112 protein-coding genes and 1 riboswitch (1 of these 113 running past the window's edge) are annotated in these 115,343 nt (G+C 49.0%); of the genes, 60 read left to right on the top strand and 52 right to left on the bottom strand.

All coding sequences use genetic code 11. From position 1 onward, the window contains the following. The 9 genes from ubiB to M0R47_RS02830 all read left to right on the top strand — a co-directional run. On the top strand, nt 1–1,099 hold the 3' portion of the coding sequence (ubiB, locus tag M0R47_RS02870) for a ubiquinone biosynthesis regulatory protein kinase UbiB (RefSeq protein WP_292550050.1). The gene continues 452 nt to the left of window position 1, outside the view; only the last 1,099 of its 1,551 coding nucleotides appear in the window; its start codon lies beyond the left edge, outside the window; the stop codon is at nt 1,097–1,099. A 60-nt stretch (nt 1,100–1,159) separates the two neighbouring features. Continuing rightward, nucleotides 1,160–1,717 carry a thioredoxin family protein gene (locus tag M0R47_RS02865; protein ID WP_292550047.1) on the top strand — a complete coding sequence of 186 codons (558 nt, stop codon included), beginning with the start codon at nt 1,160–1,162 and terminating at the stop codon, nt 1,715–1,717. A gap of 304 nt (nt 1,718–2,021) precedes the next feature. Next, entirely contained in the window at nt 2,022–3,191 is a 1,170-nt protein-coding gene (locus M0R47_RS02860; RefSeq protein ID WP_292550044.1) for a phosphoglycerate kinase, read from the top strand. 93 nt (nt 3,192–3,284) lie between these two features. Further along, the gene (gene rpoZ, locus M0R47_RS02855) at nt 3,285–3,533 is read left to right on the top strand and encodes a DNA-directed RNA polymerase subunit omega (RefSeq protein ID WP_292550041.1); all 249 of its coding nucleotides are present in this window, start codon (nt 3,285–3,287) and stop codon (nt 3,531–3,533) included. 12 nt (nt 3,534–3,545) lie between these two features. Then, the gene (locus tag M0R47_RS02850) at nt 3,546–5,711 is read left to right on the top strand and encodes a RelA/SpoT family protein (RefSeq protein WP_292550038.1); all 2,166 of its coding nucleotides are present in this window, start codon (nt 3,546–3,548) and stop codon (nt 5,709–5,711) included. A 10-nt stretch (nt 5,712–5,721) separates the two neighbouring features. Beyond that, nucleotides 5,722–6,126: a RidA family protein gene (locus tag M0R47_RS02845; protein WP_292550035.1), complete on the top strand. Its 405-nt coding sequence runs from the start codon at nt 5,722–5,724 to the stop codon at nt 6,124–6,126. Nucleotides 6,127–6,260: 134 nt separating this feature from the next. Beyond that, nucleotides 6,261–8,360 carry an ATP-dependent DNA helicase RecG gene (recG, locus tag M0R47_RS02840; protein ID WP_292550033.1) on the top strand — a complete coding sequence of 700 codons (2,100 nt, stop codon included), beginning with the start codon at nt 6,261–6,263 and terminating at the stop codon, nt 8,358–8,360. 5 nt (nt 8,361–8,365) lie between these two features. After that, nucleotides 8,366–8,929 (top strand): chorismate lyase, encoded by a 564-nt coding sequence (locus M0R47_RS02835; protein ID WP_292550029.1) that lies wholly within the window; start codon nt 8,366–8,368, stop codon nt 8,927–8,929. A gap of 141 nt (nt 8,930–9,070) precedes the next feature. Further along, complete coding sequence (locus tag M0R47_RS02830) at nt 9,071–10,429, top strand: P-loop NTPase fold protein (RefSeq protein WP_292550025.1); 1,359 nt, start codon at nt 9,071–9,073, stop codon at nt 10,427–10,429. Nucleotides 10,430–10,433: 4 nt separating this feature from the next. Here the strand turns inward: M0R47_RS02830 and cmoB are convergent, their stop codons facing one another. Beyond that, entirely contained in the window at nt 10,434–11,459 is a 1,026-nt protein-coding gene (cmoB, locus tag M0R47_RS02825) for a tRNA 5-methoxyuridine(34)/uridine 5-oxyacetic acid(34) synthase CmoB (protein ID WP_292550022.1), read from the bottom strand. A 357-nt stretch (nt 11,460–11,816) separates the two neighbouring features. Continuing rightward, nucleotides 11,817–12,461: a phospholipid-binding protein MlaC gene (locus M0R47_RS02820; RefSeq protein ID WP_292550017.1), complete on the bottom strand. Its 645-nt coding sequence runs from the start codon at nt 12,459–12,461 to the stop codon at nt 11,817–11,819. A gap of 156 nt (nt 12,462–12,617) precedes the next feature. On the opposite strand from M0R47_RS02820, the gene hemB reads away from it, so the two are divergent. From hemB to aroE, 3 genes are all read left to right on the top strand, one after another. Continuing rightward, a complete protein-coding gene (gene hemB / locus M0R47_RS02815; RefSeq protein ID WP_292550015.1) occupies nt 12,618–13,631 on the top strand; it encodes a porphobilinogen synthase in 1,014 nt (337 codons plus the stop codon). Nucleotides 13,632–13,699: 68 nt separating this feature from the next. Next, nucleotides 13,700–14,239 (top strand): hypothetical protein, encoded by a 540-nt coding sequence (locus M0R47_RS02810; RefSeq protein WP_292550013.1) that lies wholly within the window; start codon nt 13,700–13,702, stop codon nt 14,237–14,239. Further along, nucleotides 14,230–15,069, top strand: coding sequence for a shikimate dehydrogenase (gene aroE / locus M0R47_RS02805; protein WP_292550011.1), 840 nt, complete (start codon nt 14,230–14,232; stop codon nt 15,067–15,069). The genes M0R47_RS02810 and aroE overlap by 10 nt, the downstream gene beginning before the upstream one ends. 14 nt (nt 15,070–15,083) lie before the next feature. Here the strand turns inward: aroE and M0R47_RS02800 are convergent, their stop codons facing one another. From M0R47_RS02800 to lptF, 7 genes are all read right to left on the bottom strand, one after another. Next, entirely contained in the window at nt 15,084–16,769 is a 1,686-nt protein-coding gene (locus M0R47_RS02800; RefSeq protein ID WP_292550009.1) for an ATP-binding protein, read from the bottom strand. Nucleotides 16,770–16,778: 9 nt separating this feature from the next. Beyond that, a complete protein-coding gene (locus M0R47_RS02795) occupies nt 16,779–17,144 on the bottom strand; it encodes a circadian clock KaiB family protein (RefSeq protein ID WP_292550006.1) in 366 nt (121 codons plus the stop codon). 6 nt (nt 17,145–17,150) lie between these two features. After that, complete coding sequence (locus M0R47_RS02790) at nt 17,151–17,468, bottom strand: circadian clock KaiB family protein (protein WP_292550003.1); 318 nt, start codon at nt 17,466–17,468, stop codon at nt 17,151–17,153. Then, nucleotides 17,465–19,174, bottom strand: a complete 1,710-nt coding sequence (gene kaiC, locus M0R47_RS02785; protein WP_292549999.1) for a circadian clock protein KaiC — start codon at nt 19,172–19,174, stop codon at nt 17,465–17,467. The genes M0R47_RS02790 and kaiC overlap by 4 nt, the downstream gene beginning before the upstream one ends. A 918-nt stretch (nt 19,175–20,092) precedes the next feature. Continuing rightward, nucleotides 20,093–20,620 carry a gamma carbonic anhydrase family protein gene (locus M0R47_RS02780; RefSeq protein ID WP_292549996.1) on the bottom strand — a complete coding sequence of 176 codons (528 nt, stop codon included), beginning with the start codon at nt 20,618–20,620 and terminating at the stop codon, nt 20,093–20,095. 54 nt (nt 20,621–20,674) lie between these two features. Beyond that, nucleotides 20,675–21,745: an LPS export ABC transporter permease LptG gene (lptG, locus tag M0R47_RS02775; protein WP_292549993.1), complete on the bottom strand. Its 1,071-nt coding sequence runs from the start codon at nt 21,743–21,745 to the stop codon at nt 20,675–20,677. Beyond that, the gene (gene lptF / locus M0R47_RS02770; RefSeq protein ID WP_292550161.1) at nt 21,742–22,851 is read right to left on the bottom strand and encodes an LPS export ABC transporter permease LptF; all 1,110 of its coding nucleotides are present in this window, start codon (nt 22,849–22,851) and stop codon (nt 21,742–21,744) included. The genes lptG and lptF overlap by 4 nt, the downstream gene beginning before the upstream one ends. 356 nt (nt 22,852–23,207) lie before the next feature. Here lptF and M0R47_RS02765 point away from each other — a divergent pair, with 356 nt between their 5' ends. From M0R47_RS02765 to M0R47_RS02730, 8 genes are all read left to right on the top strand, one after another. Beyond that, complete coding sequence (locus M0R47_RS02765; protein WP_292549990.1) at nt 23,208–24,881, top strand: glycosyltransferase family 39 protein; 1,674 nt, start codon at nt 23,208–23,210, stop codon at nt 24,879–24,881. Then, nucleotides 24,878–25,249, top strand: coding sequence for an SMR family transporter (locus tag M0R47_RS02760; RefSeq protein WP_292549987.1), 372 nt, complete (start codon nt 24,878–24,880; stop codon nt 25,247–25,249). The genes M0R47_RS02765 and M0R47_RS02760 overlap by 4 nt, the downstream gene beginning before the upstream one ends. Before the next feature lies 1 nt (nt 25,250). Next, nucleotides 25,251–26,366 (top strand): DegT/DnrJ/EryC1/StrS aminotransferase family protein, encoded by a 1,116-nt coding sequence (locus tag M0R47_RS02755; RefSeq protein WP_292549984.1) that lies wholly within the window; start codon nt 25,251–25,253, stop codon nt 26,364–26,366. Nucleotides 26,367–26,477: 111 nt separating this feature from the next. Continuing rightward, nucleotides 26,478–27,485: a glycosyltransferase gene (locus M0R47_RS02750; RefSeq protein WP_292549980.1), complete on the top strand. Its 1,008-nt coding sequence runs from the start codon at nt 26,478–26,480 to the stop codon at nt 27,483–27,485. Next, nucleotides 27,451–28,386: a formyltransferase gene (locus M0R47_RS02745; protein ID WP_292549977.1), complete on the top strand. Its 936-nt coding sequence runs from the start codon at nt 27,451–27,453 to the stop codon at nt 28,384–28,386. Before M0R47_RS02750 ends, M0R47_RS02745 begins: the two co-directional genes overlap by 35 nt. A gap of 362 nt (nt 28,387–28,748) precedes the next feature. Next, a complete protein-coding gene (locus M0R47_RS02740; RefSeq protein ID WP_292549975.1) occupies nt 28,749–29,804 on the top strand; it encodes a bifunctional UDP-4-keto-pentose/UDP-xylose synthase in 1,056 nt (351 codons plus the stop codon). Then, complete coding sequence (locus M0R47_RS02735; protein ID WP_292549973.1) at nt 29,801–30,715, top strand: polysaccharide deacetylase family protein; 915 nt, start codon at nt 29,801–29,803, stop codon at nt 30,713–30,715. The genes M0R47_RS02740 and M0R47_RS02735 overlap by 4 nt, the downstream gene beginning before the upstream one ends. Before the next feature lie 78 nt (nt 30,716–30,793). Continuing rightward, nucleotides 30,794–31,195 carry a hypothetical protein gene (locus M0R47_RS02730; RefSeq protein WP_292549970.1) on the top strand — a complete coding sequence of 134 codons (402 nt, stop codon included), beginning with the start codon at nt 30,794–30,796 and terminating at the stop codon, nt 31,193–31,195. A gap of 70 nt (nt 31,196–31,265) precedes the next feature. Here M0R47_RS02730 and M0R47_RS02725 read toward each other — a convergent pair whose 3' ends face one another. Continuing rightward, nucleotides 31,266–32,390: a fatty acid desaturase gene (locus M0R47_RS02725; RefSeq protein ID WP_292549967.1), complete on the bottom strand. Its 1,125-nt coding sequence runs from the start codon at nt 32,388–32,390 to the stop codon at nt 31,266–31,268. Between the two features lie 375 nt (nt 32,391–32,765). Between M0R47_RS02725 and M0R47_RS02720 the strand changes: the two genes are divergently transcribed. From M0R47_RS02720 to fdxA, 12 genes are all read left to right on the top strand, one after another. Beyond that, nucleotides 32,766–34,268, top strand: coding sequence for a leucyl aminopeptidase (locus M0R47_RS02720; protein WP_292549962.1), 1,503 nt, complete (start codon nt 32,766–32,768; stop codon nt 34,266–34,268). Continuing rightward, nucleotides 34,261–34,743 carry a DNA polymerase III subunit chi gene (locus M0R47_RS02715; RefSeq protein WP_292549958.1) on the top strand — a complete coding sequence of 161 codons (483 nt, stop codon included), beginning with the start codon at nt 34,261–34,263 and terminating at the stop codon, nt 34,741–34,743. The genes M0R47_RS02720 and M0R47_RS02715 overlap by 8 nt, the downstream gene beginning before the upstream one ends. Before the next feature lie 52 nt (nt 34,744–34,795). Beyond that, nucleotides 34,796–37,666, top strand: coding sequence for a valine--tRNA ligase (locus M0R47_RS02710; protein WP_292549955.1), 2,871 nt, complete (start codon nt 34,796–34,798; stop codon nt 37,664–37,666). Nucleotides 37,667–37,787: 121 nt separating this feature from the next. Further along, nucleotides 37,788–39,500: a type IV-A pilus assembly ATPase PilB gene (gene pilB, locus M0R47_RS02705; RefSeq protein ID WP_292549952.1), complete on the top strand. Its 1,713-nt coding sequence runs from the start codon at nt 37,788–37,790 to the stop codon at nt 39,498–39,500. Nucleotides 39,501–39,502: 2 nt separating this feature from the next. Further along, complete coding sequence (locus tag M0R47_RS02700) at nt 39,503–40,723, top strand: type II secretion system F family protein (RefSeq protein WP_292549949.1); 1,221 nt, start codon at nt 39,503–39,505, stop codon at nt 40,721–40,723. A gap of 151 nt (nt 40,724–40,874) precedes the next feature. Further along, nucleotides 40,875–41,762: an A24 family peptidase gene (locus tag M0R47_RS02695; RefSeq protein ID WP_292549946.1), complete on the top strand. Its 888-nt coding sequence runs from the start codon at nt 40,875–40,877 to the stop codon at nt 41,760–41,762. A 4-nt stretch (nt 41,763–41,766) separates the two neighbouring features. After that, on the top strand, nt 41,767–42,369 hold the full coding sequence (gene coaE / locus M0R47_RS02690; protein WP_292549942.1) for a dephospho-CoA kinase: 603 nt from the start codon (nt 41,767–41,769) through the stop codon (nt 42,367–42,369). A gap of 7 nt (nt 42,370–42,376) precedes the next feature. Beyond that, nucleotides 42,377–43,147, top strand: a complete 771-nt coding sequence (zapD, locus tag M0R47_RS02685; protein WP_292549940.1) for a cell division protein ZapD — start codon at nt 42,377–42,379, stop codon at nt 43,145–43,147. Next, nucleotides 43,147–43,353 carry a DNA gyrase inhibitor YacG gene (yacG, locus tag M0R47_RS02680; protein WP_292549937.1) on the top strand — a complete coding sequence of 69 codons (207 nt, stop codon included), beginning with the start codon at nt 43,147–43,149 and terminating at the stop codon, nt 43,351–43,353. Before zapD ends, yacG begins: the two co-directional genes overlap by 1 nt. Nucleotides 43,354–43,655: 302 nt before the next feature. Next, nucleotides 43,656–44,126, top strand: coding sequence for a CYTH domain-containing protein (locus M0R47_RS02675; RefSeq protein ID WP_292549934.1), 471 nt, complete (start codon nt 43,656–43,658; stop codon nt 44,124–44,126). A gap of 57 nt (nt 44,127–44,183) precedes the next feature. Next, on the top strand, nt 44,184–44,870 hold the full coding sequence (locus M0R47_RS02670) for a hypothetical protein (RefSeq protein WP_292549932.1): 687 nt from the start codon (nt 44,184–44,186) through the stop codon (nt 44,868–44,870). A 124-nt stretch (nt 44,871–44,994) separates the two neighbouring features. Further along, nucleotides 44,995–45,318, top strand: coding sequence for a ferredoxin FdxA (fdxA, locus tag M0R47_RS02665; protein ID WP_292549929.1), 324 nt, complete (start codon nt 44,995–44,997; stop codon nt 45,316–45,318). Between the two features lie 148 nt (nt 45,319–45,466). On the opposite strand, the gene M0R47_RS02660 is transcribed toward fdxA, so the two are convergent. Then, a complete protein-coding gene (locus tag M0R47_RS02660; protein WP_292549926.1) occupies nt 45,467–45,754 on the bottom strand; it encodes a hypothetical protein in 288 nt (95 codons plus the stop codon). A gap of 148 nt (nt 45,755–45,902) precedes the next feature. Further along, complete coding sequence (locus M0R47_RS02655) at nt 45,903–46,217, bottom strand: DUF3301 domain-containing protein (protein ID WP_292549924.1); 315 nt, start codon at nt 46,215–46,217, stop codon at nt 45,903–45,905. Nucleotides 46,218–46,519: 302 nt separating this feature from the next. On the opposite strand from M0R47_RS02655, the gene M0R47_RS02650 reads away from it, so the two are divergent. Continuing rightward, nucleotides 46,520–46,933, top strand: coding sequence for a GFA family protein (locus M0R47_RS02650; RefSeq protein ID WP_292549922.1), 414 nt, complete (start codon nt 46,520–46,522; stop codon nt 46,931–46,933). Between the two features lie 37 nt (nt 46,934–46,970). Beyond that, a complete protein-coding gene (locus M0R47_RS02645) occupies nt 46,971–47,642 on the top strand; it encodes a carboxylesterase (RefSeq protein WP_292549921.1) in 672 nt (223 codons plus the stop codon). A gap of 113 nt (nt 47,643–47,755) precedes the next feature. Here the strand turns inward: M0R47_RS02645 and gltA are convergent, their stop codons facing one another. From gltA to zwf, 4 genes are all read right to left on the bottom strand, one after another. After that, nucleotides 47,756–49,057 (bottom strand): citrate synthase, encoded by a 1,302-nt coding sequence (gene gltA, locus M0R47_RS02640; protein WP_292549916.1) that lies wholly within the window; start codon nt 49,055–49,057, stop codon nt 47,756–47,758. Between the two features lie 198 nt (nt 49,058–49,255). Beyond that, complete coding sequence (locus tag M0R47_RS02635; protein ID WP_292549913.1) at nt 49,256–49,909, bottom strand: bifunctional 4-hydroxy-2-oxoglutarate aldolase/2-dehydro-3-deoxy-phosphogluconate aldolase; 654 nt, start codon at nt 49,907–49,909, stop codon at nt 49,256–49,258. Nucleotides 49,910–49,933: 24 nt separating this feature from the next. Continuing rightward, nucleotides 49,934–51,754 carry a phosphogluconate dehydratase gene (edd, locus tag M0R47_RS02630; RefSeq protein WP_292549910.1) on the bottom strand — a complete coding sequence of 607 codons (1,821 nt, stop codon included), beginning with the start codon at nt 51,752–51,754 and terminating at the stop codon, nt 49,934–49,936. Nucleotides 51,755–51,963: 209 nt separating this feature from the next. Then, nucleotides 51,964–53,439 carry a glucose-6-phosphate dehydrogenase gene (zwf, locus tag M0R47_RS02625; RefSeq protein ID WP_292549907.1) on the bottom strand — a complete coding sequence of 492 codons (1,476 nt, stop codon included), beginning with the start codon at nt 53,437–53,439 and terminating at the stop codon, nt 51,964–51,966. 440 nt (nt 53,440–53,879) lie between these two features. Here zwf and M0R47_RS02620 point away from each other — a divergent pair, with 440 nt between their 5' ends. The 3 genes from M0R47_RS02620 (at nt 53,880) to M0R47_RS02610 (ending at nt 55,097) form a co-directional block, all read left to right on the top strand. Then, nucleotides 53,880–54,071, top strand: coding sequence for a hypothetical protein (locus M0R47_RS02620; RefSeq protein WP_292549904.1), 192 nt, complete (start codon nt 53,880–53,882; stop codon nt 54,069–54,071). A 124-nt stretch (nt 54,072–54,195) separates the two neighbouring features. Continuing rightward, nucleotides 54,196–54,558, top strand: a complete 363-nt coding sequence (locus M0R47_RS02615; protein ID WP_292549901.1) for a hypothetical protein — start codon at nt 54,196–54,198, stop codon at nt 54,556–54,558. Nucleotides 54,559–54,812: 254 nt separating this feature from the next. Next, on the top strand, nt 54,813–55,097 hold the full coding sequence (locus M0R47_RS02610; protein WP_292549898.1) for a DUF5710 domain-containing protein: 285 nt from the start codon (nt 54,813–54,815) through the stop codon (nt 55,095–55,097). A gap of 408 nt (nt 55,098–55,505) precedes the next feature. Here the strand turns inward: M0R47_RS02610 and M0R47_RS02605 are convergent, their stop codons facing one another. Next, nucleotides 55,506–56,936, bottom strand: coding sequence for an efflux transporter outer membrane subunit (locus tag M0R47_RS02605; protein WP_366513158.1), 1,431 nt, complete (start codon nt 56,934–56,936; stop codon nt 55,506–55,508). Continuing rightward, nucleotides 56,926–57,534 (bottom strand): TetR/AcrR family transcriptional regulator, encoded by a 609-nt coding sequence (locus M0R47_RS02600; RefSeq protein ID WP_292549891.1) that lies wholly within the window; start codon nt 57,532–57,534, stop codon nt 56,926–56,928. Before M0R47_RS02600 ends, M0R47_RS02605 begins: the two co-directional genes overlap by 11 nt. 91 nt (nt 57,535–57,625) lie before the next feature. Here M0R47_RS02600 and M0R47_RS02595 point away from each other — a divergent pair, with 91 nt between their 5' ends. Both M0R47_RS02595 and M0R47_RS02590 read left to right on the top strand, forming a co-directional pair. Beyond that, on the top strand, nt 57,626–58,642 hold the full coding sequence (locus tag M0R47_RS02595; protein ID WP_292549888.1) for an HlyD family secretion protein: 1,017 nt from the start codon (nt 57,626–57,628) through the stop codon (nt 58,640–58,642). A gap of 33 nt (nt 58,643–58,675) precedes the next feature. Continuing rightward, entirely contained in the window at nt 58,676–60,244 is a 1,569-nt protein-coding gene (locus M0R47_RS02590; protein ID WP_292550158.1) for a DHA2 family efflux MFS transporter permease subunit, read from the top strand. 83 nt (nt 60,245–60,327) lie between these two features. Here M0R47_RS02590 and M0R47_RS02585 read toward each other — a convergent pair whose 3' ends face one another. Next, the gene (locus tag M0R47_RS02585; protein ID WP_292549885.1) at nt 60,328–61,365 is read right to left on the bottom strand and encodes a hypothetical protein; all 1,038 of its coding nucleotides are present in this window, start codon (nt 61,363–61,365) and stop codon (nt 60,328–60,330) included. A gap of 134 nt (nt 61,366–61,499) precedes the next feature. Here M0R47_RS02585 and gcvH point away from each other — a divergent pair, with 134 nt between their 5' ends. From gcvH to mazG, 4 genes are all read left to right on the top strand, one after another. After that, nucleotides 61,500–61,883 (top strand): glycine cleavage system protein GcvH, encoded by a 384-nt coding sequence (gene gcvH, locus M0R47_RS02580; RefSeq protein WP_292549882.1) that lies wholly within the window; start codon nt 61,500–61,502, stop codon nt 61,881–61,883. A gap of 82 nt (nt 61,884–61,965) precedes the next feature. Then, nucleotides 61,966–62,325 (top strand): diacylglycerol kinase, encoded by a 360-nt coding sequence (locus M0R47_RS02575; RefSeq protein WP_292549879.1) that lies wholly within the window; start codon nt 61,966–61,968, stop codon nt 62,323–62,325. 62 nt (nt 62,326–62,387) lie between these two features. Next, entirely contained in the window at nt 62,388–63,320 is a 933-nt protein-coding gene (locus M0R47_RS02570) for a carbohydrate kinase family protein (protein WP_292549875.1), read from the top strand. 177 nt (nt 63,321–63,497) lie between these two features. Next, complete coding sequence (gene mazG, locus M0R47_RS02565; protein ID WP_292549872.1) at nt 63,498–64,298, top strand: nucleoside triphosphate pyrophosphohydrolase; 801 nt, start codon at nt 63,498–63,500, stop codon at nt 64,296–64,298. A 47-nt stretch (nt 64,299–64,345) separates the two neighbouring features. On the opposite strand, the gene M0R47_RS02560 is transcribed toward mazG, so the two are convergent. The 3 genes from M0R47_RS02560 to thiC all read right to left on the bottom strand — a co-directional run bounded on the left by M0R47_RS02560 (nt 64,346) and on the right by thiC (nt 69,640). Next, nucleotides 64,346–66,979 carry a methyl-accepting chemotaxis protein gene (locus M0R47_RS02560; RefSeq protein ID WP_292549869.1) on the bottom strand — a complete coding sequence of 878 codons (2,634 nt, stop codon included), beginning with the start codon at nt 66,977–66,979 and terminating at the stop codon, nt 64,346–64,348. A 167-nt stretch (nt 66,980–67,146) separates the two neighbouring features. Further along, nucleotides 67,147–67,590: a universal stress protein gene (locus tag M0R47_RS02555; RefSeq protein ID WP_292549866.1), complete on the bottom strand. Its 444-nt coding sequence runs from the start codon at nt 67,588–67,590 to the stop codon at nt 67,147–67,149. A gap of 169 nt (nt 67,591–67,759) precedes the next feature. Continuing rightward, the gene (gene thiC / locus M0R47_RS02550; RefSeq protein WP_292549863.1) at nt 67,760–69,640 is read right to left on the bottom strand and encodes a phosphomethylpyrimidine synthase ThiC; all 1,881 of its coding nucleotides are present in this window, start codon (nt 69,638–69,640) and stop codon (nt 67,760–67,762) included. Between the two features lie 28 nt (nt 69,641–69,668). Next, nucleotides 69,669–69,787: riboswitch (TPP riboswitch) on the bottom strand. Nucleotides 69,788–70,121: 334 nt separating this feature from the next. On the opposite strand from thiC, the gene minC reads away from it, so the two are divergent. From minC to M0R47_RS02530, 4 genes are read left to right on the top strand one after another with little or no spacing between them, the layout of a single operon-like run. Continuing rightward, entirely contained in the window at nt 70,122–70,910 is a 789-nt protein-coding gene (minC, locus tag M0R47_RS02545; RefSeq protein ID WP_292549860.1) for a septum site-determining protein MinC, read from the top strand. Nucleotides 70,911–70,938: 28 nt separating this feature from the next. Then, complete coding sequence (gene minD / locus M0R47_RS02540) at nt 70,939–71,748, top strand: septum site-determining protein MinD (protein ID WP_292549857.1); 810 nt, start codon at nt 70,939–70,941, stop codon at nt 71,746–71,748. After that, nucleotides 71,748–72,014, top strand: a complete 267-nt coding sequence (minE, locus tag M0R47_RS02535) for a cell division topological specificity factor MinE (protein ID WP_292549854.1) — start codon at nt 71,748–71,750, stop codon at nt 72,012–72,014. The genes minD and minE overlap by 1 nt, the downstream gene beginning before the upstream one ends. 27 nt (nt 72,015–72,041) lie before the next feature. Then, nucleotides 72,042–72,239 (top strand): winged helix-turn-helix domain-containing protein, encoded by a 198-nt coding sequence (locus tag M0R47_RS02530; RefSeq protein ID WP_292549850.1) that lies wholly within the window; start codon nt 72,042–72,044, stop codon nt 72,237–72,239. An 86-nt stretch (nt 72,240–72,325) separates the two neighbouring features. Here M0R47_RS02530 and rapZ read toward each other — a convergent pair whose 3' ends face one another. The 10 genes from rapZ to M0R47_RS02480 all read right to left on the bottom strand — a co-directional run bounded on the left by rapZ (nt 72,326) and on the right by M0R47_RS02480 (nt 80,960). Then, entirely contained in the window at nt 72,326–73,183 is an 858-nt protein-coding gene (gene rapZ, locus M0R47_RS02525) for an RNase adapter RapZ (RefSeq protein WP_292549847.1), read from the bottom strand. Between the two features lie 201 nt (nt 73,184–73,384). Then, nucleotides 73,385–73,675 carry a ribosome-associated translation inhibitor RaiA gene (gene raiA, locus M0R47_RS02520; RefSeq protein ID WP_292549844.1) on the bottom strand — a complete coding sequence of 97 codons (291 nt, stop codon included), beginning with the start codon at nt 73,673–73,675 and terminating at the stop codon, nt 73,385–73,387. 41 nt (nt 73,676–73,716) lie between these two features. Further along, on the bottom strand, nt 73,717–75,162 hold the full coding sequence (locus tag M0R47_RS02515; protein WP_292549841.1) for an RNA polymerase factor sigma-54: 1,446 nt from the start codon (nt 75,160–75,162) through the stop codon (nt 73,717–73,719). A gap of 71 nt (nt 75,163–75,233) precedes the next feature. Next, nucleotides 75,234–75,959 (bottom strand): LPS export ABC transporter ATP-binding protein, encoded by a 726-nt coding sequence (lptB, locus tag M0R47_RS02510; protein WP_292549837.1) that lies wholly within the window; start codon nt 75,957–75,959, stop codon nt 75,234–75,236. Nucleotides 75,960–76,044: 85 nt separating this feature from the next. Further along, nucleotides 76,045–76,614, bottom strand: coding sequence for a lipopolysaccharide transport periplasmic protein LptA (lptA, locus tag M0R47_RS02505; RefSeq protein ID WP_292549834.1), 570 nt, complete (start codon nt 76,612–76,614; stop codon nt 76,045–76,047). Then, nucleotides 76,601–77,170, bottom strand: a complete 570-nt coding sequence (gene lptC / locus M0R47_RS02500) for an LPS export ABC transporter periplasmic protein LptC (protein WP_292549831.1) — start codon at nt 77,168–77,170, stop codon at nt 76,601–76,603. The genes lptA and lptC overlap by 14 nt, the downstream gene beginning before the upstream one ends. 11 nt (nt 77,171–77,181) lie before the next feature. Then, complete coding sequence (gene kdsC / locus M0R47_RS02495; RefSeq protein WP_292550155.1) at nt 77,182–77,727, bottom strand: 3-deoxy-manno-octulosonate-8-phosphatase KdsC; 546 nt, start codon at nt 77,725–77,727, stop codon at nt 77,182–77,184. Next, entirely contained in the window at nt 77,727–78,704 is a 978-nt protein-coding gene (locus M0R47_RS02490) for a KpsF/GutQ family sugar-phosphate isomerase (RefSeq protein ID WP_292549829.1), read from the bottom strand. Before M0R47_RS02490 ends, kdsC begins: the two co-directional genes overlap by 1 nt. Nucleotides 78,705–78,827: 123 nt before the next feature. After that, nucleotides 78,828–79,913 (bottom strand): prolyl aminopeptidase, encoded by a 1,086-nt coding sequence (gene pip / locus M0R47_RS02485; RefSeq protein WP_292549827.1) that lies wholly within the window; start codon nt 79,911–79,913, stop codon nt 78,828–78,830. Between the two features lie 156 nt (nt 79,914–80,069). Next, nucleotides 80,070–80,960, bottom strand: a complete 891-nt coding sequence (locus M0R47_RS02480) for a hypothetical protein (RefSeq protein WP_292549825.1) — start codon at nt 80,958–80,960, stop codon at nt 80,070–80,072. A 518-nt stretch (nt 80,961–81,478) separates the two neighbouring features. On the opposite strand from M0R47_RS02480, the gene thiO reads away from it, so the two are divergent. Together thiO and M0R47_RS02470 are read left to right on the top strand one after the other, a co-directional pair. Beyond that, the gene (gene thiO / locus M0R47_RS02475; protein ID WP_292549823.1) at nt 81,479–82,579 is read left to right on the top strand and encodes a glycine oxidase ThiO; all 1,101 of its coding nucleotides are present in this window, start codon (nt 81,479–81,481) and stop codon (nt 82,577–82,579) included. Nucleotides 82,580–82,626: 47 nt separating this feature from the next. Continuing rightward, the gene (locus M0R47_RS02470; RefSeq protein ID WP_292549821.1) at nt 82,627–83,640 is read left to right on the top strand and encodes a quinone-dependent dihydroorotate dehydrogenase; all 1,014 of its coding nucleotides are present in this window, start codon (nt 82,627–82,629) and stop codon (nt 83,638–83,640) included. 91 nt (nt 83,641–83,731) lie between these two features. Here M0R47_RS02470 and pmbA read toward each other — a convergent pair whose 3' ends face one another. The 9 genes from pmbA to rlmH all read right to left on the bottom strand — a co-directional run bounded on the left by pmbA (nt 83,732) and on the right by rlmH (nt 95,208). Further along, nucleotides 83,732–85,063, bottom strand: a complete 1,332-nt coding sequence (pmbA, locus tag M0R47_RS02465; protein WP_292549819.1) for a metalloprotease PmbA — start codon at nt 85,061–85,063, stop codon at nt 83,732–83,734. 38 nt (nt 85,064–85,101) lie between these two features. Continuing rightward, nucleotides 85,102–85,290 (bottom strand): DUF2283 domain-containing protein, encoded by a 189-nt coding sequence (locus tag M0R47_RS02460; RefSeq protein ID WP_292549817.1) that lies wholly within the window; start codon nt 85,288–85,290, stop codon nt 85,102–85,104. A 5-nt stretch (nt 85,291–85,295) separates the two neighbouring features. Then, the gene (gene tldD / locus M0R47_RS02455; protein WP_292549814.1) at nt 85,296–86,747 is read right to left on the bottom strand and encodes a metalloprotease TldD; all 1,452 of its coding nucleotides are present in this window, start codon (nt 86,745–86,747) and stop codon (nt 85,296–85,298) included. 60 nt (nt 86,748–86,807) lie between these two features. Then, on the bottom strand, nt 86,808–87,392 hold the full coding sequence (gene bamC, locus M0R47_RS02450) for an outer membrane protein assembly factor BamC (protein ID WP_292549811.1): 585 nt from the start codon (nt 87,390–87,392) through the stop codon (nt 86,808–86,810). A gap of 7 nt (nt 87,393–87,399) precedes the next feature. Then, a complete protein-coding gene (locus tag M0R47_RS02445) occupies nt 87,400–88,203 on the bottom strand; it encodes a carbon-nitrogen hydrolase family protein (protein ID WP_292549808.1) in 804 nt (267 codons plus the stop codon). Nucleotides 88,204–88,287: 84 nt separating this feature from the next. Further along, the gene (locus M0R47_RS02440; protein ID WP_292549806.1) at nt 88,288–92,505 is read right to left on the bottom strand and encodes a YhdP family protein; all 4,218 of its coding nucleotides are present in this window, start codon (nt 92,503–92,505) and stop codon (nt 88,288–88,290) included. 209 nt (nt 92,506–92,714) lie between these two features. Continuing rightward, complete coding sequence (gene rng, locus M0R47_RS02435) at nt 92,715–94,169, bottom strand: ribonuclease G (RefSeq protein WP_292549802.1); 1,455 nt, start codon at nt 94,167–94,169, stop codon at nt 92,715–92,717. Beyond that, nucleotides 94,166–94,741, bottom strand: coding sequence for a Maf family protein (locus M0R47_RS02430; RefSeq protein WP_292549800.1), 576 nt, complete (start codon nt 94,739–94,741; stop codon nt 94,166–94,168). Before M0R47_RS02430 ends, rng begins: the two co-directional genes overlap by 4 nt. Continuing rightward, nucleotides 94,741–95,208 (bottom strand): 23S rRNA (pseudouridine(1915)-N(3))-methyltransferase RlmH, encoded by a 468-nt coding sequence (gene rlmH / locus M0R47_RS02425; protein WP_292549797.1) that lies wholly within the window; start codon nt 95,206–95,208, stop codon nt 94,741–94,743. The genes M0R47_RS02430 and rlmH overlap by 1 nt, the downstream gene beginning before the upstream one ends. A gap of 144 nt (nt 95,209–95,352) precedes the next feature. Between rlmH and M0R47_RS02420 the strand changes: the two genes are divergently transcribed. The 3 genes from M0R47_RS02420 (at nt 95,353) to fliW (ending at nt 97,946) form a co-directional block, all read left to right on the top strand. Further along, nucleotides 95,353–95,970: an LPP20 family lipoprotein gene (locus M0R47_RS02420; RefSeq protein ID WP_292549794.1), complete on the top strand. Its 618-nt coding sequence runs from the start codon at nt 95,353–95,355 to the stop codon at nt 95,968–95,970. A gap of 211 nt (nt 95,971–96,181) precedes the next feature. Beyond that, on the top strand, nt 96,182–97,402 hold the full coding sequence (locus tag M0R47_RS02415; protein WP_292549792.1) for a flagellar assembly protein T N-terminal domain-containing protein: 1,221 nt from the start codon (nt 96,182–96,184) through the stop codon (nt 97,400–97,402). Nucleotides 97,403–97,490: 88 nt separating this feature from the next. Next, a complete protein-coding gene (fliW, locus tag M0R47_RS02410; protein ID WP_292549789.1) occupies nt 97,491–97,946 on the top strand; it encodes a flagellar assembly protein FliW in 456 nt (151 codons plus the stop codon). Between the two features lie 229 nt (nt 97,947–98,175). Here fliW and panD read toward each other — a convergent pair whose 3' ends face one another. The 5 genes from panD to pcnB all read right to left on the bottom strand — a co-directional run bounded on the left by panD (nt 98,176) and on the right by pcnB (nt 102,138). Then, nucleotides 98,176–98,565: an aspartate 1-decarboxylase gene (panD, locus tag M0R47_RS02405; protein ID WP_292549786.1), complete on the bottom strand. Its 390-nt coding sequence runs from the start codon at nt 98,563–98,565 to the stop codon at nt 98,176–98,178. Nucleotides 98,566–98,668: 103 nt separating this feature from the next. Beyond that, the gene (panC, locus tag M0R47_RS02400) at nt 98,669–99,511 is read right to left on the bottom strand and encodes a pantoate--beta-alanine ligase (protein WP_292549785.1); all 843 of its coding nucleotides are present in this window, start codon (nt 99,509–99,511) and stop codon (nt 98,669–98,671) included. 5 nt (nt 99,512–99,516) lie between these two features. After that, nucleotides 99,517–100,332: a 3-methyl-2-oxobutanoate hydroxymethyltransferase gene (panB, locus tag M0R47_RS02395; protein ID WP_292549783.1), complete on the bottom strand. Its 816-nt coding sequence runs from the start codon at nt 100,330–100,332 to the stop codon at nt 99,517–99,519. 37 nt (nt 100,333–100,369) lie between these two features. Then, entirely contained in the window at nt 100,370–100,873 is a 504-nt protein-coding gene (folK, locus tag M0R47_RS02390; RefSeq protein ID WP_292549780.1) for a 2-amino-4-hydroxy-6-hydroxymethyldihydropteridine diphosphokinase, read from the bottom strand. Between the two features lie 14 nt (nt 100,874–100,887). Continuing rightward, entirely contained in the window at nt 100,888–102,138 is a 1,251-nt protein-coding gene (gene pcnB / locus M0R47_RS02385) for a polynucleotide adenylyltransferase PcnB (protein WP_292550152.1), read from the bottom strand. A 339-nt stretch (nt 102,139–102,477) separates the two neighbouring features. Here pcnB and M0R47_RS02380 point away from each other — a divergent pair, with 339 nt between their 5' ends. Genes M0R47_RS02380 through M0R47_RS02355 form a run of 6 tightly spaced genes read left to right on the top strand, consistent with a single transcriptional unit; the run spans nt 102,478 to nt 108,578 of the window. Continuing rightward, nucleotides 102,478–102,657 (top strand): hypothetical protein, encoded by a 180-nt coding sequence (locus M0R47_RS02380; RefSeq protein ID WP_292549778.1) that lies wholly within the window; start codon nt 102,478–102,480, stop codon nt 102,655–102,657. Then, nucleotides 102,658–103,161: an RDD family protein gene (locus M0R47_RS02375; protein WP_292549775.1), complete on the top strand. Its 504-nt coding sequence runs from the start codon at nt 102,658–102,660 to the stop codon at nt 103,159–103,161. It abuts the gene before it with no gap. 14 nt (nt 103,162–103,175) lie between these two features. Further along, the gene (locus tag M0R47_RS02370; protein WP_292549772.1) at nt 103,176–104,531 is read left to right on the top strand and encodes an HDOD domain-containing protein; all 1,356 of its coding nucleotides are present in this window, start codon (nt 103,176–103,178) and stop codon (nt 104,529–104,531) included. A gap of 7 nt (nt 104,532–104,538) precedes the next feature. Next, nucleotides 104,539–106,578 carry an oligopeptidase A gene (gene prlC / locus M0R47_RS02365; RefSeq protein WP_292549769.1) on the top strand — a complete coding sequence of 680 codons (2,040 nt, stop codon included), beginning with the start codon at nt 104,539–104,541 and terminating at the stop codon, nt 106,576–106,578. Further along, nucleotides 106,575–108,035: a 4-hydroxy-3-polyprenylbenzoate decarboxylase gene (ubiD, locus tag M0R47_RS02360; protein WP_292549767.1), complete on the top strand. Its 1,461-nt coding sequence runs from the start codon at nt 106,575–106,577 to the stop codon at nt 108,033–108,035. The genes prlC and ubiD overlap by 4 nt, the downstream gene beginning before the upstream one ends. Nucleotides 108,036–108,071: 36 nt before the next feature. Beyond that, complete coding sequence (locus M0R47_RS02355) at nt 108,072–108,578, top strand: hypothetical protein (RefSeq protein WP_292549764.1); 507 nt, start codon at nt 108,072–108,074, stop codon at nt 108,576–108,578. Nucleotides 108,579–108,798: 220 nt separating this feature from the next. Here M0R47_RS02355 and M0R47_RS02350 read toward each other — a convergent pair whose 3' ends face one another. The 6 genes from M0R47_RS02350 to hemC form a co-directional block, all read right to left on the bottom strand. Then, nucleotides 108,799–109,011: a type II toxin-antitoxin system HicA family toxin gene (locus tag M0R47_RS02350; protein WP_292549761.1), complete on the bottom strand. Its 213-nt coding sequence runs from the start codon at nt 109,009–109,011 to the stop codon at nt 108,799–108,801. After that, a complete protein-coding gene (locus M0R47_RS02345; protein ID WP_292549759.1) occupies nt 109,008–109,214 on the bottom strand; it encodes a type II toxin-antitoxin system HicB family antitoxin in 207 nt (68 codons plus the stop codon). The genes M0R47_RS02350 and M0R47_RS02345 overlap by 4 nt, the downstream gene beginning before the upstream one ends. Before the next feature lie 75 nt (nt 109,215–109,289). Further along, nucleotides 109,290–110,525, bottom strand: a complete 1,236-nt coding sequence (locus M0R47_RS02340) for a heme biosynthesis HemY N-terminal domain-containing protein (protein WP_292549757.1) — start codon at nt 110,523–110,525, stop codon at nt 109,290–109,292. 12 nt (nt 110,526–110,537) lie between these two features. Beyond that, nucleotides 110,538–111,782, bottom strand: a complete 1,245-nt coding sequence (locus tag M0R47_RS02335; protein WP_292549754.1) for a uroporphyrinogen-III C-methyltransferase — start codon at nt 111,780–111,782, stop codon at nt 110,538–110,540. Between the two features lies 1 nt (nt 111,783). Next, nucleotides 111,784–112,551: a uroporphyrinogen-III synthase gene (locus tag M0R47_RS02330; RefSeq protein WP_366513159.1), complete on the bottom strand. Its 768-nt coding sequence runs from the start codon at nt 112,549–112,551 to the stop codon at nt 111,784–111,786. Nucleotides 112,552–112,590: 39 nt separating this feature from the next. Then, nucleotides 112,591–113,532 carry a hydroxymethylbilane synthase gene (hemC, locus tag M0R47_RS02325; protein ID WP_366513157.1) on the bottom strand — a complete coding sequence of 314 codons (942 nt, stop codon included), beginning with the start codon at nt 113,530–113,532 and terminating at the stop codon, nt 112,591–112,593. A gap of 204 nt (nt 113,533–113,736) precedes the next feature. Between hemC and argH the strand changes: the two genes are divergently transcribed. Then, nucleotides 113,737–115,131 (top strand): argininosuccinate lyase, encoded by a 1,395-nt coding sequence (gene argH, locus M0R47_RS02320; protein ID WP_292549749.1) that lies wholly within the window; start codon nt 113,737–113,739, stop codon nt 115,129–115,131. A gap of 24 nt (nt 115,132–115,155) precedes the next feature. After that, the coding region (locus M0R47_RS02315; protein ID WP_292549746.1) for a hypothetical protein at nt 115,156–115,343 on the top strand (188 nt) is incomplete at its 3' end.

Here is a 115,343-nt window from a genome sequence, read left to right as displayed (position 1 = left end):
CAAAGTCCTGCGCCCCGACATAGAAAGCCGCATACGCTCGGACATAGGCCTGCTCTATGAGCTGGCCCGTTTTGCCGAACGCTTCTGGGCTGATGCAAGAAGGTTGCACCCTGTCGATGTCGTCGCCGAATTTGAAAAAACCACGCTGGATGAGCTCGACCTGGTCAGGGAAGCTGGCAATGCCGCTAAATTGCGCCGCAATTTCGAAGGCTCCGACATCATCTATATCCCGGAAATTCACTGGCCGCTAACGCGCCGGAAAGTCCTGGTCATGGAAAGAATTCAGGGCATACCGGTAGGCAACATCGACCAACTTGCAGCAGGCGGCGCCGATTTTAAATTGCTTGCCGAACGCGGCGTGGAAATCTTTTTTACCCAGGTTTTCAGGGATAATTTCTTCCATGCCGACATGCATCCGGGCAATATTTTCGTTGATCTGCCGGCCAAATATATCGCTGTTGATTTCGGCATCGTCGGCACTTTATCGTTGTCCGACCAGCACTATCTGGCGGAAAACTTTCTGGCTTTTTTCAACCGCGACTATCGCAAAGTGGCGGAAATGCACGTCGAATCGGGCTGGGTTTCCGAATCGACCCGGATAGAAGAGTTTGAGTCCGCGATACGTAGCGTTTGCGAGCCTATCTTTGAGAAACCGCTTAAAGATATCTCTTTCGGGCAGTTATTGCTGCGCTTATTCCAGACTGCACGGCGTTTTGACATGCATGTGCAACCGCAGCTGGTTTTGCTGCAAAAGACCCTGCTCAATATTGAAGGCTTGGGGCGCCAGCTTTACCCCGACCTGGACTTATGGCAAACCGCCAAGCCTTTTCTTGAGAAATGGTTTCATGAGCGCATGGGCCCTAAAGCCAAGATCGACAAACTCATCAAACAGTTTCCCGACTTTGCCGAGCAATTCCCGGAAATTCCGTCCTTGATTTATAAAGCGCTGGACAATGCCGCCCATGCAAAGCAGCATACCGAAACGCAAAACAGGGAATTAGCGCTGTTGCGCCAGCAAATGGATAACAATCACCGCAGAACGGTCTGGACTATGCTGCTCAGCGCAATCGTCATTAGTGCGGCAGTGTTGTTTCAATAAAGTCCGTACTAGACAGAATAATCACTGCATTTTTTCATACAACAATAGAGAGGTGCAAAAATGGTCACACTGGAAACGCCAATCTGTGATTCCGGCAAGAAAGCGATCGATTTTGAATTGCCCGGCGTTGACGGGCGTACTTGGTCCCTGCAACAGTGCATGGGCAAGAACGGCCTGCTGGTGATGTTTATCTGCAATCATTGCCCGTATGTCAAAGCCGTGCTGGACCGGATAGTCAGGGATACGCGGGAACTTAAGGCGCTGGGCGTCGGATCGGTAGCGATCATGTCCAACGATACGCTTGAATACCCCGCCGATTCATTCGACAACATGAAAAAGCTGTCCGAGCAATTAGGTTTCAGCTTCCCTTATTTGCTTGATGAAACGCAGCAAGTCGCCAAGGCTTACGGCGCCGTCTGTACGCCGGACTTTTTTGGCTATAATGCCGACTACGAACTGCAATACCGGGGGCGGCTGGATGCCAGCCGCAAGGAAACCGCGCCGGAAGGCACGCAACGCGAATTATTTGAAGCCATGAAGCTGGTTGCCGAAACCGGCCACGGCCCCAAAGAGCAAATCAACAGCATCGGCTGCTCGATCAAATGGAAGCAGGATTAACCAAACAGACATTGTCCACGAAACACACGAAAGGCACGAAAAATAGCAACTACCCTACCACTTTCGTACAAACGTACGGATTGTTCAAAGCTAACTTTGAACTCCGGCATCCACATCTCTGGAGTCCAAAGCTGGCTTTGGACAATTCAAGACAGGCTTTTGCCTACAGGGATATGCGATTAGTTACGAAAAATATAAAATTTTCGTGTCGCCTATAGGCGCCTACTGTTGGTTTTCGCGCCTTTCGTGGACAAACTGCTTTTTTTAGAATTAACAAACCAACCCACAACAATGAGAGCGTAATATGTCAATTAAGAGAATGGTAGATCTGGACTTGTCAGGCAAACGGGTATTAATCCGTCAGGATTTGAACGTACCGGTCAAAAACGGCAAAGTGACCAGCGACATTCGTATCCAGGCCAGCGTGCCAACTATTGAAAAAGCCCTGGCTGGGGGCGCGGCGGTTATGTTGATGTCGCATCTTGGCCGTCCGACTGAAGGCCAGTACGATGAAGAGTCTTCCCTGAAACCGGTCGCCGAACGTTTATCCGAATTGCTTGGCAAACCGGTCAGACTGGAAAAAGACTGGATCGACGGCATTGCCATTCAGCCGGGCGAAGTCGTGCTGTGCGAAAACGTGCGCTTCAATGCCGGCGAAGGCAAAAACGACGATACGCTGGGCAAGAAAATGGCGGCGCTTTGCGACGTATTTGTGATGGATGCTTTCGGCACCGCACATAGGGCGCAGGCATCGACCCACAGCGTGGCTAAATTTGCACCGATTGCCTGCGCGGGGCCTTTATTGTCCAGCGAACTGGACGCTCTGGGCAAAGCCCTGGAAACCCCGACCAAACCGTTGGTTGCGATCGTCGGCGGTTCTAAAGTGTCCACTAAATTGACGGTGCTAGATTCCCTGTCGGCAAAAGTCGACCAGTTGATCGTCGGCGGCGGTATTGCCAACACGTTTATTGCGGCCGCCGGTTTCCCGGTTGGCAAATCGCTGTATGAAGCCGATCTGCTGGATGAAGCCAAACGATTGATGGCAGCAGCCAAAAGCAACGGTTCCGATATTCCCGTCCCTGTCGACGTGGTTTGCGCGAAAGAATTTTCAGAAACCGCCGTTGCTACCGTTAAAAAAGTCGCTGACGTTGAAGCCGACGACATGATTATGGATATCGGTCCTGAAACTGCGAAACAATATGCCGAAATCCTGAAAACAGCAGGCACTATCGTTTGGAACGGACCGGTCGGCGTATTCGAATTCGACCAGTTCGGCGAAGGCACCAAAGCGCTGGCGACGGCGATTGCCGAAAGCGCGGCTTTCTCGATTGCCGGCGGCGGCGATACTTTGGCGGCTATCGACAAGTACGGCATTAATGATGACGTATCTTATACATCGACCGGCGGCGGCGCCTTCCTTGAATTTCTTGAAGGCAAAGAACTTCCTGCCGTTTCTGTGTTAAAATCACGATAACAAGTTAGGCGAAGGGCGAAAGGCGAAAGGCGAAAAAACCTTTTACCTTTTGCCTTTCGCCTTTTGCCTTAACTACACGCATCAGGATTAAAAATGGCCAGAATTACTATCGAAGATTGTTTACAAAGCGTTGAAAACCGCTTCAAGCTGGTTTTATTAGCCAGCACCAGAGCACGCCAACTGAGCCACGGTGCAACTGAATTTGTGCCACGCGGTAAGGACAAGGATACTGTGGTTGCGTTACGCGAAATCGCGGCAGGTCATGTTACGCCTGAAAATATCGCGTCCCTGCATCGTGTCGGCGAAGCGCACGATCATCAACAACATAACACGCTGTTTTAATTTGTAGAGCCTATGCTGGAAATAGCGGACACGATCGAGCTGGAACGCCCTCAGGACAAACTGATCCGGCGTTTATGCACGACCTTGTCCGGCTATCTGGATCAAGCTCAAATCGACCAATGCGTCCGTGCCTATGAAGTCGGCGCGAGAGCTCACGAAGGCCAATTCCGTAAAAGCGGCGAAGCCTACATTTGCCACCCTGTCTCTGTCGCAATCAGTCTTGCTGAAATGCGCATGGACGTCCACGGCATCATGGCCGCCATACTGCATGATGTCATTGAAGATACCCCGCTCAGTAAAAAAGAGCTGACCGAGCAGTTCGGCGCTGAAGTCGCTGAACTGGTTGACGGGGTTACCAAATTAAGCAAAATCGACAGTAAATCACAGGCGGAAACGCAAGCGGAAAATGTCCGCAAAATGTTTCTGGCCATGGCCAAGGATTTACGCGTCATTATCGTCAAACTGGCGGACAGACTGCACAACATGCAGACGCTCGGCGTCATGCCGGCGGCAAAAAAGCGCCGCATCGCCCGTGAAACCCTGGACATCTACGCCCCGATTGCCAATCGCCTGGGCATGAATAGTATCCGGCAAAAACTCGAGGCACTGAGTTTTGAAGCGATGTACCCGATGCGGCATGCGGTCTTAAATAATGCCGTAAAAAAAGCGCGGGGCAACCGCCGCAAGATTGTCGACATCATAGAAAACACCATCAAAAATCGCCTGAAAGAGGCTTGCCTAAACTGCGACGTTGCCGGACGGGAAAAGAACCTTTACAGCATTTACAAAAAAATGCTCAACAAAAAGATTTCCCTGGCCGACATTTTTGATGTCTATGCGTTCAGGATTTTCTGCGATGATGTGGATACCTGTTACCGTGTTTTAGGGGTTATGCATAACCTGTACAAACCGATTCCCGGACGCTTCAAAGATTATATCGCCCTACCCAAGGCCAATGGCTATCAATCGTTGCATTCGATATTAATGGGACCTTACGGCGTGCCCATTGAGGTTCAAATCAGGACGCATGAAATGCATCGTATGTCGGAATCCGGCATTGCCGCGCATTGGCTGTATAAATCCGATGACGATAAAATGGAGAAATTCCAGGACCGCGCCAACGAGTGGCTCAGGGATTTGCTGGAAATCCAAAAATCCGCCGGCGATTCGCTGGAATTTATCGATAACCTGAAAGTGGACCTGTTTCCGCAGGAAGTCTTCGTATTCACCCCCCAGGGCGCGATTATCAAACTGCCTCGCGGCGCGACCATTATCGATTTTGCCTATGCGGTACATACCGACGTAGGTAATGCCTGCGTCTCAGCCAGAATCGACAAACAGCTGGTACCGCTGCAAACCAAGCTGGAAAATGGCGTCACTGTCGAAGTCATTACCGCGTCGTGGGCCAGGCCCAATCCGCTTTGGCTCAATTATGTCATTACCGCCAAAGCCCGTTCAGGCATCCGCAATTACCTGAAACATTTCAAACAGCAGGAAGCGATTAATCTGGGTCGCCGTTTGCTCGAAAAAGAACTGCTGTCCATGCATCTGCATCTGGAAAACGTCAGCAAAGACAAAATACAAGCCTTGCTGCAAGTCATGTCCAAACAATCGCTGGATGAATTGCTGGAAGACATAGGACTGGGCAATAAAATGCCGTTTTTAGTCGCCAAACGTATCGCTCAGGATGATATTAACGCCACCATTAAACTGGATGACGGTGACCAATCTCAGAAAAAACCGCTGATTATCAAAGGCACGGAGGGCATGGTCATTACCCTGGCAAAATGTTGCAGGCCGATTCCGGGCGATTCGATCATCGGCTATTTCAATCCCGGCAAAGGCATCGTCGTGCATCATCATGAGTGCCGTAACAGTGCCGTCAGAAAAAAACAAACCAACTGGCTGGATGTCGAATGGAGCCAGGATGCCAGCGGCGATTTTCCGGTTGAAATCCGCATAGAAATACTCAACCAACGCGGTTCGCTGGCGACCATCGCTTCGACTATTTCCGAACAAAATTCCAACATTGAAAATGTCACCGTCGTCGACCAGGATGACCGCATTAGCGTCGATTTAATCACCTTGACCGTCAAAGACCGGGTGCATTTAGCCAAAATTATGCGTCGCTTGAAAGAACTATCGATCGTGTTAAAAATTACTCGAGTTAAAGCATAAAGGATCCAAAATGAGCAAACAAATCATCCAAACCGATAAAGCGCCGCAAGCTATCGGCACTTATTCGCAAGCGGTCAGGGTTGATCGCACGGTTTATCTTTCAGGACAAATCCCTTTGGTGCCTGAAACCATGACCATTATTGAAGGCGATATAAGCGCGCAAATCACCCAGGTATTCGATAACTTGCTCGCAGTTGCAGAAGCCGCGGGCGGCGATTTTTCGGACATCGTCAAGTTGAATGTTTTTTTGACCGACTTGGCGCACTTCCCGCTAGTCAACGAAATCATGGGGCGTTATTTCCAGGCCCCCTACCCCGCGCGCGCCGCTATCGGCGTTGCCGCTTTGCCTAAAGACGCCGATGTGGAAATGGATGCGATTATGGTATTAAAGCCTCAGGAATATCCGGCTTGTTGAATGACACTGCATTTACGGATTTAAACGGATGAAGAAAGGCAGAGGGTACAAGGCGAACACCCCATCTTTTGCCCTTTGCCTTGTGCCTATAATATCTCTATGAAGAAGTTCAGTTTTATTAATAATATAGCCGCATGAAAACCCCGAACGCCCTGAACCAACCGGTCGGCATATTGACGGGAATAGGCGCTCAAACCGCAAACCGTCTGCAAAAACTCGGCCTTTGCACACTTCAAGACTTAATTTTTCATTTGCCCCTGCGTTATGAAGACCGCACCCGCGTTTACCCGATCGGCTCATTAAGGCCGGGCATGACGGTGCTGATCACCGGCAAGGTTGAATTTGTCGACGTTTTGCCCAGAGGCCGGAAAAGCCTGATTTGCCGAATCAGCGACGGCACCGGCTTTATCAACCTGAGGTTCTTCCACTTTTCCGCCAGCCAGCATAATGCGCTAAAGCCCGGCACGGCTATCAGCTGTTTTGCCGAAGTGCGCTACGGATTTGCCGGGCTGGAAATGGTTCATCCCGAATACAAGGTCATCGCTCACCCTGACGAATGCGTAACGGAATCACGCTTGACCCCGGTTTACCCGCTAACCGAAGGGCTCAGCCAGAACGTCATACGCAAGGCGGTCAAACAGGCTCTAGAGCTGTGCAAGCACGAACCGGAACTGTTGACCGACTGGATACCCGAACCGATCCTAAGGCAATACCGTTACCCTACCCTGGCCAGCGCAATCCAGACGCTTCATGCGCCTGATGAATCGGTATCGATTGAAGCCTTGCAAAACGGCAGCGTACCTGCGCTAAAACGGCTGGCCTTTGAAGAGCTGCTGGCGCATTACTTAAGCCTGAGAATAACCAGGAACAAAACCAAAGCCTGGCAAGCACCCTCGTTCACCGTAGGCGCGGCCGAAAAAACCGCCACAGAACATTTCATCCGCTCCTTGCCGTTTAAACTGACCGGCGCACAACAACGGGTTATCGCAGAAATTGAAGCCGATTGCGCGCTGCTGCACCCGATGATGCGTCTGGTGCAGGGTGATGTCGGCTCAGGTAAAACCGTCGTCTCCGCTTATGCGGCATTACTGGCGTTAACGGCGGGTTATCAGGTTGCGGTGATGGCGCCGACCGAGTTGCTGGCGGAACAACATTTCCGTAATTTCAGCGCGTGGTTTAGCGGCTTTGAAACCCAGGTAGCGTATTTAACCGGCCAACTCAAAGGCAATGCCAGGAAAGCCGTTTTACAAGTACTGGAGGATGGCACGGCGGGCATTATCATCGGCACGCACGCCTTATTTCAAGACAGCGTGAACTTTCATCGCCTCGGCCTGATTATTATCGACGAGCAACACCGTTTCGGCGTACACCAGCGGCTGGCGCTCAGGGAAAAAGGCCAGCAGGAAGGCATCAGGCCGCACCAGTTAGTGATGACCGCCACGCCGATTCCCCGTACGCTGGCGATGCTGCAATATTCCGACCTGGATATATCCATTATCGACGAGCTGCCGCCGGGCAGAAAGCCGATCGTCACCAGCGTGATTCCGGCCGACCGGCGCGCCGATGTGATCAATCGGATCAACAGCTGGGTCGGCAAAAAAAAGCAAGTCTACTGGGTCTGTACGCTGATTGAAGAATCGGAAGTTTTGCAGTGCGAGGCGGCCGAAAAAACCGCAGAAGTGCTGACCCAAGCCTTGCCGGACGTGCGCGTCGCGCTGATCCACGGGCGCATGAAGTCAGCCGAAAAAGACGCCGTCATGCAGGCGTTTAAAAACCATCAAATTGATTTGCTGGTCGCCACGACCGTCATCGAAGTCGGCGTCGACGTGCCCAATGCCGGATTAATGATTATCGAAAACCCGGAACGGCTCGGGCTGTCGCAACTGCATCAGCTGCGCGGGCGGGTCGGCCGCGGCAATGACGACAGTTATTGCCTGCTGATGTATCAGGCGCCGTTGTCCGATACCGCCCGTTACCGCTTGGGCGTTCTACGGGACAGTAACGATGGCTTTGTGATTGCTGAAAAAGACCTTGAGTTGCGCGGCCCCGGCGAAGTCATGGGCACAAGGCAGACCGGGCAAATGCAATTTAAAATTGCCGATTTAGCCAGGGACGCCGATTTGCTGGCGGCCATTCAACAAATCGGCGACGCTTTTTTTACCCGCTCGCCCGAAGCCATCGAACCTTTGCGTGACCGTTGGCTGGGTGCGTCTACAGAATATTCCGAGGTTTAATCCAATTGGCTAACAAAAGCTTTTTATTCAAGTGGGAACCCTTATGGCTGGAAAACCGCTCAGGCACCCGTCATACCCTGCCGGAAAATGTCCAGTCATGGACTTATGAGCCGGGATCGTTGACCCAGCGTCTGCGCGATTATTACGGCGATGCGATTGGCGTTAAAGTTCTGCTACAGCAATGGAGTACGCCGTTCTTAAGCGAGCGCAGGCTGCTTAAATTGCGCGAAAACAGGTACAGCCTGATCCGTGAAGTGTTGCTACACGCCGACGGCAAGCCGCTGATTTTAGCCAGAACCATTATCCCGGCAAAAACCATCAAAGTCGCCAAAAGCAACTTGGCTCATCTAGGCAGCCGTCCATTGGGGGAAGTGATATTTTCTTATCCAAAACTCGAGCGCATCGAGATGGATGTCACCTTGATTGATCAGCCAACATGGGCACCATCGGCGATAGCCAAAGCTAACATTGACCAACCGGTCTGGGGCAGAAGAACCGTTTATGCGATTGCGCACCGGCAAATGCTGGTTAGTGAGTTTTTTTTACCGGGAGTTTTAGACGTTTTTTAGCAGGACCAGAAGATGTGTCCATCGAGCCTTAAACAGGAGTGCAAGCTTCGCATAAAGCGCCTGCTTTTGGTGCTGGCAAGGCAGGCGAAGCTTGCACTCCGAGCCCACTAAGCCCTTAAAAACAATAAGAACATAAATTCCATGCAAATTAAGCCAAATGAAATAGACATCAACGAAGCAGAACCTTTTGCTAATGATTTATTAGATCGTCAAAGTGAAATCAAAAACTTAACTCCGATTATTTTAAATGTTCAAGCTCCGTTGGTTTTAAGTCTTGATTCTTCATGGGGAACTGGCAAAACCACCTTTACTAAGTTGTGGCGAGCTTACTTACAAAATGAGCAAAGACAGTCAGTTTATTTTAATGCCTGGGAAACTGATTATGCAGAAGACCCATTGATTGTCCTGGTTGCAGAATTGGATAAGTGGGTAAAAGCCACTAATAATCCAACACGAATAGATCAATGGACTGTTAATGTTAGAAAAGTCCTTCCCGGTATTGCAAAACGCGCAGCAATTGCAGGTGTAAAAGCCGCAACTTTGGGCGCATTGGAAGTTGATAAACAAATGGAAGGCGTTACTGCCGATTTAATGGGCGGGCTTACTAGTGACTTACTGGATGACTTCAACAAACAGTCAAAAGCAATAGACGAGTTTAAAAAAATTGTTACAACAGCTTTGGAAGATCTGGGTGACGATCAAAAAAACCTAATCATATTTATTGACGAACTGGATCGTTGCCGTCCAACTTATGCGATAGAGCTATTGGAACGGTTAAAACACCTGTTTGACATAAAGCGGCTAGTGTTTGTTTTATCGACAGATATGACCCAGCTGGCTCACAGCATCCGAGGCGTTTATGGACATGAATTTGACGCAACAAAATACTTGCGACGTTTTATCGATTTGGATTATTCGCTTAAAAAGCCTAATAACAAAAATTACATCGAAAGCCAATTAAAAAACATTCACTTCGCGAGCCGAACTGAAAGACCTACCGCACAGCATGGCGTCATAGAGTGTTGTAATTTAATGTCCAAGCGATTCGATCTTAAATTAAGAGACATTAATCTTCTGTTGACTCGCATCAGCTTAATTTCATGCTCAATATCTGTAAATGACTATTTCGATGAATTCCTACTGATTCCCTTGTTGATACTTAGAGATCAAAACAAAGCACTTTATGATAGTTATGCTGAATCATCCAGTGTAGCGGACGATGTTATTACATTTATTGGTCAAGAATTGTCTTTGGATGAACGACAAGATCGAGCTTTTTGCTTAATAAGTGCCTATTTGATTGTTCCCGAATTCTATAATCGTACTGACCGATACGAGGAATTAATTCAACCTTATAAAGAGATAGAAAAATCTCCCGACTATCGTGGCAATAGAGTATTAAAACTTATTGACGGTATTACCAATAACAGAGGTTATGTCGAACATAAATCCATAATTAAAAGAATCGAACTTTTACAGCAATTTGCTATGGATACTTAAGCCTCTATGTCGCATTGGCAATAACAACAGCCCGTTTGGGGGCCTGCAAGCCTTCGCAAGTCAGTTGCGGATTATCCGCATCCAAAGCATCCTTTAGCGAATTAAAAGTCATCCATTCAGTGGTTCGCTGCTCTTCAATGCTGGTTACGGTCACATCAACCACGCGGATATTTTTAAAACCGCAACGCGTTAACCAGCTGATCAACGTGTCACAACTGGGTAAAAACCAGACGTTGCGCATCTTGGCGTAGCGGTCTTCCGGCATTAAGACTTGACCCAGGCCACCATCGATAACCAGCGTTTCCAACACCAACTCGCCGCCGGGTTTCAGGCAGTCCCTTAGTTCCATCAGATGGTCGATAGGCGAACGGCGATGGTACAACACACCCATCGAAAATACTGTATCGAAGGCTTTGAGGCCATAAGGCATGTCTTCTATGCCCATCGGCAAAACGTAGACCGGCGCCTCGCCATACAATTTTCTAATCAGCTGGAACTGCATCACATTGAGCATCATGGGATCGATGCCGACCACCATTTTGGCCCCGGCTCCGAGCATACGCCAGCAATGATAGCCATTGCCGCAGCCTACATCCAAAACCAGCCGGTGTTGCAGCGGTGCGATATGGTCTTTTAGCCTGTCCCACTTCCAGTCCGACCGCCATTCCGTGTCTATATGGATACCGAATAAGTCGTAGGGGCCTTTACGCCAGGGACACAGCGTTTTTAACTGGCTTTCAAGCTGCTTTTTTGCGGCCTCGGCGAGCGCCAGGGAGGGTGTGAATGTCGCAAGACTGCCGGGAGCCGTCGCAACCAAGTCATCAGAATTGCCTATCTGTACCGCATCGGCATCAAGCAGCCGGTGTGCGGTGAATAATTCCGGCACACTATCGACCAATGCCTGCCATTGCGCTAAATTGCCATGTCTGGCTGGATCAAAGCCCCGCTCAAGCTGCTGCGGCAGCATTTTTGCCCAGGCATCGGCCTTGGCATCAATCAGTGCATCATATAAGGGTTGGTAGTCAATCATTTCAGCGCAATGAGGAAAATAAAGTAGAACAGTGAACCAGCCTGTGCTGCATGGCTAAAGCCAGCTTGCCGCCAGCGGTTTTAATGTAGGATGAAAAACTTCGAGAATCAGCACATTTTCAGAGCGGTAATTTTAAACTGATTTTAAGATCGCTATAACTTTGTGCTTTTTAATGCATGATGCATTTGGGTCTGCAATTCCTGTTGCTGTTTGTTATCGAATTTGAGCTTTCCGACTGGATTAATCAAAAATGAAATCGTACGGAGTAGAACGGGGAATAGAGCTGTAGGGCAAATTCATTCTCGCTAGCGGATAAATTTGCCCTTACAGGAATAACGTGTTTTCGATGCTTAAGAATTAGCCATTCGCCGCCGGTTTGGCCGCCAGCGCTTCGGCATTACGCTTAACCAGCCCTTCAATCACCGCGTTTAATGAACCTTTGGCTTGAACTTCCTGAGAAAAAGTTGTGCGGTAGTTGGTCACCAAACTCACGCCTTCAATCATAATATCGTAGGCTTTCCATTCGCCGCCGCTCAGCAGCATCCGGTAATTAACGCCGATGGGTTGTATGCCAGGCTGTAAGACTTCTGTTTTTACAATGACTTTTTTATCATCATTGCCCATTTCAAGAGGCAGAAAACGGACTGACCAATCGTTGAACTCTACAAAGGCCCGTGAATAGGTTCTTACCAGCAAAGTCTGGAATTCATGTTTAAAACGCGCGCGTTCATCAACAGTTGCTGTTTTCCAGATTTTACCCAGAACCAATTCTGAAATTCTGTCGAAATCGGTATGCGGATAGATAACTTCATTAACAAATTGTGTGATTTTTGCAAAATCCTTGGTAAACGACTTATCTTGCATCCTTTGCTGCAATTTTTCAGAAGCCGTGTGTATCGCTTGTTGCGGGGGCAACAAATCTTCCGCAACGGCTTTAGTAACAGGCATCAAGCCCAGTAAAAATGCCAATATACCGAATATTGTAACTTGTTTAGTTTTCATAAAACCCTCTAAAATTAAACCAGTGCGTGTTCTTATCTCAAATATCAGTGTGGTAATTTCCCTGATACAATAAACAGCATAATATCCAAGTCTTAAATTTACCTGACTTAGAGAAGAAAAATGGATATTCCCCAAACCCTTAGATCTAAGGATAAGATGACATATAATAACATCAATTTCCCTCAAACACGTATGAGAAGAATGCGTTATAACGATTTTTCCCGTCGTTTAATGCGCGAAAATCGCTTATCTGTCGATGACCTAATTTATCCGATGTTTGTCACTGAAGGCTCAAATCAACGGGAGTCCATCTCATCCATGCCGGGCGTGGAACGGCTCTCGCTGGATCTGCTGATTGAAGAGGCTCATCAGCTTTATAATCTTGGCATCCCGGCCATTGCACTGTTTCCTGTGACATCTGCCGATAAAAAATCGGAACAAGCGGCTGAAGCCTATAACCCTGACGGCCTGATTCAGCGTAGCGTGCGAGCCTTAAAAAAAGCCGTTCCCGAATTAGGCATCATTACCGATGTCGCGCTGGACCCCTTCACTAGCCATGGACAGGATGGCCTGGTCAACCGGGACGGCTATGTGATGAATGATGAAACCATTGAGGTATTGACCCGGCAGGCGCTGTCTCATGCCGAAGCCGGAGCCGATATTATTGCCCCGTCGGACATGATGGACGGCCGTATCGGTGCCATAAGAAAGGCGCTGGAAAACCAAAACCATGTCAACACGCTGATACTCGCGTATTCCGCCAAATATGCCTCCAGTTTTTATGGCCCGTTCCGGGATGCGGTGGGTTCCGCCGGAACGCTGGGCAAAGGCAACAAATACAGCTATCAAATGGACCCGGCCAACTCCGATGAAGCCATGCGCGAAATACAGCTGGATTTACAAGAAGGTGCGGATATGGTCATGGTCAAGCCCGGCATGCCTTATCTGGACATTATCCGCCGGGTTAAAGACCAATACGGCGTGCCAACGTTCGCCTATCAGGTCAGCGGCGAATACGCGATGCTCAAAGCCGCCTCCATGAACGGCTGGCTGGATGAAAAACAAGTCGTTCTGGAATCTTTGCTGGCCTTCAAGCGCGCCGGTTGCGACGCCATCCTGACCTACTACGCCAAATCTGTAGCCCAATGGTTGCAGGCAGACCAACAGTAAGCGCCTTAACGCGATGCGGATATTTTGAATAACTTTTAATCTAACAACTGAAAAGTGAGGGCTGTTTCATGTCAGAAGACAATCTAATCACCGAAAAAAGAAGATTTCATATCGAAGAAGCCATTCTGGTTTTGCTGCTGATCTTGTCTCTAGTCGGCATCGGTATTATGGATTTCTCACCCGCAGACGGTTATGGCTACTGGCTTATTATGGTGCTCCTGTTTGGTTTGTCTGCGATGATTATCGGCTGGGTGCAATCCAAGCACCGTAGTGACGATTTCAAGATCATACTGCGTGAGCAATCGATACACTGGGCCACATCGTTGCTCGTCGTTGGCGGGCTGTTTTTAATCCACCAATCCGGGCGCATAGACGAACAAGACGCCGGCCGTATTATCCTGCTGATTTTATCGCTTTCAACCATATTGGACGGCCTGCGCGTAGGCTGGCGCTTTAGCTTGGTCGGCCTGTTCCTGGGCGTCGCCGCTGTGGTTTCGGTCTATACCCTGCACTTTCTCTGGGTGGAATTGGGCATCGCCATTTTAATAGTTGCTGTGACTATTGCATGGGAGTTATGGATGGAAAAAAAGGCGCAATTATGGTCTTAACCGATCGCTATGCCGTCTTTGGTTGTCCGATCAAACACAGCAAATCGCCGCGCATTCACCGCCTTTTTGCCGAACAGACCGGACAAACGCTTGGCTATACCGCGGTGGAAGTGCCCGCCGAACAGTTCCGAACTGCCGTTGCGACATTTTTCGCTGAAGGCGGCAAAGGCTTAAATTGCACCGTGCCGCTGAAAGAGCTCGCCTGGAGCTACGCCGACCGTAAAACCGAACGCGCTGAGCTTAGCAAGGCGGTCAACACGCTCGCGTTACTGGCGGATGGTTCCATCTTAGGTGATAACACCGACGGCATAGGTCTGGTAACAGACTTGACCGCTAATCATGGCATCGCTTTAGCGGGCATGCGCATACTGATTCTAGGTGCCGGCGGCGCCAGCCGGGGGATCATAGCCCCGATACTTGAGCAATCCCCGCAATCCCTTGTGATCGCTAACCGCACCGTTGATAAGGCCGTCAAGCTGGCCGCAGAATTTCACGACAAAGGCAAAATCCCTATTACCGGCAGCGGATTTGATGATTTGGAAAACCGGCAATTCGATTTGATTTTAAACGCGACGTCAGCCAGTTTGAGCGGGCAATTGCCGCTACTGCCGCCCGGATTATTGGCTGCACAGGGCAGCTGTTACGATCTTGCTTACGGTAACGAACCGACCGCGTTTGTGCGCTGGGGACTGGAAAATCATGCTGCAAAAAGTCTGGATGGACTGGGCATGCTGGTCGAGCAGGCGGCGGAAGCTTTTTTCATCTGGCGTGGTATTCGACCCAAGACTCGGTCTGTTATTGAATTGCTGAATTCAGAACGGCAACCCTGACCTGAACAAGCGGCTCATAGCCGCTTACTAAACTTAAGCATCTGCCATTTCTCCAGAAGTCTCTGTAACTTTTCTACATTTGCGGGTTTAACCATATATTCGTCAAACCCTGCGGCATCTAATCTCTCCGGATTATTCGACAGTTCATAGCCAGACAAGCCAATAATAAGCATCTCGCCCAGTTCAATGCTTTGATGTAGCTTTTCTGCGACCTCATAACCATCCATGACCGGCAGCCCGATATCAAGAATAACGACTTGCGGCCGATTGACCTTTGCCATTTCAAGCGCCGACAGACCGTCATGAGCTATCCACACCCGATAACCTTTATGTTCCAACACCATAGCCAGACTTTCAGCTGCTTCACAGTAGTCATCCACGATCAGGATACCAAGTTCCCCATTAGTAGACGATGGATGAACCTTAGCGATCACGGCTGCCTTATTCTCCGGTAGGCTGACCAGTGGCAGCCGAACCACGAATTCGCTACCTTGGCCCAGGCCCGCACTGAACGCCTGCACATCGCCGCCATGCATTACAACTAATCTATGGACAAGAGATAAACCAATGCCCAATCCACCCTGGGAGCGGGCCATGTCGGAATCCACCTGATAGAACAGCTCGAACAAGTGAGGCAAGGCCGATAACTCGATTCCACAGCCTGTATCGCAAACATGGATAAAAACTTTGTTTTCAGATTGCTCGACCCCCACCTCAATGCGCCCACCATTCTCTGTATATTTGACCGCATTACTGAGAAGATTCGCTAAGACCTGAGTCAATCTGACTTGATCGCCTTCGACTTGTAACGGCTGCGGAGGAAGCGTTAGTGAGAATTCTTGCTGGCGAGCATCAATCAGCGGACGTACGGTTTCTACAGCGGGTAGTATGAAATCCGCCACCAACAGAGGCTCTTTCTTAAGCTTGATCTTACCCAGAGTAATGCGGGAAATATCCAGCAGATCATCAACCAATTGGCTCAGATGTCCAACCTGTCGCTCGATAACATTGCCACACCAGGAAATCCGCGCTGCCTCTATTCCCTCCATTTTCAGTAACTGTGCAACGTTGTGCATCGGCCCCAAAGGATTACGTAGTTCATGGGCCAACATAGCAAGAAATTCATCCTTGCGACGATCGGCATCTTTCAGAGCTTGTTCTGCCTGCTTGCGTTCTGTGATATCCCGGATGACGGCGAGCTGGCCGGAATGGGGGCCGTTGACTGAGTGCAGGCGCGTTACTGAGGACTCGGCATGGATGACTTCACCGTTGCGTTTGACGTGGACATTCTCACCGCGCCAGTAGCCGGTCTCGCTGAGAGCCGCGATCATCTTGTCTGCATCGCCGGGTTGGAGCCAGCGGCATTGGAAAATCTCCGTCACAAGACGCCCAAGCGCTTCGGAGGCGGTGATTCCATATTGTTGTTCGGCGGAAGCATTGAGATAAGTTACATGTTGATCGTCGTCCACAACGATGACCGCATCACTGATTTGCGCAAGAATTTCGCCGCGAAAACGGTTTAATTCGGCGTCTTGACCTTGTAAAGTATAAATTTGCGAACCGTTGGACGTTTCGATCACCAGCGCATCAATTTCACCGCTACGGATCGCCCGTAGAGTTTCCTCAGCCTCATCCAGCCGGGCGCGTAACTCGGCGTTTGCGGCTAGAAGAGCTTGTTCGACAGTAAATTGAGTCGACATTACGGAAACTTAGGCTGAAGAATTCTTGTCATTATTCACCTTGCGCAAATCCAGCCCGAGGAGGATACGCTCGGTCTGAGACATATCGCCGATGAATCGACGTAAAGGCAGTGGCAACTTTTTGATCAAAGTAGGCGCAGCGACAATTTGCTCACCCTCAGCCAGCGTCGGGTTCTGAGAAATATCCACAACTTCCAAGTCATAGCGTCCTTGCAGATGCTCCTCGCAAATCTTGCGGATATTCACGATCGCCTTCGTGGAACGCGATGTGGTGCCGGTAATGTAGAGTTTCAAGATGTAGCACGCATTGTCGGGAGATTCGATGGCGCCTTCCATTGCCTCAAGTTCGGTCGGTGGTGAAGCGCTATTTTTCATTAATGATCAGGCCTCCACAGGCTGCACATCGAGACCGACCAATACATGTTCTTCATTGGACAGATCGCCGATGATTTTCTTGATCGGTTCCGGCAAGCGGCGAACCAACGTCGGTATGGCGAAAATCTGGTCACCGGCAGCGAGTTGCGGAGTCTTCAGCAAATCGATAACCTCGATGCGGTACTGGCCGGCAAGATGAGTCTCACAGATGCGCTTGAGATTGTCGAACGCAGCAAGCGATTTCGGAGTATGCCCGGCGACGTAAAGACGCAACTCATAAAGCTGTTCTTCGGGAGGATTCATTAATGGTGGGATGTCATTCATTGGCTTCCTTTTGTCCGGCACTTGCCGGTTTTGACATCGCCGCGCAGGTGCGTCATGGCTTCGATGTTTTTCTGCACAGTTTTTTCCTGAAAAGTCTGTTGTGCAATGGCGAAGCTCATCTCAGCCGCTTCCGACTCCGCCTCGGCTTGCAACGCGGCGATCTGCGCCTCAATCGCTTTTTGCTTACTGGCCAGCCGGTGCAGCTTGCGCTCGTGGTCTTGCCTGCGCAGTTCGGCGGCGACACGTTCGTGGGTTTCCTGGGCTAAGCGCGCGGCGCCGGTCAGCACGCGGTCAGGACCGAGATACACATCCACAAGGTCGATACCCTTGTCGCTTAGAACAAACTCGCGTATTTGATTCGAGTGCGCCATGCCGCGCGATTTCAGCACATAAACTGTACGGTTGCGCTCGCCGTTGAACTCAACATTGCGCAGCAGCAGCCAGGTATCCATCAGCGACGATACGCCTATCTGCGAATCTTCCGGCGTTACGCCGCCTATCGTGAGGCTGGTAAACAATGTAGTGATCTGCTGCTGCTTGAGAAAATCGATGAGCCGCATCAGGGTCGGTTTGACCTCTATCTCATTACGCTCGAGCGTGAGATTACTGATCGGATCGACAGCGATTACGCTCGGGCGGAAGGCCTGCACTATATCGTACATCATCACCAGATGCTGCTCCAGCCCTTGTAACGTGGGGCGAGATGAGTGAATCTGCAATAGGCCTTTTTTCACCCAGGGCTCAAGGTCGATGCCGATCGAGCGCATGTTACGCAGGATTTGTGCACTTGACTCTTCGTAGGCGAAAAGTAGTGCGCGTTCACCGCGTTGGCATGCGGCATTGAGGAAGGTTGCGCTAATACTGCTCTTGCCTGTGCCCGGCGAGCCGGAAATGAGTATGCTGCTGCCCAGGAACACGCCTTTGCCTCCGAGCATATCGTCGAGCCGTGCGATGCCCGTAGAGATACGCTGCGCCGAGGCTCCGTGATCAAGCCGAAGTGATGTGATCGGCAGCACCGAAAGGCCGTGCTCGCCGATAAGAAAAGGATATTCATTGGTGCCGTGAGCCGAGCCGCGATACTTCAGCACGCGCAGCCTACGGGTAGAAATCTGCTCGGTCACACGCTGATCGAGCACGATAACGCAATCGGCCACGTATTCTTCCAAGCCATAACGGGTGATGGTCGCATCTCCCTTCTCGCCGGTGATAACCGCTGTCATGCCGCGGTCCTTCAGCCAGCGGAACAGGCGGCGCAGTTCCGCGCGCAGGATGGCATGGTTCGGCAAACCGGCAAAAAGCGCCTCAATCGTATCGAGCACCACTCGTTTGGCGCCGATAGTGTCAATCGCGTACCCGAGCCGGATGAACAACCCTTCGAGATCATACTCGCCGGTTTCCTCAATCTCACTGCGTTCAATATGGACGTAATCGAGCACGATCTTTTGTTCGGCCACCAGCTGGTCCAGATTGAAGCCGAGCGAGCGCACATTAGCAGTAAGCTCTGCCGCGCTTTCTTCGAACATCATGAACACGCCCGGCTCGCCAAATTGCATCGCCCCATGCACCAGAAATTCCATTGCTAGCATGGTCTTACCGCATCCTGCGCTGCCGCAGACCAGTGTAGGCCGACCTGTAGGCAACCCGCCGCCGGTGATTTCGTCCAACCCCTGAATACCGGTAGGCGATTTGGGGAGAGTCGGAAACATAATAAGAGGCTGGCTATTCTTATTTGACATAGATAGTTGGTTTTTAGATTGTAAAGAATGCAACGATCATTGGTATCTTTGGTCGGAATGGGGAATTTAGGATATAAAACTCAAGCCACACACCCCGCACATACAGTCGCTAATTCCAAAACACCCAGTATGATCTAGAATTTTATTACCTGTATGTAGCCAAGAGTCGACCGCTCCCATTGATAAGAACGTTACGTTGCATTGTTAAATCGTACATTTTGGGCATGCAGGGCATCACGCTGATATCACATTTATATTTAAAATATCATTCTTAAATATACGGAAAATGGTAAAAATGAGAATTAGCCGATTCAGATCGTAAATCAGTGTATGAAGCGGATTGCGAACTTAACGGACAAAGAGCGTGAATAACACATAATGCCACTTCTACCTGTTGCTTTTCATATTGCAAACCCGCCATAGAAATTGTTATCTGTTGAGATGTCTGCCTTTTTCTCCCAGTGAAAATTTTTTTCAGCTGTTTAATAACTATATCAAGTTAGAAGAATGCAAATGAATCCGTACAACCACTTAGTGATTGGTACGATACTGGAAAGGTGGTCGAATGCGCAGGCACGAGCCTTGGGCGGTGTTGTCGTCAGGATAATCGTGCCATCAACAAAACGGTCCATGTGACGCTGGGGATGAACATTCCACAGCCATAAAGAAGTCATGCGGAAAAAGCCTGGATAGTTTGATCGTGCTGGTTGAGCAGGCACTAGAAGCTCTCTTATCCGGGCGTTGTCCGTCTTAAACCCGGCCTGTTATTGTGCTGCTGACTCCCTGATCGGGTACGAATGAACTGATAAGCTGCAAAACGGGCTTAAATGGCTAGAAACTTAAATGCCTTCACCTGTTTTATAAATGGTAATTGATGTTTTCCGTTTGCTATTTTAAATATTCGTTTTTCAATTGAATGTACTGTCTGGACGAATATTCCAAAAACTCCTTTTCGGATTCCTTTAAAGGCCTGGCCTGTTTTGCAGGTGCGCCCACATAAAGATAGCCGCTTTCCAGTCTTTTTCCCGGCGGAACCAATGCCCCGGCTCCCAGCATCACATAATCCTCAACAACGGCGCCATCCATAATAATCGCCCCGATACCTATCAGGCAGTAATCGCCCACGGTGCAGGCATGAACCACAGCTCTATGCCCTATCGTAACGCCCTTGCCTATGGCTAACGGATGGCCTTGAGCCGTGTGCTTGCCGGCGTGAGTGACATGCAAAACTGAACCGTCCTGCACATTGGTGCCAGCGCCAATCGTTACGCTCTCGACATCGCCTCTAACCACCGTAGTAGGCCATATAGAGACATCGTCACCCAAGGTAACGTCGCCGATCACCACCGCGCTGTCATCTATGAAAACCGAGTTGCCGATCTTGGGTTGTTTATCTTTAAATTTTCTAATCGCCACGTTAACTCCCGAATGCCGGCTCAATTTATTAGTTTTAACAGTTTACGCAAAGCGTTACGCTTGCACACGACTCAATGCAAATAGCGCCAAGGCTGATGCCGTCAAACTGGGAAGAACGGCTATTAACGGCGGATTAAGCTCATAAATCAATCCCATGTGTCCGACAATCTTATCGATAATATTAAACCCCATACCGATGACAACGCCTATCATCATCCTGGCGCCAACGTTGACGCCGCGTTTAACGCCGATAACAAAGGGCGCAGACACCAACAACATAACAAACACAATCAAAGGGTTGACCACCCGACCCCAGAAAGCCAGCTCAAACTCTTGCGATTTTTGATGATTATCCTTTAAAAAATCAACATACATCGCCAAGTCATACATGGATAGGTTATTCGGGTTAACCACAACAATCTTCAGTAAATCCGGGGCAACGGATGATTGCCATATTTGATCGTTGCGGCTATTTGCAGTCATCTGTTCCAATGAAATATCCGACTGCTTGATGGCCTCTAATTTCCATTGCTGATTGCCTTGAAAAGTCGCCTTCTCCGCATGGGTTGAAGACCGTAAATGCCGCTGATCATCCAGCTCATAAATGCTGATGTCGGCCAGACTTCCGTCATCTTGTATTTTGCGGACATTGATGAATTTTTTGCCTTCGCGCAGCCATAGCCCATATTTGACATTCATGACAACCTGCTCATTCTGGGCGGTAACCTTAAGCATTCGTGCCGTTCTCTCCGCTACCGGGGCAATAAACTCACCGACTAATACTGAAATAGTGACTAAAATAGCGCCGGCCACCATGACCGCTCTAATAATTCCTAAAACGGATAAGCCTGCCGCCCGCATCGCAATCAGTTCGCGGTTATTGCCCATCGCACCCAATATAAACAGGCTTCCTAATAAGGCCGATGCCGGCATCAGTTCATAAAAAACGGTAGGTGAAGTCAGGGCAAGATAATAAAAAATATTTTTTAAGTCATAGCTTCCTTTGCCCAGATCCTTCAATTCGTCACTGAAAGTGAACAGATTAAATAAGGTCAATAACAATAAAATAGCGATAAAAGAGCCCTTTAATATTTCCCTGACTACATAGCTTGTTAATACATTCACTTGTACACCTTTTCCCTGACTTTCATAGCCAGCCATTGCCATCCATATAATCGTGCCAATAACACTCCCCCTATTATCAATAAGAGCGTATTAACGCCAAACACGCCCAGCCATGCCGGAATGGTTTGGTTCATGACCCAGCTCTGGCTGACACGAACAAGATTTCCATAACTGAAATAGATTAGAAAGCCAACCAGCATGTTCCCGTAAACCCCCCCGCGAGGCGACATTTGCGCCAAAGGTACAGCAATAAAGCTGAGCAACATTATTCCCATCGGTACGGAAAAACGACGCTGTAATTCGGCAATATCGGTTATTTGGCCGGAACTCACCAAAGCCGTACTGGCAACCGATTCTTTACCAAAAGTAGCGGCTGATGACTCTTTGCTATCCATCCTCACGGCGTATTCGGAGAATTGCTCTATCACATAATTTACGGCTCCTGGTTGCCCTTGTATGCGCTCACCGTTTTCCAAAACGACATAACGCCCGTCAGGTAAATCTTTCATCCTGCCTAATTCGGCATTGATAATCGCCAAGCGGTCTCCCTGCCGGTGCTGTACAAAAACCTGACGCATTGTTTTATCGTCATCAATTTTTTCCACATAAAAAACCAGATCACCCTGGCTGTATTCGCTAAACTTTCCAGCGGCAACGCCTCTAAGATCGGCCGATTCCTTATCCTCATGCATAAGCTGCTCCATCTTGGCTTCCGCCCAAGGGGAAACATAGAATGACAAGCCGGCTGCCAATAGGCTTAACGGAAAAACCAGCAAGAATATAGACCGATAGATTGTTCCTGAGCCGCCGCCGGCTGAAGCCACCGCCGACATTTCCTGATCCCTGTACATTCTGCCCAAAACCATCAATACCGCCATAAACAAGGCTGCCGGCAAGAAAGCTGCACTGGCGATAATGGTTTTCAAACCCAGAACGGTCATCAAGGTTTGATTGGATACCTGGCCGTCAACAGCCTTATCAAGCACCCTGATAAATTGTCTGCTGACGATAATAACGACAATCACCGACCAGACCGCTAACAATGTCCTTAACAAATCCAAAGCTACCATTTTATCCAGCACGGTAATTAACTTACGCCGTCCCATTTTGTAGCCTTTAGCCCAATTCGCTTGCAAGCGCGCCCCCATCAAAAACAGTGTATTGTTATAAAACGAAAGTAAAAGACACCAAGTCAAAAGAGCATGCATAGACTTTTACCTTTAACCGATAAATTATGAACTATGTTTATAGAAATTTATAGAAACAGTTCTACTGGAAGAAACTCATTATCACTGCACTAAATATTTTTTATATCTTTAAGAAACAACAGCGCAGCCAAAGTAACATAGCAAGGTCTTGATATTTAATTATCTATTTTGATAAGAAGATGCGGCGAGCATCAAATTACATTATTATTGTCGGCTTTTTATTCGGATCATTAATTCTAAAGGATTACCGGAACATGACATCAGCGCCTCTACGTCAAGGTAGAATTAATGGAATAATTATAGCTATTGCCGGATTTATATGGTTTCTTTTGCTGGGTTACCGCGATTTGTTAGAGCCGGATGAAGGACGTTATGCCGAAATCGCAAGGGAAATGCTCAGCTCCGGCGACTGGATTACGCCACGCCTCAACGGATTCAAATATTTTGAAAAACCGCCTTTGCAATATTGGGGCTCAGCTATCAGCATGGCCTTACTGGGCGAAACCAATGCGGCTGCCAGAGTATGGTGTTCCGGACTCGGATTTATCGGCGCATTATGGGTTGGTTTTGTAGGCAACCGACTTTATGGCCGCAGCGCCGGCTTTTTTGCATTCCTTTTTTTAATCAGCACAGTCCTTTATGTCGGGATGGGGCATGCCAATAGCCTGGACATGGGCGTCAGCGCGCTGCTGATCATCGCTGTTGGCGCTCTTGCGCTGGCCCAATCGGAACGGCATCTGCCAAAACAGGAACGAAACTGGATGTTGTTGGCCTGGGCTGCGCTCGCCGGAGCAACGCTAAGCAAAGGGCTGATCGGCTTGGTGTTGCCGGGCGGAGCGGTTGTTCTGTACAGTTTATGGCAACGCGACTGGACATTGTGGCGCCATTTGCATCTGGGCAAAGGCTTGCTGGTCTATTTATTGATAGCCGCCCCCTGGTTTGTTGCTGTCAGTTGGGCAAATCCTGAGTTTCCGCATTTCTTTTTCATTCATGAACATTTCGAGCGCTTTACCAGCGACGTTCACGGCCGCACCAAGTCTAACTGGTATTTCTTCGCAGTCTTTGCAATAGGCGCGATGCCTTGGCTTTTCTCGGCAATTAACGGCTTGATTAAACCGCCTTTTTCCTGGCGAGCTGAAGCCGGAAAATTCGAAGCCTCAAGATTGTTTTGGGTTTATGCGATTTTTGTATTCTTCTTTTTCTCAATTTCTCATTCCAAATTACAAGGCTATATTTTGCCGATGTTTCCAGCACTAGCCTTGCTGGTTGGCGAAAATATGTCCAAGCGCAAACATCTTATTGCCGACGGCATTGTAGCTATAGCAATTGCTGTTATTGGGTTCATTTTCATTATCTGGAAAACCGGCAGTACTGCCAACCCCGACAAATTAGCCCAGCTCATGCTGCTCCGCCCGTGGATTATAGCAACGGCTTTTTTATTAGGCGCAGCCGGTATTTCCGCACTGCTGTTAAGGAATAAAAAAAACCTGACTATCTCCATTTTCGCCCTCTGCGCCCTGCTTGGAATACAAATGTTTTCATGGGGCTATCAAAGCATTAGCGAGTTACGCTCCAGCCGAGCCATGGCGGAAGCAATTCAATCTTACCTCAAAAAAAGCGGCAAAGATAACGTAGCCATTTACGATGTTTGTCGCTACGATCAATCCCTTCCTTATTATTTAGGCAGGACCATTAACATAGTGAATTTCAGAGACGAACTGGAATTCGGAATTAACCAGGAGCCGCAAAAATGGTTAAATGACGCGGATTTTCTACCTATATGGTTAAACGCAGACCAGGCAATCGGCATACTTAATCAGAAAACCTATAATGAATTGAATCAAGTGAACTTTCCATGGAATCAACCGAACTTTCCCATGCGTATAATCTATGAAAATTCCCGCTATGTCGCAGTGGCCCGCCGATGAATCTTGTTAGTTTCTGTATTATCCTGGCCGGCGTCATGCTGAATGCCGTCGCGCAATTGGCGCTCAAAGCCAGTGTCAGGGAAATGGGGGCCATCAGCCTGAATCTTGCCTCGTCCGCTACGGCATTCTCGAGACTGGCCTTTGAACCTTTTCTCTGGGCAGGGCTAGTTTGTTACGGTATCAGTGTCGTTGTCTGGATATTGGCATTGTCCAGGGTTGATGTCAGCATCGCCTATCCGATGCTGTCCATGGGCTATATAGTCAATGCGTTGCTCGCTTGGCAGTTGTTTGGCGAAGTTATGAATCCGGCCCGCATAATCGGGATGAGCATCATCCTTATCGGCGTTTACGTTTTAGCAAGGAGTTAAGATGCTGCCATTCACTCGCCCCACACTTGATGCAGAAGAATTCGAAGCAATCAAAGAAGTGCTTCAATCCGGATGGCTCGCAACCGGTCCCAAAGTTGCAGCTTTTGAAAGCGCATTGGCCGATTATATCGGCGGCGATGTACAGCTTCGAGTATTCAATTCAGGCACCAGCGCGCTGGAAGCCGTTTTGCTCGCTTACGGAATCGGACCCGGCGACGAAGTGATCGTGCCGGCGATGAGTTTCGTCGCCAGCGCCAATGTTATCGTTCGTTGCGGCGCGACAGCCAAATTCGTCGATGTCGACCTGATCTCCCGCAATATCGACGCTACTGCGGTTGCGACAGCGATTACGCCTAACACCAAAGCCATTATACCGGTGCATTTTGCCGGTCGCGCTGTCGATATGGACCCTATCTACCAGCTGGCTGAACAACATAATCTGCTGGTGCTTGAGGATGCAGCCCAGGCTATCGGCACTCAATATAAGGGGCGTCAGATCGGCAGCTCGGGCAACCCCGTTTGCTTTAGTTTTCACCCCAATAAGAACATAACCACGATTGAAGGCGGTGCGCTTGCGATCAACGATCCCGTTTTATTGAAAAAAATTGACGCCATTCGTTTTCACGGCATCGAAAGAGACGCGCAAGGCGGCATGGATGTGCCGGCATGGGGCGGCAAAATGAATATGCCGGATGTTGGTGCGGCGCTGGGCTTGGTGCAATTAAAAAAGCTGGATGGTTTCAACCGAAAACGCCGGATATTGGTTGAGCGTTATTTACAGCAACTGCCAAAACATGACGCACTGGTTTTGCCTGCCGATGTAGAAGGCCACAGCTGGCATATGTTCTGTATCCTGCTCGATTGGGAGAAAATAGGCCTGAACCGTAACCAGACTCTCGAAGCGCTCAAGCAGCAATCCATTGCCGCCGGCGTCCACTACCCGGCGATTCATTTGTTCTCGCTTTATCGTCAATACGGCTACAAGCCCGGCGATTTTCCTAATGCTGAAAGAATCGGCGAGCAAACCTTAACGCTCCCATTGTTTCCCGGCATGGAGGAACAAGACGTCGACCGGGTCTGCGCGGCAATACTTTCATTACTGAATGGAACTTATTAATGAAGCAGTTAAATACTCAACGCTGCTGTTTCCAAATAAGATAACGGCGCCTTTTATATCGCAATTTAGAACCGTCGCCACATTTACGATTTAAAACTATCTTTTATATAAATGACGAACAATTTTGAAACACCGGAAGTATCCATCGTTATCCCTGTCTATAACGAAGAAGCCGTTTTATCGCTACTGTTTGAAAGACTTTATCCCGTCCTGGAAAATCTCAAGCAGCGCTACGAAGTCATTTTTGTCGATGACGGTAGCCGCGACCACTCCGCTGCATTACTCCGCAAGCAGTTTCAACTGTTCCCTAACACCACCCGCGTCGTGCTGCTGCGCGCCAACGCCGGACAACATGCGGCGCTGATCGCCGGTTTTGAACGAGCCCGTGGGAACTATATCCTCACCCTCGATGCAGACCTGCAAAATCCACCCGAAGAAATCCCCAGCCTGCTACAGCAAATGGAGGCTGGCTTCGATTATGTCGGTACGATCCGGCGGCAGCGTAAAGATAGTCTCTGGCGGCATTGGGCCTCATTGGCGATGAACCGCTTACGCGAAAAAATTACCCGTATTCACATCACTGACCAGGGTTGCATGATGCGATGTTATCACCGCGACATCATCGATGCGGTGTTAGCCACCACCGAGACCAATACCTTTATACCGGCACTGGCCTATCTTTATGCGGGCAATCCTACTGAAATCGTTATCGACCATGAAGAGCGCGCAGCCGGGGAATCGAAATACTCGCTGCTCAAGTTAATCCATCTCAATTTCGATTTGATGACAGGATTCTCGATTGCTCCTTTACAGGCGTTTTCCCTGATCGGCATCAGCGTTTCCATGCTGTCGCTGCTCTTCGTGTTGTACCTGGCTTGGCGCAGGCTAACAGTTGGACCGGAAGCGGACGGCGTATTTACGCTTTTTGCCATTGTATTTTTCTTGATTGGCATTTTGCTATTCGGTATCGGCCTGTTGGGCGAGTATATCGGACGAATTTATTCCCAGACCCGGGCGCGCCCCGTTATCTTATCAAGGCCGTGCTGGATAATGCCAACACACAGCAAGCGGATGATAAGCTTTAATGAAGCCATCAGCCGTTGTTTTTGCTTACCATAACATTGGCGTTACCGGCATCGAATGCCTATTGCAAGCCGGAGTCGAGATTAAACTGGTAGTCACTCATCAGGATGACCCCGAAGAAAACATCTGGTTCGGCAGCGTTGCCGAGTTGGCAAACAGACATCAAATTCCCGTGATAACGCCGGGCAATCCTGATCAGCCGGAACTGATCGAGCGCATTGCAGAACTTCAACCGCAATGGTTTTTTTCCTTTTATTACCGGCACATGCTGAGTGCCGCTCTACTGGCGATCCCGTCCCGAGGCGCTTATAACCTGCACGGTTCGCTACTACCGAAATACCGGGGCCGCGCACCGGTCAACTGGGCGGTTTTACACGGTGAATCATCCACCGGCGTTAGTCTCCATCAAATGGTCGAAAAACCCGATGCGGGCGCACTGATCGACCAGGAAGCCGTCGCGATTTTACCTAACGATACCGCGCACGATGTTTTTTTAAAACTGACGCCGGCCGCAAAAACACTGCTAAATCGCTGCTTGCCTTTATTGCTTGACGGCAAGATAGAACCCAAGCCGCTGGACCTTGCCCAAGGCAGTTATTTCGGAGGCCGCAAGCCGGAACACGGCCGTATCGACTGGCATCAGTCGGCTTGGGCTATCCATAACCTTGTCAGAGCCGTGGCGCCGCCTTATCCGGGCGCATTTTTCGACCTTAACGGCAAGCGTTTTTTCCTGCTCGGCAGCCATTACAGCGATGAAATCGCTATGACTCCAGGCAAAGTTTGTATCTATTGGGCGGACGGCCACTTTTATGCCGACTGCGCTGATAACAAACGCTTCCGTATTGAACAGCTTAGCTGTGACGGAATAACACTGGATCAAGCCGGGTTCAAAGCTTTAACTAATAATGAGCGGTTATTTCCGACAATAAACAACTAACTGATGTTACGCACGGATGGTTTTCCCCCGTATGCCGCGCCGAGCACCGGAGCTTTTGTCGAGAATAGCCCGTCAGGGGTGCGGCATGGATGCCGCACGTCAGCAGAGGGGCAGGAGCCCCTTCTGCTAACCCTCGACAAAAGCGAGGAGCACAGGAAGCAAGCGGCAACCGGGTCGCCTTTTCTTTGGTTACTTTCTTTTGGCGAAGCAAAAGAAAGTAACTCGCCCTCGGGTGCGAGAACCCGATTCAAATAACGTCGCGGTAGCGACACTTTAATAATAAAAATCTTAATGCAGTCTAAATTTCGAATAACTGCGTAACATCAGCAACTAACAACTTTAATATAACCAACCAGGAACTTATGAACGTACTCATATTGGGTGTGAATGGTTTTATCGGCCATCACCTTTCAAAGCGCATACTTGAAACCACCGATTGGCATGTCTACGGCATGGACATGCAATCCAACCGGGTTGAATCTTTTCTCGACAATGAACGCTTCCATTTTTTTGAAGGTGATATCACCATTAACCATGAATGGATGGAATATCACATTAAAAAATGCGACGTGATCCTGCCGCTGGTCGCAATCGCCACGCCTGCGACCTATGTCACGCATCCGCTGGCGGTGTTCGAACTGGATTTCGAAGCCAACCTGCCGATTATCCGTGCCTGCGTTAAATACAGAAAACGCGTACTGTTCCCTTCAACCTCCGAAGTTTATGGCATGTGCAAGGATGATGAATTCCATCCTTACGAGTCCGAGCTGGTCTTGGGACCGCTGAACAAACCGCGCTGGATTTATTCCTGCTCCAAACAATTACTGGACCGTGTTATCTGCGCTTACGGACAGGAGCAAGGTTTAAATTACACACTGTTCAGGCCTTTTAACTGGATTGGACCGGGCCTCGACAGCATCCATACCCCCAAAGAAGGCAGCTCGCGCGTAGTGACCCAATTCCTGGGCCATATCGCCCGAGGCGAATCCATTAAACTGGTCGATGGCGGGCAGCAACGCCGCAGCTTTACCTTTGTCAGCGATGGTATCGACGCCTTGGTGCGCATCATCAAAAACGAAGGCGGCAAAGCGACCGGCAATATCTATAACATCGGCAATCCGGCTAACGACCTGTCAATCAGGGAACTTGCCGAACTGATGCTGAAAATCGCCAAGGAACATCCCGAATATAAAGAACTGGCGGCCAAAGTCGAATTAATCGATACCAGCGCCAACGATTACTACGGATCAGGCTACCAGGATGTTAAAACCCGGGTGCCCTGGATCAACAACACCATGGAAGATTTAGGCTGGAAACCGGAAGTCAGCGTGGAAGACGCCTTGCGCAAAATCTTCGACGCATATAGCCATGAGGTTGCCGCCGCGAGAGAACTGATCGATCAAGACTTAACCTTATGAAAATCGCGTTGAAAGTCGATGTGGATACCTTGCGCGGTACGCTGGAAGGCGTACCCGCATTGCTGGAGCTGTATCAACGCTACGGGGTAAAAGCCACCTTTCTTTTCAGCCTAGGCCCCGACCATACAGGCCGGGCGCTGCGCCGGATATTCAGGCCCGGATTTTTCAGCAAGGTTCAACGTACTTCGGTGCTTAGCCACTACGGACTAAAAACCCTGCTCTACGGCACCTTGCTTCCCGGCCCGCATATCGGCCGCCAAGGCCGCGACATCATGCGCCAAGTCGAACAGGCCGGGCATGAAATAGGCGTCCATTGCCACGACCACATCCGCTGGCAGGATAAGGTCGCCAGCCGGGATGCCGAGTGGACCCGAAAAGAAATGCAGGCGGCCATCGATTCATTTCAGCAAGTATTCGGCCATCAGTCTTCCGTGCATGGCGCGGCCGGCTGGCAGCTGAACAAGCACGCGTTACAACTGGAACAGCAACTGGGTTTTCGTTATGCCAGCGATTGCCGCGGCCAGTCCCCGTTTATCCCGCAGATGGAAGGCGAGACCTTCCGATGCCCGCAAATCCCCACCACCCTGCCGACCTTGGACGAACTGCTCGGCCGCAACGGCATCACCGAAGCCAACGTGCATGAAGCGGTATTCGCCGCCAGCCGCAAGCCCGCCCCTGCCGGTCATGTGTATACCTTGCATGCTGAACTGGAAGGCATGAAATTGCTGCCGGTCATGGAAAAGCTATTGCAACTGTGGCAAAAAGCCGAAGATGACATCGGTACGCTGGCAGATTATGTTGCCGACTTAGATACTACGGCATTGCCTTGTCATGAATTGGTTATGTCGGAAATAGAGGGGCGTTCGGGAGTGTTGGCCGTGCAAGGCCAGAAGATCGGCCGTAGCTCGTAGGCCGGAATAAGCCTGTTTGAGCGGCAGCGAAAACGGGTGTTTCCGGCGCCTCAAATTCATCAACAATAAGCAGGCTATATGTTTGGAAAAATCGCTATTGATGCAGCTAAGTTATGTCAATCAAGCAATATCGCGCCAAAAGACGCTTGGCAGCAAACAATACCTCGATTTACTTCCAGCCCATCATTACAGAATAAGTGCTGTCCGAAGAATATTTTCTTGAGCCTGTGCTCGGAAGGGCTGATAAAAGATATTCCTCCAGGACAATACACAAAATCAAAAAAGTTAAAAGAAGCTCTAGCGATACTAGAGCATCTCCACAATCCCAATAATGCCAAATTGAAAGATCGGCAAATTTGGAACTTAACAAAGCCGGATTGCGTATACAACAGTGAGGTTGCTGTAGTTCGTGCTTTGCTTCTCAAAGATCTAATCAATAAAACAGAACCACAGTTGGTAGACCGCAATAAGCCTGTTTGAGCGACAGCGAAAACAGGCGTTTCCGGCAAACTGCGCGAATCTGCCGAAAACGCCACCTCGCTCTACACTTTTACGCAACCGCTAGCTTCAACATCGAAGTTTTCCCCACCATAACATCCACCGCTTTCAACAACCTTTTAAAAACCGACTGTTGTAGATAAGGAATATTATGTTTTTTGCACAATGCCATGACTTGCGGTTGAACTTTTTGATATTGACTTAACGGCATATCCGGCCACAAATGATGCTCGATTTGATAATTCAACCAGCCGTAAAAAAAGTCATTCAAATTAGAGCCCGTCGGATAATTGACTGATCCTAAAATCTGCCGCAGGTAAAATTCGCCTTTGCCTTTGGCTTTTTCGTCAAACATCATCACATCATCTCCGGCATGATTTGGGATCATCACCAGAAAACTGTGCATATTGGTAAAAATTTCCGCCAGAATTGAATTAATCAATACACTGATAACGGCAAAACTGCCTAATGGGGAAAACAGCAAAGGCAGCAACACAAAGCGATAGGCGATGTAAGGCAAAATGCTATGCAACCATAAACCTCGACCCTGCTTGGTAAATAAACTCCATGCCCCGAGGCGGGTCATCACAGGTTCAAGCTCTCTTTGCTGTCTGGCGGAATTTAAGCGTAATTCCTTATGGGTTCTGGGCGTGTAATAACTAATTTTCCAAATCCCGGAAAAAAGCGCCACGATGACATAGCGTTGCCACATCGGCAGGTTCGATTGCCTTAGCCATTCCATGTTGTGCTGCGCATTATTGGGATCGGCTTTTTCACCCAAACTATAATGATGCAACACGTCATGCTCGTGATGCCAGCCCTCGACGGTAAACCAGTCCGGCCAGTCCATAAACCGTCGCCAACCCTGTGCGAATTTTTTGCTGGTGTAATTTTTATCGACGCCTTTAAGTTTGTCGTAAGCTCTATGAACAATCGGATGCCCTACTTGTGTCCAGCGCGTGAAACTGCCTTGGCTGATTAACAGTGCGGAAATCGGATTGGGAAAAATCCAAGCCGTGCCATAGCCGATGATGGAACAAATTTTTCCCCAGCGCTCCATTCTTGTTAAATGCTCAAAATCGCCAATATCGATATTAGCTAAAGCTTGTTGGTGAATTTCGTCGATGTCTTTGGCTAATTGCTCGCGATCTACCGATTGATAACTGTGTAAACTCAAAACTTGCTGCCTCTGTAAGTGCAATGGTGGGAGGTTGAATAACTTCGCTGCCGTGAAGTTTATGACGGTCAAAAAACCGTACAGGGTATGGCTTTATCGGTTGTTTTTCAAACTATATTATCGTTCTGCCGCTTGATGGCACTGTCACAGTTAGTTGCCACCTTTAAATAAATCAATATGCTCTCAGGGAGGCCGAGCAAGAACTTCGTGTTTTCGAGTGATCAATAAAATCCAATTTACCATCAGCCCTACCTCTCCAATCAAAAACCTATATTTGTGTTGTATAATCCCAGCTAAACGACCCATCTTGTAGCACCCTATTTTTCCCAGACCGCTCAAGATATTGCTCTACCTAACAAATAACGGAGTTAAGTTATGGACTATTCAATAGAAACCGCGCCACTAGAAGAACTGCAATGTGATTGCATTATTGTTGGCGTTTATCAAGATAAACAACTCAGTCCCTCAGCAGCATCTCTGGACAACAGCACCCAAGGGCTTATTAATAGCATCGTCAACCGCGGCGACCTGAGCGGAAAAAACGGCGAGACCGTGCTAATCAATGCCATTCCCGGCAATAAGATTGAACGCATTTTGCTGGTCGGACTGGGTGAAAATAAGCCCTTATCCGGCAAGAACTATAAAAAAGCCTTGCTGGCCGCCGTTAACAGCCTGAAAAAACCGCAAATAAAATCGGTCGTCTGCTGTTTGGCGGAATGCGATGTTGAAGGCCGCGACTGGCAGTGGAAATCCAGGCATGTCATTGAAGTGTTTAGCGATGCCCTGTATCAGTTTACGCACACAAAATCGGATAAAGAAACCGAAAGCAAGATTGAAAAAATCTCCGTTTCCGCCACGGAAAGCAATCGCGCATTGGCTCACGCAGGCATGCTGCAAGGCAAGGCTGTTGCCGAGGGCATGGAACTGACCAAACATTTGGCCGATTTGCCGGGCAACATCTGCACCCCGGCCTTTCTTGCCGAACAGGCGATTGAACTGGGCCAAAAATACCCCAGCCTGGCAATTAAAGTGGTAGAAGAACCTGAAATGGCGGCACTGGGCATGGGTGCGCTTCTGTCCGTCTCGCGCGGCAGCCGTCAACCCGCAAAATTAATTGCTTTGGAATATCAAGGCGGCGAGAAAAACGCCAAGCCTATCGTGCTGATCGGCAAAGGCCTGACCTTTGACGCGGGCGGCATTTCATTAAAGCAAGCGCCTGGCATGGATGAAATGAAATACGACATGTGCGGCGGCGCATCAGTTCTGGGTACATTGCTCGCTGTAGCGCAACTGCAACTGCCGCTGAATATTATCGGCCTGATCCCTTCATCGGAAAACCTGCCCGATGGCGACGCCAACAAGCCGGGCGATATTGTCACCAGCATGTCCGGCAAAACCATCGAAATACTGAATACCGATGCCGAAGGCCGCCTGTTGCTTTGCGACACTTTAACTTATGCGGAACGCTACAACCCTGAGGTAGTGATAGATCTTGCCACCCTGACCGGCGCGTGCGGAATTGCTTTGGGACGCGTAGTCAGCGGCCTGCTCGGCAACGATGACGCTTTATGCAATGAGCTGACCATAGCCGGCGAGATCGCCAACGACAACCTCTGGCGTTTACCGCTCTGGGAAGAATACCAGGAGCAGCTCAAATCCAATTTCGCCGACATGGCCAACGTCGGCGGCAAAGATGGCGGCACTATTACCGCTGCCTGCTTTCTGGCGCGATTTGCCGAGAAGTTCCGTTGGGCGCACCTGGACATAGCCGCAACGGCTTGGCGCACCGGCCCAACCAAAGGCGCAACCGGCCGTCCTGTATCATTATTAATCCAATACCTGATTAGCCGGGCGCATACCCAGAACATAAGTGGCTGAAGTCAGCTTTTACATACTGCCGACAGAATCGTTGGAAGATCGGCATCTGTTCGCCTGCAAACTGATTGAGAAAGCCTATCGTAGCGGCAGTTTTTGCTATGTGCTCACCGATTCTGCCGAACAAAGCCGAATCATAGACGACCTGCTCTGGACCTTCAGGGCAGGCAGTTTTATTCCGCACCAGATATACACCGGCGAGCCGCCGGATATCGCCAGGGATGGTGTGTATGCCGCAGACTCGCCGGGAGCGAGCGCGGCCACCGAGAAAACGGTTTTGATCGGCTCGCTGAACGCGCCCGACAATTGGCAAAAAATCCTGTTCAATCTATCCTCACGCTATCCTGAGGTAGGGCCGCAAACCGAGCGCATTCTTGAAATACTGGATAACAGCGAAACGACCAAGGCAGCGGGCAGAGACCGCTATCGCCGATATCAGCAGTCAGGCATGAAAGTCGTTACCCATAAAGACTGGTAACAAATAAATCATCACACGCATCAACTTTTATAAGAAAAAGAGCACCCCATCCATGGAAAAAACATACGCCCCGCATTCAATTGAACAACGCTGGTATCAAACCTGGGAAGAAAAAGGCTATTTTACCGCCAGGGATGGTGCGTATGCCGGAAACCTGCCGGGAGCAGGTTCGGCAGCGGCCAAACCGGACGGTGAATCCTATTGCATCATGATTCCGCCGCCCAACGTTACCGGCAGTTTGCATATGGGCCATGCGTTTCAGGATACCATCATGGATGCGCTGACGCGCTACCACCGCATGAAAGGCTACAGCACGTTGTGGCAGCCGGGCACCGACCATGCGGGTATTGCCACGCAAATGGTGGTCGAGCGTTTATGCAATGCGGAAGGTCTTACCCGCCATGATCTCGGCCGTGAAAAGTTCCTGGAAAAAGTCTGGCAATGGAAGGAAGAATCCGGTGGCACGATTACCCGTCAATTGCGACGCATGGGCTCTTCGCTGGACTGGGATAAGGAACGCTTCACGATGGACGAAGGCATGTCCGATGCGGTGCAGGAAGTGTTCATACGCTTGTATGAAGAAGGCCTGATTTATCGCGGCAAGCGCTTGGTTAACTGGGATCCGGTTTTGCATACCGCCGTTTCCGATCTGGAAGTGCTGTCCGAAGAAGAAAACGGCTCGATGTGGCATCTGCGTTATCCGCTATCGAACGGTCAGGGGCATTTGATCGTTGCCACGACCCGTCCTGAAACCATGCTCGGCGATGCCGCGGTAGCGATACATCCGAATGACGAGCGCTACAAGCATCTGCTCGGTGAGTTTGTGGAACTGCCGTTGACCGGCCGACGCATACCGATTATTGCCGATGAATATGTCGATCCGGAATTCGGCACCGGCTGCGTGAAAATTACTCCAGCCCACGATTTTAACGATTACGAGGTTTGGACGCGTCACCGTCACACCTCGGTTATCCAGGACTTGCCACATGGCGGCCTGATCAACCTGTTTACCGTTGACGCCGCGATACGCAGCAACGATGAAGGCGAGGACGGCCTGATTCCGGCCAAATACAGCGGCCTGGACCGCTTTGAAGCCCGCAAGCAAATAGTCGCCGATCTCGATGCGGCAGGCTTGCTGGAAAAAATCGCCGACCACAAGTTGATGGTGCCGCGCGGCGACCGCACCAATAGCGTAATCGAACCGCTGTTGACCGACCAATGGTATGTCAAGGTCGCGCCGCTGGCGGAACCTGCGATTGCGGCCGTTGAAAACGGCGACATCAAGTTTGTGCCCGACAACTGGAAAAACACCTATTTTGAATGGATGCGCAATATCCAGGACTGGTGTATCTCGCGGCAAATCTGGTGGGGACACCGCATCCCGGCCTGGTACGACGAGCTGGGCAATGTTTACGTCGGCAGCTCTGAGCAGGACATTCGCGCCAAGCACAACCTGCCTGAAGGCTATGCGCTTAAACAGGACGAAGACGTGTTGGATACCTGGTTTTCTTCCGCGTTGTGGCCGTTTTCCACGCTGGGCTGGCCTGAACAAACCCCGGAATTGGCCAAGCATTACCCGACCAGCGTACTGGTGACTGGTTTTGACATCATTTTTTTCTGGGTTGCCCGGATGATCATGATGGGCCTGAAATTCCAGGGCGAAGTGCCGTTCAAGGAAGTCTATATCCATGGTTTGGTGCGCGATGCGGAAGGCCAAAAAATGTCCAAATCCAAAGGCAACGTGCTCGACCCGATTGATATCATCGACGGCATAGAGCTGGATGCCTTGGTGGCAAAACGCACCTCAGGCATGATGCAGCCGCATTTGGCAAAGAAAATCGAGCAAGATACACGCAAGCATTTCCCGGACGGCATCCAGTCGTACGGCACCGATGCGTTGCGCTTTACCTTTGCATCTTTGGCATCGACGGGGCGCGATATACGTTTCGACCTGGCCCGTACCGAAGGTTACCGCAACTTCTGCAACAAGCTTTGGAATGCAGCGCGTTACGTGCTGATGAATACCGAGGGACAGGATAATGGACAATCCGACGCACCCTGCCAATACAGCCAGGTGGATCGCTGGATTACTTCCCGTCTGCATCAGGTAGCCGCCGTAACCTCCAACGCGATCGAAAACTACCGTTTTGACCTGGCGGCCCAGGCCATTTATGAATTTACCTGGAATGAATATTGCGACTGGTACCTGGAACTGGCAAAAATATCCCTGCAATCGGATGATGAGGCGTTGCAACGCGGTACGCGCAAAACTCTGCTAACGGTTTTGGAGTCGATTTTACGTTTGGCGCACCCGATCATGCCGTTTATTACCGAAGAAATCTGGCAGCGGGTCGCGCCGCTGGCGGGAACTGGTACGGCGGAAGAGGATACCATCATGCTGCAACCGTACCCGGTAGCCGATGACGCGCAAATCGACAACAACGCGGTCGCTGAAACCAACTGGGTGATGAACTTTATTCTGGGCGTACGCCGCATTCGGGGCGAAATGAATATCGCCCCGAGCAAGCCGCTGCCGGTCTTACTGCAAGACGGCTCGGATGCTGACCAGCAGAGCTTGACCAATAACCGCATTTATTTGCAAAAGCTGGGCAGACTGGAATCCATCGCTTGGCTAAATAGCAATGAAACCGCGCCGGAATCGGCGATGGCGTTAGTCGGCGAGATGAAGATACTGATCCCCATGGCCGGCTTAATCGACAAGGAAGCGGAACTGGCGCGGCTGGAAAAGGAAATACAAAAAATCCACAACGACCTGCCCAGAGTCGAAGGCAAGTTAAATAACCCGGCGTTTGTCGATAAAGCGCCGCCGGAAGTGATTGATAAGGAAAAAGCCAAGCTGGCCGATTTACGGTCAATGTTGAACAATCTTGAAGAGCAACAACGCAAAATCCGGGCTTTATAAGAAAGGCAGGCACAGGGCTAAAGGCGAAAGGAGAGTGCCTCTTTAGCCTTTAGCCCTGTGCCTTGTACCTTATACCTTTTTAATCTATATTTGCTTAAACAACTGACAAAGCAACCATCCTATGAATACCGCATCAAAAGATTTACATTTTAGTGGCCTTACACGGTGCTTGATTGCGAAAGGCCTGCTAACTGAGGCGGATGCGCAAATTCATAGCCACGAAGCGCAAAAAAACCAAATCCCGCTAATACGCTACCTCGTCAGCAATAAGCTCATTGACAGCAAAGCATTGGCTACCCAAGCGTCCATCGAATTTGGCGTGCCTTTTTTTGACCTGGATGCCATTGACTGCCGCAGGCTGCCTATCAATCTGGTAGGAGAAAAGCTGATCCGCAAATGCCATGCGCTCCCCCTATTCTCCCGTGGCAAAACGCTGTTTGTCGCCGTATCGGATCCGACCGACTTTCGCGCTCTGGATGACTTCAAATTTCACAGCCGTCTTAATCCCGAAGCTATTCTGGTCGAGGAAGACAAGCTGATCAAGGCCATTGAGACCACCCTGGAAGCAGCCGATACCTCAATGACGGATATGCTTGATGAGGACCTGGACAATCTGGACATCACCGGAGGCGAGGAAGATACCTCTAAAGCCGAAGTTAACTCGGATATTGACGATGCGCCGATTGTTCGTTACGTCAACAAAATACTGCTGGATTCTATTAAACAAGGGGTATCCGATATACACATGGAGCCCTACGAAAAGATTTTCCGCATCCGTTATAGATCGGACGGCATACTCCGGCAGGTTGCCACGCCACCCGCCAGCATCGCCAACAGGCTTGTCTCCCGTCTGAAGGTCATGTCCAAAATGGATATTGCCGAACGCCGGGTCCCGCAGGACGGCCGTATCAAAATGACCTTGTCCAAGAATCGCGCGATTGATTTCCGTGTGAATACCTGTCCTACCCTGTTCGGCGAAAAAGTCGTGTTGCGTATTCTGGATCCCACCAGCGCCCAATTGGGTATTGAAAAATTGGGTTTTGAGCCGGAACAACAACGCATTTTTCTTGAGGCCATTAACAAACCCTACGGTTTAGTGCTGGTGACCGGACCTACGGGTAGCGGCAAAACCGTTTCGCTCTATACGGGTTTAAATATTCTTAACACCATGGAGCGCAATATCTCCACAGCCGAAGACCCTGTGGAAATTACCGTGGAAGGCATCAACCAGGTCAATATGAATCCTAAAGCGGGGCTGACTTTCGCCAGTGCTTTACGCGCCTTTTTGCGGCAGGATCCTGACATCATCATGGTCGGTGAGATTCGAGATTTGGAAACCGCCGAAATCGCCGTCAAAGCCGCACAAACAGGACACTTGGTGCTATCAACCCTGCATACTAATGACGCCCCGCAAACTTTAAATCGCCTGATGCAAATGGGCATCCCCCCGTTCAACATTGTTTCGGCGGTTAACTTGATTATGGCGCAACGTTTGGGCCGACGGCTCTGCGAACACTGTAAAATTCCTGCTGATTTGCCCGATAAAGTCCTCCTTGCTGCCGGATTTAGAGAAGAAGAGCTACACGACCTTAAAATATTCAGTGCCGTAGGTTGTGAGCACTGCACGAACGGCTATAAAGGCCGAGTCGGTGTTTATCAAGTGCTGACGCTCACTGAAAAAATGCGCTCACTCATCCTCAACGGTGGCAATACCGATCAACTGGCGCAATGTGCCCTGGAGGAAGGTTTTAACGATTTGCGTAAATCAGGACTCAACAAAGTACGCATGGGTATAACCAGCCTGGAAGAAATTGACCGAATCACCAAGGAATAAACATGGCAGAGCAAGCTGAACAAATAGACTTCATCTGGGCAGGAGTCGGGAAAAACAAGCAAAAAAACGGAGGGATAATCTCGGCCAAAAGCGAAGCTATTGCAAAAGCCGAACTGCGGCGGCAAGGCTATCGCGTCACTAAATTCAAGCAAAAACCCAAACCGCTGTTTTCCGCAAAAGTCCAATCTATCACGCCGGGCGATATCGCCATTTTTGCCAGGCAACTAGCCACCATGCTTAAGGCGGGCGTTCCTCTGGTTCAGTCATTCGATATTGTCGGCAAAGACCACGACAATGCAAGCATGGAAGCTCTGTTGATGGGCATCAAGTCTGACATTGAAAGCGGCGACACTTTAGCCGAAGCCCTTAATAAAAGGCCGCTGTATTTTGATGAATTATTTTGTAACTTGGTTGCAGCGGGCGAACAGGCCGGGGTGTTGGAAACACTGCTGGATAAAATCGCCTCCTACAAGGAAAAAACCGAGTCGATGAAGAAAAAGATCAAGAAGGCCTTGACCTACCCCATCGCAGTTATAGTCGTAGCCTTTGTCGTCACCACCATTCTACTGATTTTTGTGGTACCGGTTTTTGCCGATATGTTCAAAAGCTTCGGCGCGGATTTACCCGCCTTCACCAAGATGGTGGTCGCCATGTCTGAGTGGATGCAGGCATGGTGGTACATCGTTGTTGGTATTGTTGTTGGCACCGTTTACGTGTTCAGCTATTTTAAAAAACGCTCCAGGCCCTTTAATCACTTCCTGGATAAAACCCTGCTTAAATTACCCATAGTCGGGATTATCTTAAACAAGTCTGCCGTTGCGCGTTTTGCCAGGACCTTGGCAACCATGTCAGCCGCTGGGGTACCGTTGGTGGAAGCTCTGGAATCTGTTGCCGGCGCCTGCGGCAACATTATCTATACCGAAGCCGTTTTAAAAATGCGCGAAGAAGTGGCTACCGGACAAAGGCTTCAGTTTGCCATGCAGCAAGCGGGTCTTTGGCCGAATATGGTGGTACAGATGGTAGCTATCGGCGAAGAGTCTGGAGCCATGGACTCGATGCTATTGAAAGTGGCCGATTTTTTTGACGAGGAAGTCGATAACCTTGTCGACAATTTAAGCAGCTTAATGGAGCCTATTATTATGTGTATTTTAGGCATCTTAGTCGGCGGCCTGGTTGTCGCGATGTATTTACCTATTTTCAAAATGGGTGCCGCAGTCGGCTAGTCGCATTAGTTATCGAGATAGCTCAAATTTATTAAACACAACGCACGGCTAAACAGTCTTTTTTCAGGCCAGATAAAGATTGTCAGGTTAAGCTTAAAAGTGCACTCTTAAAATATCCACTCTCAAAAACACGCAGATGCAACAACTCAGTATGCTTTTATCTACACCCACGCTGTTTTCAGCTCTGGCCGGCATCATCGGCTTGCTTGTTGGGAGTTTTCTTAATGTTGTCATCTATAGATTGCCGATCATGATGCAACGGGGATGGCGCAAGGAATGCCTGGAATATCTGCAAATAAGCCCGGAAGCGGGTGACGGCGGCTCTGGAGATGCAGGAACAGTTGCCGAGGAACCCTTCAACTTGGTTCTCCCATTATCCCGTTGCCCTAGCTGCAATACGCCCATTAAGCCTTACCAAAACATTCCCGTCATCAGCTATCTGTTTTTAAGAGGCCAATGCGCAACATGCGGCTGCCGCATTTCGATGCGCTATCCGATCATAGAAGCGCTCACGGCGATAAGCTCATTCATAGTCGCCTGGCATTTCGGCTACACACCTCAAGCTGCTTTTGCCCTGCTGTTAACTTGGTCACTGATTGCACTGACCTTTATTGATGTCGACCATCAGCTATTACCCGACTCCATCATCCTACCCATGCTTTGGCTGGGAATATGCTTGAGCCTTTTTAATATCTATACTGATGCCCATGCCAGTATTATCGGTGCGGTTGCCGGCTATCTTGCTCTTTGGAGTGTTTTCCATCTATTTAAATTGGCAACCGGCAAAGAAGGCATGGGCTATGGCGATTTCAAATTACTGGCTTTATTCGGCGCCTGGCTAGGCTGGCAATACCTGCCAATTATTATCCTATTGTCATCTCTAGTCGGAGCGGTCATTGGCCTCGGTATGATCATTTTTGTCAGACACGACCATAACGTCCCTATCCCTTTCGGTCCCTACTTAGCCGCTGCCGGCTGGATCGCGCTGTTATGGGGACAGGACCTGAACCACCTCTATTTAGCCACCGTGGGCTTGTAAAGTCATGTTGAAAGTCGGACTCACGGGCGGCATAGGCTGCGGGAAATCGACGGTTGCGAAGATTTTCGCCGACTTAAATATCCCTGTGCTGGATGCCGACCACGTAGCCCACCGACTGGTCGAAAAAGGACAGCCTGCCCTGGATCAGATACAACAGGCTTTTGGCACTGCCATCCTCAACCCGGATGGTTCGTTGAACAGAAAAAATCTCAGGGAGCTGGTTTTTTCCGATATCGAGCAGAAGCGGAAACTTGAATCGATACTTCATCCGTTAATCTATCAAGCCCTGCAAACCGAACTTGAACAACTGAATGCTCCTTACTGCATCATCAGCATTCCATTACTATTCGAAACCGCTATGACGCATTTTGTTGATCGGATACTTGTTATCGATTGCCCTGTTGAAACGCAGATTGAACGCGTCAAGATGCGGGATAATCTGACCGTTGAAAGAATACAATCCATAATTGATAATCAAGTATCGCGTGTATTCAGAAAAGCAAAAGCCGATGATTTGATCGATAACTCAACTACCGATTATAGACTTGCAGAACAGGTAAAAAAACTGCACAATTTATATCTTTCATTAAGCGCTTGCCGGGATTAACTTGTCTGTGAACACCACGATTACCTATGAATTTCCACTCAACGAACGCATCCGGGTCTTCATACGGCTAGAACAGCTATTCCAACAATTCAGCCATTTCTTAACGGGAGAAACAGTTGCCGATAAACGCGCCGCCATTAATGTGCTGCTCGATATCATGACAATTTTCAGGCGCAACGATTTAAAATCGGAAATATTGAAAGAACTGGATCGCCATGCCAAGGTGTTAAATAAAATCGCTCATAATGAAGGCGTCGACAGCCAAAAACTGCAAGAGCTGCTGAACAAATTAAATGAGACCAGCAAAAAGCTTTATGACACTAGCGGCAAGATCGGCACCCGTGTCATGGAAAGCGACCTATTCCAAAGCATAGCTCAACGCAGTTCCATCCCTGGTGGAACCTGCTCTTTTGATTTACCGGAGTTCCATTACTGGCTGGAACAGGACGAAGCGATTCGATTAAAAGACCTGGAACACTGGAGCAGCCCGTTTGCCGACATTCGCACCGCAATTGACTTGATACTTAACTTTATTCGTAATTGCAGTTCACCCACCCAAGAAGTGGCGGAAGCAGGCTTTTTTCAATTTCTATTGGACACCACCCAATCCCCCCAACTACTTAAAATAAGCCTGGATAAATCTATAAATTGCTTTGCAGAAGTCAGCGGCGGTAAACATCGCTGCACTATCCGGTTCATGGTGCCGTCTTCTGACAACAAGCGCCCGGCACAAAGTCCTGATGACATTCCTTTTGCCTTGACCTGCTGCCTTTTCTAATGCCGTCCTCCACCAAGCCGCTCATTGTTAAATGCCCCAACTGCGGACGTTCCGTGCCTTGGGTTCCTGAGCAGCAATACAAACCATTCTGCTCCGAACGCTGCAAATTGATTGACCTGGGAGAATGGGCAATGGAAGAAAAAAGGATCCCCGGACAATCCGTGCCACAGGAAAACGATGATGAGGACGATACTTTTTTTCACTAACCAAGTATCGCCAACGGCTCGATTCACTCGACTACAAGCCGCACGAAGTTCATACTTAAAAAGGATCCAGGCTACCACTGGCCTACCACTCAAGCTTGGCTTTACAGCGCCACCTTCTTGATATTCTTGCATTACGAAGCCGTTCTATAGCCCTCTTTCCTCAATTAACAGCATATGACTAGGCGACAAAATTAGCGCCCCATTTGCCGCTAACATTACCGCCCGCAGAACCAAAATACTTTTCATGCTCCATAAAAACGCTCAACCTGCCTCCAGGGCGGCCACTATAAGGAAACCTGATCATGGCTATAGAAATAGAACATAAATTTTTGCTCGCCAACGACGACTGGCGCAGGCAGGTTAGCCACTCGGTAAAATATCGGCAAGGTTACTTAAGCTCCCAGGCAACCAGCTCAATCAGGGTGCGGATAAGTAATGATCATGCCTGGCTGAATATAAAAACTGCGACTATTGGCACTCATCGGTATGAATATGAATATGAAATCCCGATGAGTGATGCAAATGAAATACTGGACAATCTTTGCAGAAAGCCGCTCATCGAAAAAACTCGCCATTTCGTTACCCATGATGACAATCTTTGGGAAATAGATGAGTTTGAAGGAGATAATCAAGGCTTGATAGTTGCTGAAATCGAATTAGACGAAACAGGGCAATCTTTTTCAAAACCGTCCTGGTTAGGCCAGGAAGTCACCAGCGATTTGCGTTATTACAACAACAATCTCGCAATCCATCCATATTCAGAATGGCGTTAAGAGTAAATATTTCATACACATATTGAAATACCATGAGTTTTACTCTATATTTTCAATATGAAAAAATTAATTTTTGTTGTTTTATTACTACTATCAAACCCATGTTTTTCGGAGAGTCTTGAGGACGCCATAAAAAACATTGAAGCCGAATGGGCATCTACTTACTACAGCACCCCCAAAAACAAACAAGGGCCTGCTTATGCTCAACTGCTGACCAAGACTACGAGCCTGGTCCGGCAATATCCCAACGCCGCCGAGCCCCTCTTCTGGCAGGCCGTATTAAAGGCAACCTATGCCGATCTGCAAGATCCCTTTTCCGCGCTTGGCGCTATTCATGAGGCGCGTGATTTACTGATCAAAGCCATTAAAATCAACCCGCAAACCATGGCTGGATCAGCCTACGTGACGTTAGGCACATTGTATTATATGGTGCCCAAATGGCCGGTCTCATTTGGCGATGACGATACCGCCAAGCAAATGCTGGAAGCCGCACTTAAAATCAATCCGGACGGCATTGATGCCAACTATTTTTACGGCGAATTCCTGCTGCTGCATAACAAGCCCAACGATGCGGCAATCTATCTTGAAAGGGCGAGCTCTGCTCCGGCGCGCGCCGAACAACTCTATGCTGACAATCAACTAAAAGCGGAAGCAAAGCGTGCATTGCAAAATACCCAAAAAGGAAAAATCGATGATGGAAAAGGCATGCTTTTATCCGTCTTTAATCCGGCAAGCGCAAAGTAAGCTTTATACCCACGATGGCGCAATCCTGTTAAATGACGCCTTTAACAAACTCAGGATTCAATCATGTAACGCTTTCTGCTAAAATAACGCTCTAAATTAAAAATTAACTTTCGTGGTAATAATTATGGCTTTTGTAGTCACCGAAAACTGTATTAAATGCAAATTCACTGATTGTGTAGATGTATGCCCTGTAGATTGCTTTCGTGAAGGCCCAAACTTTCTGGTTATTGATCCAGACGAGTGTATAGATTGCACGTTATGCGAGCCTGAATGCCCTGCCAACGCAATTTTTGCGGAAGATGAAGTGCCGGAAGGACAAGAAAATTTTATCGCATTAAATGCAGAACTATCAAAACAATGGCCTGTTATTACGGATGTAAAACCGCCTCTACCTGATGCTGATGATTGGAATGGCAAGCCAGGCAAACTCGATCTGCTGGAAAAGTAAAACTTAGCCACCAACAAGACGTACAAAACACCGCTCTCATCTGTTTTTATCTTTTTAAAAGGTCGAGAACTTTGAAACGATCCGAAATGCCGGGTAACTGCTTTTTTGCTACCCGGCATTTCGGTTTCAAATGATAAGAGCGGTGAAATTACAAAACAGAAACAACTAACGCAAACACAAAAACAAAAATTACAAAAAGCGCGAACATTCCTCTGTTGGTTAACCTCGACCTTATCAGCCTCAATTCTGCCAGCAATTCTTGCTTAATATCACCCGACCCAAGAATTCTCTTGCACCGCCCACGGAGCGTTTGCATTTCCTCCTGAGCCTCCTGCTCGGCAATAATCTCGGCAATTTTCGAATAATAACTGTCGCATTTCGGACATTTCATATCACGATCATTGCGCTCATGCCCACATACTGAACATTTATTCATTTAATCCCCCACAAAACCATCTTTTCAAAATTCCTCAGCATACCGCTACACTGCTCCCGCATCGCCTCGGCAACCGCTCTCTGCGCCACGCTCCTGCTGCTGGTACTCTACTAAGCACCGCCCTTGGTATCACGCAATATCCATGCATTTAGCATTCAAACCGGTACGGCTCCATCCGAATGGCTTCGACTCGCTGTCCCAGCATAATGCAAACACCGTTATAACGTTCATTTCCGGTTGAAGAAAACTCAAACAAAAATATCCGTTGCATCCGTATTTTTCCGGATTGATCCCTTTTTATCCGGACACTATTTAAAGCAACATACTCATCCAGCATTTGGACTTCAAGGCTCAGGCAATTCGCCCTGACAGCCTTAAGCGCAATCTCCTTTACTTGTTGCGCATTAAACCAGTACAGGTATGCACCCAGCAATAAAACTATTAAGATAAGATCATCCAGCATTGTTTATGATTTGATGTTGTTAAGCAGAATTTAGGCATGGCTGACCATTGTACTAAGATTTGTCGACAAACCTTCTTGAAGCTTTCGACGCTGTTCCATACGCGACCCTACCCCTCATCCGTAGGACCGCACCTTCTGCATGACCTAAACAAATGTGGCGGCTGCGATTGCTCCAGGCAATCTTGCAGCATTTTCCTCCATCCGTAGAGGCCAATGCAGGAGCAATTACCGACGACCCATGGATGCAGAAGCAATTGCCTCGAAGCAAATATCCGCCCTCATATAGGCAAAGGAGAAAAAACATGAAACTTCCCATTACCGGCGGCTGTCTTTGCGGCGCAGTGAGATACGAAATCTTAGCCAAACCCATCGGCGGCTTCAACTGCCATTGCCGAACCTGCCAAAAATCCATCGGAGCCCCCTATTTTGCAGGCATGTTTGTTCCGGCTTCCGCCTTGGCTATAACCGGGAACTATAAAGAATACGCAACCATTGCGGCAAGCGGCCACACGGTTTACCGCGCTTTTTGCCCTGAGTGCGGGACCTCACTGTTTGGCAGAAACAGCGCCTTTACCGACATCAGACCGGTCGCCGCCGCAACTCTCGATGACCCGGGCATTTTTCATCCGCAAAAAGATATCTGGGTGGCAAATGCCCAGTCATGGGACTATATGAATCCGGATTTACCAAAATTTGACGGCAATCCCTGGCATTGAGATAAGCTAACTGCAAATTATCTTTCTTGGAGGATTTATGAATCCCGGACAACTTAGTACCATCGAAATACAGCCCGAAGCAGCACATAAATATTCGGCAATATGGTTGCATGACTTAGGTGCGGACGGCCATGATGTTGAAAGCCTCATCCCCACACTGCATTTAACCGCAGAAGCAAACATCCATTTCATCTTTCCCAATGCGCCCATTCAGCCTGTTACCATCAGTGGCGGAATATCCATGCGCTCCTGGTACGACATTTTAGATACGTCTATGGATCACAGAGTCGACATCGACGGCATTTATAAATCAGCCGGCCTGATTGAACTCTTGATCTTGCAGGAAATCGGCAAGGGCATTCCATCGGCCAATATTTTGTTGGCCGGGTTTTCTCAAGGGGGTGTAATTGCGCTTCATGCAGGACTAAGGCACCCATATAAACTGGCTGGCATTATAGCCTTGTCGACTCATTTACCGACCATTGCGCAATTAAAAAGCGAGCGTTCAGCGGCCAATAACCGCATACCGATATTTATGGCTCACGGCATCATAGACCCTATCGTAGCAGTGGAATCCGGCAAGGCCGCATTTGATCAGCTAAAAGCCATGAACTACGATGTTGAATGGCATGATTACGTAATGGAACACAATGTTTGCACTGAAGAAATTGAGCATATTTCAGAGTTTATGAATTCAATTTTTATATAACCTGCAACCAGAAGGCTTTCAAGCAACGGATGAGATAAATCAGGCTCGATTACTCACCCTGGCAAAGGCCGTTTGCCAGGGCTTGAGCATAATCGAGTATGACTTTAAGCGGGTTATGGGCGCTTGGTGTGCTGCGGCGGTATGTCGCGTCTTGTGGTGCCGGTATAAAGCTGCCTTGGCCGTCCTATTTTCTGATCCGGGTCCGCTATCATTTCATCCCAATGAGAAATCCAGCCTACAGTCCGGCCCATCGCAAACATGGCGGTAAACATATTGGTTGGAATGCCTAAGGCATGCAACACGATGCCTGAATAATAATCGACGTTCGGGTAAAGCTTTTTCTCGATAAAGTATTCATCTTCAAGGGCGATACGCTCCAGTTCCAGCGCCAGCTTAAATATTTTATCATCATGCAGACCAAGCTCAGTCAGCACCTCATGACAGGTTTCGCGCATCAGCTTGGCGCGCGGATCATAATTTTTATAGACCCGGTGACCGAAGCCCATCAGTCTGAACGGGTCGTTTTTGTCCTTGGCCTTGCTTATAAATTTGGTAATATTCGAGACATCGCCAATCTCCTCAAGCATATTGAGCACGGCTTCATTGGCGCCGCCGTGAGCGGCTCCCCAAAGGCAGGCAATACCGGCAGTAATGCAAGCATACGGGTTGGCGCCACTGGAACCCGCCAAACGCACTGTTGACGTCGAAGCATTTTGTTCATGATCGGCATGAAGAATCAAAATTCTGTCCAGCGCCTTTACCAGGACAGGATTGGGCTCGAAATCGTCACAAGGCGTACTGAGCATCATGCGCATAAAGTTTTCAACATAACTTAGCTTGTTTTGCGGGTACATAAACGGCAAGCCGGTGCTGTATTTATGGCACATCGCTACGATGGTCGGCACTTTAGCAATCAGGCGGATGGCACTCAGGTCACGATCCTTCTTGGATTTAATATCCAGCGCATCATGATAGAACGCTGACAATGCGCCAACGACAGCCACCATAATAGCCATAGGGTGGGCATCCCGACGAAAGCCTTTAAAAAAATTGGTCAGTTGGTCATGCACCATCGTGTGCATGGTTATGGTGCCCTCGAACTGCTGCATTTCTTCATCGCTGGGCAATTCGCCATTCAACAGCAGATAGCAAACTTCCAGAAAAGTACAATGCTCCGCGAGCTGCTCAATAGGGTAACCGCGATAAAGCAATATCCCTTTTTCACCGTCGATATAAGTTATCGATGAACTGCAACTGGCCGTGGACGTAAATCCGGGATCATAAGTAAACATGCCTGTCTTTTGATACAGAGATTGAATATCTATGACATCAGGTCCCGTAGTTCCAGATAAAATAGGCAACTCACATAAAGACTGTGTTTTCTCATTTAAGGTAACACTGCGCAATTTAGTCATGGGTTTTTCTCGGTTTTGAAACATGGTCTGTAGCATCATCAGAAAGCCGGCTAAATTGTGCAGCTTAGCCGGCCAATTGAATGTGATTAATCTTGACTGGTACTTTAAAGGGAATTTGTTTACACAATAACAAACTCCGGAAAATCTTTATTCTCGGCAATTGCTGCTGCGTCCTTGCAGTATATGAACGGCTAGCGACTATTTAACCGAAGCCGCCCTGTCTATAGCTTGTTTTGCCAATTCAGTCACCTTGGCCCAATTTTTTGATTTTACCACATCCACAGGCGCCAGCCATGATCCGCCAACGCAGGCAACATTGCTTAACTGTAAATAATTATTGTAATTTTCCGGTGAAATCCCGCCTGTCGGACAAAAAGTTACACTAGGAATAGGCCCTGCGATAGATTTTAGCATGGGTATGCCGCCAGCCGCTTCGGCCGGAAAGAATTTGAAATGATCCAACCCATACTCCATGCCCAACATGAGTTCAGACAGCGTCGATATGCCTGGAATCAACGCTATATTTCCTTCGTTGGCAGCAGCCAACAGCTTCGGTGTTAATCCGGGGCTGATCGCAAAAACAGCACCCGCTTCTTCCGCTGCCTTTAACTGTTCGGGCGTAGTAATAGTGCCCGCACCGACAATCGCATCCTTGACTTCCTGACTGATCAGTTTTACCGCATCAAGCGCAATAGGGGTACGTAGCGTTATTTCCAACACGGTAATGCCGCCCGCAACCAAGGCCTTGGCCAGAGGAACAGCATCCTCCAGATTCTGGATGACCATGACGGGCATCACAGGGCAAGCAGTTAAAATTGTGTTAGGTTGGATTTTCCAGTTATTTTTAGTCATTGTTTTACCAAATTTTTATAGTTATTAATCGGCAACAAACAGATTGCAGGCGCCGGTTTCAGCAGAAGACGCCCCCTTACGGAACCCGCCGAACAATTCGCGGCCCATGCCGAAATGATGCCCTTTGGCGCTGTTTTCTGCCGGAATGCGGGCATTGAATTCATCCGCATCCACCAGCACATTGACCTCACCGGTCTGCGTGTTCAAATGGATGATGTCGCCGGTACGCACCTTAGTCAAAGGTCCGCCCTCTTCACACTCGGGACACATATGGATAGCTGAAGGCACTTTACCCGAAGCGCCGGACATCCGTCCATCCGTAACCAACGCAACCTTAAAGCCTTTATCCTGCAATACGCCCAGAGACGGGGTCAATTTGTGCAGTTCGGGCATACCATTGGATTTCGGCCCCTGAAAGCGCAGCACCACAATCACGTCTTTCTCCAATTCGCCGCGTTTGAAAGCCGCAACCACATCGTCCTGGTCATCAAACACCATTGCAGGCGCTTCAACGACCTGGTGTTTTTCCGCTACCGCAGAAACTTTGGACACGCCGCGTCCCAGATTGCCATGCATCACATGCAAGCCGCCACCGACTGCAAAAGGCTTGGCAACAGTGCTGATGACTTCCGGGTCCAAAGAGGCTTCAGGGCAAGGTTCCCAAACCAACTTGCCATCAACCAGTTTCGGCTCCTGATGATAGCTGTTCATACCGCGTTGATCGGCAACCGTCAGTATATCTTCATGTAACAGGCCGTTCTTCAACAGTTCGGCAATCAATACCCCCATGCCGCCGGCAGCTTGGAAGTGGTTGATATCGGCTTGGCCGTTCGGATAAATGCGGGTCAGCAACGGCACCGCTCTGGACAGTTTATCGAAATCGTCCCAGTTGATAATGATACCTGCCGCACGCGCAATGGCGATCAGATGGATCGTGTGATTGGTCGAACCGCCTGTCGTCAATAAGCCGACAATCGCATTGATAATCGCTTTTTCATCGATCATATGGCCGATCGGACGGAAATCGTTACCCATTGCAGTAAACTTTAAAACCTGTTTAGCGGCAGCTTTGGTCAGCTCATCGCGTAGCGGTGTGTAAGGGTTGACGAACGAACTGCCCGGCAGATGCAGACCCATAATCTCAACCATCATCTGGTTGCTGTTTGCGGTACCGTAGAAAGTGCAGGTGCCCGCACTGTGATAAGACGCGGCCTCGGACTCCAGCAGTTCCTTACGGCCCACTTTGCCCTCGGCGTAAAGCTGGCGGATACGTACTTTTTCCTTGTTTGATAAACCGCTGGGCATGGGTCCTGCCGGTACGAATACCGCCGGCAAGTGGCCGAAACTCAACGCGCCGATCAGCAATCCCGGCACAATTTTATCGCAAACGCCCAAGTACAGCGCGCCATCGAACATATTGTGACTTAGGCCCACAGCCGTCGCCATCGCAATCACATCGCGGCTGAACAGCGACAGTTCCATGCCGGGACGACCTTGGGTAACGCCGTCGCACATAGCCGGCACGCCGCCTGCAAACTGGGCAATACCACCCGCTTCTTTGATTGCAGCTTTGATCAGCGCAGGCGCATCTTTATACGGCTCATGTGCCGACAGCATGTCGTTATAAGAGGAGACAATCGCGATATTGGCCTTTTGCTGTCCGGTCAAATCGATTTTCTCGCCGGCTCCGCAAGCGGCAAAGGCGTGAGCCAAATTGCCGCAAGCAAGCTCTGCGCGGTGCGGCTCTTTCTTTGCCGCCGCATCAACACGTGCCAGATAGGCTGAGCGAGTCTCGCGGCTGCGCTCAATAATTTCGTTAGTGACTTTTTCTAATACAGGATGCATCGTTGTTCCTTGCTGTAATGTTTACACATCAGGATTCGGTTTATCAAAACCTTCCTCAGACAGGTAGGGTACGCATCGCGTACCTTTTGAGGACTTGATTTAGAAAATGGTACGCGATGCGTACCCTACCTAACCATTAAATCTTGATGAGCGATAAGTATATCTACGTTAATCTGAGCCCGGTCAAGACGTTAGCCTTGCATTGATTTTTAGGCTTCATCTTCCCAGGCTCGTTCATCTCTGGCAATTAATTCGTTCGCAGCCTCAGGCCCCCAAGTGCCTGCTGCATAGGGTTGCGGCGCCGCATCGATATGCGCCCACGCATCCTGTATCGAATCAACCCAGGTCCATGCTTGTTCAATTTCCTCCCGGCTGAGAAACAGCGTGGGGTTACCGCGCATGGCTTCCAGCACCAGTTTCTCGTAACCGCCGAAAATTTTGCTGTTTTTAAAAGTTTCGAAAAAACTCAAATCCAGCTTGGTTTTTTGCAGCTTAATGTTTTCGTCGATACCCGGTATTTTGTTGAGTATCTGGATTTCCACGCCTTCGTTCGGCTGCAAATGGATGATCAGTTTATTTGACGGCAAATCCTGAAAGCTTTCTTTAAAAATGTTATGCGGCAATTGCTTAAAATTAACGACGATTTCAGTGCGCTTGTATTTCATGCGTTTGCCGGTACGCAAATAAAACGGCACGCCGGCCCAGCGCCAGTTATCGATAGCCACTTTCACGGCGACAAAGCTTTCCGTAGTACTGTCAGTATTAGCCCCATCTTCTTCAAGATAGCCCGGCACTGGCTTGCCCTTGAGTTCTCCTGCCGTGTACAGCCCGCGAACGGTTTTTTGTTCGACATTTTCTCGGGTGATCGGCCGCAACGCGGACAGAACTTTTATTTTTTCATTATGGATACTTTGCGCTTCCAGATTGACCGGGGGCTCCATTGCCACAAAAGTCAGGATCTGCAATAGATGATTTTGCAGCATATCGCGCAACTGGCCGGTTTTGTCGAAATAATCCCAGCGCCCTTCAATACCGACTTCTTCAGCCACGGTAATCTGGATATGGTCGATAGTGTTATGGTTCCAGTTAGTAGTAAAAATGGAATTGGCAAAGCGCAACGCTAATAAATTGAGTACCGTTTCTTTACCCAGATAATGATCGATGCGATAAACCTGTTTTTCGCTGAACACCCCGGCGACGGCATCATTAATGTCCTTTGAGGACTTGAGATCATTGCCTATCGGCTTTTCCATCACCATGCGCGATTCTTCATTCAGAACCCCGCATTTAGCCAATCCCTGACAAATATTGGTAAACAAGAAAGGGGCAACGGCAAAATAATTCACCATAACCCTGGATTGACCGTCAACAACCTTATTCAACAACTGATATTGATCCAACTGAGTTAAATCTATTTTCAAGTATGAAAACCGCGCCGCATACCGGGCCCATATTTGTTCATCAATTGTTTCATTTAAAAACTCTTGCAAACTTTTCCGGATGGTCTCAACAAACCCTGCATTATCGCCCTCGTGTTGATCTATGCCTATGATACGGGTATCGACTTCAATCAAGTTGGCTTTTTCAAGCCGATACAAAGAAATGAGCAACTTGCGGCGGGATAAATCTCCCAAAGCGCCGAAAATAACCAAGTCACAAGGTTTAAATGCTGTTTGTTCGTTCATGGATGCGTTGTTGAATAAATTGTTATAACCGGTACCAGTCCGGCGCTTTATAGACAGAAAACCAACGCCTATTATCGCAGAATTTGCTTCAGGATGCAGTTCTGGATGCACAGCCCCGGCACTGAGCTGGTTATTTGGACTTAAAAATTAGCGAAACACTTTTATACGTATTATTCGTATCGAATCGATATTTTGTTGACAGCAGTTAGGCTTCTTTTATAGTATTGATCCGCTACTACAATAAAAAGAAATATTTCACGCGTGACCCGACTACTGCCGACATGCTCCATAACTTGGCGGCCGAAATGGTTGATCACATAAAAATATCAAGATGAAGTAGTTATCAGGAAGAAGTAGCCCCAGTGTTGGTGGAAAGCCGTGATTTTTCATATCCGCATTGGCGCACCCATTGATGATTCAAACTTACAGAGGTACAAAAAATGAACCAAAGAGCACAACAAATAGAAGAGGCACCAGTAAAAGACAGATTCTGGCTGTACGTTGGCGGCACGATAGCCACTTTATTGATAGTCATCGCGATGGTCAAACAAAGCGAGAATGAAAAGTTTGCTCCGATTAAACAGCAGCTGGAAGAGGAAACAGCGCAAATGAACATCCGTGTATTGAACTGAACGGCCATTACTTCATGACAAGGGTTATTCTTAATTTCAGCGGTTACATCGAATCTTGATGTGCAACTTGCCCATGAATAAGCCGCAGTATCATGCACCACTTGATAATAACGAGGAAAGAACAATGAAACTTAAATTGATATGCCTGTGCGCGACGTTAGCTTTTTTTTCCGGAGCAGCGTCGGCAACAGAATATATTTACCGGGACCTGATGGCTAACACTCTACCCTCAGCGACCTGCGACGTGGAATCCGAAGCCAAGGCAACGGCAGCCAAACCTTATAACATCACCCGATACTCCAAAACATTTTGTCAGTCGCAAGGTTATGGCTGGCATGTTGAAAAAGTAAAGGATGAAGGCAAGGCTACCTGCACACCCTGCGATGGCGCCAACAAAGGTAAAAGTCAGTGCCACCTGGAAGATGTGGTTGTTACCTGCAAACGCATCAAACCCGGCTCAGTCGGGATGTTGCCTGGAAAAAGCTAACGCCAAAGCGTGAGCAAAAGTCATCCTGCTTGCCCACGCTTATCCTGTTACAGAGTGCCGGTTAATCGCCTTCATTTAGGACTTGCTCCTTAAGCTTTCCCGGCACCTGTATTTTTTCTTTGTCCACCTGTTTTCAACCCGCGCCCATACTTTGCACACCAAAGCAGCACAAGGCTATTTTGTCTAATCCAGTTGTGTCGGTAATGCCTTATAATAGGTAATAACTTCATCAGCCCGCATTACCTGATTACAAAATGCCAGACTCAAAAATTTATCTGAATGTTCCTTTTGCCCAAAAGGATGAGGCGAAAGCGCTTGGCGCGAGATGGGATGCCGTCAAAAAGAAATGGTATGCAACAGCAAATAAAGACATTACGCTCTTTGCCCGATGGCAAACCGAGCCCGGTGCTGTTGAATCAATAACGAAGGCTTCATCCTCCGTTACCGGTTCTTCTCCCAAAAAGACAGCCGGCGTCAAAACCCATGCAACGATTAAAGATTTTGTTGCCTATAGTGGCGACGTACCGCCATGGAATTAACCTTTGCTTCGGCAATAGCCGCCTTTTAATTAAAGAAAGCCAACAAGCGATAGCTCAAACCAAGTTTTGTATCGATTAGTGTGCTTCCCCGCACCACCGGTCAACTACCGGAATTTACCTCCTAAACTCTTCCTTGATAAGTCGCATCCACTTGCGGCAGAACCTAAGTTTTAAGTGACTCTGTTCTTTTAACTTGCCGGTCAGATTTCCGTTTTCTAAGTTAGGGTGAAGCGAGGCTAGCCGTTGCTACAGGCTGTAAGCTTCAAAATGTCAATTGGCTGCAAATCAGGATGATGCGCAGCTGCAATCATGCCGCATATGAACCACACCTATCATCAGAATTGCTGGCCGACCTGGAGAAAACTCGGTTACCCGCTTATGAAGGATGAAATTTAGCGTCTCTGAATTTTATGATTGCGACACTGTTGCTTTTGCACCGCCGCCCAAGGCCTTGTAAACCGCGACAAGATGAGTAGAGGCCGCGGCTTCCGAGCGGGCCAGCTCGATTTCGGCTGCATACAGGACGCGTTGGGCATCCAGTACATCCAGAAAGGATATGACCCCTTCTTTAAAACGCAATTGCGACAAGCGTACCGACTCCTGCAAATCGGCGACCGAGCGGCTCAATGCCTGTCGGCGAATTTCTTCTTTCAGATAATGGGCCAGCGCCGTTTCGGTTTCCTGAAGCGCGTCGAGCACGGCTTTTTGGTAGCCCAGATAGGCTTCTTTTTGCCGGGCTTCGGCCAGGTCGATACCGGCCTGAATACGGCCGAAATTCAGCAGTGGTTGCAGCAAGTTGGCGGCCGTGCCGTAGGAAAACGCCGCCGATTTGAACAGGCTTTCGATATCGGTATTGCGCAGCCCTAAAAAGGCCGATAGCGATATTTTCGGGAACAATTCGGCGATTGCGGCGCCTTGCATCGCGGTGGCGGCCGCCAGCCGGCGTTCGGCAATGCGGATGTCGGGCCGCTGGCGGATGGTTTCGGCGGGCGAAGTCAATATCGCCTGTGTCGGTGCCGGCGGAACCTCGACCGGTTGCTTGAGCTCAGCCGTCAAGGTACCGGGCTGTTGCCCAATCAGCACTTCCAGTTGATGCAATGCGGAAATCAAACCGGCTTCAAGTGCTGGAATCTGAGCTTCCGTGGCTTCCGTCTGAGCCCTGGCGCGCACCACGTCATGACGGGTGCCAACGCCTTCCTTGAACAATTTGCCGGTTAGCTTGAGTGTATGTTGTTGCGCATCCAGATTCGAATGCGTGATCCGTAACTGATTCTGCAAGCTGCGGTAATCGATGTAGCTGCGCGTCAGCTCGGCGGTCAGCGTCACCAGGGCCTGGCGATACTCTTCCCCCGCCGCATCGAGATCGGCAGTCGCCGCCTCCAGACGCCGTTGCTGGCGGCCGAACAGATCGATTTCCCATAGCGCGTCAAACCCTACTTCGAACAGATTGAATTTGATGCCGGGCGCGAAGCCGGGAAACGGATTGTCGTTACGCTGGGCGCCGGCGACGCCGTTGACGGTCGGAAACAGTTCGGCCCGGGTGCTGCGGCGTTCGGCGCGGGCCTGATCGATCCGGGCCAGCGCCATCTTGACATCCAGGTTTCCGGTTAGGGCTTTATCCATAAGGCGATTCAGTCCGGCATCGCCAAAATTTTTCCACCAGGTTTTCAAAGTCTCCGGGTTTGTTGACTCGCTATTCAAACGCGAGGCGGACTTTGGCGCTTGTTGCTCGGCTTGCCAATGTTCCGGCACCGCCGGGATTTTTTCCTGGTAATCCGGCCCCATCGCGCAACCGCTCAGTCCGCTCAGCAGTAAAAACCAGTAGGGGTTACGCTTCATAGCCATGTCCTTTCAGGAAGAAAGAAACGACTGCGACGATCAATCGTTGTTTTTCCGTTTCACTCAAGCCGGATTGCAAGCCTAGCAGGCAGCGGAAATGTTGATCGCCTTTCAGCATGTCCAGAAATAGACGGCCCGATGTCTCCAGGTCGGGGATCGTCAGTATGCCTCGGGCATTGAGCTCGGCGAGATAAGACGCCATCTGCCGCAACACCGGTTCGGGGCCGGAACGGTAAATCCGTTCGCCCAGATCCGGAAAATGTTGTTGTTCGGCGATGATCAGCCGGTAAAGTTGCAGGGCTTCGTCAGCATACACCAGATCGATGAATGCGCCGGCGATAGCGCTCAAGCCGGCCACCGGGTCGTCGAATCCGGTTTGTACGCTGTCGAGTGTGCTGAGCAAGGCCTCGCACCGACCTTCGATCACGGCGGCGAACAAGTCCTGTTTGCTTTTGAAATGATTGTATAGCGTGGGTTTGGAAACCGGCGCCGCCTCGGCGATGGCTTCCATGCTGGCGCCGCTGTAGCCGTGGGCGATGAAAGCGCGCGTCGCCGCGTCGAGTATGGCTTGTCGCTTGGGATTGTGGAGTTTGTTCATGGTATCGCTGAATAAATTTGTTGCATCAGGAAGAGCTTGATGATTAGAATAAACTACACCGTTTAGTTAATCAATAGCCTTTCATGCCTTTATGCCATCCAGCAAAAAAATCTTAATCATTGTCTTAGCCCTGGGCGCGAGTGCGGGAGGGTTTCTTTATTGGCTGCAAGCCGTCCATCCTTACGAGAGCACCGATAACGCCTATCTGAAGGCACACACCAGCTTGATCAGCCCCAAGGAAGCCGGCTACGTCAGGGAAGTATTATTTCAGGATAATCAGCAAGTCTCGCAGGGCGATTTACTGGCGGTAATTGACGATCATGATTTCCAGGCCAGATTGGCTCAAGCCGAAGCGCAAGTGTCATTAGAGAAAGCACACATTCAGACGCTGGAAACCGACAAACACACGCAAAGCGCCAAGATTCGCCAGGAAGCCGCCAATATTGCCGCTTCCGAAGCCGATCTGGAAAGGGCCGCGAAAGATTTGAAACGCTTCGGCAACTTGGCCGAGGAAGGCGCGGTTTCGACGCAGACCCGGGATGCCGCCGAATCCACGCATAAACAGGCGAATGCCCAACGGGATAAAGTCCGCTCGGCCCGTCAGGAAGCGGAAAGCCACCTAGCGGCCTTGGATGCCCAGATTGAGGAAACGCGCGCACGGCTCAAAGCCGCCGAAGCCAATCTGGAACTGGCTCGCATCGATCTCGCCAATACTCGCATCATGGCGCCCATGGCGGGCATTATCGGCAACCGTAGCGTACAGCTCGGGCAACTGGTCAAACCCGGCAGCGTGCTCGGCCATCTCATTCCGACCAAAGGGCTGTTCGTGGAAGCCAATTTCAAGGAAACCCAGATCGCCAGGATGCGGCCGGGGCAAGCGGTGGAAATCAGCGTGGATGCTTATCCCGACCAGGTTTTTGAAGGCGTAGTGGATAGTTTCGCTCCGGCATCGGGCTCCGAATTCAGCTTGCTGCCGCCGGAAAACGCTACCGGCAACTTCACCAAGATCGTGCGGCGGGTGCCGTTGAAGATCGCTTTCCAGCCGGGTTCCGATCTGAGCCTGTTACGGCCGGGGCTTTCCACGGTGATCAAGGTCAAAGTGCTGTAAGCAGACATGACAACGACGACAGAGTCAACAGCCATGGACGGTAACGCCGCGCCGGAGCATCAGTCGGTCAGTACCGAGCAATGGATCGGCTTTTTCGCGATGGTATTCGGCATTTTCATGGCGATTCTGGACATCCAGATTGTTGCCAGTTCGCTGGAGCAGATTCAGGCCGGATTGTCGGCGACTCCGGACGAAATCACTTGGGTGCAGACCGCCTACCTGGTGGCGGAGGTGGTGATCATCCCGCTGTCCGGCTGGCTGGCAAGAGCCTTTTCGACGCGTATCTTGTTCGTGCTGTCCTGCGGCGGCTTTACTTTAATGAGCCTGTGCTGCGTGCTGGCCTGGAATCTGCCGTCCATGGTGGTGTTTCGCGCTTTCCAGGGCTTGTTCGGCGGCGCGATGATACCGACCGTGTTTGCGGTGATTTACACGCTGTTTCCGCCCAGGCTACAGTCGGCAATGGTGATTGTGGTCGGCATGGTGGTGATGATTGCCCCTACCGCAGGTCCGGTGCTGGGCGGGTATCTGACCGAAGCCGTGTCGTGGAAGGCGCTATTCCTGATCAATCTGGTGCCGGGCGTGCTGGTGTGCCTGGCTACATGGCGATTCGTCCGGGTCGATGAACCGGAGTGGGAGCTGCTGCAAAAAATCGATTTTCTCGGCATCGTCTACATCGTGGTCTTTCTCGGCAGCTTGCAGTTCGTGCTGGAAGAGGGCGTGCGCGAACAATGGTTCGAGAGCCGGGAGATCGTCTTTTTCAGCCTGATCGCGGCGCTATCGGGCATCGCGCTATTTCATCGCGAACTGACTATAGAGCACCCCATCGTCGATCTGTGGGCATTCCGTAACCGCAATTTCGCGGTCGGCTGCACATTCAGTTTCATACTCGGCATCGGCATGTTCACGCTGATGTATCTGGTGCCGGTCTATCTGGCTAGCGTCAAAGGCTTGAACAGCTTGCAGATCGGCCAGTACATCATGGTCACCGGCCTGTTCCAGTTGTTGTCCGCGTTCGTCGCCGGGCCATTGGCGAAACGCATCGATTCACGGCTAATGCTGGCACTGGGCTTATCCGGCTTTGCGCTGGGTAGCTGGATGAACGGCAATCTGACCTATGAGTCGGGCTACTGGGAATTCTTCTGGCCGCAGGCGATTCGGGGCTTTTCATTGATGTATTGCTTTTTACCGATCAATTCCCTGGCGTTAGGCACCCTGCCGCCTGAGGAAGTGAAAAATGCCAGCGGGCTTTATAACCTGACGCGCAACCTGGGCGGTGCAATTGGCCTGGCCTTGGCGAATACCTTGCTAACACATCTCAACAAGCAGAATTATGCGCTGTTGCGCGAGCATGTAACGCCCGGCTCGCCGCAGGCACAAGCGCTATTGGGCGGTTTGCAGGAGCGCTTGTCCGGCGCCGGCTTGCCGGACGCGGAATCGGCCGCACTGAAGCAGGTTTACGGATTGTTGATGCGCGAAGCCGAAGTGCTGACCTTGAATACCCTGTTCCATGTCTTGGCGCTGACTTTTTTGCTGGCCTTGCTATTGATGCCTTGGGTCAGAAAAGTATCGGCGCCATCCAGTGAAGCCGTTGGCGGGCATTGACCTATCGACACCACTGGATGCGTTCTTCTCACGTTTCGACTGCCTGGAAAAAGGTCGATTAACGGAGCAAGCCGGGCAGTGAATTAATCGTCCTCATCCGGGATTTGCCCCCTGAATTCTTCCGACAGCAGCATTTGCCCTCCGGAAACCACCAACTGCTCGCCTGCGCTGAGGCCGTTTTCGACAAAATAGCCGCCGGACGTGACTGAGTAGTGGCCGATAGGGCGACGGCTGAATCGCTCTTCAGCGATTTTAATGTAAACAAAGGCCTGATCCATATACCAGATTAACGCCGACTTCGGTATAACAACCCCGAACCGGCTTTCACCCTGCTCAGGTATCCACGCCGCAACGCGCATGCCGGTCCGGATAGGGTTATCGCCAGGGATGGTGTGTATGCCGCAAGACTGCCCGGAGCAGTCGCGGCGGCCATCAGCCTGGAAGAAGTAGCTTTCCCCTTGCGCGGTAGCATCTGTTTGCGGCGCCACAGAGATCAACTCGGCTTTAGTCGCCGCGCCACGGTTACCCGAGGCTTCAACCTCGATACTCTGAATCTCGTTTGCCAGTCGTTTATTAACCGGCAAGGTAATGTGCAATAAGGTTTTCTTGCCAGATAAAAAGTCGCTCAGCGGGTCGGCATCGACAGATAACGCCCACTCAGTCAGCTTTTTACCCCAGTTGAGACGGGCTTCGTCAATGATAGCCTTGCCTTGAACGCCGCTGGCATCAAACAGGGCTTTATCGGTTTGCCATTGCGCTTGCTGAACTTGCAGGTTATGTTTTGAGGCCACGCCTTCACGGTACAAGTCCTGCTGCCTCTTGATATTCTGCTCAGCCTGCTTAAACCTCGCCGTAGCGCCGCTGCGCTCAGTTAATGCGACCAAATACCGGTTCCGCAGCTCGATCAGCGGTTGGATGTTGACCGCTTTTCCATAAGCCGTGAATTCAGGGTAATCGCTGGCCGAAGTAAGCGTTATTGTCTGCAAGCCGGATAACGATTGGGCTTTAGCGGTCAGGGCAATAGCTCCCTGCGCTGCGCTGGGGACAGGCTTATCGTCATCATCTGCCACAGCGGAAGCGATGCCGAGCATAAAAAAGCAGGCGATTACAGGAGCATTCATGTGAGAAACAAAGTAAGTCTATAGGTTTATTCATGTTATAAGATTTCCATTCTTAAATGCATTTTTTTGTTGTTTTTAAAAAATTGCACGTTATCCTAAAACAAAGCAACTATTTATAATATTCGGAGATTATCATGAGCGACGTACCAGGTAACTTAAAGTACGCAAAAACCCACGAATGGGCGCAACTGGAAGACGATAACATCATTCGTGTCGGCATAACTGATTTTGCGCAGGAAGAATTAGGTGATTTGGTTTATATTGAGCTGCCGGAACTGGGGCGTAAAGTTAACGCGCAAGAACAATGCGCGGTAGTCGAATCGGTAAAAACCGCCTCCGATTTGTTCAGCCCGGTTACCGGCGAAGTGGTCGCCATCAACGATGCCTTGGTCAATGAGCCTGAACAGGTCAATGACGATGCTTACGGAACCTGGCTGTTTTGCATAAAAGCGGATAACCTTTCCGAACTGGACGCATTAATGAATGCGGATGCTTATCAGCAATTGATTGAGCAATAACCCGTTTTATTTACTTGTAACGAAGCTGACACACATATCTGTGTAATATTTACTTTTTCATTTACAAATATTCGTACAAATAATGGCAAACCAAAACGCAAAAGGCCTTAAACGCCTGATTAATGCCTGCTACTTCTCTGTTGCCGGTTTTAAAGCGACCTGGACGCATGAAGAAGCATTCAGACAGGAAGTCCTCCTGTTTGCAATAACAACCCCTCTGGCGATCTGGTTGGGGGAAAACTCTATTGAGAAATTGCTGTTGATCGGCAGCATCGTTTTAGTGATGCTGGTCGAACTATTAAATTCAGCGGTTGAGGCCGTAGTTGACAGGGTCGGCCTTGAGCATCATGAATTATCGGGGCGCGCCAAGGATATTGGCTCGGCCGCTGTTATGATGTCACTGGCTTGGGCAGCCGTGACTTGGGCGTTAATTTTACTTTAAGCGACTGCTCCCGGCAGTCTGCGACATTACATACATTACTAGCAAAAAAAGGAAAGAACACAATGAGTGCATTAATATGCGGATCTATGGCTTACGATACTATCATGGTCTTTCATGATAAGTTTAAGCATCACATTTTGCCGGAAAAAATCCACATCCTGAATGTATCGTTCCTGGTTCCGGTAATGCGCCGCGAATACGGCGGTTGTGCCGGCAACATTGCCTACAACATGAAATTGCTGGATGAAGAACCGTTGATCATGGCGACAGTCGGGCATGATTTTGAGCCGTATGCCCAATGGCTGGCTCAAAACCAGTTATCCACTGAGTACATTCAAATCCTGGACAACAGCTATACCGGCCAAGCCTACATCACTACCGATGAAGAGGCTAACCAAATTACGGCATTCCATCCCGGCGCAATGAACTTTTCACATTTAAATTCAGTCCCGACTGACCGAAAAATCAGCATCGGCATCGTCTCGCCCGACGGCAAGGAAGGCATGCAATTGCATGCCGAGCAGTTCGCGGAATTGAATATACCGTTTATTTTCGATCCGGGCCAAGGCATGCCGATGTTTAACGGCGAAGAACTGCTTAAGTTTATAGATCAAGCTACCTGGGTCACATTGAATGACTATGAATCCGAGTTAATGCAGGAACGTACCGGCCTATCGCTGGAGCAAATGGCTGAGCGGGTTGACGCACTGATTATTACGCTGGGCGGCCAAGGTTCCCTAATTTATACCCGCGGCCAGTGCATTACTATTCCGGCAGCCAAACCCAAAGCGATACTCGACCCGACAGGGTGTGGCGATGCTTATCGCGCCGGACTTTTATACGGACTGATGAATGAATTGGATTGGGAAGTGACCGGCAGGATTGCTTCGTTGCTGGGCGCTATTAAAATCGAAAATAACGGCACCCAAAATCATGCCTTCGATATGGATAGCTTCAAACAACGGTACCGCGAAAATTTCGGGGCTTCGCTTTAATTCTCAACGGCTCGGCAGTTAACGCGAATGCTATGGATTTGACCGATAAATAAGGATAAGATTTAAGGCAACTTATAAAGTCTGTCAAAATCCGCCTAACCAACCCGGCACTGCTTTTTGTTGTGTCGGGTTACGCTTACCTCATAATCTCCCCTTACCAGATTACAACAAGCCTCCATGCTAAAAAACACCCAAAAACTATTAGACATCATGTCGCGACTGCGTCACCCGGAAGAGGGCTGTGCATGGGATGTCAAACAGGATTTCACCAGCTTGATTCCTTACCTGATCGAAGAAGCCTACGAAGTCGTCGATGCGATTGAACGCAATGACCTGGATGATTTGCGCCTGGAGTTAGGCGACCTGCTGTTACAGGTGGTGTTCCATTCCCAGATTGCGGAAGAACAAGGGCTGTTCACTTTTGAACAGGTCTCGGAAGGTATTTGCGACAAGCTAATCCGCCGCCACCCGCATGTATTTTCCGATGCCGTTTTTACTACCGATGAAGAGCGTCACCAGGCCTGGGAACAGGCGAAAGCCATCGAGCGCCAGGGAAAAAACAAAGCCGAGGAACAAGAAAGCGTGTTATCAGGCGTGGCCCGCAATCTTCCGGCATTGATTGAATGCGAAAAAATACAGGATCGCGCGGCAAACCACGGTTTTGATTGGCCGGATGCGCTACCTGTTTTCGATAAGGTACTGGAAGAACTGGATGAGGTCAAAGAAGCCTGGCAATCCGGGGATCAGGCGCATATTCAGGAAGAAATCGGCGATTTGTTGCTGGTGGCCGTCAATTTGGCTCGCCATTTGAATGTCAATGCCGAAGTCGCACTTAAGGAAAGCACTAAAAAATTCTCCAGACGCTTTCAGCATATAGAACAGCAAGTTAAAGCATCCGGCCTGAACCTGAAAGACTGCGAACTGGCCGAATTGGATGCTTTATGGGATCAGGCAAAACAAGCCTTAAGCAAAAAATAGGTCAAACAAAGCGGGGCGTCCATCTCTGGTCGCCCCAAACACACTCACTAAAACTCTTGCCACTCATCAGCATTTGCAGTCACTGTTTGATTTTTTGGCTTGGCAACAGCCGCTCTTGCCGGAGCTCTGAAATATTTTTTCAAACGCATAATTGCAACTCCGACTGCGCTTGAGGCTGAAGCGAACGGAGATCCGTTGCCTAACATAGCTTCCGCCTCGCTGAATTTTTTTGCATTGATCATGTTAGCGACTTTTCCAGCCTCGATATGAAAGGTCGCATGCTTGGTTACACATTCCGCATAACTCGGCTGATGGGCAAGATAAGATTTAATATCGCCATGTAGCCACTTACCGAAATCACAGCAATCATCTCTTGATATCGTTGCTGCATCCATTTCTTCGCCTTTTGATATGGCGGTACGTAGTTTTACTTTCCACTCAGAATGTTTATCAAGCGCGTTATCCAAGTCTATCCCGACATTGCTTGGCAGGGATATATTTTGATAAGGCGCTTTCTCGACAGGTGCACTTTTCATGTTGGCTTGATTAACGATACGTACCGGATCAGCATTAAAAGATTCAGAAAAACCGTGCGAATTGCCATCCAATTTAAAGTGCGACGCTGTAACTGCCAGACTTTGCGTTTGTTCCTCCAGCGATTCTGCCGCAGCTGCGGCTTGCTCAACCAATGCGGCATTTTGCTGGGTTGCATCATCCATTTGCGTGATGGCTTGATTGACTTGCTCGATGCCGGACGTTTGCTCAACCGAGGCGGCACTGATTTCGGACATGATGGCCGTCACGCCGCGAATGGAACTCACGATTTCTTCCATGGTTTTCCCTGCCTGGGCAACCAGCTTGGTGCCGTCTTCAACCTTTTCTACCGAATCGCCAATCAAGCCTTTGATTTCGGCGGCTGCCGCAGCAGCGCGTTGCGCCAGGTTACGTACCTCGACGGCTACCACCGCAAAGCCCCGGCCCTGTTCTCCGGCACGGGCCGCTTCCACAGCCGCATTCAGGGCCAGGATATTGGTCTGGAACGCGATACTGTCGATTACGGAGATGATATCCTCAATCTTCCGGGACGATTCATTGATGTCTGCCATTGTCGCAATCACGTCGTTAACCACTTTGACGCCTTGGCCTGCGATGCCGGTTGCGCCGACAGCAAGCCGATTGGCATGTTTGGCATTATGGCTGTTCTGCTGAACAGTGGAGGTCAGCTGTTCCATACTAGCGGCGGTTTCTTCCAAGCTGGCAGCCTGTTCTTCAGTGCGATGAGACAGGTCATTGTTACCCGCAGCAATTTCTTTAGACGCAGTACTGATGGTATTAGAAGCGTCCTGAATCTTGCCAAGCATGTCCTTGAGGTTTTCCACCGTGACATTGACAGCTTCCTTAACTTGGCCAAAAGTGCCGGGATAATCTTTGCTGATCGTTTGCGTTAAGTCGCCTTGAGCCAGGGCCTTGGCGACACGTTCAACATCGCCAAAACCTGCGTCACAGGTTTCGCTTAACCTGTTAAGGCCATCCAAAATATCTTTAAACATAAACTCGAAGCCGGCGGTATCAACACGACACGAAAAATCGCCTTGAACCCCAGCTTCCACCATGTCTTTAATTTCGCTGCTCACTGCGAGCAAGGCTGTTTTAACGCTCGTTACAGCGGCTGATACCTTGGCTTTATCTCCTGGCATACTATCTATATCCCTGGAAAAATCACCTTTGGCATATTGACCGACAATATCGACGACTTGCATTTTTACTGCAACGTGACTCGCCACCAGCCCATTAAGCTCTTTCGCCATCTTACCGTAGGTGCCGGGGAACTGACTGGCATCGATATGTTCATGGATCCAACCTTCGGCATGTTTTTTCGCCATGCCGCCTTGGGCCAAGACAAAATTATTAATCGAATCCTGCATAAGCTTCATCGAACGCAACAACTCACCTATTTCATCTGTTTTCTCAACATCAATGCTGGAGCTCAAATCACCGGCTGCAATAGCCGCAGCCACCTGCTGTGCAGATTTCAATGATCCGGAAAGGCTACGAGTCAACAGGATTCCAATCAAACCCAGGATTGTCACGCCGAGAACAACGATGGCTATTCCAACATTCAGTAGTAATTGATGACGACTTTGAGCAGCGTCATATTCTTGTTTCGCGACATCTTTTTGTAACTTTATTAAAGCATCAATACTTTCAAGAACAGCGAGATTGATAGGGCGCATTTTTTCACGGATATGGGCTGCCAGTTTTTCCTTGTCGCCCGCTTTGATCAACTCAATAGCGGGATTTAAACCCTCAGAAAGGTACTTGGCTCTAACATTAGTAAATTCATCCACGAGTACTTTTTCTTCATTCGTAAGATAAGTTTGTATGTAGGCATCCCATAGTGTGTTGGTAATCGCAGTATTGTCATTTATTATCTTTAGATTCCGATCTCTTTCATCCGCAAAAACAAGGGCATGTGCAATTTTCAGGCGAGTGTCAAGTTGCTTTGCCTTAATTTCAGAAAGATCTGCTAAAGGAACCGCTCTATCGAGATAAACGGTTTGTAGCCCGGCATTAGATTTTTGCATGCCAACCAAGCCCATCGCGCCCAGGGTAACCGCCAGCACAGCCGAAAAAGTGACAATCAAAAGCAAGCGGATTTTAATGGTGAAATTATTAAACATGATGGAGTTATGTAATTAAATTTATTAATGTTGGTGATAACCGGCCATGCTTCGACGGCAGACTTTGAATAATATTTCTAACAATGGAATTCTATTTGATCATCTTTTTCTTTTGTGATCTTTGATCTGATCCAGTTCAGCCCACACAAAAATTACAGGTTTTAAAATTAGCCGTTCCGCAGCCGAACCGCTAAGACATCGCACCCGGCGTAATGCAGTACGCTATTTGCGGTTGATCCCAATAATAGCGCCAGCCCATGCCGTCCATGGGAACCGACGACAATCAAATCGATCCGCTCCTGCCCGGCAAGCCGGACAATCTCCTGTTTGGGCGATCCCCAGATTAGCCAACGGTTAGCTGGGGCGACGCCTAATTGATCGCCAACCTGCATCAACCGTGTTTTCTCCGCTTCAAGCAACTCGTAGCCCGAATCTTCCGTTAACGAAATCACTGCGCCGTACCCGGTATCCGGCATCGGAATGTTATCCAGTACGTGAATAATGCTTAATTTAGCCTGGTATTTTTCAGCCAAAGCTTTCGCTCGTTGGGCAACCGCTTCGCCATGTTCGCCATAATCTACGGACAATAAAATATGTTGATAAGCGCCCATTGTGTTTGCCTTAAATTTTGATAATTATTGATTTTGGATAAGTGTATATGAATTCCTTCTTCTACCAAATGAAAAACCCTGCGCAGGCACAATATGACGATGCGCCAAGCGAGGGTTATAGAGAAGAAAACAATAAAAAAGCCCTTTCCAAAAGAAAAGGGCTCTAGTGCTAAACTTTATGGTAAATATCGGCGCCTTCTTCAAGGAACTGTTTGGATTTTTCATCCATGCCTTTTAACAAAGCCTCTTCTTCTTGGATGCCTTTTTCCGCCGCATAATCGCGCACATCCTGACTGATTTTCATCGAGCAAAAATGCGGGCCGCACATAGAGCAAAAATGCGCAACTTTGGCGGACTCTTTAGGCAAGGTTTCATCATGAAATTCACGGGCTTTTTCAGGATCCAGGCCGATATTGAATTGATCTTCCCAACGGAATTCAAAGCGCGCTTTGGACATCGCGTTATCGCGCGCCTGCGCGCCGGGATGGCCTTTTGCCAAGTCGGCTGCATGGGCGGCGATTTTATAAGTCACGATACCTTCACGGACATCCTGCTTGTTCGGCAAGCCCAAATGCTCTTTTTGAGTCACGTAGCAAAGCATTGCACAACCGTACCAGCCGATATTGGCCGCGCCTATCGCCGAGGTAATATGGTCGTAACCGGGCGCAATGTCGGTGGTCAGCGGGCCTAAGGTATAGAATGGCGCTTCGCCGCATTCTTCCAGTTGCTTGTCCATGTTGACCTTGATCATGTGTAACGGCACGTGTCCTGGGCCTTCGATCATGGTTTGCACGTCATGCTTCCAGGCGATTTTGGTCAGTTCGCCCAAAGTTTCCAGTTCGCCGAATTGTGCGGCGTCGTTGGCGTCATAGATTGAGCCTGGACGCAGGCCGTCGCCTAATGAGAAGGCCACATCGTAAGCTTTCATGATTTCGCAGATTTCTTCAAAATGCGTGTACAAGAAACTTTCAGTGTGATGTGCCAGACACCATTTCGCCATGATCGAGCCACCACGTGACACGATACCGGTCATGCGTTTTGCGGTAAGCGGCACATGATGCAAGCGCACCCCGGCATGAATCGTAAAATAATCCACGCCCTGCTCGGCTTGTTCGATTAAAGTGTCTCGGAAAATTTCCCAAGTCAGGTCTTCAGCTTTGCCGTTAACTTTTTCCAAAGCCTGATAAATAGGCACAGTACCGATAGGCACAGGAGAATTGCGCAAAATCCACTCGCGGGTTTCATGGATGTTTTTGCCGGTGGACAAATCCATGATGGTGTCGCCGCCCCAACGGATGCCCCAAAGCATTTTTTCGACTTCTTCCTCGATAGACGAAGTCACCGCCGAGTTACCCAAATTGCCGTTGATTTTAACCAGGAAGTTACGACCGATAATCATCGGCTCCAGTTCGGGATGGTTAATGTTGCAAGGAATAATCGCCCGGCCTCTGGCCACTTCGTCACGGACAAATTCAGGCGTAATAACATCCGGAATGGATGCACCGAAAGAATCGCCGGGATGCTGGTCTTTCCATAAATGGTGCATTTCTTCCATTTTTTGGTTTTCACGGATGGCGATGAATTCCATCTCCGGCGTGATAATGCCCTGTCTTGCATAGTGCATTTGCGACACATTTTTTCCCGCTTTAGCTTTACGCGGTTTGCGGATATGCTCAAAACGCAGCTCGGCGGTCGCGGGATCATCAAGACGCTGACGGCCGTATTCCGAACTGGGACCGGACAATTCTTCGGTATCGTTTCTCTCTGCAATCCAGGCAGAACGAATGGCGCCAAGGCCTTTTTTTAAGTCGACTTCAACATTGGGATCGGTATAAACCCCCGAGGTATCGTAAACATAAAGCGGCGGATTTTTTTCTGCGCCTTTTTCCGCGCCAAAATGCAGCGGAGTATCGGATAAAGTAATTTTGCGCATGGGAACTTGTATGTCGGGGCGGCTGCCTTGAACATATATTTTTTCCGATGCGGGGTAGGAATCAATCTTTACGCTACTGGCTTCAGCCGACGTAATTTCTTTAAGGACAGCGCTCATGTTATCTCCAACAATAAAACAATATGGCGCAGGGAAGTCACGGCTTTCCTACGCCGGTATTAGCCGGGGTCAGGTTCAAAGGGTTTTTCTCAGCCTTCTTGTTCCTATATAACGCACGGAAACAAGAAAGCACCCCTAGCCTTTACGGATATATTTGTAAGTTAAAGGATAACGCCGAAGATTGCAAGCTTGGACCGCATCACCGAAACAATAAACACCTTATAAAACAGATGGTTTTGACAACCAAGACCATTTTTAAAATCCCTTTTACAGCCAACGCCAGCCCATCTGCCGGCATTAAGACAAAATATACCTTCTTGAAATATTCAAAGGCAGAGCGTTACGGAAAGCTTTAATCCCAAGCGCTTATCTTAAAAGCGCTTCAACCTATTGAAGAAACTATTTATTAACATTGTAAAAATGATTTTTTTTACCAGCAATGTTAGAATCAATGCACTTCCTGACTAGCCAGATTTAACGGATGTCAACAGACTCTCAACAGAACATTCATCACTTACCGGTATTGGAATTTAAAAGCAGCACTTTTTCCGTGCCTGTCTTGGTTTTAGCCAGCAACGATATCATTACTATCGAACAGCAATTACAAGAAAAAATCCGTTTGGCGCCTGAATTTTTCAAAAATTCGCCGTTGGTGTTTGACTTGCAGGAACTAAACAGTCTCGATCTCGACATTGATGTCGCCAGTCTCACCAACATGATCCGCAAGCTGGGCTTATTGCCGATAGGAATACGCGGCGGTGTTGCACAACAGAACCAACAGGCGTTAGAACTAGGAATCCCCACACATTCCGGCCATAGCGCCAGAGATGGTGCGCATGCCGCAAGCCAGTCGGGAACGGGTGTGGCGAGCACTGCGGCAACTTCCGGATCAAAAAAGCAACAAGCCCCTAAGCCTGAAGCGGATCCGGAGCCGCAAACTGTTACTGCATCCACGGTGCTGCTTACCCAGCCTGTCCGTTCCGGCCAACGCATTTATGCTGCCGGCGATTTAATCATTTTAGCTCAAGTCAGTGCAGGGGCTGAAATCCTGGCCGAAGGTAATATCCATGTCTACGGCTCACTAAGAGGGCGCGCCCTGGCGGGTGTGCAAGGCAATACGGAAGCGCGTATTTTCTGTTCCGATTTACAGGCTGAGCTTATCTCAATTGCCGGAAACTATAAGATCAGCGAAGATTTGAACGGCGCCGTTCTCAATCAGCCCGTACAGATCTATTTACAAAACCATACTTTAGTTATTAAAGATATTTAACTTATATTGCTCTTTGGAGGAAAAATTTGTGGCACGAATCATAGTCGTAACATCGGGTAAAGGTGGCGTTGGTAAAACAACTACAAGCGCCGCTATTGCCATGGGGCTTGCAAAAAAAGGCCACAAGACAGCGGTCATCGATTTTGATGTGGGCTTGCGTAATCTGGATTTGATCATGGGCTGCGAGCGTCGCGTTGTTTATGATTTTGTCAATGTCATCAACGGCGAGGCGACTCTTAACCAGGCATTGATACGCGATAAAAACTGCAATCAGCTGTACATCCTGCCGGCATCGCAAACTCGCGATAAAGACGCCCTGACCCAGGAGGGCGTAGGCAAAATTTTGGATGAGCTCAAAAAAGAATTTAAGTACATCGTCTGCGACTCTCCGGCCGGCATTGAAAAAGGCGCTCATTTGGCGATGTATTTTGCCGACGACGCGTTTATTGTAACTAACCCTGAAGTCTCTTCAGTGCGGGATTCTGACCGCATGCTAGGTATCTTATCAAGCAAGTCACGCAGAGCCGAACAAAGCGAAGAACCTATTAAGGAATACCTGTTGCTGTCGCGCTACTCGCCGGATAGAGTGAAGTTAGGCGAAATGCTGAGCGTGGATGACGTACAGGAAATTTTATCATTGCATTTACTCGGCGTTATTCCTGAATCAAAATCGGTATTAAATGCATCAAACTCAGGCACACCCGTTATTCTTGACGAAAAAAGCGATGCAGGCCAAGCCTATGCGGATATTGTTGCCCGCTATTTGGGCGAAGATAGACCCCATCGCTTCATTGATGAGAAGAAAGGCCTGTTTGGGAAGCTTTTCGGGGGTAGATAATGAGTTTACTGGATTATTTTAGGATATCTAAAGCCAGTTCGGCATCGCTTGCCAAGGAAAGACTGCAAATTCTGGTTGCTCACGAGCGCACGTCCAGAAACCAGCCTTCTTATCTTCCCCAATTGCAAAAAGAATTGCTGGAAGTCATACGCAAATACGTTAACGTAGACCAAGATGCCATATCCGTTAACTTTGAACAAAATGACACTCAGGAAACGCTGGAATTGAATATCGTGCTTCCCGACCACCCAACCAAAACTTCTTAACACAACAATCCAAGCTAAAGGTGATCTATGTCCAATACAATCGGTGAAGCAGCAGGAATAGTCTGGAAATATTTAGATAAGAACGGCCCATCCAGTGTAAATAAAGTCACTACTGAAACAGGTATCAGTAAAAATGATGTTCAGCGCGCCATCGGTTGGCTGAGCAAGGAAGGCAAGCTGTCTATTGAGATGGTAGGCCGGACTGAAACGCTATCGCTAAAATAAATCTGCTGTAGAGACGTTGTAGTCCAACGTCTCTACACTACCATGATGATATTATTTTGGATTGGTAAACCGCTTCCAAAATAAACTTATTGTAATTCCCGGTGGCGGACAATTACGTTTAAGAAAGGGCCTTTGAACTGCTTGGCGAAAGCATCCACCAGATAAACCGAGCGATGCTGACCACCTGTACATCCTATAGCCACTGTCAAATAACTGCGCCCTTCGGCCTCAAACCGGGGGATCCAGCGCTCAAGAAAATCCGTAATATCCTTAAAAAGCTCGGCAACCAGTTCTTGTTCATTAAGAAAATCAATGACCGGCTTATCTTTTCCTGTTAACCCGCGCAATTCCGGAATCCAGTAAGGGTTTGGCAAACTGCGGGCATCAAATACAAAATCGGCATCCAGCGGAACGCCATGTTTGTAGCCAAACGATTGAAATTGCAAAGAGATATGCCTGACATCCCTTTCTCCGACTTGATCCCTGATAAGTTCGCGCAACTCATGGTAATGAGTCCGACTGGTATCAATGACGACGCTGGCATGCCGGGCAATCGGCGTCAGCATTTCCTTTTCAATTTTTAAAGCTTCTCTTAGCGGCACATTCGAATCCGTTAACGGATGCCGCCGCCTTGTTTCGCTGTACCGCTTCAACAAGGTAGACTCTTCAGCCTGCATAAAGATAATTTCGCAATCAATCTGTTTATTGCGTATTAGCTCCAGGCTTTCTGAAAAATTGGCCAGGCTTTCGCTCTGATTCCTGGCATCAATCCCAATTGCCGTTTTTGCATAAGTTTTCTTATCCACCAGCATGACATGGCTAATAAAATCTTCCAGCAATGTCACAGGCAGATTATCGATACAGTAAAAGCCGCAATCTTCCAATGTATCTAAAGCGATACTTTTACCCGACCCGGAAAGACCGCTAACGATTATTAATTTCATAATGGGACGCTCAAGGATCAATCGTTCCAGAGAGCTGCGATAGATACCGCCCTCGATGCCGTTTCAGACATGATCCTTCCCCATCCCTGGGGATCATACTTACTATACAATCCACAGGAATGCGGAGAATGCAGGTTTTGTATGGAACGAAGTACCCCGTATCGTCATGATCTTCACTTCTTTCGCTCTGAGCCGTTTACCTTATCTATGCTGCCCGGTTTTTTCTTTATGCTTGATAATCTGACGATCCAGCTTATCAACCATGTTATCTATAGCCACATACATATCTTCCTGATGATCTTCGGCAAACAGCTTAGCGCCACTCAACTGTAGCGTTGCCTCAGCCTTTTGAATTAACTTTTCCACGCTTAAAATGACATGCACATCGGTAACATTGTCAAAATGACGTGCTAACTTTTCAAATTTTGAATCGGTGTGTGCTTTTAAAGCGTCGGTTACTTCAAGATGGTGGCCTGTTACGATGACTTGCATGAGATAAACTCCTTAATGATGAATAATCTTTGTCAGTGACGTTATAAAATACGTCTACGCTGACTTGATGATGAAATAAGCATCGCTTCACGATACTTGGCAATTGTCCTTCTAGCAACATTAATGCCTTTTTCTTTTAATAGCTCGGCTATTTTACTATCACTTAACGGTTTTGCTAGATTTTCATTGCTGATTAGCTCTTTAATAAATGCCCTTATGGCTGTAGATGAGCACTCTCCTCCTCCTTCTGTTGAAACATGACTGGAAAAAAAATACTTAAATTCGACAATACCATTGGGAGTATGCATAAATTTCTGCGTAGTTACTCTGGATATGGTTGACTCGTGTAATTCCAGCTCTTCAGCAATATCCCTCAATACCATCGACTTCATGGCTATGGAACCATGTTCAAGAAATCCGACCTGCTTTTCCACGATGCACTGGGCGACACGCAACAAGGTATCGTTGCGGCTCTGAAGACTTTTAATAAACCATCTGGCTTCCTGCAAATGATCTTTCATACAAGTATTATCCTTGCTGTTATCCGCTCTTTTTATCATGCCTGAATAAAAAGGGTTGATACGCAATTTAGGCGCTATGTCAGGATTCAGGTTGACTCGCCATGTACCGTTTTGTTTAACGACGTAAACATCAGGAATAACATACTCGGAATCCGAATCTTGTATCTGCGCGCCCGGCTTGGGATCCAAGGTTCTGATTAACGCCACCACCTCATCCAGTTGCCGCTCTGTTACACCCAGCTTACGCATGAGTTTTGACTGCTCATGCGTAGCCAATAAGTCCAAATACCGGATAACAAGAGTCAGCGCCTCTTCTTTATAAGGCGTAGCCTCTGGCAACTGCTGTAACTGTAATTTCAAGCAATCTTTTAGATCAATGGCTGCTACGCCGGCCGGGTCAAAATTTTGTATCCTATGCAGTACCGCGTTCACTTCATCGAAGTCCAGATCATCTAATTGGCTCTGCAATCCCTGGAAAATTTCTTCGAGACTGCTGATCAGATAGCCATCCTCATTAATCGAATCAATAATAGCCATCGCAATGGCATGGTCCCGCTCTGAGAACGAGGTCAATTCCAGTTGCCATAATAAATGATCCAGCAAGGTTGATGATTTACTGCGCTGCGTTTCAAATTCAACCGTTTCAGAAGAATTAGCGCCGGCCTCCATGGCATACTCATAAACATCGTCCCAAGAAGAATCAATGGGCAGTTCATCCGGAATTTCTGTTTGCGAGCCTTGGCTGGTCAGCGAATCCGAATTATCAATTTTTTTATCGGGCGTTATTTCGGCTTCCTGAACAGTGCTTTCTTCCTCACTCACTTCCAACATCATATTAGACTCAAGAGCCTGTTGGATTTCCTGCTGCAACTCTAATGTCGACATCTGCAACAACTTGATCGCCTGCTGCAATTGCGGCGTCATCGCCAATTGTTGACCCAGTCGAAGATGTAAGGATTGTTTCATTCAATTACACAGTTTAGTAGGGGTCGCCCCCTGGATTACTCTATTTTAGACAATTACAAGAACTTGCATCATTAGAGACTAAAGTTATCGCCTAAATAAACTTTACGCACTTCCTTATTGGCAACGATAGCTTGCGCACCACCTTCGGCAATCACTCTACCATCGTTAAGTATATACGCACGATCACAAATGCCTAGTGTTTCCCTGACATTATGTTCGGTAATTAATACGCCGATACCGCGATATTTCAAATGCTCAATAATCTTTTTTATATCATCTACGGATATCGGATCAACCCCGGCAAAAGGCTCGTCCAGCAATATAAACTGGGGGTTAGTCGCCAATGCCCTGGCAATTTCAGCACGCCGTCGTTCACCGCCCGACAAGCCCAAGGCAATTTGGTCGCGTAAATGGGTAATATGAAATTCCTCTAACAACTCGTCAATAACTAACTCAGCCTGCCCTTGAGTTAAATCAGAGCGGATTTGCAAAACCGCACGCAAATTATCAGCCACACTCAGTTTTCGAAAAACCGAGGGCTCCTGAGGCAAATAGCCTATTCCTAATTGCGCCCTCAAATGCATGGGATGATGCGTGATAACTTGTGAATCCAGTGTAATTTCACCTTCATCGGCTTTAATCAGGCCAACCATCATGTAAAAACTGGTGGTTTTTCCCGCACCGTTAGGACCGAGCAAACCAACAACTTCGCCGGTATCAACGTGCAATGAAACACCGTTAACCACATTACGTTTATTGTAATTCTTAATCAGCTGTTTTGCCGCTAGTCTGGTCATATTTAAAGAGTAGACGATGAAAAATAAAAAGAATATTGACCGGTACCTTGTACCCTGCACTTCATACCCTTAGCACTGCGTCCCATCATTTGCCATTTTCCTTCGAAGCCGGTTGCCCTGCCGCTGGCTGTTCTTTAGATTTTGGCTGCAATATGACATGGACGCGTTTGCTAGCCGATTCTTTTTCCCCCGCTTTAACCAGCGAAGTTCTCAGATCGTATTCAATAAAATCGCTGGAGTAAGCCCCGCTTTCTCGCCAGACAGTGGCCTTATCAATCAAAATCAACAAATTCTTTTTAGGATAATATTCACCTGTTAACGCCTCGCCGGTTATATCCTGGGCTCCTTCATTAGGTGTTTGCTTGAATTTTGCAGGGGTGCCGGTAAAAACCAGTTTATCAGCTTCACCGTTTATAAAATAAACCACCAGCTTATCCGAGTTCACTCGAATACTGCCCTGAATTGAGATCACATTACCTGTATAGATACTGGTGGCTTTGACATCATCATACGTCGCCGTATTGGAATCGATGATTATCGGCTGGTCGGCATCGCTTTCCAACGCGCAAACACCGGCACTATAAAGCGCTAATAACAATAAACAGCAGCTGCTTCCGCGTAACATAAGGCTGCGAAGACTTTTATTTTGTTTCATAGTTACCCTTTACATTAGAGAGCAATTCCAGATGAATCGGGTCCACAAAAGTCAGCTTCATGCCAACTCCTGTCGTCCAATTTGGCAAGCTGATTAATTCCGCCCACTCATCCGTTTCCGCATAACTGGTTTCCGGCTTTACTTTTAAATTGAAGGTATGAATTTTAAGCTCCCTGACACCCTCAGCAGACGCCCTGTCGACATAAACCTTGCCGTTTAACAACAAATCCTTGCCATCAGCCGACAAAATACCGGTTTCTGACTTAATTACCCAGGGCGGTGTTCTGTCGTTATAAAAAAACATTAATGGATTTACCATATGCGTGGTGCTGTCATCACTGTAATGAATCATTTCATCGGCAATCAATTTACTTTTCGGTTTGCCAAACTCACTCATTTCCCATTTCGTATAACCTTTGCTGAAATAATCAGGACTGTGGGCAGGAACCGCTACACGACCCATCTCATCCGAGCCGGTCAATTTAATCAGCCACCAGCTCATTACCGCGATAATAATCAGGTACACATAACTGTAGTTCCCATTTAGCCTGGTCATTTCACTTCACTCTAGCAGGCCAGGTAAGCATTCAAGACTTCATCAAAACTCCCTTGCGCCTGCATAATCAAATCACAGACTTCCCTGACAGCACCCAGCCCCCCGGGCAATGTCGTGCACCAATCGGCGCGCTGCTTGACAGCAAAGTTGGCATCATTCACCGCAATTGCCAGTCCCACTCTCATCATGATAGGCAAATCCAACAGATCATCGCCGGCGTATGCCGCCTGCTCGGGTGTTATGCCTACTTTTTTAATAACTTCATTAAACGCGGCGACTTTATTTTCATGGCCCTGATATACATGTTCAATACCCAGGCTTTTCATGCGCAGTGCAACCGAAGTTGACTTACGCCCGGAAATAACAGCGACCTCGACCCCCGTCTGCCGCAACAGCTTGATACCGTGACCGTCCCGCGAGTGGAATGACTTGTATTCGTTGCCTTCACTATCGAAAAACAACCGGCCATCCGTCAATACTCCATCCACGTCGAGAATCAGCAATTTGAGCTTCTTGGCCTTTTCCAGAATAGCCAGCTTATTTTGTATATCCGTCATCATACGATTCCCGCCCGGACCAGGTCATGCATATTCAACGCCCCTATCGCTCTTTGCTGATCATCAACAACAATTAACGCGTTAATTTTTTTTCGCTCCATAATTTGCATGGCTTCAGCCGCTAAGATATCCGCAGAAATAACCGAACAATTCGGGGTCATGACTTCAGCAATAGAAGTCTTGTGCACGTCAAGATTTCTGCTCAGCATCCGTCGCAAATCACCATCGGTAAAAATACCGGTGACGCGATTATCCGCATCGACAATCGCCGTCATGCCCAATTTTTTTTCGGTCATTTCCAGCAAGGCGTGACTGATAAGCGCAGACTCCAATACCGATGGCACTTTTTCATCGGCATGCATAATATCGCCGACCATCAATAATAGTCGTTTGCCCAAACTGCCGCCGGGATGAGACAAGGCAAAATCATCACGGGTAAAACCGCGCGCTTCGAGCAAGGAAACCGCCAGCGCATCCCCCATCACCAATGCCGCCGTGGTGCTGGAAGTAGGCGCGAGTCCCAGTGGACAAGCCTCTTGCTCAACAGCCACGTTGATATGAATGGTGGCAAACTTGGCCAGCGTTGACAGCGGGTTTCCGGTCATGGCTATTAACGGTACACCCAGCCGTTTAATGATCGGCAAGATCGTTAAAACCTCCTCGGTTTCACCGGAATTTGACAGCGCCAGCACGACGTCTTGCCGGGTAATCATACCCAAATCGCCATGACTGGCTTCGCCGGAATGCACAAAAAAAGCAGGTGTTCCGGTACTGGCCAAGGTCGCGGCAATTTTACCGGCAATATGCCCTGATTTGCCCATGCCGGTAACCACAACACGACCTTTACAATTGAACATCAACTTGCAGGCAATCGCAAAATCATCATTAATTTGGTCGGCCAATGCGGCAATTGCCTGTGTTTCCACCTGAATAACAGCTAAGCCCAATTCCCGGAGCTTTTCATCATCTAATTTCATTTATCTGTATAAAAATATGTTCGATCCGCTCAAGTTCAGCGTTTCAAACGAGTTTACCCTGGAAGGCTTACAAACTGCATAATGATAAAGCATTTACGGCTTTATGGGACAGTTGAATATGAATTAAAGCTGATTTTGGTTATTGTCATCGTGCCTTGCAAACTTGTCGGTTGCAGCTACTAACGCATTGATCATTTCCTCGCCCTGAGCAATATGTCCAGCCTTTGGCAGTACGATGTATTCAGCGTTCGGCAGCGCTTTATGCAGGCTGTAGCCTGCCTCCATCGGACAAACAAAATCATGGCGTCCATGAATGATAACTGTCGGGATTTTATCCAGAGCGCCACAGCTGTCCAGGATCCGGTTTTCCTCGGCAACAGCTCCTGCGTCGCCTAAAGCGTCTACTGTTGGTGCTCTCGGCAATTGCTCCCTACATTGCTCTACCTCCTCCATCCGTGGAGTCGTACCTCCTACGTTCGTGCAGTCGTTAATAAAATAATGATGCTTGGCATAATGCAATTCCATGCGCGCCTGTTTAACCGTCTTCTCCGTGGCATGCTCGCCTTTTGAGCTCGGCTGATAATCGTTGCCTAAACACACTTGCGAACCCCAGGCTATCCATTCCTTGGCAGCGCGCCTTTGCGCCACCTCGTCTTCACCCCATAACACATCGCATAGCCCTTGCACCAGATTGCCCCGACTCTGCCCCGGAACGCTTTCAATCAGCCTTTGCCATTGCTCAGGATAAATCCTGTTTGCGCCCTCTTTGGCAAACCAATCCAAATCCTGCTGCCGCGCCAAAAATACCGCGCGAAGAATCAAACCCATTACCTTCTCTTTATGCTGACAGGCATACAGCAAAGCCAACGCCCCGCCCCACGACCCGCCAAACACCAGCCATTGCTCAATAGCCAAGTGGTTACGGATACGTTCCATATCGTCGATTAAGTCCTGAGTGGTATTGTTTTCCAGCTCGCCAAATGGCAATGACTGACCACAGCCGCGCTGATCGAACAGAATAATGCGATAAAGCTCGGGATTAAAAAAACGCCGATGATCGGGTTTGGTGCCTGAACATGGCCCGCCGTGCAGAAAAATGACCGGAATGCCGTCAGAATTGCCGCTTTGCTCCACATACACCGCGTGTTGGCTGCCGGTTTCGAGGAAAAACGTTTGATAGGGCTGAATTTCAGGATAAAGGGTTTTCATGGCTTATAGCATCAAATTTGATTTATTTTCCGGCAAGACCCGGAAAAAACGCTATTTTACCTTGAGCATCTGCTATGCACCTCTTTTAATTCTTTCGGACATAAAAAAAGGGAGGGCATTTTCCCTCCCTTTTCGGGTTTCGCTAAGTGTTTAAGCTTAGAACTTGAAACCGACCGAACCGCCCAATGTGAAGCCGTCAGTATCAACGCCGTCGATGTCATCAAACGAGTGATGGTAACGGCCGTCAGCACCGATTACGATGCCTCTAAACAATTCATAATCCACACCAGTACCGAACTGCATGCCAGTGTTCATAACGGTAATCGCATCAGATGGAGGGCTGATGATGTTGATGTCTAAACCAACTGGAATCAACCACGGCCTTAATTTGCTGCCATGCATAAATCTGATTTTTGGTGATGCGCTCAGTTTTAATTGGTTAACAGTCACACTTTGCAATGATGGAGTTCCATGAAGAGCAGTAAGAGCGGTTCCTAAACCGTTTACTCTTTTGTCTTGTATTTCTGCATACTCAACACCCAATTCAATACCGAAAGAGGTATGATCCATCAAGCCGAACAGATCATTGTTAATATTGAAGTCGAAAGCGCCACCGTAATAGAATGCATCCTTATCAGTTTCACTGGTCAAAAGATCAGTGCCAAGACCAGAACCTGCAACACCTGTAGTCGAGCCGCGGTTATCGTTTAAATGCATCCAGCCGCCACGAACAGCAACCTGATGGTCTTTCGCATATTCTTTTACAGGCTTACTTTTAACCGAATTCATCCACTGATCCAGCTCTTGCACTTTTGCAGACTCTGCGCCGCTAGTGCGCGGACGGTTTGCTTCAGCTCTTAAACGGCTGATTTCAGATTGCATGGCTTGCAGCTGAGCTTCTAATGCATCAACTTTGCTGCTCACACCAGCCACTTCAGCGTGATGCTGCGATTTTGAACCAGCGGCAGCTTGTGGAGATACCAATACGCCGGCCATTGTTAATGTTGCGGCTGCAATGCCCAGCGCTAGTTTAGTTTTATTATTCATTAATCCCCCTCATGAGGTTGTTATTTTACAGAAATTTGCTTTAATGCAACAAAGCCAATCTTCCAGGAACAATAGTAGCAGCTAAATTAAATACCTACAAGTTTTTAAGACATTTTTTTAATATTAATTTATCCTTATTTTTCAATGAGTAAAATAATATTCTTAACTTGCATCATTATGTTGTACATAAAAAACAACATATTCTCCAACCTAGACATCCAAAGCTCGGATAAAGACTTTTAACAATTCTTTGCAGCAAATAAAATGAATTTAATGCTGAGCAATATGGCAAAATCCTTGCCAATTTAAGTAGTCGCGCTTTACTGAATTAACACTACCCATTCTTAACTGCCACTCATGCACAGGTCATAACCTATGTGTTGGGTTTAATAATTTACATGAGCTTGACCGGTCAATTAGCTTGCTAAGAAAAAGTCGGTCACGGCTGCGGCCAGTTATAATTAACATTACCCCATCTACATGAATATTTATTTTGCATTAATCTTTTAACCATACACATGACCAAAATCCCGGATATTACTATCGTTGGCGGCGGCGTTATCGGCTTGCTGACTGCCCGTGAATTTATTAAGGCTGGCGCTACCGTTACGCTTATTGAAAAAAATGGCCTGGGCCTGGAGTCATCCTGGGCGGGCGGCGGCATTTTGCTGCCGCTTTATCCTTGGCGACAACCGGACGCAATTACTCGTCTGGTGTTACAAAGCCTGAAACTGTATCCATCCTTGGCTTCGCAACTGAGCACCGAAACGCAGATAGACCCGGAGTGGAATCCCTGCGGCTTACTGATCGTTAAAAATCCTGACATTGCTGCGGCTGTTAACTGGTGTGACGCTAACGATATTTTATACCGGGCTGCCGGCGCAGACTTTTTTGACATGCTTAACACAATCCCAGACCAGCCGCTTTGGTTGCCCGGGATTGCCCAAGTGCGAAATCCAAGACTGATTAAATCATTAAAACAAGACCTGATTAACAAGGGTGTTACGCTAATCGAGCATTGCGAGTTAACGTCTATTAAGTTCGATAAAAACCGTATTACGGCAATCAATACCACGTCCGGCCAGTTCGCCGTCAATCAGTTGGTTATTGCTGCGGGCGCCTGGACCGGTCGTTTATTTCAGCAGTTCTTTCCCGCCGCCATCGCAGATGTCCCGAAAATAAAGCCCGTTAAAGGGCAAATGCTGTTGTTCGATGCCCAACCGGATACACTGAGCCACATGGTGCTGGATGATGACCAATACCTGATTCCGCGACGTGACGGCAAAATACTGGCAGGCAGCACGGTAGAACAAGATGACTTCGATAAGGCCACTACAGAAGAAGCCAGAGATCGTTTGCATGCATTTGCCGTAAACTTGCTGCCATCGCTTAAAAGCTTTCCAGTCATTAACCACTGGGCTGGGCTAAGGCCGGGCACAGAACACGGCATACCTTACATCGACAGGCACCCCGAGGTCGGCAATTTATTTATCAATGCAGGTCATTTTAGGAACGGCCTGGCGATGGGGCCGGCCTCAGCGCAACTGCTGACCGACCTTGTTCTGGAGCGCACGCCGCAGGTAGCTCCGGAGCCTTACCAATTAACCAGCGAACATTGATTTTTAACGGGCGGCCGACCGGTCACCCCTACTACACAGCCATGCCCATGAACCTTTATCCCTTACTACGCCCGTTATTATTTTCTCTGGACCCGGAGACCGCCCACGAAGTGACGCTTAAGCTGATGAATGCGGCCTATGTTTCAGGCTTGTCAAAACTGGTCTACCCGGAAATTAGCCAAAAACCCGTCAATGTCATGGGACTGGACTTTAAAAATCCGGTTGGCCTTGCCGCCGGCCTGGATAAAAACGGCGACTATATTAATGCGCTGGCCGCACTGGGTTTCGGCTTTGTGGAAATAGGCACGGTAACGCCGCGGCCGCAACCGGGCAATCCGAAACCGCGTTTGTTCAGGGTGCCTGAGCATCAGGCGATCATCAATCGCATGGGCTTTAACAATCTGGGCATAGACCACCTGCTGGCAGAGGTAAAGCAAAGCCGTTACCCCGGCATCCTGGGCATTAACATCGGCAAGAATTTCGACACGCCGCTTGAAAACGCGGCCGACGATTATTTGATCGGCTTGCGCAAGGCTTACACCTTGGCCAGCTATATCACTATCAACATTTCGTCGCCGAATACCAAGAATCTGCGTCAACTACAGCAAGGAGATGAAATCAAGGCCCTGATTTCCGTTTTAAAAGAGGAGCAACTGAAACTGTTGAAAGAATACGGAAAATACGTGCCTTTGGTGCTGAAAATCGCCCCCGACCTGACCGACGATGAAATAACCCATATTGCCAGGCTGCTGCTGGAATTTGAGATTGACGGCGTGATTGCGACCAACACCACCATTGCCAGAGACATGATTGCAAACCATCCGCTTGCCGATGAAGCTGGCGGATTAAGCGGCGCGCCGGTTAAGGAAAAGTCCACGCTGGTCGTGCGGGGATTGGCGGCGGAATTGAACGGCAAGATTCCGGTTATTGCGGCAGGCGGGATTTTATCGGCCGAAGACGCAAAGGAAAAATTAGCAGCCGGAGCAAGCCTGGTGCAGGTATACAGCGGGCTTATTTACCGCGGACCGCAGTTGATAGCCGATATTGTTAAGTCCCTGTAAAACAGAAAATTAGTGAACATTTGCGCCAGAGCAAGCTCTGGACTCCAGCCAGGAGTTCAAAGCTTGCTCTGAATGTTACAAAAAGCTTGGCTTATTCCCCGGCAATCGACATCCGATCGACCAGTATCGAACCAGTACGGATATTACCGCGATAATCGACATCATTACCTACGGCAACAATGTTTTTCAGCATGTCTTTCAGGTTGCCGGCAATAGTGATTTCCTCAACCGGATATTGGATTTCGCCGTTTTCGACCCAGAAACCCGCCGCACCGCGCGAGTAGTCGCCGGTCACCATATTGACTCCCTGCCCCATCAATTCGGTGACCAGCAAGCCGGTATTCAGCTCTTTTAACATACCCTGATAATCCAGCTTGCCCGGATCGATCGTTAAATTATGCACGCCACCGGCATTGCCTGTGCTGCGAAGGCCCAGTTTACGGGCGGAATACGTGCTTAATACATAGCCGCGCAGAACGCCCTCATTGACGATATCGCGCGTTTGGGTAGCGACGCCTTCGCCGTCATACGCGCCGCTGCCCAGAGCGCCTTTTAAATACGGCTGTTCATGAATGCGGACAAATTCAGGGAAGACTTGGGTATTCAAGGCATTCAGTAAAAATGACGACTTGCGGTACAGGTTGCCGCCGCTGATTGCGCCGACAAACGAACTAAGCAAGCCCGAAGCCGTTTCCGCGCAATACATGACCGGACACTGCCGCGTGCTTAAGCTGCGCGCGCCTAAACGGCGAAGTGTTCGCTCGGCCGCTTTTTGGCCGACGCGGGCAGCGGATTCCAAGTCGCGTGCATTCCTTGCGACGGTATACCAGTAATCGCGCTGCATGCTGTCGCCGCGTTGCGCCAGTACCGAACAGCTCAAGGAATGCCGGGTTGAGGCATAGCCTTGAAGGAAACCCAAAGTATTCCCCATCACCCTGATACCTTGATGCGTATTCACCGAAGCGCCTTCGGAATTGCTGATTTCTTCATGATAAAACCGCGCCGCATCTTCGCACTCAATCGCCAGCGTAATGGCTGCTTCGACGCCGATGTCCCACGGGTGATTCAAATCCAGGTCGGGAAACTCGGTAGCCAACTGTTCTTTGTCCGGTAGCCCGGCATATTCGTCTTCGCTGGTGTAACGGGCAATACTGCAAGCCGCGCTGACTGTTTCCTTGATTGATGCGACCGACAAATCCGTGGTGCTGGCCGAGCCCTTTCGCTGTCCGAAATAGACGGTGACGCCCAGCCCCTGGTCGCGGTGATGCTCTATGGTTTCGACATCGCCCAACCGCACCGATACCGATAAGCCGTTTTCCTGGCTCAAGCCTGCTTCTGCGGCACTGGCGCCTTGTTTGACAGCCTCGTCCAGGATGTTCTGAACGGTGTTTTTTAATCGGTTGATTTGTTCGTGATTTTGCACTGTGATCTCTTAATCTGTTTTTTAGGCTATTTGCCGATTTATCTGCTGGAATGAAACTTCACTAATATTTGCTTGCGCCTTGCCTGCTCAAGGGTCATGCCAATCAAATTTCCGCCTTTATCCAAGTCCAGATAAATGTTTTCATTAATTTCTTTAATCTCAAAAACCGGATAGCCTGAAAACTCCAGCAATGCGGTATCGGTATCTTCAAAATATTTAATGTTCATATCGTTTAAACACTCGTTCCGCCAACCGTCAAGCCGTCAATCTTTAACGTCGGCTGCCCGACACCGACCGGCACGCTTTGCCCATCCTTGCCGCAACTGCCGACACCGCTATCCAGCTCCAGGTCGGTACCGACCATAGACACTTTGGTCAGAACATCCGGCCCATTGCCAATCAGTGTCGCACCTTTTACGGCACGGGTTATTTTGCCGTTTTCGATCAGGTAGGCTTCGCTAGCGGAAAATACGAATTTTCCGGAAGTAATATCGACCTGACCGCCACCGAAGTTTTTGGCAAACAAGCCGTTTTTTACCGATCTTATAATTTCTTCCGGATCATGCTGGCCCGGCAGCATGTAGGTGTTGGTCATACGCGGCATCGGGAGATGCGCGTAGGATTCGCGCCGCCCGTTACCGGTAGGATTGACACCCATTAACCGGGCATTGAGCTGATCCTGCATGTAGCCTTTGAGGATGCCGTTTTCGATCAATACGGTCTTTTCTGTCGGCGTACCTTCGTCATCGATCGTCAACGAGCCGCGCCGTCCAGGCAGAGTGCCGTCATCGACCACCGTACATAAGTCGGATGCGACCCGTTCGCCGACGCGGCCGCTGAATGCCGAGGTGCCTTTGCGGTTAAAGTCGCCTTCCAGGCCGTGACCGATAGCCTCATGCAGCAAAATACCCGGCCAGCCTGAGCCCAACACGACCGTCATGTTACCGGCCGGCGCTTCGACGGCTTCCAGGTTAACCAATGCCTGCCTTACTGCCTCACGGCCATAGGCCAGCGCGGTATCCTGGTCGATGAAATAGCTGTAATCGCTACGTCCGCCGCCGCCCATGCTGCCTTGTTCGCGCTGACCGTTTTGCTCGACTATGACTGTTACATTCATCCGCACCAACGGTCGCACGTCGGCTACCAGGGAGCCGTCTTGCCGGGCCACCAGAATATGCTCATGGACGCCGACCAGGCTGACGATAACTTCCTCAATCCGGCTGTCCAGTTTGCGCGTTTCGCTGTCGACCCTGCGCAATAAATCGATTTTTTGCTGATCTTCCAGCGATTTTAACGGGTTTTGCATCGCGTAATGCTTCGGCCAATCGGCTGCCTTTATAGATACTTTGCAGCGCGAGGGGTCGGCTTCCTGTCCTTGCCGAACGATAGCTTTAACATTATTGGCCGCTTCCAGCAGCACCGGCAGTTCAATCCGGTCACTGTAGGCAAAGCCTGTTTTTTCGCCAAATACCGCGCGCACCCCGGCGCCCTGTTCGATATTATGACTGCCTTCTTTAATGATGCCGCCTTCCATGACCCAAGATTCGAAATGGCTAGATTGAAAGTAAATATCCGCCGCATCAACCGGTGAGCTCAGCAACCGGTTCATAATCTTTTCAATATCACCATCCTGAATACCGGCAGGCATCAGGATAGCTTGTCTTGCAAGGTTTAGTATTTCCATCAAAAATTCGTAATAAAAGTTCAAATAAAAGGGTAGAGGCGCCGCACTATCCCTGCTTCGTTATTCTTCCAGTTTATCACGCAAGGTGTTAAACAATAACTGCATCAGGTCTTCCGCGCTTCCCGCCCTGGATTCCGGCGCACCGTCTTTAGCCGCCGCACTGCTTTGTTCCGCCTCATTGGCTACGGTCGCGGTCACCGTCGTTTCCTCGCCTTCAGATTTCACGGTTAGAAGATAGATAGTGGAATCACTGCTTAAAAAGGCCGTCGCTTTTGCAAAAAAACCGTTGCTGTCGCTTGAATCATCCTGGGTAACATAATAAAGCCCTTTATCGCGCTCATGATCGGTTATTTTGATGCCGCTTTGCTTCAATGCCCGGCCCAAGGTATTCCATGTTTCATCAAAAGGTTGCTTGATCGTCAGCTGCGTTGACGTACTCTGGTAAACATCCGAACCCAGACCTGTCCTGTCTTTTTTCTTCGGAATCGAACTGGTATCAACAACGCGCTGCTCCCGGGTCGGGCTGCTGCTCACCACAGTTGGCGGACGTTCCAGGGCTTCGGTGTCATGGTAGCGGCTTTCCGGTGTGGTCTCGCAAGAAACCAAAAAACCGATCAAGAATATACTTCTAATTATTAAGAACATATTAATCTCAAAAAAAACGACGATGATCCAATGCCGGAAATGCGCCCCGGACTTTTTCCAGTCGTTCGATATCTATTTCGGCGGAGACAAAGCCGCCGCCTGTTTTGTAGCAATCCAGCACCACGCCCCACGGGTCGATCACCATACTGTGCCCGAAAGTTTTACGGCCGTTAAGATGAAAGCCGCCCTGATTCGGCGCGATCACATAGCACAGGTTTTCCACGGCACGCGCCCTTAACAGTAATTCCCAGTGAGCGGCTCCGGTTTCTGCTGTAAATGCCGATGGGATGACCAGTATCTCCATACCCATCTTGCGGAAAAACTCGGGGAAGCGCAAATCGTAACAAACAGCGATGCCCATCCGGCCAAACGGCGTGTCAATCACCAGCATGTCAGTACCGGGTTCGATCGAATCGGATTCGCGGTAAACGTCATTGCTGCCTGGAACGTTAACATCAAACAAATGCACTTTATCGTAGCGTGCAACCCGTTCACCTTGATCGTTATAAACCAGACAAGCCGCCCTTACTTTATTACTGTCGTCACCCACTATCGGAATAGTCCCGCCAATCACCCATATTCCATATTTTTTGGCAGTCGCCGCCAAAAAGTTCTGGATAGGCCCTGAGCCATCAACTTCCTTGGCTTTGATTTTGTCCAGTTCATGGTCGCCCATCAAGGCAAAGTTTTCCGGCAAAGCCACCAGCTTTGCCCCCGCTTTGACCGCTTCCCCGATAAGCTTGTCGGCTTCCAGCAAATTAGCACTGATATTGGGACTTGATGCCATTTGTATGGCCGCACATCTACTCATATGTATCTCTCTTTAATTTATGACGACTCAGCAAATGCAAACTGATGCCGGCTATATTGTTTTACTGATCACTGTAGCTCTACCTTAATTATCTTCTTGCGGCTTTAACCACGGAAAATCGGTAATGCCATTCCAGGTTTTTTGTAACAACCCGTCATTTTTATGCATCGGAATGATCTCCGCTTTTCCCCAAGCTCCTTTTACCAGATATTGGGAACCAAAGAAAAATCCTTCCTGATCTTTGCCGGTCAAAGATCGCCCTACCAGGGCCGCTACTTTGCCCATAATTGTACCAGCAATAGGCACGGCATCGGCACTTTTGGGCGTGACATCAATAATATGATCCACAGTTTGATTAACAAGATCGGTATCGCCGCTGATGGCGATTTTTGCAGGAACCGCGTCGACCACTAAATCATGAGTTGAGGCAATTCCGCCTGCCAAATCGAAATGCCCTTTAATGCTGTTAAAGGTCAAGCCTTCCTCATAAACATCGCTAAAATCCAGCTGCGCCCGTTTTATCCATTGAGCCATTGCCAGCATTCCCAACAGCCTGCCGAATCCGGGCTCTATGCTTAAAATCCGCCCGCTTTTGAAATTAATGTCCAGCTGCCCCTTCAAATCCGCCAACGAGAATTGATAAGGCGCCGCGTTCCAATTGACGGAAAAATCGACAGTCGCGCTGGTTTCGGTCAAGTCTTTGGTAATATCCAGCTGTTCCAGCAGTTTTCCGGCATGGGGCACTTCCAGATAGCCTCGGGTGTGTGTTACTGACTGTCCGCCGTTTATTTGCCAGTTACCTGAAAAGATAAGCCTTTGACTTTCTCCGGCCAGCTTCACGTCGTCAAACCCCATGCCGCCCGGTATACGCTTGGTTTCCAATGACAGCTGCCCCAGGTCAATCGACTGCCATAGCGTTTTTCGACTGGTAACCGTCAATAAAGGCACGCGCTCCGGGGATAGCGTCCGTAGCGGATTTGCATCCGGAGCGTCCGCGTCCGCAAGAGGCCGGGTAGAAACAGCCCGGAAAGAGTCTTTAGGCTCGATTTGCTTTAATGCCGAAATATCCAGCACCTCCATATCCAGACTGATTCTGTCGGTATTCCCAAAATTGACAGGAACTTTGACGTTTCCCTTCGCGGCCGGACCGGTTACAGTCCCCGTCCAAAAGTTGCCATTGCGCTTCAAGGCCAGGTCCAAAACGCCCATATCGGTCTTATTCCATACCGCATGATCGCCATGAATCTTCAACTCCTTAACGACTGCCAAGGATGGTGGAAGTGTCGCAATCGGTAGGGAACCGGTGCGACCGACTGCCAAGGATGGCGGAAGTGTCGCAATCGGTAGGGAACCGATGCGACCGACTGCCAAGGATGGTGCAAGTGTCGCAGTTGGTAGGGAACCGCCGCGACCAGCCGTCTGAGGCGGCGGCAGTGCCGCAGGCGGCAAAGAGCTGGCGCTGTCGGCTTGGGTAAGGGCCAAACCCAGCCAGTCTTGCAACATCAGCTGACTTCGGTTGAGCTCCAGCTTTAATCCCGCATCCTGAGTCTGGGCGACCTCACCGGCACCGACCAGCACATGCCCCGAATAGATGGTCTTTTGCTTGGTATCCAACTGAATCGCCGCTTTCAGCTTGTTGTCGTAATTTAGCAGCACCGGCATTAACTGTTGCTCGCCCAGGTTGAACGTCAAAGACAAGGGTATTTTTTGCTCCCGTGTCTTGGCCAATGATTCCGGCAAATCCAGGGCTATGCCGGACAGCATCGACTCCACAACAAGCTCCGGCGGCTCACCCCCATACGGCAAATCCAGCGCTAACCGATAATCTGTTGCCCCGGAAGCGATTTTCCACCAAGGCATATCAAACTGCTTTTGCAGATCGCTAATTCCCGCATGCCCTTCCACATTGACGGTGGTTTGGCTATCCGAACTTTTGATGTTGATCTGGATCGGATGACCCAAGGCTGCCGCATGAATGGTATCGCTATAAACGCCCTGTTCATTGAACTTGAGCTCGCCGTTAATTTTACTAACCGACAGCTCCAGCGATTTTACCGTTAGCTTGGCATCTCTCAGTTGCGCCGTTCCATCGACTTTGGTTGGCGCATGGTCGGTTAACGGAATTTTAAGATCCAGCGCTACCTGCGTATTTCCCTGCGGGGCAATGGCTTCCAGTAACGAATCCACCGGCGAACTCAGCGGGGTCTGTTGCAGAAAGGCCAGAACCTGGGCAATACCGCTTTCGACCTCGCCCTTAATCAGCAACTGCTCGCTTTTCTCCAGCGAGGGAATGGTCACTTCAGCTTGTTTGATGACCACACTCTCCGCGCCGACTCCCGACTGGTCTGCGGCAGGCACGGCATCCCTGGCGATACCGGATTGCCCTTGCAGGACATTAACCTTGAGGCCGCCCTGCGAAAACATGACCTCGGTATTCATGCCGGTAATATGAGGCCATTCCTGATCGTACGCCAATTCAAACTGTTCGCCGTTAAATACCGCTTCAAAAACGCCCGGCGCATCGGCAAACGGGAAATCGTTCAGATTGCCGTAGACCAACAAGCCGCCGTTGCTCAGCCTGCCGCTAACGAAGGCATTATCCAGCCAGGCAACGACTTCTTCATCCATGATGCCCACCGGCAAATAATGCCTAACCTCGCTGGCGTCTTCGCCGCTAAATGCACTTTGCAAGTCCATAAATACCGGCTTGCCTGCTTCGGGGATATCGATGCGGAAGCGGGTGTTGCTCTGGAAGCTTAAGGAGTCCAATTCAATCGATGGACTGGACACGGACCAGGCATGTCCGTCGACAGCTTGTTGCCAATTTAGCGTGCCTTGAAGCCGTTTAACTGGCAAAGCTTCGCGGAACAGATCAGGCCCTGTTAGCCAGGCATCTTTGGTCGCAAGGGTAATGGAACCCTGCTTTTCGCTGCCCTTGATCCGGCCGGTCAAATTTTCTATGCCCGGAACGGACGACAACGATGCGACACCGAGTTTGGCAAACCTGCCGTTCAGCTCCACCGATTTCGCATCCAGGTCGGCAAACAGGGAGAAATTCTCCAACAATCCTTTCAACCGGGCTTTTGCGAGCGTGTTAGCCTGCTCCTCCGGCAAGGGCGCAAAAAATTGCGCCAACCCGGACGCTTCCTGCAAGTCCAGCCGCTCTATAAACAGCGCTATTTTATGCAAAGCGTTGTCGTCCCTGCGCTGCCCGGCAACACTGAACACGGCGGACGGCCATTTTTTAACGACGCCTTTATGGCCATCCTGGGTTTCCAGTGAAAAATCGTTTACATCGAGTTGCCAGGGATTAGCGTTACCTTGAAGGACATCATTCATTCCCCAGTGCAACCTGGTTTTCAGCTGTTTGACAAAAAATTCCTGCTTATCCTGGCGAGCCAGCGCCATCTGTTGAATTTGCGCATCAATATCCATCGACGCCAACTGTGATTGCCGCCAATCGGCCCAGATTTGAAAATTGCCGGTACCGCCATTGATATGTATCCGGTCCCCGGTTGAGACTTGCCCGAATGCCGCTAATTCAGGCAAAAAAACAGCATTGCCATTTATATAAACCCGCCCTTCGATGGTTGAAGGCTCGAAAACATTGCCTTTGAAGTCCATGGATATTCTTAAAGCATCGCCGACTTTCTTCGGCAACTTTATCAGCACATTAAGGCGGTGCCGTTCGCCGTCATTGCGGATCGCCAGATCGACGCCATTGAACAGCAGCGGCTTGCGATGGTTCATTTCATCCTGCCAAATGATTTCGCTTTGCAAGACTTCGTACTTTCCGCCCTGCAACAACCACGTCGGCTGACCGTCGCTGGCTTTTAAGCCGACAATGGCAATGCTTCCGTCCTGCTGGCGTTTAATGGACAGTTTGGCGCCCACCAAGGTGACCCAGGACGAGGACAATAAATCCCGGCTGACCAATATATCCAGCAAATCAATGCCCAGGCGTATTTCGGTGAGCTGGATAGCGGGTTTTTCATTGTTGGTCGAGGCAAGGGATGACAAATCCGGCTGCGCATTTGTCCGCGTACTGCCCGAAGCGGCAGGAGCGTCCCGGGAAATCGAAATGTCCTTTAACACCAGCTCAGGGTTGAAGCCGCGCATTTTTGCGCCGAGGCGGCCTATTGTCACCGGCGTACCGACAAGATCGCCGATATGGGCCGCCAGATCGGACTTATAGTGCTCAATCCCGGACACTAGCAGGCGCACGCCAGTCAAGCCGATAGCGACCGAAATCAAAGACCAGAAAATGAGATGCCGCGTGGCACGCGTAATATGATGAATCACTAGGGAAAACTAAAGGCGAAGGGCCAAGGACGAAAGGTTCATACGATCTAAGGTTAAAAATTCAAAGCTTAAAGAATTGTGAAGGTATTTCATCTTCGCCATAAAAACAAAACCGCATAAACGAAGAACACTAAAAAGGGTTTATTTTGCTCCAGTAAAGAAAAGTCTTGCTGCATCCACCTTTCGCCCTTCACCTTTAGCCTTTCGCCTCAAAGCAACACCACATCATACTGCTCCTGATTGTATTCAGCCTCGGCCCTGAACTTAATGCGCACGTTCAAAAAGACTTCCAGTTCGGCCAGCATGTCCGCTTCCTCATCAAGCAGCATTTCCACAACTGAGTTGGAAGCCAGAACCAATATTTTCTGAACCTTGTACTGCCTGACTTCGCGAATAATTTCCCGGAATATTTCCAGGCACATGGATTCCGCAGTTTTCAAAACGCCGCGGCCGCCGCAGGCGCTGCAAGGCTCACAAAGTATATGCTCCAGACTTTCCCGCGTCCTTTTGCGAGTCATTTCCACTAGCCCCAGTATCGAGACTTCAGTGATGTTGGTTTTGGCGTGATCTTTTTCCAGATGCCGCTCGAAGGCCTGCAAAACCTGTTTTTTATGGTCCTCGCTTTGCATATCGATAAAATCGATGATGATGATGCCGCCGAGATTCCTGAGCCTGAGTTGCCGAGAAATCGTTTGCGCCGCTTCAAGATTGGTCTTGAAAATCGTCTCTTCCAGATTGCGGCCACCGACATAACCGCCAGTATTCACATCGACGGTGGTCATCGATTCGGTCTGGTCAAACACTAGGTGCCCGCCCGATTTCAGGTTGACTTTACGCTCCAGCGCTTTTTGGATTTCATCCTCAACGCTGTAAATATCGAATACCGGACACTCGCCGGTGTAATGCTCAATCACAGGCACAATTTCCGGCACAAAAATCTCCGCAAATTCGACCAGGCGATGGTAGGTTTCCTTTGAATCCACCCGGACTCTTTCAATGCCTTCCCTGTATAAATCCCTTAAGGTCCTAATGCTCAGCGGCAAGTCCTTATGGATAAACTGCTTGGGCTTGGCGGTGGCGATCTTGGCCGCGATTGATTCCCACAGTTTCAGCAAGAATGTCATATCGGCAATCAATACCGTCTCATCAATGCATTCTGCCGCTGTCCTTGCGATAAATCCGCCGCATTTGTGCTCCAGCCTGAAAGCGTCGAGACAGGCTCTTAAGCGGACTCGCTCGGTTTCGCATTCAATCCGCTGGGACACGCCGGAATTTTGCGCATAAGGCATATAAACCTGAAACCGCGACGGTATCGATATTTCTGTGGTCAGGCGCGCGCCCTTGCTGCCGAGGGGATCTTTGACCACTTGCACGATAATATGCTGGCCTTCGTGCAAGTAATGCTCGATGTTTTCCGATCCTTTCTTTTCCAGATCCTTGGCGCATAGGTCGGAAAGATGCAAAAATGCCGCCCTCGGCAGGCCAATATCGACAAAAGCCGCCTGCATACCGGGCAGAACACGGCACACTTCACCTTTATAAATGTTACCGACCAAGCCCCGCTGCCGGGTCCGCTCAATGATCAATTCCTGCAAGACGCCATTTTCAATAACCGCAACACGTGTCTCAGGCGGAGTAACGTTAATTAAAATTTCTTCACTCATTTGAAAAGACCTATGCCTTGCCTGGATAAAAGTTCCGCGGTTTCAAACAACGGTAACCCCACCACGCCGGAAAAGCTGCCGTTAATCGACGCAACAAATACGCCGCCCAAGCCTTGAATTGCATAGCTGCCGGCTTTATCGCCCGGCTCGCCGCTTTGCCAATAGGCCTCCATTTCGCATTCCGTCAACGGCCTGAAAGTCACCTCGGTAATGCTGACCGCCTGATCATGCTGCCGCCCTCTGAGCGAAATTGCGCTATAAACCCGATGCATTTTACCGGATAACAGCCGTAGCATGGCAAACGCATCATCCCGGTCTTTGGGTTTTCCCATAATCAAGTCGTCCAGAACCACAGCGGTATCGGCTGCCAAAACCGGTACGCTGTCACCCAGCTCTGCGAGGCATGCAGCAGATTTTTCGGCGGCCAGCCGCTGCACGTAGTCCAACGGCGTTTCATTGAGCAACGGCGACTCGTCAACATCGACCGGATGGACGCGATAAACGATTTTAATCTGATCCAGCAATTCCCTGCGCCGGGGGGAGGCTGAGGCAAGGATAATCTGCGCAGCCATTAACGATGATAGGGATGATTGTTGAGGATACTCCAGGCACGATAAATCTGCTCGGCCACAACGATGCGCACCAGCGGATGAGGGAATGTCAGCTTCGACAAGCTCCATGACTCCCGTGCCAGTTGTTTTACGGAATCCGCCAAACCTTCCGGCCCGCCTATTAATAAGGAAACATGCTGCCCGCCTTCCAGCCAGCGTTGCATCGCTTGTGCCAGTTCGGGCGTCGTCCAGGGTTTGCCGGGAATATCCAAGGTGACAATATGTGTACTTTGAGGCATTGCCGCAATCATGCGTTCGCCTTCCTCTTTCACAATTCTGGCGACATCGCTGTTCTTGGCTCGCTTGCCCGGAGCAATTTCTTTAAGGACCAGCTCGCATTCACGGGGTAAACGTTTGGCGTATTCGTCATAGCCCTGCTGCACCCAGCCCGGCATACGGTTTCCTACTGAAATCAGATTTATTTGCATGCTGCGCAGGATACAGGAGAACAGGCTTGTGATGCAATGCGGCCTATTGGCAGTTATATTTCGCAACAAAAATAACTTGCAAAAAAGCTTAAGTAATAAGCTTATCAGCCGCTATATTGGCAAACTGACACAGGAATGACTACCGTGAACATTAATTTTTTAAAGCCAATATTTGCCGCACCGGTTCTTGCCAAGCCCTCGATATTCACATCGTCGTTGGCGCTAGCCGGATTAACCATCAGCCTGTTAATGACCGCCTGCACGACCGGCAAAGCGCCGCCAACTGCGTTTCTGCCGTACAAAACCATCAGTGCGAAAGGCTACGGCACTGTCGAAAAAAGCGACCGGTATTCGCGCTCGCAAATTAAATTAATGGCCATGAGGGCATCCAAAATGGACGCTTACAGGAGTTTGGCCGAGCAGCTTAATGGCATTCAATTGCACGGGCAAACCACGGTCGGAGATATGGAAGTCAGCCACGACAATTACCAGATTAATCTTAATGCTTATTTACGCGGAGCAAGGGTAGTAAAAACCTCGGCTATCGGCAGCGATATTTACGCCGGCGATGATACTTTTGAGACGGTTGTGGAGCTTGATTTGACACCCAGACTTTATGAGTGTCTTAACGGCCCAAGCGCTTTAATGAACCAGTGCCTCCAACAAAACACGGAAAGTCCGGCATACAGCACTGACAATGCTCCGGCTAAGATATCAAGCATTAACAATTATGCTAATACCAAGGGATTTAGTCATCAATAATCCGGCAAATAATCATACAAACTTTCGGCATAACTTTTTTCATTGCTGGCACATTTGTAAGGCGGCAGCCACAACAATTACCTTTGAAAATTACTGCAAATAGCATTTAATAATGGTTTTGCAGGAGCGCCGCAATTAGTCAAAGCATCCACTTCTGCACCCGCTTCTTGCTTACATCCCTTGTAAGCACAGCAACAAACAGAGTTGATGAATGGCAAAAATATTATTTGAATGCATACTGTTATCCTTGGTTTTACTAAATCAATCGTATGCCGTTGTTCAACCTAGTGCTGATGTTGTAACTGTTGAAGGCCAGGCTGTTATTAACAAAAACATGCCGCTATTAGCTAAACAGCAGGCATTGCAGGACGCCATCCGTCAGGCATCCATGCAATTGTCTGTTAACCTTCATAGCCAAACTACCGTCAACCAAAATAACGTTGCCCTGGATACTTTTTCCATGCGCACCGCTGCTGCGGTGAAAAATACCAAAATTATCAGGGAATGGACGACTGGCGATATCTATCATGTTGTCGCAATGGTCGAGTTATCTGCTGACAACGCCTGCACAACTCATTATCGGAAACGCATTGTCGCAACCGCCTTCCCTTTAGCTAAACAGGAACAGGTCAGTGGTTATGAGACGCAGGATCTATATGGCGGCATTCCACGCGAGCTTAATAACCATTTAATCGAGTCCGGCGATTTTGTAGGCAGCAACGCGACTAATATCAATTTATACCCAAAAGCCGACTTGGCTCCGGAAATACAAGATCGTACAGCCTATCGCCCATCGAAAGTCATGCAAGTCGCAGCATCGAACGGCACGCAATTGGTGCTGTCCGGCGTCATTAGAGACTTGGAGGTTGAATCTTCCGAATACATGAGAGGCGCGGGGCCTTTGGCATTCGTTAAAAGTTTAGTTCGTGACATGGTGGCCAGGCGCGGTATCGGAATTGATGTTTTTGTACATGACGGATATAGCGGTGCATTAATCTTCCAACAGCGTTATACCGATGAGGTCTTAGGCGATGTGTGGATTCCTGCAACTTATACGGTAGGCAGTGAGCGCTTTAACTCCACGTCAACCGGCGAAAAAATAGCCCAACTTATAAATCAGGCCAGCACTGATATACGCCAAGCCTTAAGCTGCCACCCCTTTACAACGCGCATTGTTGAAATAAAGGATGACAAAGTATTTATTGATGCTGGCACGCAGGAAAGGCTTAATGTCGGCGATCAGCTGGTGGTTTACAGCACGGGCGATGAAGACTTGAATCTTGATGGCGGTATCAGTTTTGTAGGTAAAGACAGGCAGCCTGCCGGTGTAGTAACCCTCGTCACTGTAACCCCACGCTATTCCATTGGCAACTTGGAAGCGCCTGCCCGTGACCTGGGAGTCAGGATTGGAGACTGGGTACAATCCTGGTAACCGGCTCATTACACAGACCGGACACTTGCTATACTGTTAGCTTTAGACTATATATTTGTACTTACATTAACTTTTACCAGAGTCCATTGTGGAAATTAAATCAAGCATATTCGGCGAACAAATCATTGATCCCAGCACTATCATTAACTTTCCTAACGGAATCCCAGGTTTTGAAGATCAAACCCGTTTCAAACTATTTCATCAGGAGGGCGACAACCCTCTCGTGTTCTGGCTCCAATCCTTAGATGACGAATCCCTTATCTTTTCAGTCGCTCAACCTTCTATTTTCAATATTAATTATGACTTCATCTTAAATGATTCTGAAGAAGCCATACTGGGAATTGAAGATATTAGCGACATACTCATACTGATAATGTTGCATAAAGACGCATCGGCTCAACCTACCATTAAAGGCTCTATTAGATCCCCATTAGTGATTAACAGCGCAAAAAGAATCGGCTTACAGAAGATACTTACTCAGGTGGAGCAGAGCATAACGCTGACGGACATCAGCAATGAAATTAATGTTTCTGAAAGTGCATAAAGATTGCTAGCAACTTGGATGGAATCTCTCCAAAAGAGCCTATTATTCAACCTTTAGCCGCATCTTTACGGAATTTATTATTACTGCCGCTTTTTAGCGGCAGTTTTGCGGGAATATCGGTACTTCATGAACAGATGCTCGCTACTTTGCGGCGTAGCCGTGTACCTAGGATGGAATCAGAAAATCAGCCTATTCAAATATCGATTTGTGCCGCGAATAAGGCAGGCAATCAAGTGGAAGCAGCAGCTTGGACGGGAATGGAATTGGCTGAGCGCTGGACCTGGTTCTTTTCATTAAAATAAATCAGGGTAGGCTTATGATTTTCCGCTTCTTTTTGGTCCAATATTGCATAAGCGCAGACAATAATCAGGTCACCTGGACACGCCAAACGGGCAGCGGCGCCATTAACTGAAAATAACCCAGACCCTTCTTCGGCACGAATAGCATAGGTCGTAAAACGCGCGCCATTATTGACATTATAAATCTGTATCTGTTCGTATTCTCTGATACCCGATAAATCAAGAATATTGCCGTCAATCGCACAAGAACCTTCATAACCCAATTCTGAATGAGTTACCGTGGCTCTATGTAATTTCGCTTTAAGCATTGTGATTTGCATAATAAAAACTATATAAATACTCTTGAGAACCGCGCATTATCCATTAATTGCAACAATGCATCAACTTTTAGCATTTTTCAATCCGTACAAACCCTACTATTACTTATCTGGAAAAATAGATATTATCGATTAATCGGGTTTTGCCAAGCCTTGCCGCCGCCAACAAAACCAAGTCCATATCATCCATGCCTGCTTTTTTTAAGTCGCCAGCCCTGCACACGGTAAAATATTCCGGTTGAAAACCACAGTCTCGTAAAAACAGTAAAGCGCTGTTCTCGATGTCCTCATAAGATTGCTGTCCCGCTAAAATAGCATCGCGTGCAATACATAAGGACTGATACAGTTTTGCGGCGACAGCTTTTTCATCTGCGCTTAAATAGCCGTTTCTGGAGCTCATCGCCAGCCCGCTCGCCTCCCGGACCGTTTCCACACCGACTATCTCAATAGGAAAATTTAAATCCCTGACCATTGTCCGTATTACCGTCAGCTGCTGAAAATCTTTTAATCCAAATAAAGCCGTGTCCGGCTGCACTATATTAAATAACTTACAAACAACTGTCGCAACCCCGTCAAAATGCCCGGGTCTTGATGCTCCGCAATACCACTCGGACAGACCGGCTATCGATACGATTGTCTTGGCATCGGACGCATAAACCTCTGAAACAGCGGGCAAAAACACCAAGTCCGCACCGGATGAATTGAGTTTTTCCTGATCTTCCTGCTCGGTACGCGGATAGCTTTCAAAATCTTCGCCAACACCGAACTGGGTAGGATTGATAAAAATACTAACTACCACCCGATCGGCTTTTTCTTTGGCTTTGCTTACCAACGCCAGATGCCCGGCATGCAAATTGCCCATGGTCGGCACTAAGGCAACGCTCTGTCCTGCCGAACGCCACTCTCTAACCGCATTGCGTAATTCTGATACTGTGTTAACTGTGCGCATAAGCCTTAAAAACTATGTTCAGCCGTTGGAAACAGGGCCTGCTTAACCGCTTGGTGATAGGCACTGATAGCCTCCTCGATATTCGCCGCGCCAGTCATGAAATTTCGGGAAAACCGCGGACGCTTGATTGTGCCGATATTGAGCATGTCATATAGCACCAGCACTTGCCCATCGCAATCTACGCCAGCACCGATACCTATAACAGGGATGGTTAACTGCAAACTGATCTCTTTAGCCAACGCCGCAGGAACACACTCCAATACCAGCAGACCGGCACCTGCTTGCTGTAATTCATGAGCATCGGCCAATAATTTTTCTGCTGCCGCCTTTTCCTTGCCCTGAACTTTATAGCCGCCCAATTGATTAATCGACTGCGGCAACAAGCCCAGATGCCCGCAAACAGGAATGCCCTGATCTACAAGAAACCTGACGCACTCGATTCTCGGCCCTTCCAGCTTAACCATTTGGGCCCCGCCAATCTGCATTAACTTGGCGGCATTTTTAGCTGCGATGACAGTCGTGCTGTAAGTCATAAACGGCAAATCGGCGATAATAAACGCCCTCTGCCGAGCATTGCTAACGCACCGGGTATGATAAACCATGTCTCTGATAGTAACCGGCAGCGTGGTATCATGCCCTTGAATAACCATCCCCAGAGAATCTCCCACCAGCATCACATCGACTCCCACCTTGTCGATCAAGGCGCTAAATCCTGCGTCATAGGCGGTTAAACAGGAAATTTTCTCGCAGCGTTGTTTCATGGCGGCAAGATCAATAATTGATAGCGGCTTTAACGTAGCTGTGGAAGCATATTGGTTCATTTTATTCTTGAAGATATCGGCTTTGCTGAAACAAAAATCAATCCAGCCGCTTCAGTCCGTTCATGGGACATTGGGCGAGCAGATCAACAATATGGCCTTTTCCAGGCACTGTCAATTGAGGCGCGATCTCAAACAAGGGATACAAGACAAAGGCCCGTTCAGCCAAACCCGGATGCGGCACGATTAAATCAGGCATTTCAATAATCTGATCGTCATAGATTAACACATCCAAATCCAGCGTTCTTGCTCCCCACCGCTCGGCTTTCCTGACCCGACCGTGATTGTTTTCGATGTGCTGCAGCCGACGCAACAAATCTATCGGCGGCAAGTCGGTCGCGACACACATCACTGCATTAACGTAATCAGGCTGATCCTGCGGCCCCATCGGCGGACTATGATACAAACTGGAAAATGCCAGCTCCCGCACTCCGGGTATTTGCGTTATTGCCGTGCGCGCTGATTTAATTTGTTCCGCAGGGTTTTCGAGATTACTGCCTAAACCTATAAAAGCGGTTATCAAGTCAGCTTTTGAATTTTCCATAACTATCGAATACTTTAAGGTTCTGTTTTTGGAGTACTGTCTTTACCTTTTCTGGAATAGCTTCTTTTGCGCCCTGACTTTTTGCTGCGCGGGGGCTGAGTCATTTTTCTTTGCTCATTATCACTGGCATTCTGGTACGTGGTCCACCATTCAGCCAACTCGGGATCGGCGCCTCCGGTCTCGGCGCGTAATACCAGAAAATCATAGGCTGCCCTAAAGCGAGGATGACCGATCAAACGACTGGGCTTAGACCCAGTACGTGCATTAAACTTGGGCTGCATACTCCAAACCTCACGCATAGCCATACTGATATGGCGAGGAAGAGCCGTGCTTCTAATCTGCCGGGCAATAATCTCACTGGCCGCATCCTGATAGGCAATAAACTCAACCTCGCCTTGCGCCATTTTTTCTTTAGCCAGCATCCGCACCGGCTCCCACAAAAAAGCCGCCAATAAAAAGTAAGCCGTAACCGTTTTGCCTTCCGCTATCCTGTTATCCGAATTTTCCAGCGCTTTAACCAATAACAATCGGGGAAAACCACTGTCTTCAACCGCTAAACTGTTCTCAGTGGCAGGAAACAGCACTTGGAAAAGCCCATAATGCCTGAGCATTTCAAAAGTTTGCAGCGCATAACCGAATAAAAACAACTTGATCGCTTCATCATAAAGCCTGGCGGACGGGATGCTGGCCAGTAACTGGGCATCGTTGTGTATCGCTTTCTCGCATTCAGGATCCAGATTGAAGCCGAGTTTAACGGCAAAACGCACCGCCCTCAGCATGCGCACGGGGTCTTCACGAAAACGCATGTCAGGGTCGCCGATAAGCCTGATCACCCCCGCTTTATGGTCGGCCATACCGCCGACATAATCCACTACTGAAAAATCTTTTATATTGTAATATAGGGCATTAACAGTAAAATCCCTGCGCCACACATCTTCTTCGATGGCACCGTAGACATTATCCCGTAACAGCCTTCCTTCCTTGTTGAGCACCTGCTTGTCGCTTTGCTCTTCCCCTGCGCCTCTAAAAGTCGCAACCTCGATAATTTCCCGACCAAAATGCACATGCGCCAGACGAAACCTGCGGCCGATTAACCGGCAATTCCGAAATACCCTTCTAACTTGATCAGGATCGGCATTGGTTACGACATCAAAATCCTTGGGTTCCCGCCCCAACAGTAAATCACGCACACAGCCGCCGACAAGGTAAGCATCGAATCCTTCCTTTTGCAGACGGTACAAAACTTTCAGCGCATTCTCACTGATCTGGGAGCGTGAAATATTATGTTCAGCACGTGAATATATTTTGACTCGTGGACCAGCAGGTTCAGCTTCATTTTTGGCTGATTTAATAATTTTTTTAAAGAAGTTTAAAATAGTCTTTACACCTTGTTATTTTTCTAATTACTTTAATTATATCATTGGTAATGAATTCTAACCCAATCCGCAAGTTTCTTTTACATTCCTGTTTTGAATGGAGTAGAATCATCACTCTGATTTTTTCAAGCAATTCTAAATTACATCACGTTGCACATACCAGATAAAAGATCAGACAACCATTTTTTAAACATCGCACAAACATTAGCGTGCTTGACTGGAATTGTTATGTTCAAAAAGATTCTTAATAGCTTAATAGACCAACCTTTGTTAACCAGCCTTTTTGCAACAGATTTCTTCATTCTTCTGTTTCACAGACCGCCATTTTTGTTTTCTCTCATAATGCTGGGAGCGCTAATGGCGATGTGCATGTATTTTGGTCAAAAACTAGCCTTATTCAAAATTTAATTGGTTGGATCAACAGAGAATATATCGCAAAAACCAGGCAATGATCCCACATCAAAGCCTGGTTTTTTCCGTCGCCTGGCAGTTATATTTTACGACCTCCTGCTACTGATCGCCGTTTTATTTGTCGCGACCGCAGTATTGCTTCCTTTAAATGCAGGCGAAGCTTTCACTAGTCAACAATTCTTTTTCCCCATTTATCTTCTGCTAGTCAGCTTCTTCTTTTACGCCTGGTTTTGGACGCACGGCGGACAAACATTGGGCTTGCGGGCTTGGAAAATAAGAGTGCTTACCTTTGATATGAAACCCATCAGCTGGAAACAGGCCTTGCTCCGCTTCCTGGCCGCCATCATATCATGGGGCTTTTTCGGACTAGGCTTCTTGTGGATACTTATCGATAAAAATCAGCGTAGCTGGTACGACCATTTATCCAAAACAACCCTTTTTCTTAACACTCCCGAAACACATCACTACCAAGCCCCCGGCCACATACCTCCCAAACAATAACACGCGATGTCATCATGAATTGGCTTACTAAATTACTTCCCCGAAGCCCCAAGATCTCCGCCCCGGAAAAAAAACCTGACATTGCCCCCCCCGTTAATTCAAATATACCTACCTGTTCGGAACCTGTTTCCACCGAGCATAAAAAACTACCGCTGACCATTTTAAAAGGACTGGCTCCGCTTCGAGACATGGATGACGCCTATGTTGAGCAACTGGCTCACATGACATTACGTTATACTCAGGGTTCTGTAATTTTCAGGCTGGGCCAAAAAATCAATTCAGTATTTTATCTGCTTGAAGGAAGCGTTGAACTTCAGCCTGACAGCGACAATCACTACACCCTGTCGGCAGAGTCATCGCTGGCCAACTTACCGCTCAATAGCGGTAAAATTTGCGGGGCAACGGCCATTGCTGCAACAGACATTTCCATTTTGGCGATTTCAGGGGAATTTATCTCTCGATGGTCGAATAAAAGCCTTCAACAATCCGCTTCCGTTGAGCTGATTGACATTGAATTGCCTGAGCAAATTGCCAATAACCGTTTTTTCACCAGTTTTTCAGCGAGCTACCGGGACAATAAATTAAGCCTGCCCTCATTACCCAATGTCGCCATAAAGCTGAAAGAAGCGCTGGAAAAAGACTTAGGCATCAGCGAGGTTGTCAGAATTATCGGGGTAGATACATCCATCGTAGCCAAGCTGATCCAGCTGGCCAACAGTCCGCTATATTCGCCCATATCGCCGATCACTAACTGCCATGCAGCCGTGACTCGATTAGGCCTGGATCAAACGCGAAAACTGGTTATGGGCGTCAGCCTAAAACAATTATTCCAATGCCAAAATCCACAACTGATGGAAAAAATGCAAACCTTGTGGAAAACCAGTCTCTATGTTTCCAGCTTGTGTTTTGTACTTGCCCAGGAAAGCGGCACGGTTAACCCTGAAGATGCCTTATTAGCCGGCCTGATCACCGACATAGGTACCATACCGATATTGCATTTTGCCGAGCAAAATCCGAATGAATATCCGAACTTGGACATATTGGAGTCCGCCATCCCGCTTTTGAGTCCGTCGGTCGGCTCCCTGGTATTGCACACACTGGGCTTTACTTCGGAATTAGCCGCCATTCCCCGGTATGCTGAAGATTGGTTCTGCGAAAGCGACAGCGATCAGTTGAATCTGGCTGATATCGTCATACTAGCCAAGTTGCACAGCTATTTCGGCACCAACCGGGCCAAGGAAATACCGTATATGAATTCGATACCTGCCTACGTTAAACTTAAAAACAGCAAATTAACCCCCGACTTTTCCCTGGATATACTGCACAAAGCCAAACATCGCATCAACGCAGCCATGAACTTCCTTTCCTGAGATCACTATGAATAATCCATTACTAGCCAACTCTCCATTGCCGATGTTTTCCAAAATCAAACCGGAACACGTCGTACCTGCCATCGATCAGTTATTGAGTGAGGCCCGCTCGTCCGTCGAACAGCACCTTCAAGCCACGCAGCACTACACATGGAAAAACCTGATCGAACCTCTGGAAGACGTGGACGATAAACTCAGCAAAGCCTGGTCCCCGGTCAGCCACATGAATTCCGTGGTCAACAGCGATGAGCTGCGCGACGCCTACAATGCTTGCCTGCCCAAGCTCAGCGCCTATTCGACTGAAATGGGGCAAAACGAAGCTCTGTTTAAAGCTTATCGCTTTATTGCTGAAAGCGACGAATTTGCGACACTGGATATCGCCCAACAAAAAATCATCCGCAATGCCTTAAGAGACTTCAAATTGTCCGGCATCGACCTGGATGCTGAAAAAAAGCAACGTTACAAAGACATCAGCCAGGAATTATCAAGTCTTGCCAGCAACTATGAAGAAAACCTGCTCGATGCAACCAATGCCTGGAGCAAGCTAATCAGGGACGAAGAGGATCTGGCCGGGCTGCCTGAATCCGCTTTGGCTCAAGCCAAACAGACAGCCGGAAGCCACAACGAAGCCGGCTGGATGATCACCCTGCAATTTCCGTCCTATATTTCGGTGATGACTTACGCCGATAACCGTGAATTGCGCCGCGAACACTACGAAGCTTTCGCAACCCGCGCCTCCGATCAAGGCCCGCATGCCGGACAGTGGGACAACAGCGAAAACATGGAAAAAATCCTGGCCTTGCGCCATGAAAAAGCCCGCCTGCTAGGCTTTAACAATTACGCGGAACTGTCGCTGGCGACCAAAATGGCTGAAAAGCCGGATGAAGTCACTGATTTCCTGGAAGACTTGGCTGACCGGTCCTGGCGACATGCGCGCAAGGACCTGGCCGAACTGCGCGAATTCGCGAAAAAATATTACGGCATCAAAGACCTGCAAGCCTGGGATATGGCCTATTATTCGGAGAAAATGCGCCAGCATTTTTACCAGTTGTCGCAGGAAGAAGTTAAGACCTATTTCCCGGTCACCCGCGTCCTGCCCGGCCTGTTTGCGATCGTGGCAAAGCTGTACGGACTGCAAATATCCGAGCTTACCGGCTTTGACAGCTGGCATCCCGATGTGCGTTTTTTCGAGATTCATGACAAACACGGCCAGCTACGCGGTCAGTTTTATCTCGATCTTTACGCCCGCGCCAAAAAACGCGGCGGCGCCTGGATGGACGATTGCGTCAGCCGCAAGCGATTCGACGATACCATTCAAACGCCGGTCGCCTACCTGACCTGCAACTTTACCCCACCAACTGGCGATACACCGGCGCTGCTGACCCATGACGAAGTGACCACCCTATTCCATGAATTCGGCCACGGCTTGCACCACATGCTCACCCAGGTCGATCATCTGGGCGTCTCCGGCATTAACGGCGTGGAATGGGATGCGGTCGAACTGCCCAGCCAATTCATGGAAAACTGGTGCTGGGAAAAGGAAGCACTGGCACTGATGTCAGGCCATTATCAAACCGGCGAACCGCTGCCGGATGCTTTATTTGACAAAATGATCGCAGCCAAAAACTTTCAGGCAGGCATGATCATGGTCAGACAGTTGGAATTCAGTCTGTTCGATTTCAGAATTCATCGTGATTATGATCCGCAAAAAGGCGGCCGTATCTATGAAACCCTGGAACAGGTCAGGGAGCAGGTTGCCGTTGTCCGGCCGCCCAAATTCAACCGTTTCGCGCACAGCTTCTCGCATATTTTTGCAGGTGGTTACGCAGCAGGCTATTACAGCTACAAATGGGCGGAAGTGTTGTCCAGCGACGCTTTTTCGCTGTTCGAAGAAAAAGGCATTTTTGACCCGGAAACCGGCCACGCCTTTTTAACCAACATCCTTGAAAAAGGCGGCAGCCAGGACGCAATGGAACTGTTTATCAACTTCCGCGGCCGCAAACCGACCATTGATGCGTTACTCAGACATAACGGCATCGCGGCATGATCTATAAAGACCTGCGCGACTTTATCAAGCAACTGGAAAAGCAGGGAGAGCTAAAGCGCATTACCGTTGAAGTCGATCCCTATCTGGAAATGACCGAAATCTGCGACCGCACCCTGAAACGGGGCGGCCCTGCGTTGCTGTTTGAAAATCCCAAAGGTGCAAATATTCCGGTTCTGGCCAACCTGTTCGGCACGCCGCGCCGCGTCGCGATGGGCATGGGCGCGGAGTCCGTCACCGAGCTACGCGGCATCGGCGAGCTGCTGGCTTATCTGAAAGAACCCGAGCCACCCAAAGGCATGAAAGACGCCTGGGAGAAATTCCCAGTGTTCAAGCAAGTGCTGAATATGGCGCCCAAAATAATCAGTTCCCCCCCGTGCCAGGAACTAATTCGGCAAGGCGATGAAATCGATCTGGGCGATTACCCAATCCAAACCTGCTGGCCGGAAGATGCTGCTCCGTTAATTACTTGGCCGCTGGTCATCACTAAAGGCCCGAATAAAGAACGGCAGAACCTTGGCATCTACCGGATGCAAGTCATCGGCAAAAACAAAGTCATCATGCGCTGGCTGGCGCATCGCGGCGGCGCATTGGACTTTAAAGAGTTCCAGGCCGCTCATCCCGGCCAGCCGTTCCCTGTTTCCGTAGCTTTAGGCGCCGACCCTGCAACGATACTGGCCGCCGTCACGCCGGTGCCGGATTCCTTGTCCGAATATGCGTTTGCCGGGTTATTGCGCGGCAGCAAAACCGAAGTCGCCAAATCACTGCTTAACGATTTGCAGGTTCCGGCCAGCGCCGAAATCGTGCTGGAAGGCTTTATCTATCCCAATGAATTCGCCGCCGAAGGCCCTTACGGCGATCACACCGGCTATTACAATGAAGTCGCCGATTTTCCGGTGTTCACCATCGAACGAATCACCCAACGCCAGGCCCCGATCTATCACAGCACCTACACCGGCAGACCGCCCGACGAACCGGCCATCCTCGGCGTTGCGTTAAACGAGGTCTTCGTACCCATTTTGCAAAAACAATTCCCGGAAATCGTCGATTTTTACCTGCCGCCGGAAGGCTGCTCATACCGCATGGCCGTGATCAGCATGAAAAAGCAGTACGCCGGTCACGCCAAACGCGTGATGCTGGGCACTTGGTCGTTCCTGCGCCAATTCATGTACACCAAATTCGTGATCGTCGTCGATGACGATGTCGATGTCCGCAACTGGCAGGATGTGATCTGGGCAATGACGACCCGCATGGACCCCGCCAGGGATTTGACCATACTGGAAAATACCCCGATCGACTACCTGGATTTCGCCTCGCCAGTTTCAGGCTTGGGCTCCAAGGTAGGGTTTGATGCGACCAATAAATGGCCGGGGGAAACCAATCGGGAATGGGGCAGGACTATCGTGATGTCGCCGGAGGTGGTCAAGAAGGTGGATGAGATGTGGGATAGTTTGTTTTAAGTCGTACGCTCAAGTTTTACTCAATACAGGATCAATATGAACAGGATCGGTGACAACCTAATCTGCGGCTCAAACGAGGAAATCGTAAAAGTATTCTCCGCGTTCGACGTAGAATTCATTCTTGTAGGAGGGCTTGCCATCTCTTGGTACTGCTCATCGAGAAAAGCCGACGATATCGATATACTTGTAAATCCCACTAAGGAAAACTCTGGAAAAATAGCGAATGCACTTCGGAGTCTTCGCCTAGTTAATGGTTTCACGAATGACTCATTCGCTAGCCCCGGTATTCACGCACCTATTAAGCAGTTTTACCACTGCGATATTATTACGCCAGCACGTAATGGACTTACCTTTGAACGACTTATGGAGAGTTCTATTATAGGAAAACTGTTCAATATCCCAGTTCACATTCCGTCCGTAGAAAATCTGATCTTGATGAAAGAGGGCGCTGTTTCATCAAAAAGCAAATTAATTAAAGATCAACAAGATATAGACCTCTTAAGAAGCCATCTTATCAAATCGCGCATCGTTTCAGACAAATAAAATAATCATATAACCAAGCCAAGGGTACGCATCGCGTACCTTTATTAAGCGAGGAAGTTTTGCTTTGAAAGTGGTACGCGGTGCGTACTCTACATGAGTAATATTATCGGCAATGATTGGGTTGGCGTTGCTCCGACCCAATCAATCTAGAGATTTTATTCAGAGCACGACACGCCTAAAACGCCCAGCTGCGCTAATGCTTGCCCGACCTTCTTCCGGCCTACAGGTCGCTAGGCTTCAGCCCGGTATGTTTAGAAATACGAGCTAACATACGCGGCCCGACTTCTTCGCTGCTATGAAAAGCAAATACGAAATCGGGCCAGCCGGCTCGAACTAACGTGAGATGCGATCCTGATTGACGCTTGATTTCCCAGCCGATGCTAAGCAGCGCGGCAAGAACACGTTTGGCCTTTGCCGAAGGCCATTGACTCATGCGGCAACGAGTTCAATGTTGATTGGCATGGGGCGGCTTTCCCCGGTTTCGATGCGCTCGGCCAGTGCGCGCAGGGCTAGTATTTCAGCTTTAGCCATTGCTTCGTCGGCAGTAGCGCCATAAGTTAATACGCCAGGAATTTCCGGAACCTCTGCCAACCAGCGGCCATCGTCTTCGCGCTCATACTCAATATGAAAATTCATGGTGCCTCCAGAAATGAAAAAACGAATATACCAGAAACGTCCGGCAGCGCTACGTTCGTTTGGTTTTATTCCGTCCTAACCGGATATTAAATCAATCCGACTGACAATCTCACTGGATGCCAGCTCCAGGCCCTGCTTATAGCATTCGCTGGCCCTGTCTTTATCGCCTTGGGCAAACAGCAAATCGCCGAATTGCTGGTAAGCTGAAACGGTAGGCTCTATTGATAAACTTTTGGTCAGGTAGGTTGTCGCTTTTTGGTTGTCTCCGCACTTCATGCTCAACTTGCCCAAAACAGTCAGGAATATGGCATCGCGTGGATGCATGGGTAACCATTGCTCAGCTGTTTCAAGCTGTTTTGCGATGTCAATCGACGGAATATTGCCATACAACACGACCAGCGTTTGATCCCAGGTGGTCGACAAAGCTCTTGCCAAGCCCCCTTCAACCCTTGCGCCCGCCCCCGCTTCAATCATCGCGGCAAAATAAATCGCTGAAACGCCTTTCATATTTCTTATGTAATCGGGAATTTCCGACCATAGCGATTCAATTTCATCAGCGTTGCCCCGCTCGGCCGCTTGCTTTAACAATTTGCTGTACGCTTCGGTTTCCAGCAGTTTTATCTCGGCTTCCATCAACACTTTATTGTTGTTCAATGATGGGATCAGGTTGCGGATGCCTTCCCAATCACCGGCTTGCTGATAAGCTTGATGCATCAGTTTTAAAACGCTGGCGTGAGTCGGATCAATGGAATGCAGGCGAGTCAGTGTTTCCAGCGCTTGTTCGAACTGTTTGTCCGAAAGGTGCAATTCGGCTTGAGTCAGGCCTATGGCCACGTCGGAACCCGGCGCCTGGTCGGCGGCTTTTCTCAGGTATTCGTCCCTTTTATCATAGGCGCCACGGGATTGTGCGGCTCTGGCTGCGGTCAAATAGTGGATTAACGGAGCGCCGCTGTGCGAGGCATGCTTGATCAATACTTTTTCGGCTTTTTCCCAGTTACCTTCGGCGGAATCGACCAGACCTGCGATTAGGGCTTCTTGCGAACGGTTGAATTTGATGCTTTTGCCGCGATTCTTGATTTGGCCCGGCAGTCTGAGCAGCCAGCCTAAAAATCTAAAGAAGATATAAAACACAAAAAAGCCCATGATCAAGCTAACCGAGAAAACGATTAGCGATGTTTCAAGAGACCAATGTCCGATACCTATTAATACATAGCCCGGGCTGTCAAATCCGCCCAGCCATGTGTTGACAAAAAAAGCCGCGGCAACGGCAATAAGAAGCGAACCTAGAAAATACATTATATTTTTCATCATGTAATCTCTGGCCTATTGTGCGGCAGGCGCTGCTTCAACCGGTTTTTGTGGCTCAGCGGGAGGTGCTGTCTCGGACGGTTTTGCTGGTTCAGCTGGTTTTTCGGGCTGTTCCGATTTGCTCTTTTCCGCAGGCGCCATAGCCTTATCGGCTTCCAGTCTGAGCTTGGTGATGTCTCTCAGCATTTTCAACGACAGGCTGATATCAGGGAAATGGCTACGGATTTTGACAGCATTAAACTTATCCAGTTCGGCAACAAATTTGTTGGTCGCTTCATCCTTGACGAAGTTTTGTTCGGTCCATTTTTTTGCGTCGGCCAGACTGGATTGATAAAGCTGCTCGTTTTGCTGAACAAGGGCGATTTTGACCATCTCCAGTTTTACTCTTAACTGCTCACGGATAAACTGGGCTTGTTCCGGCGTTAATATTTCCTTGATCGGATGTTCGGTGTGCCTAAGAGTCACTACCCCTTCCAACTGTCCCAATGCAGAATCAAGCAGATCCTGGCTTTCCTTATCGGCCGGTTGTTGAGGGGCCGGTTTGGGCTGAGTCAGTGTTTTCCCTGTGTACGGTAAAAACAAGGTTAAGCTACCGACCTGATCTTGCAATGCTTGAATCGAGGCATACATGCCCACAGTATCGGCTACCGCGACATTACGGATGGCAGCAATATCCTTGGCAATTTGTTCGCGTACTTTAAACGCTCCGGCGTCCCCGCTTTCCCTGAGACGTTGATCCGCCGCTTCCAAGGCTTCACGGGTGGTATTAACATCGCCCATTAGATACAGACGCTGATTGGCTATGCTTAACAGATACTCCGCATCGGCAATTAACCAGTCGCCGCGCGTTTTGCCCAATTGACGTTGTACCTGTTGAACTGCGGTATTTAATTCAGTCCGTGTGCTGTCCAGCTTTTCGTTATGAAGCCGGGAAAAATCCTCTAGAGTTTTGGAAAAATGGGATTCTTTTCCGGCCACATCGGCTTCGACAGTTGCCAGTTGGGATTGAATAGCGGCAAGTTGCGCCTGATAACCGCTAATCTGCTTCGACAACTCGATTAGCTGCATGTCGCCTTTATTTACTTCTCCGCCTAAATTATCCTGCTGAGAGCGTAATTGCTGAAAAAGATAAAAACCAACACCTGCCACACTTAAAATAATCAGCAGCATGATGATGCCAAACCAGAGTCCGCTACGCGACCTGCGAGCATTGTTATTTTCGCTCACAGGCTGTTCTTGTTTTTCACTAAACTCGGTCACTCTATTCCCCTGTCACACACGTTATTACTGTCTCAAGAATTGCTGTATCGATTGGACTATCCGTCACAGTAATTCGATTAAACCCCATATCGGCAGCTATATACCTGATTCTATCGCTAACTACCACCAGAGGTATTAATGACAATAGCTTGTTGTTATTGTTTTTTTCACCCAGCATTAAACTTAAGTTTTGCAATGCTTCGGCACTGGTTACGGTAATGACATTCAACCTGTGCTGCTTAAGCAACTCCATAACGGGTGAGCTATCAATACGGGGGATTATTCTTTTGTATACTTCCAGATAATTAACTGCTGCGCCTCTGCTGCGTAACGTAGTTGCCAGCTGTTCTCGTCCCCCTTCACCGCGAACGATTAGAAAATTCTGCCCTTCGACCTGTTGTAGCTGGGGCATTGCCAGCAACGCTTCACTGTTATAGCCATTTTCAGGCATTAAATCGACTGGCAAGCCGGCCATTTTCATGGCTTGCGCGGTTGATTGCCCGACTGCGGCAAAACGCACAGATTCCGTGTGGCCTATTTTGCCACTATTCGCCTTTAGAGCAAAATTTACTGCATTGGCGCTGACAAAAATAACCCATTGGAACCTGTCTAGATTCCTCAGGTTAAATATTATGTCGTCGTCATCCCGCGGAACGATATCCAACGTCGGGAACCGAACAGCTATACCGCCCTGCTCTTCAATTAAACGACTCAGCTTTTCCGCCTGATGCTCAGGCCGCGTCACTAAAACATGTACGCCGCTCAACACTTTATTCAAAGCGCCCGCTCCTCACCTATCTTGCCGCATTCAGTGAAACAGTGCTTGCAGAATCTTATCTGCGCCTTGTGCCAATAAGTCTTCAGCAACCATTTTGCCGATAGCTTCAGCACTATCCAGGCCGCCTGTCCGTTCAGCCCGGTATATCACACTACCGTCAGGACTGCCAACCAAGCCGCGCATGAACAATTGATCGCCCTGCACCGTTGCATATCCGGCAATCGGCACCTGGCAGCCGCCATTCAAACACGCGTTCATGGCTCTTTCCGCAGTCACGCACAGCCCGGTTTCGCTATCGTGTAACGCAGCCAGCATCTCGTTGATTTCCGTATCGCCGCTCCGACATTCTATGCCGATAGCTCCCTGCCCGCTCGCTGGCAGACTGAACTCGGCACTCAGACTCTGAGTAATGCGCTCAGCCATGCCCAATCTTTTTAATCCAGCCGAAGCCAAGATGACGGCATCGTATTCACCGGCATCCAGCTTGGACAGGCGCGTGTTGACATTGCCTCTTAATGACAATATTTCAGCATCGGGGTAAAGTTCTTTAATCTGGCATTGCCTGCGCAAACTGGACGTGCCGATTCTGGCATTAGCCGGTAAGTCTTGCAGCGCCGAATAACGCTTGGAGACAAACGCATCGGTCGGATCTTCGCGGGTTAAAATGGCTGCCAAATGCAAGCCGTCCGGAAACTCTACCGGCACATCTTTCATCGAATGCACGGCAATATCGGCCAAACCCTCCAACATGCCTTGCTCCAGCTCTTTAACGAACAAACCTTTGCCGCCAATTTTTGCCAAAGGCGCATCAAGAATCTTATCACCCTGCGTGGTCATTTTGACCAGCTCAGTCCTGCATCCCGGAAATGTCCGCTCCAACCGTTCTGCAACATGTTCTGCTTGCCATAACGCCAAAGGGCTCTTGCGCGTTGCAATGCGAATAATTTTTTCAGTCAAAAGAACACCATTCATTTCTAACAATAAATTGTCCTATTGTAACCCGTGTAAGTTGATGACGGTTAATCGAACTTGAATTCTTTGCCTACAAGGATGTAGGCAAAGGGGTGTGAGCTTGGAGCGGAAGCTTTGCTACCCATGATGCGGGTAAGGAGCGTTAGCAGGAGAGTAAGCTTTAGCTGTATAATTTAACAATTTAAGTCACAAGCAAAAACTACCATGACCAACGTTAATTCCGACAAACTTTCCAGCGCCCGTTTTGCCCAGGCAACCGATGCCTTTGTCGAAGTATTTACCGCCTCTGTCGATTTTGACCAGCGCATGGCGCAGCAGGACATTGAAGGCTCAATTGCCCATGCCAAAATGCTATGCTCTTGCGGCATTCTGACCGAACAGGAACGCGACGCTATTATTCAGGGTCTTAGCCAAATCGCCCAGGAAATTATTAACGGCGAATTTGTCTGGTCGATCAAACAGGAAGATGTTCATATGAACATCGAAGCCCGCCTGACTGATTTAATCGGCATCGCCGGAAAAAAGCTGCATACCGGCCGCTCCCGCAATGATCAGGTGGCGACGGATATCCGTCTTTACCTGCGCAGTGAAATTAATCAGATTTTAGGCCAACTGACGCGCCTGCAAACAGCCATTCTGGATTTGGCAGAACAACAGGCCGATACGATCATGCCGGGCTTTACCCATTTGCAAGTCGCCCAACCGATTACTTTCGGCCATCACCTGATGGCTTGGTTTGAGATGCTTAGCCGCGACCAGGAAAGACTCCAGGATTGCTGCAAACGCATCAACATCATGCCTTTAGGCTCTGCGGCATTGGCTGGAACCAGCTACCCGATAGATCGCCAGATGACTTCCGATTTACTTGGTTTCAGCAGACCCTCAGCTAACTCGCTGGACTCGGTCAGCGACCGTGATTTTGCGATTGAGTTTACGGCGGCCGCCAGCTTGATCATGATGCATTTATCGCGCTTTTCCGAAGAATTAATCTTGTGGTCCAGCGCCCAGTTTGACTTTATAGAGATGCCCGATGCCTTTTGCACCGGTTCCTCGATTATGCCGCAAAAGAAAAATCCCGACGTTCCCGAGTTGGTGCGCGGCAAATCAGGACGCGTAACCGGCCATTTGGTTTCATTGCTGATGCTGATGAAAAGTCAGCCATTGGCTTACAACAAAGACAATCAGGAAGATAAGGAACCGCTTTTCGATACCGCCGATACCTTAATCAACTGCTTGCGGGCTTATGCCGACATGGTTCCCCATATCGAAGCAAAAAAAACTAACATGTACAACTCAGCCAAACGCGGCTTTGCAACGGCCACCGATCTTGCCGATTACCTGGTACGTAAAGGGATGGCATTTCGCGATGCCCATGAAGTCGTGGGTTTGGCAGTGCGCCTGGGACTTGAAAGCCAACGCGACCTATCCGAGCTGTCTTTGCCGGAGCTACAGCATTTTTCAAGCTTGATTACCAGCGATGTTTTCGATTTTTTAACGCTGGAAGGCTCGGTTGCGGCCCGTAAACATATCGGCGGCACCGCTCCCGATACGGTCAGACTTGCGATCCTGACAGCGCGACAAAGCCTAGCTTCAGCATAAAAGATTGAGTTTTCGCCATTGACCATGATCAGACCACATCTTGAGCGCCCGATCCATTTAGGCTCTCCCGGCGAAGAAATCAGCATACAAGACCTCAAAACGATCAGACAACGCTTTAAACGCTTGAATCAACTCCGCGAGCAACGTGTTCAGGAATTCCTTCAGCCGCGCCAACAAGTCTTTTTGGAGTTATTGCCGTTGCTTTTCCATCG

This window comes from Methylobacter sp. (assembly GCF_023227905.1).
Lineage (GTDB): Bacteria > Pseudomonadota > Gammaproteobacteria > Methylococcales > Methylomonadaceae > Methylobacter_A.
The sequence above is the reverse complement of the archived record's forward strand: the minus strand, read 5'-3'. Positions and strand labels throughout refer to the sequence as shown.

Bases quoted from the DNA above. Each gene is read 5' to 3' on its own strand.
- M0R47_RS02735 (WP_292549973.1), top strand. From the start codon at position 29,801: ATGAAAATCGCGTTGAAAGTCGATGTGGATACCTTGCGCGGTACGCTG.
- M0R47_RS02760 (WP_292549987.1), top strand. From the start codon at position 24,878: ATGAATCTTGTTAGTTTCTGTATTATCCTGGCCGGCGTCATGCTGAAT.
- raiA (WP_292549844.1), bottom strand. From the start codon at position 73,675: ATGCAAGTCATCGTAACAGGCCACCATCTTGAAGTAACCGACGCTTTA.
- M0R47_RS02765 (WP_292549990.1), top strand. From the start codon at position 23,208: ATGACATCAGCGCCTCTACGTCAAGGTAGAATTAATGGAATAATTATA.
- M0R47_RS02655 (WP_292549924.1), bottom strand. From the start codon at position 46,217: ATGCTGGATGATCTTATCTTAATAGTTTTATTGCTGGGTGCATACCTG.
- M0R47_RS02380 (WP_292549778.1), top strand. From the start codon at position 102,478: ATGTTCAAAAAGATTCTTAATAGCTTAATAGACCAACCTTTGTTAACC.
- M0R47_RS02820 (WP_292550017.1), bottom strand. From the start codon at position 12,461: ATGAAAACTAAACAAGTTACAATATTCGGTATATTGGCATTTTTACTG.
- M0R47_RS02445 (WP_292549808.1), bottom strand. From the start codon at position 88,203: ATGAGTAGATGTGCGGCCATACAAATGGCATCAAGTCCCAATATCAGT.
- M0R47_RS02460 (WP_292549817.1), bottom strand. From the start codon at position 85,290: ATGAACATTAAATATTTTGAAGATACCGATACCGCATTGCTGGAGTTT.
- M0R47_RS02555 (WP_292549866.1), bottom strand. From the start codon at position 67,590: ATGGGCGCTTATCAACATATTTTATTGTCCGTAGATTATGGCGAACAT.
- M0R47_RS02490 (WP_292549829.1), bottom strand. From the start codon at position 78,704: ATGAAATTAGATGATGAAAAGCTCCGGGAATTGGGCTTAGCTGTTATT.
- M0R47_RS02600 (WP_292549891.1), bottom strand. From the start codon at position 57,534: ATGAACAAACTCCACAATCCCAAGCGACAAGCCATACTCGACGCGGCG.
- hemC (WP_366513157.1), bottom strand. From the start codon at position 113,532: ATGAATGGTGTTCTTTTGACTGAAAAAATTATTCGCATTGCAACGCGC.
- panD (WP_292549786.1), bottom strand. From the start codon at position 98,565: ATGCAAATCACAATGCTTAAAGCGAAATTACATAGAGCCACGGTAACT.
- thiO (WP_292549823.1), top strand. From the start codon at position 81,479: ATGACCAAAATCCCGGATATTACTATCGTTGGCGGCGGCGTTATCGGC.
- M0R47_RS02415 (WP_292549792.1), top strand. From the start codon at position 96,182: ATGGCAAAAATATTATTTGAATGCATACTGTTATCCTTGGTTTTACTA.
- gltA (WP_292549916.1), bottom strand. From the start codon at position 49,057: ATGACTAAATTGCGCAGTGTTACCTTAAATGAGAAAACACAGTCTTTA.
- edd (WP_292549910.1), bottom strand. From the start codon at position 51,754: ATGCATCCTGTATTAGAAAAAGTCACTAACGAAATTATTGAGCGCAGC.
- minC (WP_292549860.1), top strand. From the start codon at position 70,122: ATGTCAACAGACTCTCAACAGAACATTCATCACTTACCGGTATTGGAA.
- M0R47_RS02670 (WP_292549932.1), top strand. From the start codon at position 44,184: ATGAAAAAATTAATTTTTGTTGTTTTATTACTACTATCAAACCCATGT.
- recG (WP_292550033.1), top strand. From the start codon at position 6,261: ATGAAAACCCCGAACGCCCTGAACCAACCGGTCGGCATATTGACGGGA.
- M0R47_RS02645 (WP_292549921.1), top strand. From the start codon at position 46,971: ATGAATCCCGGACAACTTAGTACCATCGAAATACAGCCCGAAGCAGCA.
- M0R47_RS02480 (WP_292549825.1), bottom strand. From the start codon at position 80,960: ATGAATAATAAAACTAAACTAGCGCTGGGCATTGCAGCCGCAACATTA.
- M0R47_RS02755 (WP_292549984.1), top strand. From the start codon at position 25,251: ATGCTGCCATTCACTCGCCCCACACTTGATGCAGAAGAATTCGAAGCA.
- M0R47_RS02595 (WP_292549888.1), top strand. From the start codon at position 57,626: ATGCCATCCAGCAAAAAAATCTTAATCATTGTCTTAGCCCTGGGCGCG.
- pilB (WP_292549952.1), top strand. From the start codon at position 37,788: ATGAATACCGCATCAAAAGATTTACATTTTAGTGGCCTTACACGGTGC.
- M0R47_RS02660 (WP_292549926.1), bottom strand. From the start codon at position 45,754: ATGAATAAATGTTCAGTATGTGGGCATGAGCGCAATGATCGTGATATG.
- M0R47_RS02560 (WP_292549869.1), bottom strand. From the start codon at position 66,979: ATGTTTAATAATTTCACCATTAAAATCCGCTTGCTTTTGATTGTCACT.
- gcvH (WP_292549882.1), top strand. From the start codon at position 61,500: ATGAGCGACGTACCAGGTAACTTAAAGTACGCAAAAACCCACGAATGG.
- M0R47_RS02355 (WP_292549764.1), top strand. From the start codon at position 108,072: ATGAACAGGATCGGTGACAACCTAATCTGCGGCTCAAACGAGGAAATC.
- aroE (WP_292550011.1), top strand. From the start codon at position 14,230: ATGGTCTTAACCGATCGCTATGCCGTCTTTGGTTGTCCGATCAAACAC.
- minE (WP_292549854.1), top strand. From the start codon at position 71,748: ATGAGTTTACTGGATTATTTTAGGATATCTAAAGCCAGTTCGGCATCG.
- M0R47_RS02830 (WP_292550025.1), top strand. From the start codon at position 9,071: ATGCAAATTAAGCCAAATGAAATAGACATCAACGAAGCAGAACCTTTT.
- M0R47_RS02570 (WP_292549875.1), top strand. From the start codon at position 62,388: ATGAGTGCATTAATATGCGGATCTATGGCTTACGATACTATCATGGTC.
- M0R47_RS02530 (WP_292549850.1), top strand. From the start codon at position 72,042: ATGTCCAATACAATCGGTGAAGCAGCAGGAATAGTCTGGAAATATTTA.
- rng (WP_292549802.1), bottom strand. From the start codon at position 94,169: ATGAGTGAAGAAATTTTAATTAACGTTACTCCGCCTGAGACACGTGTT.
- M0R47_RS02800 (WP_292550009.1), bottom strand. From the start codon at position 16,769: ATGTCGACTCAATTTACTGTCGAACAAGCTCTTCTAGCCGCAAACGCC.
- mazG (WP_292549872.1), top strand. From the start codon at position 63,498: ATGCTAAAAAACACCCAAAAACTATTAGACATCATGTCGCGACTGCGT.
- M0R47_RS02730 (WP_292549970.1), top strand. From the start codon at position 30,794: ATGTTTGGAAAAATCGCTATTGATGCAGCTAAGTTATGTCAATCAAGC.
- M0R47_RS02865 (WP_292550047.1), top strand. From the start codon at position 1,160: ATGGTCACACTGGAAACGCCAATCTGTGATTCCGGCAAGAAAGCGATC.
- M0R47_RS02750 (WP_292549980.1), top strand. From the start codon at position 26,478: ATGACGAACAATTTTGAAACACCGGAAGTATCCATCGTTATCCCTGTC.
- M0R47_RS02605 (WP_366513158.1), bottom strand. From the start codon at position 56,936: ATGAAGCGTAACCCCTACTGGTTTTTACTGCTGAGCGGACTGAGCGGT.
- M0R47_RS02370 (WP_292549772.1), top strand. From the start codon at position 103,176: ATGAATTGGCTTACTAAATTACTTCCCCGAAGCCCCAAGATCTCCGCC.
- M0R47_RS02585 (WP_292549885.1), bottom strand. From the start codon at position 61,365: ATGAATGCTCCTGTAATCGCCTGCTTTTTTATGCTCGGCATCGCTTCC.
- M0R47_RS02720 (WP_292549962.1), top strand. From the start codon at position 32,766: ATGGACTATTCAATAGAAACCGCGCCACTAGAAGAACTGCAATGTGAT.
- M0R47_RS02700 (WP_292549949.1), top strand. From the start codon at position 39,503: ATGGCAGAGCAAGCTGAACAAATAGACTTCATCTGGGCAGGAGTCGGG.
- M0R47_RS02635 (WP_292549913.1), bottom strand. From the start codon at position 49,909: ATGACTAAAAATAACTGGAAAATCCAACCTAACACAATTTTAACTGCT.
- M0R47_RS02710 (WP_292549955.1), top strand. From the start codon at position 34,796: ATGGAAAAAACATACGCCCCGCATTCAATTGAACAACGCTGGTATCAA.
- M0R47_RS02790 (WP_292550003.1), bottom strand. From the start codon at position 17,468: ATGAATGACATCCCACCATTAATGAATCCTCCCGAAGAACAGCTTTAT.
- M0R47_RS02650 (WP_292549922.1), top strand. From the start codon at position 46,520: ATGAAACTTCCCATTACCGGCGGCTGTCTTTGCGGCGCAGTGAGATAC.
- pip (WP_292549827.1), bottom strand. From the start codon at position 79,913: ATGAAAACCCTTTATCCTGAAATTCAGCCCTATCAAACGTTTTTCCTC.
- coaE (WP_292549942.1), top strand. From the start codon at position 41,767: ATGTTGAAAGTCGGACTCACGGGCGGCATAGGCTGCGGGAAATCGACG.
- lptF (WP_292550161.1), bottom strand. From the start codon at position 22,851: ATGGGACGGCGTAAGTTAATTACCGTGCTGGATAAAATGGTAGCTTTG.
- kdsC (WP_292550155.1), bottom strand. From the start codon at position 77,727: ATGACGGATATACAAAATAAGCTGGCTATTCTGGAAAAGGCCAAGAAG.
- cmoB (WP_292550022.1), bottom strand. From the start codon at position 11,459: ATGATTGACTACCAACCCTTATATGATGCACTGATTGATGCCAAGGCC.
- M0R47_RS02740 (WP_292549975.1), top strand. From the start codon at position 28,749: ATGAACGTACTCATATTGGGTGTGAATGGTTTTATCGGCCATCACCTT.
- kaiC (WP_292549999.1), bottom strand. From the start codon at position 19,174: ATGTTTCCGACTCTCCCCAAATCGCCTACCGGTATTCAGGGGTTGGAC.
- M0R47_RS02845 (WP_292550035.1), top strand. From the start codon at position 5,722: ATGAGCAAACAAATCATCCAAACCGATAAAGCGCCGCAAGCTATCGGC.
- rapZ (WP_292549847.1), bottom strand. From the start codon at position 73,183: ATGAAATTAATAATCGTTAGCGGTCTTTCCGGGTCGGGTAAAAGTATC.
- M0R47_RS02695 (WP_292549946.1), top strand. From the start codon at position 40,875: ATGCTTTTATCTACACCCACGCTGTTTTCAGCTCTGGCCGGCATCATC.
- yacG (WP_292549937.1), top strand. From the start codon at position 43,147: ATGCCGTCCTCCACCAAGCCGCTCATTGTTAAATGCCCCAACTGCGGA.
- M0R47_RS02345 (WP_292549759.1), bottom strand. From the start codon at position 109,214: ATGAATTTTCATATTGAGTATGAGCGCGAAGACGATGGCCGCTGGTTG.
- M0R47_RS02810 (WP_292550013.1), top strand. From the start codon at position 13,700: ATGTCAGAAGACAATCTAATCACCGAAAAAAGAAGATTTCATATCGAA.
- prlC (WP_292549769.1), top strand. From the start codon at position 104,539: ATGAATAATCCATTACTAGCCAACTCTCCATTGCCGATGTTTTCCAAA.
- M0R47_RS02350 (WP_292549761.1), bottom strand. From the start codon at position 109,011: ATGAGTCAATGGCCTTCGGCAAAGGCCAAACGTGTTCTTGCCGCGCTG.
- M0R47_RS02675 (WP_292549934.1), top strand. From the start codon at position 43,656: ATGGCTATAGAAATAGAACATAAATTTTTGCTCGCCAACGACGACTGG.
- lptB (WP_292549837.1), bottom strand. From the start codon at position 75,959: ATGACCAGACTAGCGGCAAAACAGCTGATTAAGAATTACAATAAACGT.
- lptC (WP_292549831.1), bottom strand. From the start codon at position 77,170: ATGACCAGGCTAAATGGGAACTACAGTTATGTGTACCTGATTATTATC.
- fdxA (WP_292549929.1), top strand. From the start codon at position 44,995: ATGGCTTTTGTAGTCACCGAAAACTGTATTAAATGCAAATTCACTGAT.
- panB (WP_292549783.1), bottom strand. From the start codon at position 100,332: ATGAACCAATATGCTTCCACAGCTACGTTAAAGCCGCTATCAATTATT.
- M0R47_RS02620 (WP_292549904.1), top strand. From the start codon at position 53,880: ATGAACCAAAGAGCACAACAAATAGAAGAGGCACCAGTAAAAGACAGA.
- ubiD (WP_292549767.1), top strand. From the start codon at position 106,575: ATGATCTATAAAGACCTGCGCGACTTTATCAAGCAACTGGAAAAGCAG.
- M0R47_RS02860 (WP_292550044.1), top strand. From the start codon at position 2,022: ATGTCAATTAAGAGAATGGTAGATCTGGACTTGTCAGGCAAACGGGTA.
- zwf (WP_292549907.1), bottom strand. From the start codon at position 53,439: ATGAACGAACAAACAGCATTTAAACCTTGTGACTTGGTTATTTTCGGC.
- rlmH (WP_292549797.1), bottom strand. From the start codon at position 95,208: ATGCAAATAAATCTGATTTCAGTAGGAAACCGTATGCCGGGCTGGGTG.
- M0R47_RS02745 (WP_292549977.1), top strand. From the start codon at position 27,451: ATGAAGCCATCAGCCGTTGTTTTTGCTTACCATAACATTGGCGTTACC.
- thiC (WP_292549863.1), bottom strand. From the start codon at position 69,640: ATGAGCGCTGTCCTTAAAGAAATTACGTCGGCTGAAGCCAGTAGCGTA.
- M0R47_RS02615 (WP_292549901.1), top strand. From the start codon at position 54,196: ATGAAACTTAAATTGATATGCCTGTGCGCGACGTTAGCTTTTTTTTCC.
- panC (WP_292549785.1), bottom strand. From the start codon at position 99,511: ATGCGCACAGTTAACACAGTATCAGAATTACGCAATGCGGTTAGAGAG.
- argH (WP_292549749.1), top strand. From the start codon at position 113,737: ATGACCAACGTTAATTCCGACAAACTTTCCAGCGCCCGTTTTGCCCAG.
- M0R47_RS02590 (WP_292550158.1), top strand. From the start codon at position 58,676: ATGGACGGTAACGCCGCGCCGGAGCATCAGTCGGTCAGTACCGAGCAA.
- M0R47_RS02430 (WP_292549800.1), bottom strand. From the start codon at position 94,741: ATGGCTGCGCAGATTATCCTTGCCTCAGCCTCCCCCCGGCGCAGGGAA.
- bamC (WP_292549811.1), bottom strand. From the start codon at position 87,392: ATGTTCTTAATAATTAGAAGTATATTCTTGATCGGTTTTTTGGTTTCT.
- hemB (WP_292550015.1), top strand. From the start codon at position 12,618: ATGACATATAATAACATCAATTTCCCTCAAACACGTATGAGAAGAATG.
- M0R47_RS02610 (WP_292549898.1), top strand. From the start codon at position 54,813: ATGCCAGACTCAAAAATTTATCTGAATGTTCCTTTTGCCCAAAAGGAT.
- lptA (WP_292549834.1), bottom strand. From the start codon at position 76,614: ATGAAACAAAATAAAAGTCTTCGCAGCCTTATGTTACGCGGAAGCAGC.
- folK (WP_292549780.1), bottom strand. From the start codon at position 100,873: ATGGAAAATTCAAAAGCTGACTTGATAACCGCTTTTATAGGTTTAGGC.
- M0R47_RS02850 (WP_292550038.1), top strand. From the start codon at position 3,546: ATGCTGGAAATAGCGGACACGATCGAGCTGGAACGCCCTCAGGACAAA.
- M0R47_RS02340 (WP_292549757.1), bottom strand. From the start codon at position 110,525: ATGATGAAAAATATAATGTATTTTCTAGGTTCGCTTCTTATTGCCGTT.
- rpoZ (WP_292550041.1), top strand. From the start codon at position 3,285: ATGGCCAGAATTACTATCGAAGATTGTTTACAAAGCGTTGAAAACCGC.
- M0R47_RS02515 (WP_292549841.1), bottom strand. From the start codon at position 75,162: ATGAAACAATCCTTACATCTTCGACTGGGTCAACAATTGGCGATGACG.
- M0R47_RS02795 (WP_292550006.1), bottom strand. From the start codon at position 17,144: ATGAAAAATAGCGCTTCACCACCGACCGAACTTGAGGCAATGGAAGGC.
- M0R47_RS02470 (WP_292549821.1), top strand. From the start codon at position 82,627: ATGAACCTTTATCCCTTACTACGCCCGTTATTATTTTCTCTGGACCCG.
- tldD (WP_292549814.1), bottom strand. From the start codon at position 86,747: ATGGAAATACTAAACCTTGCAAGACAAGCTATCCTGATGCCTGCCGGT.
- M0R47_RS02575 (WP_292549879.1), top strand. From the start codon at position 61,966: ATGGCAAACCAAAACGCAAAAGGCCTTAAACGCCTGATTAATGCCTGC.